The 80,899-nt window shown below is 58.9% G+C and carries 69 protein-coding genes, 3 pseudogenes and 2 riboswitches (1 of these 74 cut by a window edge); of the genes and pseudogenes, 28 read left to right on the top strand and 44 right to left on the bottom strand.

The features are described from left to right. From B0D78_RS02975 to B0D78_RS02985, 3 genes are all read right to left on the bottom strand, one after another. On the bottom strand, window positions 1-832 hold the 5' portion of the coding sequence (locus B0D78_RS02975) for a YfcC family protein (RefSeq protein WP_078015568.1). 563 nt of this gene lie to the left of the window's left edge; 832 of the gene's 1,395 nt are visible here — the first part of the coding sequence; the start codon lies at window positions 830-832; the stop codon falls past the left edge of the window. Window positions 833-1,089: 257 nt separating this feature from the next. Beyond that, window positions 1,090-2,187 (bottom strand): GNAT family N-acetyltransferase, encoded by a 1,098-nt coding sequence (locus B0D78_RS02980; protein WP_078015506.1) that lies wholly within the window; start codon window positions 2,185-2,187, stop codon window positions 1,090-1,092. A 28-nt stretch (window positions 2,188-2,215) separates the two neighbouring features. Continuing rightward, window positions 2,216-2,671 carry a flavodoxin gene (locus tag B0D78_RS02985; protein ID WP_168169979.1) on the bottom strand — a complete coding sequence of 152 codons (456 nt, stop codon included), beginning with the start codon at window positions 2,669-2,671 and terminating at the stop codon, window positions 2,216-2,218. Between the two features lie 614 nt (window positions 2,672-3,285). Between B0D78_RS02985 and B0D78_RS02990 the strand changes: the two genes are divergently transcribed. Together B0D78_RS02990 and B0D78_RS02995 are read left to right on the top strand one after the other, a co-directional pair. Further along, window positions 3,286-3,951 (top strand): L-2-amino-thiazoline-4-carboxylic acid hydrolase, encoded by a 666-nt coding sequence (locus B0D78_RS02990; protein WP_078015508.1) that lies wholly within the window; start codon window positions 3,286-3,288, stop codon window positions 3,949-3,951. A gap of 88 nt (window positions 3,952-4,039) precedes the next feature. Beyond that, complete coding sequence (locus B0D78_RS02995; protein ID WP_240496102.1) at window positions 4,040-4,906, top strand: 2,3-bisphosphoglycerate-dependent phosphoglycerate mutase; 867 nt, start codon at window positions 4,040-4,042, stop codon at window positions 4,904-4,906. Between the two features lie 246 nt (window positions 4,907-5,152). On the opposite strand, the gene B0D78_RS03000 is transcribed toward B0D78_RS02995, so the two are convergent. The 5 genes from B0D78_RS03000 to B0D78_RS03020 all read right to left on the bottom strand — a co-directional run bounded on the left by B0D78_RS03000 (window position 5,153) and on the right by B0D78_RS03020 (window position 11,076). Then, a complete protein-coding gene (locus B0D78_RS03000; RefSeq protein WP_078015510.1) occupies window positions 5,153-5,809 on the bottom strand; it encodes a DUF4276 family protein in 657 nt (218 codons plus the stop codon). Window positions 5,810-5,811: 2 nt separating this feature from the next. Further along, window positions 5,812-6,927 carry an AAA family ATPase gene (locus B0D78_RS03005; protein ID WP_199674713.1) on the bottom strand — a complete coding sequence of 372 codons (1,116 nt, stop codon included), beginning with the start codon at window positions 6,925-6,927 and terminating at the stop codon, window positions 5,812-5,814. A 67-nt stretch (window positions 6,928-6,994) separates the two neighbouring features. After that, window positions 6,995-8,059 (bottom strand): ABC transporter ATP-binding protein, encoded by a 1,065-nt coding sequence (locus B0D78_RS03010; RefSeq protein WP_078015512.1) that lies wholly within the window; start codon window positions 8,057-8,059, stop codon window positions 6,995-6,997. An 18-nt stretch (window positions 8,060-8,077) separates the two neighbouring features. Beyond that, complete coding sequence (locus B0D78_RS03015) at window positions 8,078-9,787, bottom strand: ABC transporter permease (RefSeq protein ID WP_205948253.1); 1,710 nt, start codon at window positions 9,785-9,787, stop codon at window positions 8,078-8,080. 281 nt (window positions 9,788-10,068) lie between these two features. After that, complete coding sequence (locus B0D78_RS03020; RefSeq protein ID WP_078015513.1) at window positions 10,069-11,076, bottom strand: ABC transporter substrate-binding protein; 1,008 nt, start codon at window positions 11,074-11,076, stop codon at window positions 10,069-10,071. Window positions 11,077-11,285: 209 nt separating this feature from the next. Here B0D78_RS03020 and B0D78_RS03025 point away from each other — a divergent pair, with 209 nt between their 5' ends. Beyond that, window positions 11,286-11,870, top strand: a complete 585-nt coding sequence (locus B0D78_RS03025) for a flavodoxin (protein ID WP_078015514.1) — start codon at window positions 11,286-11,288, stop codon at window positions 11,868-11,870. A 433-nt stretch (window positions 11,871-12,303) separates the two neighbouring features. Further along, a complete protein-coding gene (fliB, locus tag B0D78_RS03030) occupies window positions 12,304-13,431 on the top strand; it encodes a flagellin lysine-N-methylase (RefSeq protein WP_078015515.1) in 1,128 nt (375 codons plus the stop codon). A 74-nt stretch (window positions 13,432-13,505) separates the two neighbouring features. On the opposite strand, the gene B0D78_RS03035 is transcribed toward fliB, so the two are convergent. From B0D78_RS03035 to B0D78_RS13560, 12 genes and pseudogenes are all read right to left on the bottom strand, one after another. Continuing rightward, a complete protein-coding gene (locus B0D78_RS03035) occupies window positions 13,506-14,381 on the bottom strand; it encodes a cupin domain-containing protein (protein WP_078015516.1) in 876 nt (291 codons plus the stop codon). 137 nt (window positions 14,382-14,518) lie between these two features. Further along, on the bottom strand, window positions 14,519-15,139 hold the full coding sequence (locus B0D78_RS03040; protein ID WP_078015517.1) for a DsbA family oxidoreductase: 621 nt from the start codon (window positions 15,137-15,139) through the stop codon (window positions 14,519-14,521). 144 nt (window positions 15,140-15,283) lie between these two features. Further along, a complete protein-coding gene (locus tag B0D78_RS03045) occupies window positions 15,284-16,165 on the bottom strand; it encodes an alpha/beta fold hydrolase (protein ID WP_078015518.1) in 882 nt (293 codons plus the stop codon). A gap of 140 nt (window positions 16,166-16,305) precedes the next feature. Continuing rightward, window positions 16,306-16,620: a hypothetical protein gene (locus tag B0D78_RS03050; RefSeq protein WP_078015519.1), complete on the bottom strand. Its 315-nt coding sequence runs from the start codon at window positions 16,618-16,620 to the stop codon at window positions 16,306-16,308. Window positions 16,621-16,680: 60 nt separating this feature from the next. Further along, a complete protein-coding gene (locus B0D78_RS03055) occupies window positions 16,681-17,385 on the bottom strand; it encodes a FadR/GntR family transcriptional regulator (RefSeq protein ID WP_078015520.1) in 705 nt (234 codons plus the stop codon). Window positions 17,386-17,576: 191 nt separating this feature from the next. Further along, window positions 17,577-18,317, bottom strand: a complete 741-nt coding sequence (locus tag B0D78_RS03060; protein WP_078015521.1) for a FadR/GntR family transcriptional regulator — start codon at window positions 18,315-18,317, stop codon at window positions 17,577-17,579. Between the two features lie 86 nt (window positions 18,318-18,403). Further along, the gene (locus B0D78_RS03065; protein WP_078015522.1) at window positions 18,404-19,285 is read right to left on the bottom strand and encodes an alpha/beta hydrolase; all 882 of its coding nucleotides are present in this window, start codon (window positions 19,283-19,285) and stop codon (window positions 18,404-18,406) included. Window positions 19,286-19,439: 154 nt separating this feature from the next. Continuing rightward, window positions 19,440-20,783 carry a glycine/betaine/sarcosine/D-proline family reductase selenoprotein B gene (locus B0D78_RS03075; protein ID WP_317539806.1) on the bottom strand — a complete coding sequence of 448 codons (1,344 nt, stop codon included), beginning with the start codon at window positions 20,781-20,783 and terminating at the stop codon, window positions 19,440-19,442. Then, on the bottom strand, window positions 20,780-22,048 hold the full coding sequence (locus B0D78_RS03080; protein ID WP_078015524.1) for a glycine/sarcosine/betaine reductase component B subunit: 1,269 nt from the start codon (window positions 22,046-22,048) through the stop codon (window positions 20,780-20,782). The genes B0D78_RS03075 and B0D78_RS03080 overlap by 4 nt, the downstream gene beginning before the upstream one ends. Before the next feature lie 168 nt (window positions 22,049-22,216). Further along, the gene (locus B0D78_RS03085; protein ID WP_078015525.1) at window positions 22,217-23,038 is read right to left on the bottom strand and encodes a glycine/betaine/sarcosine/D-proline family reductase selenoprotein B; all 822 of its coding nucleotides are present in this window, start codon (window positions 23,036-23,038) and stop codon (window positions 22,217-22,219) included. Beyond that, window positions 23,035-23,499, bottom strand: a complete 465-nt coding sequence (locus B0D78_RS03090; RefSeq protein WP_205948254.1) for a TetR-like C-terminal domain-containing protein — start codon at window positions 23,497-23,499, stop codon at window positions 23,035-23,037. Before B0D78_RS03090 ends, B0D78_RS03085 begins: the two co-directional genes overlap by 4 nt. 9 nt (window positions 23,500-23,508) lie before the next feature. After that, window positions 23,509-23,652: pseudogene (locus B0D78_RS13560) on the bottom strand (TetR family transcriptional regulator); the annotation flags it as partial. 399 nt (window positions 23,653-24,051) lie between these two features. On the opposite strand from B0D78_RS13560, the gene B0D78_RS03095 reads away from it, so the two are divergent. After that, window positions 24,052-25,773 carry an L-lactate permease gene (locus B0D78_RS03095; RefSeq protein ID WP_078015527.1) on the top strand — a complete coding sequence of 574 codons (1,722 nt, stop codon included), beginning with the start codon at window positions 24,052-24,054 and terminating at the stop codon, window positions 25,771-25,773. A 362-nt stretch (window positions 25,774-26,135) separates the two neighbouring features. On the opposite strand, the gene nrdG is transcribed toward B0D78_RS03095, so the two are convergent. The 7 genes from nrdG to B0D78_RS03130 all read right to left on the bottom strand — a co-directional run bounded on the left by nrdG (window position 26,136) and on the right by B0D78_RS03130 (window position 37,024). Then, window positions 26,136-26,663: an anaerobic ribonucleoside-triphosphate reductase activating protein gene (gene nrdG, locus B0D78_RS03100; protein ID WP_078015528.1), complete on the bottom strand. Its 528-nt coding sequence runs from the start codon at window positions 26,661-26,663 to the stop codon at window positions 26,136-26,138. Beyond that, complete coding sequence (locus B0D78_RS03105) at window positions 26,660-29,044, bottom strand: anaerobic ribonucleoside triphosphate reductase (protein ID WP_078015570.1); 2,385 nt, start codon at window positions 29,042-29,044, stop codon at window positions 26,660-26,662. Before B0D78_RS03105 ends, nrdG begins: the two co-directional genes overlap by 4 nt. Window positions 29,045-29,260: 216 nt before the next feature. After that, window positions 29,261-29,563: a hypothetical protein gene (locus B0D78_RS03110; RefSeq protein ID WP_199674710.1), complete on the bottom strand. Its 303-nt coding sequence runs from the start codon at window positions 29,561-29,563 to the stop codon at window positions 29,261-29,263. After that, entirely contained in the window at window positions 29,556-31,061 is a 1,506-nt protein-coding gene (locus tag B0D78_RS03115) for a succinate CoA transferase (protein ID WP_233543477.1), read from the bottom strand. Before B0D78_RS03115 ends, B0D78_RS03110 begins: the two co-directional genes overlap by 8 nt. 144 nt (window positions 31,062-31,205) lie before the next feature. Next, window positions 31,206-31,396, bottom strand: a riboswitch (cobalamin riboswitch). Window positions 31,397-31,510: 114 nt separating this feature from the next. Next, a complete protein-coding gene (meaB, locus tag B0D78_RS03120) occupies window positions 31,511-32,641 on the bottom strand; it encodes a methylmalonyl Co-A mutase-associated GTPase MeaB (RefSeq protein WP_078015530.1) in 1,131 nt (376 codons plus the stop codon). Between the two features lie 32 nt (window positions 32,642-32,673). After that, on the bottom strand, window positions 32,674-34,872 hold the full coding sequence (scpA, locus tag B0D78_RS03125; RefSeq protein WP_078015531.1) for a methylmalonyl-CoA mutase: 2,199 nt from the start codon (window positions 34,870-34,872) through the stop codon (window positions 32,674-32,676). A gap of 4 nt (window positions 34,873-34,876) precedes the next feature. Beyond that, on the bottom strand, window positions 34,877-37,024 hold the full coding sequence (locus tag B0D78_RS03130) for a methylmalonyl-CoA mutase family protein (protein WP_078015532.1): 2,148 nt from the start codon (window positions 37,022-37,024) through the stop codon (window positions 34,877-34,879). A 116-nt stretch (window positions 37,025-37,140) separates the two neighbouring features. Continuing rightward, a riboswitch (cobalamin riboswitch) is annotated at window positions 37,141-37,299 on the bottom strand. Between the two features lie 214 nt (window positions 37,300-37,513). Between B0D78_RS03130 and B0D78_RS13375 the strand changes: the two genes are divergently transcribed. The 3 genes and pseudogenes from B0D78_RS13375 to B0D78_RS03140 all read left to right on the top strand — a co-directional run bounded on the left by B0D78_RS13375 (window position 37,514) and on the right by B0D78_RS03140 (window position 39,544). Next, window positions 37,514-37,963 carry a hypothetical protein gene (locus B0D78_RS13375; protein WP_240496103.1) on the top strand — a complete coding sequence of 150 codons (450 nt, stop codon included), beginning with the start codon at window positions 37,514-37,516 and terminating at the stop codon, window positions 37,961-37,963. 191 nt (window positions 37,964-38,154) lie between these two features. Beyond that, window positions 38,155-38,484 (top strand): annotated as a pseudogene (locus tag B0D78_RS13565) (serine hydrolase domain-containing protein); the annotation flags it as partial. Window positions 38,485-38,650: 166 nt separating this feature from the next. Next, complete coding sequence (locus tag B0D78_RS03140; RefSeq protein WP_342418073.1) at window positions 38,651-39,544, top strand: serine hydrolase domain-containing protein; 894 nt, start codon at window positions 38,651-38,653, stop codon at window positions 39,542-39,544. Window positions 39,545-39,552: 8 nt separating this feature from the next. Here B0D78_RS03140 and B0D78_RS03145 read toward each other — a convergent pair whose 3' ends face one another. The 8 genes from B0D78_RS03145 to B0D78_RS03180 all read right to left on the bottom strand — a co-directional run bounded on the left by B0D78_RS03145 (window position 39,553) and on the right by B0D78_RS03180 (window position 48,798). Further along, window positions 39,553-40,887, bottom strand: coding sequence for an MATE family efflux transporter (locus B0D78_RS03145; RefSeq protein WP_078015534.1), 1,335 nt, complete (start codon window positions 40,885-40,887; stop codon window positions 39,553-39,555). Between the two features lie 292 nt (window positions 40,888-41,179). Then, on the bottom strand, window positions 41,180-42,697 hold the full coding sequence (locus B0D78_RS03150; RefSeq protein ID WP_078015535.1) for an ABC transporter substrate-binding protein: 1,518 nt from the start codon (window positions 42,695-42,697) through the stop codon (window positions 41,180-41,182). Window positions 42,698-42,795: 98 nt separating this feature from the next. Further along, window positions 42,796-44,316 (bottom strand): ABC transporter substrate-binding protein, encoded by a 1,521-nt coding sequence (locus tag B0D78_RS03155; RefSeq protein WP_078015536.1) that lies wholly within the window; start codon window positions 44,314-44,316, stop codon window positions 42,796-42,798. Between the two features lie 93 nt (window positions 44,317-44,409). Continuing rightward, on the bottom strand, window positions 44,410-45,000 hold the full coding sequence (locus B0D78_RS03160; RefSeq protein WP_078015537.1) for a hypothetical protein: 591 nt from the start codon (window positions 44,998-45,000) through the stop codon (window positions 44,410-44,412). A 4-nt stretch (window positions 45,001-45,004) separates the two neighbouring features. Beyond that, window positions 45,005-45,991: an ABC transporter ATP-binding protein gene (locus B0D78_RS03165; protein WP_078015538.1), complete on the bottom strand. Its 987-nt coding sequence runs from the start codon at window positions 45,989-45,991 to the stop codon at window positions 45,005-45,007. Continuing rightward, complete coding sequence (locus tag B0D78_RS03170; protein WP_078015539.1) at window positions 45,988-46,986, bottom strand: ABC transporter ATP-binding protein; 999 nt, start codon at window positions 46,984-46,986, stop codon at window positions 45,988-45,990. Before B0D78_RS03170 ends, B0D78_RS03165 begins: the two co-directional genes overlap by 4 nt. 14 nt (window positions 46,987-47,000) lie before the next feature. Next, window positions 47,001-47,855 carry an ABC transporter permease gene (locus B0D78_RS03175; RefSeq protein WP_078015540.1) on the bottom strand — a complete coding sequence of 285 codons (855 nt, stop codon included), beginning with the start codon at window positions 47,853-47,855 and terminating at the stop codon, window positions 47,001-47,003. A 13-nt stretch (window positions 47,856-47,868) separates the two neighbouring features. Continuing rightward, window positions 47,869-48,798 (bottom strand): ABC transporter permease, encoded by a 930-nt coding sequence (locus B0D78_RS03180; protein WP_078015541.1) that lies wholly within the window; start codon window positions 48,796-48,798, stop codon window positions 47,869-47,871. Between the two features lie 410 nt (window positions 48,799-49,208). On the opposite strand from B0D78_RS03180, the gene B0D78_RS03185 reads away from it, so the two are divergent. Further along, a complete protein-coding gene (locus tag B0D78_RS03185) occupies window positions 49,209-50,819 on the top strand; it encodes an N-acyl-D-amino-acid deacylase family protein (protein WP_078015542.1) in 1,611 nt (536 codons plus the stop codon). Between the two features lie 165 nt (window positions 50,820-50,984). On the opposite strand, the gene B0D78_RS03190 is transcribed toward B0D78_RS03185, so the two are convergent. After that, a complete protein-coding gene (locus tag B0D78_RS03190) occupies window positions 50,985-51,569 on the bottom strand; it encodes a flavin reductase family protein (protein ID WP_205948255.1) in 585 nt (194 codons plus the stop codon). 190 nt (window positions 51,570-51,759) lie between these two features. Here B0D78_RS03190 and B0D78_RS03195 point away from each other — a divergent pair, with 190 nt between their 5' ends. The 16 genes from B0D78_RS03195 to B0D78_RS03275 all read left to right on the top strand — a co-directional run bounded on the left by B0D78_RS03195 (window position 51,760) and on the right by B0D78_RS03275 (window position 70,979). Next, window positions 51,760-52,956 (top strand): ParA family protein, encoded by a 1,197-nt coding sequence (locus tag B0D78_RS03195; protein ID WP_078015543.1) that lies wholly within the window; start codon window positions 51,760-51,762, stop codon window positions 52,954-52,956. A gap of 23 nt (window positions 52,957-52,979) precedes the next feature. Next, window positions 52,980-53,453 carry a hypothetical protein gene (locus tag B0D78_RS03200; RefSeq protein ID WP_078015544.1) on the top strand — a complete coding sequence of 158 codons (474 nt, stop codon included), beginning with the start codon at window positions 52,980-52,982 and terminating at the stop codon, window positions 53,451-53,453. A gap of 517 nt (window positions 53,454-53,970) precedes the next feature. Continuing rightward, on the top strand, window positions 53,971-54,804 hold the full coding sequence (locus tag B0D78_RS03205) for an IclR family transcriptional regulator (protein WP_078015545.1): 834 nt from the start codon (window positions 53,971-53,973) through the stop codon (window positions 54,802-54,804). A gap of 246 nt (window positions 54,805-55,050) precedes the next feature. After that, window positions 55,051-56,430, top strand: a complete 1,380-nt coding sequence (locus B0D78_RS03210) for a dihydroorotase (protein WP_078015546.1) — start codon at window positions 55,051-55,053, stop codon at window positions 56,428-56,430. Between the two features lie 65 nt (window positions 56,431-56,495). Beyond that, a complete protein-coding gene (locus tag B0D78_RS03215) occupies window positions 56,496-57,881 on the top strand; it encodes a dihydroorotase (RefSeq protein ID WP_078015547.1) in 1,386 nt (461 codons plus the stop codon). Window positions 57,882-57,884: 3 nt separating this feature from the next. Beyond that, window positions 57,885-58,565 (top strand): aspartate/glutamate racemase family protein, encoded by a 681-nt coding sequence (locus tag B0D78_RS03220; protein ID WP_078015548.1) that lies wholly within the window; start codon window positions 57,885-57,887, stop codon window positions 58,563-58,565. A 33-nt stretch (window positions 58,566-58,598) separates the two neighbouring features. After that, window positions 58,599-59,609 (top strand): DctP family TRAP transporter solute-binding subunit, encoded by a 1,011-nt coding sequence (locus B0D78_RS03225; RefSeq protein WP_078015549.1) that lies wholly within the window; start codon window positions 58,599-58,601, stop codon window positions 59,607-59,609. 77 nt (window positions 59,610-59,686) lie between these two features. Continuing rightward, window positions 59,687-60,193, top strand: coding sequence for a TRAP transporter small permease (locus B0D78_RS03230; protein ID WP_078015550.1), 507 nt, complete (start codon window positions 59,687-59,689; stop codon window positions 60,191-60,193). Between the two features lie 23 nt (window positions 60,194-60,216). Next, entirely contained in the window at window positions 60,217-61,464 is a 1,248-nt protein-coding gene (locus tag B0D78_RS03235) for a TRAP transporter large permease (RefSeq protein ID WP_233543522.1), read from the top strand. 28 nt (window positions 61,465-61,492) lie between these two features. Then, the gene (locus B0D78_RS03240) at window positions 61,493-62,695 is read left to right on the top strand and encodes a Zn-dependent hydrolase (RefSeq protein WP_078015552.1); all 1,203 of its coding nucleotides are present in this window, start codon (window positions 61,493-61,495) and stop codon (window positions 62,693-62,695) included. A 204-nt stretch (window positions 62,696-62,899) separates the two neighbouring features. After that, window positions 62,900-64,318: a sodium:solute symporter family protein gene (locus B0D78_RS03245; RefSeq protein WP_078015553.1), complete on the top strand. Its 1,419-nt coding sequence runs from the start codon at window positions 62,900-62,902 to the stop codon at window positions 64,316-64,318. Window positions 64,319-65,223: 905 nt separating this feature from the next. Continuing rightward, window positions 65,224-66,006, top strand: a complete 783-nt coding sequence (locus B0D78_RS03255) for an SDR family NAD(P)-dependent oxidoreductase (RefSeq protein WP_078015555.1) — start codon at window positions 65,224-65,226, stop codon at window positions 66,004-66,006. A gap of 28 nt (window positions 66,007-66,034) precedes the next feature. Further along, window positions 66,035-67,417: an aminomethyl-transferring glycine dehydrogenase subunit GcvPA gene (gene gcvPA / locus B0D78_RS03260; RefSeq protein WP_078015556.1), complete on the top strand. Its 1,383-nt coding sequence runs from the start codon at window positions 66,035-66,037 to the stop codon at window positions 67,415-67,417. Between the two features lie 22 nt (window positions 67,418-67,439). Next, window positions 67,440-69,029, top strand: a complete 1,590-nt coding sequence (gene gcvPB / locus B0D78_RS03265) for an aminomethyl-transferring glycine dehydrogenase subunit GcvPB (RefSeq protein WP_078015557.1) — start codon at window positions 67,440-67,442, stop codon at window positions 69,027-69,029. Continuing rightward, a complete protein-coding gene (locus B0D78_RS03270; protein ID WP_078015558.1) occupies window positions 69,030-70,139 on the top strand; it encodes an ATP-NAD kinase family protein in 1,110 nt (369 codons plus the stop codon). A gap of 84 nt (window positions 70,140-70,223) precedes the next feature. Then, window positions 70,224-70,979, top strand: coding sequence for an SDR family NAD(P)-dependent oxidoreductase (locus B0D78_RS03275; protein ID WP_078015559.1), 756 nt, complete (start codon window positions 70,224-70,226; stop codon window positions 70,977-70,979). 70 nt (window positions 70,980-71,049) lie between these two features. On the opposite strand, the gene B0D78_RS03280 is transcribed toward B0D78_RS03275, so the two are convergent. Then, window positions 71,050-71,475, bottom strand: a complete 426-nt coding sequence (locus tag B0D78_RS03280; RefSeq protein WP_078015560.1) for a protein-export chaperone SecB — start codon at window positions 71,473-71,475, stop codon at window positions 71,050-71,052. Window positions 71,476-71,842: 367 nt separating this feature from the next. Between B0D78_RS03280 and grdA the strand changes: the two genes are divergently transcribed. Continuing rightward, a complete protein-coding gene (grdA, locus tag B0D78_RS03285) occupies window positions 71,843-72,319 on the top strand; it encodes a glycine/sarcosine/betaine reductase complex selenoprotein A (protein ID WP_078015561.1) in 477 nt (158 codons plus the stop codon). Between the two features lie 264 nt (window positions 72,320-72,583). Here the strand turns inward: grdA and B0D78_RS03290 are convergent, their stop codons facing one another. The 5 genes from B0D78_RS03290 to B0D78_RS03310 form a co-directional block, all read right to left on the bottom strand. Then, complete coding sequence (locus tag B0D78_RS03290; RefSeq protein WP_233543557.1) at window positions 72,584-73,294, bottom strand: ABC transporter ATP-binding protein; 711 nt, start codon at window positions 73,292-73,294, stop codon at window positions 72,584-72,586. Continuing rightward, entirely contained in the window at window positions 73,291-74,139 is an 849-nt protein-coding gene (locus tag B0D78_RS03295; RefSeq protein ID WP_078015562.1) for an ABC transporter ATP-binding protein, read from the bottom strand. The genes B0D78_RS03290 and B0D78_RS03295 overlap by 4 nt, the downstream gene beginning before the upstream one ends. Beyond that, window positions 74,132-75,244, bottom strand: a complete 1,113-nt coding sequence (locus B0D78_RS03300) for a branched-chain amino acid ABC transporter permease (protein ID WP_078015563.1) — start codon at window positions 75,242-75,244, stop codon at window positions 74,132-74,134. The genes B0D78_RS03295 and B0D78_RS03300 overlap by 8 nt, the downstream gene beginning before the upstream one ends. 9 nt (window positions 75,245-75,253) lie before the next feature. Further along, window positions 75,254-76,174, bottom strand: coding sequence for a branched-chain amino acid ABC transporter permease (locus tag B0D78_RS03305; protein ID WP_078015564.1), 921 nt, complete (start codon window positions 76,172-76,174; stop codon window positions 75,254-75,256). A gap of 150 nt (window positions 76,175-76,324) precedes the next feature. Next, window positions 76,325-77,485 (bottom strand): ABC transporter substrate-binding protein, encoded by a 1,161-nt coding sequence (locus tag B0D78_RS03310; RefSeq protein ID WP_078015565.1) that lies wholly within the window; start codon window positions 77,483-77,485, stop codon window positions 76,325-76,327. On the opposite strand from B0D78_RS03310, the gene B0D78_RS12750 reads away from it, so the two are divergent. Further along, entirely contained in the window at window positions 77,448-77,693 is a 246-nt protein-coding gene (locus tag B0D78_RS12750) for a hypothetical protein (RefSeq protein WP_147413076.1), read from the top strand. The genes B0D78_RS03310 and B0D78_RS12750 overlap by 38 nt on opposite strands. Window positions 77,694-77,714: 21 nt before the next feature. Here the strand turns inward: B0D78_RS12750 and B0D78_RS03315 are convergent, their stop codons facing one another. After that, the gene (locus B0D78_RS03315; protein ID WP_240496104.1) at window positions 77,715-78,833 is read right to left on the bottom strand and encodes an ABC transporter substrate-binding protein; all 1,119 of its coding nucleotides are present in this window, start codon (window positions 78,831-78,833) and stop codon (window positions 77,715-77,717) included. Between the two features lie 237 nt (window positions 78,834-79,070). Beyond that, window positions 79,071-80,414, bottom strand: a complete 1,344-nt coding sequence (locus B0D78_RS03320) for an MATE family efflux transporter (protein WP_078015567.1) — start codon at window positions 80,412-80,414, stop codon at window positions 79,071-79,073. A 283-nt stretch (window positions 80,415-80,697) separates the two neighbouring features. Here B0D78_RS03320 and B0D78_RS03325 point away from each other — a divergent pair. Beyond that, window positions 80,698-80,899 (top strand): annotated as a pseudogene (locus B0D78_RS03325) (serine hydroxymethyltransferase); the annotation flags it as partial.

An 80,899-nucleotide genomic window follows, 5' to 3' on the forward strand; every position in this document is an offset into this window, starting at 1 on the left:
ATTTCCATCTGAGCACGCCGAAGATCGTGAAGGCCATGCCGGCCACGAACACCGAGAGCACGGCCTTGTCGCGGGCGGTCAGCTCGTATTCCTCGATCGGCTTGGTCAGCGTCAGCCCCGAAGTGTCCGCGTCGGGAACAAGGCTCTTGGAAGGATCGCGTCGGATCCTGTCCATGTAACTGGTGACGTGGAAGCCCGTGAGGATGATGGCGCACAGGCAGTAGAGCGAGCGGAAGGCGATGCCCGAATAGATGGGCAGCTGGGCGATGGCGTGAGCCGTGCCGACCGTGTAGGGATTGATCGGCGACGTGGCGAAGCCGATGCCGATGCCGGCGATGGCCATGCCCGCGCCGACCATCACGTCGCCGCCGAGCGCCAGCGCCACGAACACGGCGATGGGCGTGACGGCGATGTTGTTCTCGAAGCCGACGGTCGCGCCGAGGAAGCCGAAGATCAACATGACGATCCAGATCAGCTTCCTGTAGTTGCCGACGCCGATCCGCTTCACCGCGTAGCCGACGCCGTGCTCGATGGCGCCCGTGCTCTGCAGCACTTTGAACATCGCTCCGGAGATGAACGTGATGACCACGACGATGCCGGCGTTGACGATGCCGCGAGGAATGGCCGTGAGGAACTGCATCAGCGTCACCGGCGTGGGATCGACCGCGTGATACGTGGTGGGATCGACGACTTTGCGTCCGTTCACGACGACGCGGTCGTACACTCCCGGCGGCAGGAAATACGTCAGGATCGCTACCGCGACGACGATCAGGAACAGCAGGATATAAGGATGGGGCAGTTTTTCATACCAGCGCTTCTGTGCAGTTTCCATCATAGAAAATCCCCTTTCTGAAAATAATGACGAACTATGAAACTAAACAATAGAATAGCATCACAAGAAGCCAAAATCAAGAATAAAACTGCACAATGCCCGAAAAGAATCGAGCAAAAACATTTTCAGTCAGCAAAATGCCTGAAGCGAAAAACAATAAACCGCGAAAAAATGCGGGAGCGGATAGCCGGCAGAGGCCGGGCATTCGCTCCCGCATTTTTTCGCGGCGTCCGGCGCGGGATCCCGCGCCGGCAAAACTAACGCCGTGAATTTTCCGAGAAGGGATCGTCGTCCGGGTCGTCGTTCCAGCGGTACTCGATCTGGCGCGCGATCTCCGCCGCCCGTTCGCGGCCGAAGCGGTCGGCGACGAAGCCCAGCGCCATGTCCATGCCCGCGGAAACGCCCGAGGACGTGTAGAATTTGCCGTCTTTCGTCCAGCGCGCGCGGTCGCGCCACAGGACTTTTTCGCCGCACGACGTGGCCCAGGCCAGCGCGCGCTTGTTCGACGTGGCTTCGCGCCCGTCCAGCGCGCCGCACCCGGCCAGCAGCGCCGAGCCGGTGCAGACGGACAGGCAGTAGGTGGAAGCGTCGGCCAGTTCCCGCAGCATGGCGAGAAACTCTCCGTTGCCGGCCAGCGGCCGCGTGCCCCGGCCGCCCGGCAGCAGCAGCGCGCCGCGCGGGTCGGCCGCCGAGAGCGGTTCGGTGAGGACGCGCAGCCCTTGGGCGTTGATCACCTCGCCGCCGCCGCGCGAGAACCAGCGCAGCCGGTAGTCGCCGATGTGAGCGAGGATCTCCGCGGGGCCGAAGACGTCGAGCGTCTCGTAACCTTCGAAAAGGAACGCGTTCACGTCGAGCGAACGTCCGGGCAGGTCGGTCTTCTCGCGGCGCAGACCGCGGTATAGTCCGTCCTCCACGGTCCCGGCGGCGCGGAAGCCGAGATTCTCGTAAAAACGGTTCAGTTTCGCGTTGTCCGCGGCGCAGTCGAGGCGCAGCGCGCGTTTTCCCAGCGCCGCCGCCCGCTCGCCGGCCAGCCGCAGGAACTCGCGTCCCGCACCGCGGCCGCGCAGCGACGAGACCAGGTTGTGCACGGACAGCGCCGGCAGCGGCGCGTCGCGCCAGCGCGGATCCTCTTCGAGCAGGACCGCCGCCGCGACCGCTTCGCCGCCGTCGTCGAGCACGAACAGTTTGCCCTCGCGCAGCATCCGCTCGTAGTAGCCGCGCGGGTAGACTTCCCGGTAGTTCGTGACGTTCCACTGCCGGATGCCCGTTTCGTCCATCCAGCGGATGCGCGCGTCGATCAGCGCTTCGATCTGTTCCAGGTCGCCGCCGCGGGCGGCGCGAAATCGAGAGGTCATGAGAAAATCCCCTGTCTGAGAACGTCCGTTATTCCGTTTTCAGCCACTCTGCGACGCCCTCGTCCGTCAGCTTGTTGGCGTCAAGGCAGTCCTTGACGTCGCCGGCGCAGTGGGCGCGGATCTTCCCCGCGCTGCCGCGCGGGCCGCTGCCGCCGTGCGTGCAGAACGGCCAGACCGTCTTGCCGGAAAAGTCGTACTGCGACAGGAAGCTGACGACGGCCTGCGGGCAGGTGAACCACCACACGGGGAACCCCAGCGCGACGCGGTCGTAAGCGGCGAAGTCCTCCACGCGGCCCGTCAGCTTGGGCAGCTCGCCGGTGAGCTGTTCTTTTTTGCCGACGATCACCGTGCCGGCGTAGCTTTGCGGATACGCCTTCTCCGTCTTGATCTCGAACAGGTCGCCGCCCGTAACGCGCGCGATCTGCTCGGCTTTGGCCCGGGTCGTGCCCGATTTGGAGAAGTACGCGATCAAAAGTTTAGCCATGAAAACCATCCTTTCCGCAAAAAATTTTCGCAGCGCGGCGGACGGGCGTTTGGCGCGAAGAACGCGCGCCCGGCTTGGCCGCGTCTTTATTGTATCATGCGGACCGTTTCTCCTGCGCGGCGGCGGGAAGAGACTTTTCCACAGCGCTCGGCCCGTTCCGTCTTTTTCGACCGACGACAAAAGCCGCCGCCGTCCAGCCCGCCGCGATAGGTTGATTGTCGGCGGAACTATGCACGCCGGGACGCCCGGGGCATGTGGAAAACGCGGTCTGATCTTTGGCTCCACGAGGACTTTTGAAACCACGATGCGAAGACTATCCACAGAAGAGGCACATTATCCACAAAATAATGTGTATAAGTCGGCTTGATTGTCGATAGTCTTTCCGCAATAACGCGGAGGTTTTCTGGCGATAAAAGTTTTGATACGTCCGTTCCTGGCCTCAAAATGAGCGGAGCCGCCGCGTCCGGCTTGACAACGCTCCGTTGCTTCGATATCTTCATGGGCAGGAAATTCTTGAAGAAGGAGGCGTTTCCCTTGCGTGACTCAAAAAAAATCTCTGCTGCGCCGCCGACCTGCGGACGCGGCCCCGCAGGCGCTTCGGCGGGAGCGGCGCGATGAGACGCGAAGCCGCCGCCCCCTTTTTCTCCATGCTGCGCGGCATGGCGGCTGCGGTCGCCGCGCAGCTTGCGGGCGGGTTCGAAGAAGCCGCGGTCCGCGACATGCTGACGCGGGCGGACGAAGCCTTTCAAGCCAATGTCCCGTCCATTCCCGAAGTCGGCGCCGACAACCCCTGGCTCAAGAGCCTCGTCGGCGTCGCCTGGCTGTCGGGCGTGTGGCTCCAACTGGAAAAGCGCGGCTGGAGCCTGCCGCGCATCTCCCTGGCGACGCAGAAAGCGCTGGCCGCTTTCGCCCAATCCAGCCTTCCCGCGGAAAAGCGTTCCGCCATGGGCGCGGCCATGTGCTCGCCGGAGCTGGCCGAAAAGATCGCCGCGCGCTCGCGCGAACGCCGCTTCCCTGACGACTGGCTCGTCGAAGCTGTGTTGCCGCGCGAAGGCGAATCCTTCGACGTCGGCTACGACGTCTTCAAGTGCCCCGTCGTCCAGTACCTTGAGGAGCGCGGCCTGCGGCGCTTCGCCGCCTGGTTCTGCCGCGACGACTATCCGCTCCATGCCGCCATGGGCGTCCGCCTCGAACGGACGCGGACGCTCGCCGACGGGGCGGACCGCTGCGATTTCAGGCTGAAACTTTGTGAAGAACCGTTCACACAGATCATGGAGTAGCCGCCGCGTTTTGCTTGACAAGGTCCCGCCGTTTGATTATCTTAAAGCGGCAAAAACATCTTTTGACTTTTTACAGGAGGCGATTTGTTTGAAGAACCTGAAACGGCTTTTGGGAGCGCTGGCCCTGCTGACGGTCCTGGCGGCTTCCGCCTGGGCGGCGCCCAAGAACGTGACGCTGGTGCTGCTCCGTCACGGCGAGAGCGAATGGAACCTCGAGGACCGCTTCACCGGCTGGTCCGACGTGCGCCTGACCCGCAAAGGCGTGAAAGGCGCTTTCAACGCCGGCATCGCCATGAAGAACGCCGATCTGACGTTCGACGTCGTGCACACCTCGCTGTTGAGCCGCGCCATCGCCACCGCCTGGCTGGCCATGAGCGCCCTGGACTGCCGCTGGCTGCCCGTGGAGAAGTTTTGGCGCCTCAACGAGCGCTGCTACGGCGACCTCGAGGGCAAGACCCGCACGGAAGTGGCCGAAGCCGTCGGCAAGGAGCAGGTCGACATCTGGCGCCGCAGCTACGACGTGCCGCCTCCGGCCCTGGCCTACGAGGACCCTCGTTCGCCCGTGCACGATCCCCGCTATGCCAGCCTTGACCGCCGCTTTATCCCTCAGGCCGAGAGTCTCAAGGACGTGATCGCCCGCGAAGCGCCCTATTGGAGCGACACGCTCGCCCCCACGCTCCGCGCCGGCATGAACGTGCTCGTGGTCGGTCACAGCACCGCCCTGCGCGCCCTCTCCTCGTGGGTCGAGCCTCACCTGACCCCGGAAGAGTTGCAGAAGCTCGAGATCCCCAACTCCACGCCCGTGGTCTACAATCTCGAGATCAGCGACGACGGTTTCAACGTCGTCTCCCGCGAAGTCATGAAGGTCGAAGACGTGCCTCTGCCGCCGCCTCCCGAGGCCGACAAACCCGCGGAAAAGCCGGCCGAAGCTCCCGCTCCGGCCGCCGGCAAATAACCGCGGACACAACTGAAAACATCGAAAACGAAAAAGCGGCCGAGGGGCGATGAATTGGACTTCACCGCCTTGCGGACGCTTTTATCGTTTCGTCATATTTTTTGAGTACGTTACCCGAACGCCGTCGACGACTGGCTCCAAGACAAAATGTTCCACGTGGAACATTCCGTACGATTTCGTTGAGGACTTTGCCGCGATGGCGGTATTTTCTGTCTACGGAAAAAAGCTCGCCTCACATCGATAACATCAAGAGGTCCCCATCGCCGCGATTCCCGCGATCCATTTCCGGAAATACGGGCATTGCCCCATTATGACATCCAGCCCCATATCGATTGAAAGCAGCGAACCGTTGATGATCTTGGCGTAACGTGGGATAAGAGCTTCAAGTCGCTTCGACGGCGCGGTTTCGGGAGAATCGTCGATATGTTCTGGAGTGGGGTAGGAATCCCGTATTTTCCGAACGCGGCTCACGACGTCATCATCGGCAATGAGGCGGAACGACTCCGGACGTGAAAATAGTATTCCCTCGAATTCGTGCACCATAAAGTGGAAGTGGCAGTTCGCTTCGCCGATATCGGCATCGATGGCGGACTCTATCGCCTCCATGCGCTCATAGAGATCCCGAATATCGGAGGCAATGCCCGGTGTATTTTCCGGCATGGCGAAATAATCGAACATGGTCGTCACGTATTCGCTACGATGCTGCCTGCAGAGCATGGTGAGTTCCTTCCTGATCTTCGCGTAGTCTCTCACCCCGCCCCTGTACTTCTTGACCGCCGTGCGCTTCGTCTGGCAGACGATCGGGACGACGATAATGCCGATATCGAGTAAATAAGGGTACAGCACTTTGTCGACAAAGGATTCTTCCGTCTGGCCTTCGCAATAAATATAGACCCGCGTCATTGTTAAGGCCGACCTCCCAGCAGATTCTTTTTCCACAGCTCCCCCAGAGAGTAATCCTCCTCGAGCCACGCCTTCAAAGCGTCCGCGTCCAGCCGTTTGAATTCCGATCCGTTTTCGCCCCTGTCAACGACGATCACGTCTTCGGCGTCGAATTCGTTGAGCAGCTCGACGGACTGGGTCGATACGATGATTTGCTTTTCGTCCGCAAGCTGCCGTACCATTTCGGAAAAGATGGCGATCGCATAGGGATGGAGTCCCAGTTCCGGCTCGTCGACAACAATCGTGGCCGGCTGCAGTTCATGAGGCTGAAGAAGCAGCGTCGCCAGACAAATGAAGCGAAGCGTGCCGTCCGAAAGCTGGGAAGCGTTGAAGATGTCGTCGCAGCCGACCTGGCGCCATTTCAGCACGATCTGCTCCTCGTTGCCCTCCTGCGGTTCGAGAACGAAATCGGAAAAATACGGAGCGATCAGACGGATCGTCCGAACTATTTCATCGTAGTCCCGTTTATAGCTGTTTTTCAAGCGATACAGGAACGCGGCCAGATTCGCCGCGTCGTACATGAGGACTTTGCTGTTGGAAATATTGTGCTCCTGCTTGACCCTCGCACTCCGCCCCGTGTCATGAAAATGGTAGACCCGCCAGTTCTGTTTTTGCAGAATGGGAATGACGTACTGATCGATATTGTTGCCTGCGCCATTCTCCCACATCGATTCGCCGTGCCCTCGGCCGACGTTGCTCTCGTTCTCCCATTGTCCGTGATAACAAAAGTATTCCTTGCGGAAAATTAGCCTGTTGTCGTCGGTCGGGACCAGGATAAAGCCATAGGAATTATGACCGAAGAACACCTCGAAAGCGAGCTCGTCCGTCTCTTTACGGCCTTTGTAGAGAAGCGCATTTACGCCGCTCTGAGCGACAAAAACCTGGAGATTTTTCGACAGGATGTTCTGCAGCAGAGAAAAGGCGGAGATAAAGTTGGATTTTCCCGCGCCGTTGCTGCCGATAAGGACATTGATCCTGCCGAAATCAAGGTCGCAATCCTTAATGGACTTATAGCCGCTGATTTTCATCCGGCTCAGCTGATCGCCTTGCAAAAGCATGGATGTTTCACTCCCCTTCATGAGATCTTAAGGTAACGGACAGAGTCTTTTTCGCGGATCGCTTCGCGATTTCCCCGCCGCTCCCCCGCTACGATAAAATCTGCGTCTGGTCTTTGCCGTCGTCCTCGAAGACGAGATACTCGTCGAAGTCGAGCCACAGCTCTTCGCCCTCGGGGATCTGGCCGTAAGTGTGGCCGGCGGCGATCACGCGCACGTCGGCGGCGCCGATGCGCACGCGGCAGTCGTTGGTGTCGCCGAGATAATAGGCTTTGGCCAGCGTGCCCTTGAGCACGCCGCGGTCGCGGCGCATGACCATGTTCTCGGGGCGCACGGCCACCACCACGGGACCGCGCCGCCCGCCGCCGTACGCCATCCACTGGCCGCCGGGAAAGTCGACGCGCCCTTCCGAGGCGTCGCCGCGGATGAAGTTGATCTTGCCGACGAAATCGGCCACGAATTGACTGGCCGGGTGACGGTAAACGTTCGTCGGCGTGTCCATCTGCTGCACCGCGCCTTTGTTGAATACAATGACGCGGTCGCTCATGGCCATGGCCTCGGTCTGGTCGTGGGTGACGTAGACCACGGTGATGCCGAAGCGGCGCTGCATGTCTTTGATCTCGAAGCGCATCGATTCGCGCAGCTTGGCGTCGAGGTTGGAAAGCGGCTCGTCGAGCAGCAGCACGCGTGGATTGCACACCAGCGCGCGCCCCAGCGCGACGCGTTGCTGCTGACCGCCGGAAAGCTCGTTGGGCAGGCGCTTGACGTACTGCGTCAGGTGAACGGCCTCCAAAATGTCGAAGACGCGCTTCTTGATTTCGTCGCGGGGCAGGCCCTGGATCTTGAGCGGATAGGCGACGTTGTCGAACACGTTCATGTGCGGCCACACGGCGTAGGTCTGAAAGACCATGCCGATGTTGCGGCGGTTGGGCGGCACGAATTGCCCGCGGCCGCTGACCACCGCGTCGTCGATGAGGATCTCGCCCGAAGTGGGCTTCTCGAAGCCGGCGATCATGCGCAGCATCGTGGTCTTGCCGCAGCCGGAAGGTCCCAGCAGCGTCACGAACTCGCGATCGCGGAAGACGCTGCTGAACTTTTGGATCACCTGCGCGCTGCCGTAGGATTTGGTCACTTCGTTCAACGTAATCGAGGACATGCGAAAAGCGCTCCTTGTCTAAATCGAGAACTCGCCCTTGGTGAGCTTGTTGAGGATCCAGTTGACGACGGCCACCAGCCCGAGGATCCCCGTGGCGATGGCCGCGGCGGTCTGCTGGCTGTGGTAGGTCTGATAGGTGAACAGCTCGTAGCCGATCGTCTTGGTGTCGGTGGAGTAGAGCAGCGTCGACATGGTCAGCTCGTAGAAGCTGGGCATGAAGATCAGAAACCACCCCGCCACGATCGACGGCGCGATCAGCGGCAGCGTCACGTCCCTGAAACTGCGCAGCCAGCCCGCGCCGGAAATCAGCGACGCCTCTTCCAGCGACGGGTGGATCTGGCTCATGGCCGACACCACCGTGCGCATTCCCATCAGCAGATATTTGATCATGTAGGCGACGATCATGATCGTCAGCGTGTTGTAAATGTTGATGCCGAAGCGCCCCGACATCGTCATGATCAGCGCCAGGGCGATGACCACGCTGGGCGTTCCGCTGCCGACCGTGATCAGAAAGTCGGGGATGCGCCGTCCCTTGGCCTGCGTGCGCGTCAGCAGCCAGGCCATCGCGCAGGAGATCGCCATGCCCGCCGTGGCCGCCGCCGAGGCGGCGACGAGGCTGTTCTTGGCCGTGTCGAGGATGCCCTTGCGCGTGAAGAGGATGTGCCAGTAGCGCGTCGTGAAGTTGGAGGCCGTCAACGCCTTGCCGAGATTCTTCGTGAACGACGTCATCGCCACCGTGGCGAACGGCAGCACCACCACGACCAGCGCGAACAGCGCCACCAGGACCGTGACCGGCAGACGCCAGCGCCCCAGCTCGACGATGTTGGGGCGCGTCGACTTGCCCGACACGGTGATATACTGCTTTCTGCCGCACAGGAACGTCGACGCGTAAAGCACCAGATTGGCGATCAGCATCAGCGACACCGCCAGCGTGGTGGCGTCCGTCAGGCCTTCCGCCGAGCCCACGTAAACGTAGTCGATGATGCGCGTCGTCACCGTGTCGATCTGCCCCGGCGCGCCGATGATGGAGGGGATGCCATAACACGACGCCGCCGAGACGAAGACCAGCAGCCCCGCGGCGACGATCGACGGCAGCATGATCGGGAACGTCACCGTCAGCACCGTTTTCAGCGGCGAGGCGCCCGAGATCTTCGAAGCCTCTTCCAGCGAGGGATCCATCTTCTCCATGGCGCGCGAGATGGTGATGAAGGCGTAGGGATAGTAGAACGTCGTCAGCACCCAGACCAGCCCGCCGATGCTGTAGATGTTGAACGGGTTTTCCGCCAGTCCGAAAAGACGCGCCAGCCACACGTTCAGCGTGCCCACGCGTGGGTTGAGCAGTCGCAGCCAGGCCATCGCCCCCACGTAGGGCGGCACCATGTACGTCGTCACGAACAGCGTGCGGAAGAACCGCCGTCCGTACATGTCGGTGCGCCCCACCAGCCACGCCAGCGGAAAGGCGATCAGCACGCCGAAGACCATCGACAGCCCCGCCGTCGCCAGCGTGTTGCGCAGCGCCTCCCAGTTCAGCTGGTACGTGTAGATGCGCTCGAACGCGGCCAGCGAGAAGGCGCCGTCGGCGAAGAACGAACGGACGACCAGATAGCACATCGGAAACACGTTGAACAGAACCAGAAAGCCGACGATCGCGAGGATCAGCAGCGCCTTCGCGTCGAACCGGAAACGACGTGGATTTTGTATTGTTGGTGGATTCCCGCTCGCAAGCACCCAAACAGCCCCGCCTTCGGAAGATTTTGTCCGCGCGCCCCGCGGACGCCGGGCGCCGGAACGTCATTATTATACAGGAAATCGGAGCGCGAAAGCCTCCCGCGCTCCCCGACCGATCCATCATACGTTCATCGCCGGGTTCCGTCAAACGGAATCATTGCCACCAACGCAGAAAAGCCTGACGACCGAAACGGCCGTCAGGCTTTTCGCATAACTCTCTTGCGGAGGCGGGACTTCTGTTTTTTTTCGATTCTCCGCCCTGCCGTGGTATTTGTTTGACCTTACTTGGCGGCGTTCTTGACGCGCTCTTCGAAGTTGGTCCTCAGTTCGGCGCGCTCGTCGAGGCAGCGCTGCCAGTTCACGGGCATGGAGTCGGCGACGATGTCCGCCGTGGCGATCGCGTCGTAGGGCGCTTCGGGATAATCCTTGCGCACGGAGTGCATCCATGCCTTGACGATGTACTTCTGCCCCTCCGCGGAGAGGAACCAGTCGGTCAGCTCTTCGCAGACTTTTTCGTGCCCGTGGGCGCTCCACTCGTTCTTCACGGTCATGATCGGCGAGGGCACGCAGATCGTGCCGTCTTCGGGATAGATCACTTCGATGGCGCTGTCTTCCTCTTCGCGCTTTTTCAGCACCGACTCTTCGAGGATCATGATCTCCTTGCATTCGCCCGTCTCCAGCTTGGTCAGCGCCACCGAACCGGACTCGACCATGACGCGGTTGGCGCCCAGTTTGTCGTAGTATCCGTAGCCGTATTTGTCCTTCAGCGCCGAGATGGCGACGAGCGCCGTGCCCGACGTGAGCGGGTTCGACATGGAACCGACGCCTTTCATGGATTCACCGGCGAAATCGCCGAACGTGCGGGGCACGTCTTCTTTCTTGTACTTCTCGGGATTGTACGCCAGGATCATGTTGCTGACGCGCACGGGATACCAGCAGCCTTCGGGGTCGTATTCGAAGGCCAGATGCGCCGCTTCCTTGGAGAGGTAGGGATGGAGGACGCCCTTCGCCTTGAGCTCCAGCGCGTAGGACGGGTCGGCCACCATGAGGATGTCGCAGCCCAGCTTTTGAGTGTCCATCTCCGCCGCGATCTTGGCCTGCAGCGTGCCGGTGCCGCCGTAGAAGAACTCGACGTCGTAGTCGGGGAACTTCTCCGCGAGCACGTCGGTCATCGCCTCGATGATGTCCTCGTACATCGAGGTGTAGATCGTCACCTTGGGCCTTTCAGCCGCCCAGGCCGCGCCTGCCGCCATCCACGCCGTCAGAATCAGAACCGCAAACTTTTTCATGTGCATCCTCCCGAACCGTTGATTTTTATGGTACGGCCCCAGTCTAACACAAAGAAAGGAAAAATGCAGACGCGCCTTTCGGCTTGCTGAAGCGTAAGGCCCGCTCCGGGCGCCTGCCATTGGAGCGGGCTTCAGTGTTATACTGACGCCGGACGGCGGGATCCCGTCCCCGGTCAAAAAAGTTTTCACACAAAAAGGAGTGGTTCCACATGAAAAAGTGCATTCTCGCGCTGAGCGTCCTGGCCCTGGCCGCCGGCTGCGCCCTGGCCGCGCCGCGGGGCAAAGCGCTCGTCGCCGTGTTCTCCAAGACCGGCGAGCAGTACAATGTCGGCGTCATTCAAGAAGGCAACACCATGATCGTCGCCAAGATGATCGCCGCTGCTGCCGGCGCCGACCTGTTCGAGATCAGGACCGTCAACGCTTACCCCGAAGGCTATGACGAAACCACCGACGTCGCCAAAAAGGAACTGCGCGCGGGCGTGCGCCCCGAACTGGCGGAGGACAAAGATATCGGCGCCTACGACACCGTCTTTCTCGGTTATCCGATCTGGTGGGGCGAAATGCCCATGGCCGTGTTCACCTTCCTCGAATCCCACGACTGGAAGGGCAAAACCGTGATCCCGTTCGCCACCCACGAAGGCAGCGGCATGGGGCGCACGCAGGAGTCGCTGCAAAAAGCCCTGCCCGACGCCACAGTCCTCGGCGGCCTTGCCGTGCGCGGCGCCGTCGCCCAGAACGAACGCACTCAGGCCCAACAGGCCGTGACCGAGTGGCTCGCGAAACTGGGGTTTTAAAAAGGCATTCCTTGTTGACTCAAAGGCTGATGCTTATCCTTAATCGGAATCGAATGACTTAACAGCGAACTGCTAGCGCCTCGAAGAAGCCCAGTCGCTTGCAGCCTCCAACGAACTATGTTAATGCTTTTTGTCAAAAATCAGTGTGACATATATCGCGTTTCCGGAGGCGTCAGGAACTTCCTGATGCAGAAGTGTGACGTGCGGTAAACGCCGCGGGATGTCACGGCGAGGAGGCGGAAGCCGCCTCAAAAGTTTTTTCCCTTTTTGCCATACCATGATGGCTCGAAAGGGCCGAAACCCTTTGGGACAAAAATATAAATTATAATTTGCATTATGTATTTATAAAAACCTCATCGACAGCGTCACGCAGAATTATAATTCGTTCGAAAAGCTCTGCGCTTTTTCAACCTGTCCGAAGAGGTTTTTATAAATGGCTGAAATTCAGCAAATTCTCGTGCCGGAGTATTTTCCCAAATTCCAGTGCAAGTGCGGCGCCTGCCGCTCGTGCTGCTGCAGTGGCTGGGGCGTTTGCGTGTCCCGGGACGACTACTTCCGCCTGGTGGGAATGAACTGCACGGCCTCGCTGCGCAAGCGTCTGGACCGGGCTTTTTCCGTGCTCCCCGACGCGACGCCCGAGCGTTACGCGGGGCTGAACCACGACTGGCGGGGGCGCTGCTACCTGCAGAGGGAAGACGGGTACTGCGCGCTGCAGCGGGAGCGCGGCGAAGCGGCGATCCCCGGCGTGTGCCGGCTCTATCCGCGCGGTCTGCGCGCCGCCTTCGAAGGGGAATGCGCCTGCGCCAACAGCTGCGAGCGCACTCTGGAGCTGCTTCTGGAGCAGCGGGAGCCGCTGCGCTTTTTGCTCATCGAAAAGCCCGCTTCGCTGCCCGACTTCCGGATCGGAGAGAATCCCGAAGCGGCCCGCCGCGACCGGGAACGGCGCGACCGTTGTCTGGCGATCTTACAAGATCGCCGCCGCTCCGTGCCGCAGCGTCTGATGGATTTGGGCGCGTTGGCCGGGCTTGCGGAGACGAGCCCGGAGCCCGACCGCGCGGAAGCGTTCCGTCTCTGCGCGCTGCTGTTGAGCGAGCTGGCCGGCGGCAGCCTGAGCCTGAGCGGCTATGCCAGCGAAGTTTTCGCCTTGTACGGCGTTCCTTTCGCGGCGGGCTCGTTCAAAGCGGTCTCGGCCGCGGAGCTCGCGCCCGCCGTGGAGAGATACGTCCGCTTCTCGGACGAATTCGCGGCGGATTTTCCCGTCTGGCCGACCTTTGCCGAACATCTGTTGGTGAATCACGTCTTCTTTGCCGGCTTTCCCGGCTCCGCCGCGGCGGAATCGATGAAAAAAGAGCTCGCCGCTTTCTGCGCCGTCTACGCGCTGACGCGCTTCATGACCGTGGGCTGGACGCGGGAACATCGGAGCGCAGAGGCGTTGGTCGACGTCTGCGCCGCCGCGTTCCGCTTCATCGAGCACGGCAGCTTCGCCCGGAACGCGCCCATCGTCCTGCGCGAAGTCCGCGCCCTCTCGCCCGACGGCGTGGCGAAGCTGGCGCTGGGGTAAAAAAATGAAAACGCAAAGGCAGGAAAGGGAGAACGTTCTCCCTTTCCTGCCTTTGCGTTTCGTGAATCGTCCGGTTATTTGGCGATCTTCAGCGCGTGGTTCTTGGCGATCAGGTCGATGAAGACCAGATCCTGATCGTTGTCGTTGCGCAGCGCGTGGCTTTCGCCGGGGCCGGCGATGGTGACGGATTTTGGCCCGACTTCGATCTCCTTGCCGTCGCTGCCGGTGAAAACGCCCGTGCCGGCGATGATGATGTAGGTGTCGTCGTTATCGACGTGCGGATGCATGCCGATGGAAGCCCCCTTCTTCAGGGTCATCCGGCCGATCTCCTTGATGGCCTGATCGTCGGTGGCCTGCTCGCGGCGGAAGGCGAACTTGCCGTAGAGCACGCCCGTGCCCTTGCCTGCGCCGGCCTTCTCGACGTTCTTGTCGAAAAGGTCTTTCAGCTGGAAACATTGACCGGTGGGGTTCTGCGCGATCGCCTCGAGATTGGCGGCGTTGTTCTTGGCGATGATGTCGAGGAAGACGAGGTCTTCCTTGTAAAGGTTGGCGAGGCCGTGAGCCTGTCCCGGGCGGGCCAGCGTCATGTCGCCGGGGCCGACGACCCAGGCGTTGCCGTTGCCGTCGGTGAAAACGCCCTTGCCGGAGATGATCAGGTAGGCGTCCTCGTTGTCCTTGTGGGCGTGCAGGCCGATGTAGGCGCCGGGTTTCAGCGTCATCCAGCCGATCTCCTTGATCGCGTCGTCTTCGAGCGCCTGTTCGCGGCGGAAGGCGAACTCGCCGTGCAGCGTGCCCATGCCGCCGCCGGCTCCTTCCTTGTCGAGGACGAAGAGCTGTTCGGCCGTGTAGCACTGGCCGTGCTTCTGCGGCTTCAGCTCCACGGCGGCGAAGGCCGCGCCGGCGCCCAGCAGCGCGGCAGCGAGACAGATCCCAGTGAGATACTTCTTCATCAAAAACTCCTCCTTTGGAAATAAAGATAGCGTTAAGCATAAAAAGTATATATTTATTTCCCGAAAAACGCAAGATTTATGACGGCGCGGCGTGGAAAACGGCGTTGCCGATCGGATATTTTGATCGACGAAAAGCGTCAATCTCCCCTCCGTTCGATCCTCTGCAGGATCTCTTCCCATGTCTTTGCGGACTGAGCGCCTGAGAGCGTGTATTTTCCGTCGATGACAAATCCGGGCACGTTGCCGTCCATTCCGCAGCGATCGTTCAGCACGGCATTTTCCCGAAGGCGCTCGCCCCACTCCGGAGCTCCCCACGCGACCTCGAGCGCCTGGGGGCCGAGCCCCGCCGTCATGGCCGCTTCTTCGATCACGGCCTCTTCGGAAATGTTTTTTCCCTCTTCCATATAGGCTCTCCAGATCGCGCGCAGAAAATTTTCTCCCTTGCCGATGGATTTCGCGTACTCGGCGGCGAGCAGGGCCTTGTGCGTGTTGGAAAAAACGTCCCTGTCGCGGAAACGGACGCCGTAAGGCGCTCCCATCGCGTTCAGCATGCCGAAGAACTTTTCCGGTTCGGGGACGTGCCAGCTCATGGGCATCCCGCCTTCCGGCGCGTCGGGATGTATTTCCATAAAGAGCAGGGTCACGTCAAGATCGTAACGGCCGCGCAGACTGTCCAAAATCCCTTTGGCCAGGTAACACCATTCGCAAATAACGTCAAGGAACATCGTAACGCGGTGCTTTTTTCCGCTTTCGTTCATGTTTCCCTCCTCGTTGTCGTTTTTTTCGATGCGCAGGAAAGGACTCGCCCTTGTCGAGCCGAAACTGTAAAAATATGGGCGCCGCGCGGCAAATGCCGACCGGCGCCCTTGTTCCTTCCGTCCTCCGTATCCCCTGCCCCTGCATCACTCCTCTTCAAAGAACGCCAGAGTCCGCTCGCGGAAGGGTCTGTAATAATCCCTTTCCACCCAGAGCGCGTGCCCCGCGCCTTTCATGAAATTGCAGGCGGAACCGTTCGGTAGCTTGTCAAGGGCTATTTTGACCCGTCCTTCGTCGACGTACGCGTCTTTGTCCCCGAAATGAAGAAGGACGGGGCACGTGACCGTCTCCGGTTCGATCAGCCATTTGTCCCCTGCAGCCGAGATGTCGCGGTTGCCTCCATTGGGACGTCCGTGACCCGCGTCGTTTTTGAACACCTGTTCGACCCACAGACTCACCAAACCGTGCTCCACCGTCGCATAGTCGACTTCCGTATCCGAGCCGTTCACCCTTTGAAACACGCGCACGCAATACGGATAGGAAAGCGTGGTAAAAGGTTCTTTGACCACGGTCGACGGAAGCGTGCCGCCAAAACAGGGGCCGACCCACGCCATTCTTCGGAACAGTTCGGGACGCATCGCGGAAGCCCGGGCGGAGGTCATGCTTCCCCAAGACCAGCCAAGGACGTTCAGCTTGTCGGCATGCTGGCGCGCGCAGATTTCCCCGGCGACGGCGACAACGTCCTTCGCCGCGTTCTCCGTGTCCACATCGAAACCGTTCTCGTATTTGTCCGACAGCCCATAGCCGCCGTAATCCATGCACCAGACGTTATAACCGTTTCGCGCGAAATAGCGCGCCACGCTGTAATCCTTGTAATCGAGGTCAAATACGTGGTCCGACGACGTCAGCCCATGTACGCAAAGCAGGTTCTTCGCGTCGTAGCTGGCCGGACAGAAGCACCTGTTTACGAAGATCTTCTTGCCGTTGTCTTTTCTCCGTACAAAAACGCTTTCAAACGAGAACTCCATGAATGCCTCCTTTTTCACAATCCGAATTCGTTCGCCGCGACTCCCCGAAGTGCCCGCGCATCGTGAGCCGCGCGCCGTATCCGATGTCTGCGCGGCCCCTCCGGCAATCTGTGCGGACGTCCGCTTTTTCCCATAGAATCTTAGCCACCGCGTTCCACAAACGTACAGACCATTTTCGCGCCCTTTTCGCCCGCCTGCGTGACGGTCCTCATTTCTGCGAGGCGGTACGTTGCGCCTTCGTAGACGTACTCTTTCCCCACGGAATAGACCGCGCGGAAAACGTCGACCACCGGCGGCGGCAAACGGCCAAAATCGTCGAATTCAAGAACCAGGCCGCTGTCGTTTTTCCGCACGGTCCTCGCGGCCAACGAGGGCGCTCGCAGTTTGACGCGCGCGCCGCCCAACATCAGCGCAACGACGGCGACGATGAAAACGATGCAGTTCAGCGCTGTCATAACAGATTCCTCCCCGTTTGTGCCGGCTTAATTGGTTCTACCACTTTATTTGAGAAATAATCACACGCCGTTTCCTGCGTCTTTTTTGCCGATCCGGCCGGCCATCAGGCTGATCGTAAAATAATGCTCGTCGATCGCTGCGATGCCTGCCGCTTTGTCGTTATGGATGAAGCTTTCGAAGAGTTTCGTATGAGCTTCGTGCAGCTGCCGCATGCCCTTTTCGGGCATCGACTCCAGCACCTGCCGCACCCACCGCGAGTACACCTCGGAAATGCTGCTCATGACGATCGAAAGGATCTGGTTATCCGCCATTTTTACCAGAGCGTAATGGAACTCGTTGTCCCTCCGGATCCGCTCTTCCAGCGGCTGTTTCATAAAGTCGTCCAGTATTTCGGAGATCTTGCGCAGCTGGTTGTTTTTGTCGGGGTTGCCGAAAGCCAGATCGAAAACGGCCAATTCCGTGCTCTTGCGGTAGTCCGAAATCTCTTTCATGTCGATCTTCCGCAGCAGGAGCATCACGTCGAGAGCACGCTTGACGCTGCCGGAAATGCTGCCAGAAATGTAATTTCCCGAACCATGGCGGCTTTCGACGACGCCCATGTTCTCGAGAGCGCGTACGCCTTCGCGCACGGAGTTCCGACTGATGCAGAGCTCCGCCGAGATCTGCCGCTCCGAGGGGATCTCGCTCCCGACGACTGCCCTGCCTTCGCGGATCTCGCCGATGATGTAGTCTATGACTTTTTCGAACTCTCGAAGACAGGTCATCTGTTCCTCCCCTGACCAATTTTGGTCCTACCACTTTTCACCCGCACAATACTCCTAAAATACATCACTGTCAAGACGGCTATAAGACGCGGCAAAATTTTTCCGGCGTTAAAACGCAAAAATGACCGCCCGCGCGCTCCCGGGGCCGGTCATTTCCATCACATCACGTTAAAAACAGCGGCGCGCTCCCGTCAGACCAACGGCTGCCGCGGACTGCGGACGTTCAGCATTTCTTCTCCCGCCAATTCTATGAGGTAATAATGTTCGTCGATCGCTTCAAGCCCCGCCGCCTTGTCGTTGTGGAGAAGGCTTTCGTATATTTTCGTATGGGCGTTGTGCAGGCGGCGCATGCCCCGCTCTGGCATCGCGCCGAGCCCCCGCGTCACCCAGCGTCCGTAGATTTCGAAGATCGCGGACATCAGCATCGTCATAACTCCGTTGTCCGTCATTTCGGTCAGCAGATAATGGAACCTCTGATCCAGCCTGATCTGCGTCTCGATATTCTCTTGCGGGAAAGCGCCGAGGACTTCTTTCATCTCCGCCAGCTCGAGCCTTTTGTTCCGATTGCGGAACGCGAGGTCGTAAACTGCCAGCTCCATGCTCTTTCGAAAAGCGCCGACGTCGCGCGGCCCGACGATCCCCAGCATCCGCATGACGTCGAACGTGTGGGTGAAGCCGTTCGATACACTTCCGAATATATAGGGTCCCGACCCGGAACGTTTTTCGACGAGGCAGAGAGTCTCCATCTCGCGAAGGGCCGCGGCGGACTCGTTTTCGGAAACGCCGAGCGCCGCGGCGATCCTGCCGGCGGACGGAAGTTCCTCTCCGACCTTTATCCGCCCGGCGCGCGCCTGCTCGAAAACGTAATCCAGGATCCGCGCAAAGCGCTCTGGAACGTTTCTTTTCATCTCGGCCGCCGTCAGTATCTTCATGTCCCATCCTCCTTTCCGCCTCTTCCGGCGCGGCGCGCAAAAAAGCCGCACGCCGGTCAACGCGCGTGCGGCCCCATAGATTGCGGCTACTTGTTCAGGAAGTCGAGGATCGTCTCCCTGGCCTTCTTGTAGTAATCCTTCTCGAGGTACATGCAGTGGCCGGCGCCGTGCAGGTGAAGAAGCTGAGAACCTTCTGGCAGTTCCTTGGCCGCTTGGTAGACGCGGTCGATATTCACATAGAAATCGCAGTCTCCGGTAACGATCAGAACGGGGCACGGGACTTTCTTGGTTTCGACCGACCATTTGTCGCCGCAGCCGAGAATTTCCCTGTTTCCGCCGTTCGGGCGGCCGTGCTTGCCGTCGATCTTGTAGACATGGTCGCACCAAAGTCCTACGATTTCGGGCTCGACAGTGTCCATGTCGACGTCTTCATCGCTGCCGGGAAGATGCTGGAATACCCGGACGACGTACGGGTACTGCAGGAAAGTAAACGGATCCTTGCACTCGGCGGGAGGGAAAGCGCCGCCCAGGAACGGTCCCATCCAGACGATCTTGCTGATATGGGTACTCTTGTCGAGTTCGGCGGCCTTCGCCGTCGTCATGGTTCCCCAGGACCAGCCGACGACGGGGACCTTCTCGACCTTCTGGAGTTCGCAGATTTTCTCCACAGCGCAGAGGATATCTTTCGCAGCGTTCTCGGTCGTGACGTCGAAACCATTTTCGTATTCTTCCGAACGTCCGTATCCGCCGAGATCAACGCGCCACACCGTGTAGCCGTTTTTCGCAAAATATTCGCAGACGCTGTAATCCTTGTACTTGATGTCAAAAACGTGCTGGGTGTAGGTTAAACCGTGTACGAGCAGTACATTCTTGTCGCCCCAGCTGGCGGGACAGTCAAATTTCGTAAAGTACAGTTTCTTGCCATTGTCTTTCCTTGCCAGATCGATCACTTCGCAATTGTACTTCATAAAACCGTCTCCTTTCAGGTCTTTCGATGAACGCCGGATTCCCGGCGCTCTCTCGTTAAAACCATCATACTATGCGCGCTTTCTGTCCGCATTCTTCACATAACGAAACTGTCTCCATTTTGCGCAGTTGTGAAAAATGCTCATCTTTGGCCGTTTACTCCTCGATAAGCGTGTGCTGTCCGGCTTCCGGTTTTTCTTCCAGCATGTCGAGAGCTTTTTCCAGGCGTTCCTCGCGATATTTGAATTCCTGCTCCTTCGGCAGTTTCGGGTTCCCAAAGACGTGCAGGACGCTGTTGCCCCTGAGGATCCTGTGACTGCCGATCCCCTTGGAAATTTCCGTCAGGTTTGTCACGTGGATGACCGGGATGCCGGCGCGTTCGATCTCTTTCGTCATCACTGCACCGCAGCGCGAGGACGTGCCTCACGTGCTGGTGAGGATGACCGCGTCGACGTTCTGCTTGCGCAGGTCCGCGGCGATCTCGCTGCCGAATTTTTTGCCCATTTCCATCGGCGTCATCACGCCGGCCGTCGTGTAGTACGAATCCAGCAATTCGCCGATCACGCCTTTTTTCTTGAGATCGAGCGCCGCGTCCACGGGGACGAGGCGGTTTGGGTCGTCCAGCACGAAAGCGTTGTTGTAACCCTGGTGGCTGACTTCGTAGTCTTTCGCGTCAAGGCGCGTCACATCACCGATGCTGTATTTGTTGAAGGTCTTGGAGTTGGTCGGCACCATGCTGTCCGGATTGCCCTTGGGCACGAGGCCCCCGTCCGTGACCAGCGCGAGTTTTATCTCTTTCAGCGGTTTATGCAGCACCGGAAGCGGGATCTCCTCGTGATTCGGCATGCGAACTTCCGTCGCGAAGGGGCGGCCGTAATACTTGGCAAGCAGCATATCCACTCCCCTGCTGCTTGCGGGAACGGAATAATCGATCTCCACGGCGGGACCGGAGCCATGATAGCCTTCCTTCTTCCCGTCGCCGATTGGGCTCCTCTCCGCAAGCCGTTTGGCGAACGCGGCCAGCTTGGGAAGCGTTTTCCGCATGTCCGCCGCGCTGTTGTCGGTCTGCAGGATGTAGCAGCGGTCCTTGTAAAGGTCCGTGCCGGGATTTTCGGAGTACAGCGCCGTCACCGCGGGGAGCTTCATCTTCTCCGTCGCGTAGGCGGCCGAAGCGCCGCAGCCGATCCCGTAACGTCCCGCGTTAAAGCCTGGGCCGGCGATGAACAGCTGGGCGCCGTACTTTCGGAGCAGCTTGTCGAATTCGGCGAGGACCTCGTCCGTTTTTTCCGCGATCGTGTTGTCGCCGCAAATAATCGTTGCAACGATCTTATAATCGTCCCCCAGCTCTTTCTGGAGCCCGAGGCCGGGGCCTGCCGGCCCCTCTTTGACGGAGATGCCGACGCTCGCGGTATCTTCCGCCCCCATGCCGGCGAAGAACTGATTGATGTAATGTACTACTCTGATCGGTTCAGACATGTTGATTCCTCCTTTCCCGGTCATTTGGAGTAGGGAAGGTCCGCGTCCGTCGTCACGTAACAGTCGCCGAGCTGCGACCAGATCCCCTGATACGCGAAGTTCGTCGTATGCGTGAACGGGCCTCGCGCGTCCACGCCCAGCAGCGAAGGCACGTTCGTCCCCTCGCCGATCAGGCGCTCCACGCGCGGGTGATGCAGATCGTAGTTCCGGCCGCTGTTGATGACCGCGTCGATCCTTGGGTCGGCGATGACCAGCATGTCGCCCGGCCTGTCGTTGGAAACGGCGCTCAGATTCATCACGCACCGCATGCCCATCTTTTCCTCCCAGTTGAAGGCGAGCGCCTGATCCAGCTGGCAGTGCCCCATACCGGACTTGTTGACGATGACGCAGTCCGCCTTCAGCGTTTCCTTGCAGAGCGTTGCCGTCATCATGCCCATGGTGTCCTTGCCGTCGATTTTCATGACGTTGTTGGAGAAGACCACGCCGGCAAAATCAATATCTTTGCCGTGGCGTTCCATCAGTTCCTTGATGTAGATCTCTTCCTGCAGGAAGTAGTTCGGCTCCCAGTAGCGCCAGATCATCGCTCCGTCCAATATCTCGGTCGGCTGCACGACGATCGGCAGGAAGTTCAGCGCGCTCTGCCCGTACATCAGGAAGTTCCAGGTATCGTGCGAAGCCATGTGGACGACGTGGTACGCGACCCGGGGAAGCGGCTTGCCGTCGGGGCCCGGGCCTACCGGACCGAGCTGGTACGTTTTCGTCTCGTCCGGGGTTTTGCCGATGCCGAGTTTTGCCAGACGGACGTTGAGCGTCAGGGACGCGTATTTCAGCGCTTCCGCATAGCTCAGGTCGCTGACCCCTTCCGCCGGTTCGGCGTCCAGGATCACGTGGAAGTGGCGCGAAAAGTTCGTGTACCTGGCGCACTCTCCGCCCATGTCAAGATAGTATTTGACGTTGCACTTGGCGTAGTAAATGTCGGAAACGACCACGCCCTTGAGCGCCACCGTGCGTCCCTCGCCCACGGGGGCGAGTTTCCCCCAAATGCCGGGATACGACGTCTCGGGCGCGTCCGCTTTGCACCGGGGCTGCATGACGTCGTGGATGCCGAGGATGCGGCAGTTTTCGCCGGGACGGGCAAGTTTGATGTCCAGCTTTCCGAACAGCTCGCTGCCCGCCATATCCAGCAGTTCCTGTTTGTCGATGGTCAGAACGCCGTGATCGAGCGCCGTTCGGTCCCCGAACTTCACGTCTTTAATGTGGATGTAATCAATCTGCAATCTCTTGCTCATTGATTTCCCTCTCCTTTCCGTTTGCATCGTCGCACAATGTTTCGCCGGAACGCTTTCATACGTACATTCTCTATCCGCGCAAAAAAACAGACAATAGGCAAATGACGCCCATGTCTGTTTTCTTTACATATTATTAATCTGTTCAAAAAGCCCCCGACCACGCGCCGTTTAGACGGCGTCCTCGCACAGCCTGCGCAGCGCCGAGCAGACGATCCGCCGGCGGCGGCGGTACTCTTCCGGACGCGAAAGCCCCGCGAAACCGATCGGGCTTCCCACGCTGGCTCCCTTTTCGACGTGCCGAACGCCTGCGTTCCACGCGATCTCCGTAAGGTTCGCGATCTGCGCGGCCGGGATCCCGCGATCTTCCAGCGCCAGTACGATGCAGGCTCCGCACCGCGTGCTGGTCCCGCAGGTCGAAACGACAAGCACGGCGTCGATTGGACAAGCCGACGCGCAGTCGGCGATTTCCCTCCCTATCCGGCGCGCCGTTTCGGACGGCATCATAACGCCTGTCGTCGATAGAAAACGCGGGTATACGCCGCCGATCGTTCCCTCCCGGCTCATCTCCCGCAAAATATCCAGCGGAAGCAGGCGGTTCGGGTCTTCGTCGACGTCGCCGTGGTCGTACCCCTGATGGGACACTTCGTATTTGTCCGCTTCGAACCGCTCCGCCCAGCCGAAGCCATAGGCATGGAACTCTCGCGCGTTGGACGGCGGCAGGCAGTCGGGATTCCCTTTCGGCACCAGCCCCCCGTCCGTGACCATCATGATCCGCGCCGCCGCGAGCGGAACGGAAAGAACCGGCGTCACGTGCTCTTCCGGTACGGGCATTTTCACTTCCGAGCAAAACTTTTCCCCGTAATACTTGGCGAGCAGCATGTCGAGACAGCGTTTGGGCGCCGGCGTATGGTACGCGATGAACGGGATGACGCTATCCCGCGCCTCGCCCGATTCCTCCGTCACAGAATAAATGATTTCCGCCTTGTTCATGACGCCTGTACTCCCCCAATGTTTTTCGTCGCGCCGCTGCGTTTCGATATCTGTTTATTTTCGGACATGATGGCGTACATCTCGCTCTGTACGCGGAATATCTCGCTGACTTGCTCGAAATAACTCCTGTAATTGTCGCGCATCCCTGCATGAACCCAGTCCCGCATCAGCCCCACCAGAGCGTGAGCGTTCATTTTCGCGTAAACGGTGATCTCGTACTCGCTCAGCTTGAACCCGGACGCCGCATACACCATGTCGATGTTGAGTTTCCACAGTTCGAAGAAAAAATCCGTCAGATGCTGGTACAACGAATCCTGACCGTCGTATTGCATGCAGGGGTAGTAAAACTTCTTTCTCCGGTACATAAAACCGCACATGGACACAAACGTTTCGGGGATGCGCATGGGATCGTCGTAATTTTCCACGTTCTTCGCCATGTCGTCGTCCAGGATCCAGTTCATCAGCTCGTACTTGTCCTTGAAGTGATAATAGAATGTATTCCGGCTGATGCCGCAGGCTTCGGTGACGTCCTTTACGGGGATCTTCGAAAACTGCCTCTCCAGGAGAAGACTCTCCAGCGTCGAAGCGATCGCTTCCTTCGTACGTAATAAGATTTACAGACATTTTCCGTCTTCTCCTTCCTGGCCGGTTCGGATCGACGCTGCATATCGTTTCGGCGCGTTTGGATATCGATATTCCCATGGAAATCACATACTTTTAACAATCTATTACATATATTTTATAGCACACTTTTGGTTTAAAAAAAAGGGATTCTCCATTCTCCCACGTTATAATTTGCGCATATCGTGATACTGTACGATTTTTGTGCATTTTTTCGCATGTACGTCGTGGCTGTGTTAAAAATTCATACATTTCCAGAGTCTGTACGGTTCATATTTTTCCGCAAAAACGTACCATAAGGGGCGACGTCGGAACATCCTTTCATCAAATCTCATCGCGGCCTTTATTCCCTGCGCTTCCGGGGGGCACAAGGCGAAAGGAGACTTACCCGCATGTATGCATTGATTGCCGCCGTACCGATCTTGCTCACTATCGTCTTCATGGTCTTTCTGAACTGGTCCGCCAAACGGTCGCTGGTTATTTCATGGCTCGCGGCTTTTGCCGTCGCGTGCTCCGTCTGGGGCATGGGGATCGGAGAAGCCGCCGCCCGAACGGTCGCTGGCTTCCTGGCTTCTTTCGAAACAAGCGCCATCATTTTCGGGGCAATCCTGCTGATGAACGTGCTCAAGCAGTCGGGCGCCATGGCTTCCATCAACGGAATGTTCTCCGGCATCACCGAAGACGCGCGTCTTCAGGCTATCATCGTTGGCTACTGCTTCGCCGGATTTATCGAGGGAGCGGCGGGGTTCGGCACGCCGGCCGCCTTGGGCGCGCCAATTCTGATCAGCCTGGGGTTTCCTCCTCTCGCCGCGGCGGCGATCTGCCTCGTCTGCAACTCGACGCCTGTCAACCCCGGCCCCGTCGGCGTGCCGCTGCTCACGGCTTCCAAAGTCGTTGCGGACGCGGTAAAACATCTCGGCGGCGATCCCGAAAAATTCACGACGGTGCTGACGCGCTGGGTCTGCATCCCGAACATGATCGGCGGTCTGTTTATCATCATGGCCATCGTCTTCATGATGTGTAAGGTGTTCGGGAAGAACCGTTCGTTCAGGGACGCCGTCCCTGCCGTTCCGTTTTGCCTACTCACCGGCGTCGTCGTCGGCTCGATCTACATCGTCATGTCGTTCTTCGCCGCTCCCGAATTGATTTCCATGACGGCTTTCCTCGGCGGCATGATCGTGATGATGTTCTGCGCGAAAAAAGGCGTCTGCGTTCCCAAAAAGGTCTGGACCTTTGACGGCTACAAAGAATGGGGTGAGTTCTCCTGGCAGTCCACCACAGTCGTCACATCCGTTAAGGACAAGGGCATGAAACCGCTTCTGGCCTGGGGGCCCTATATCGTCATCGGCGTTATCCTGGTGCTGACGAGACTGAACGCTTTCGGCCTCAAAACCCTTTTTAACAATGATCCGTTCATCCTGCGCGTCGGGAATATCCTCGGCTTCGAGGAAATCGGCTGGAACTTCAAGTTCCTGTACAACCCCGGCATCATGCCCTTCGTCCTCGTCGCAATCCTGACGGTCCCGCTGCACCGCATGTCGCGGGAAGAGGCCAAAATCGCCGTCGCAGATTCCGTGAAAAACTGGTCCGGCGCGGCCACAGCCTTGCTGTTCGGCGTCGCCATGGTCAACCTGTACCGCTACACGTCGAGCGCGCCAATCGGAGCAGCCATTGCCGGAGTCGCGGCGGACGCGGAGTTTACGTTCAAGAACAGCTCGATGCTCTACGTCATGGCCGACGCACTGGCGAAGCTCTTCCAGGGGACTTACTTCATTATCGCCCCGCTCATCGGCGTTCTCGGAGCGTTCATGTCGGGTTCCTGCACGGTGTCAAACACGCTGTTCGCTTCGTTGCAGTTCGAGACCGCGACCCTCGTCGGCTTGTCCCAGGTCCTCATCGTGGCGCTCCAGACCATGGGCGGCGGCATCGGCAACATGATCTGCGTCAACAACATCGTCGCAGTCTGCGCCACCACTGGCACGAACGGCAACGAAGGCAAGCTGATCCGCACGAACATCTTTCCCTGCCTGATCTATGCCGCCGTCGTCGCAACGGTCGTCGGGCTGCTACTGGCCGCCGGCGTCGATCCGATGCCGGAACTGCTGGCAAAATAACAAGCGCACGGAGCAGGGTTCAAACGGCGCTTTATACTATTTCTCAATTAAAACGCCGAACACAGAATCACTGCGGGGGAGATTCCCAAAGCGAGTTGCGCAGACCGCACAGCGGTCGAGATAGTCCTGAGCGACTGAACTTCCCTGCAGCACCTTGTAAACTATGTAGGCGTTTTTTATCGAGGGACAATATTAACGAAAAAACATGGAAAACGCGCCAAGCCGCGGGCAAAACGTTTTGCCCGCGGCTTGGCGCGTTTTTATCGAAAAAAGCGGACCGGGGGCGCTCCGAGGGGGTGAACGTCTCCCGGTCCTGATGAGGAGGTGGAACCTGTTCCTCTGGACGGCTGATTTTATATGCGTCACATGGCTTGCCGCATGTACTCTTCGATGACGCAGGGGGCCTGCAGGGTCAGGCTTTTTTTCACGTCGAGGATGCGCTGATTGGACGAGCCGCGAAAACGCAGCGAGAGGTCGCGCTTGTCGCGCTCGAAGCGTCCGTCGACGAGCACGTCGATCTGCTCGAGCAGGGCCATGCGGTCCGCCCAGGCCGGATTCTTGCGGTCGGTCAGCTGCTCGAAGGTGAAGCCGGTGAAGGCCCACACGTTCAGTCCGCGCCGGCGCGCCGCGCGGGCCACTTCGGCCAGGGCGCGCGCCTGCAGGAACGGTTCGCCGCCGGAGAGCGTCAGCCCCTGCTGCAAATGCAGCGAATCGAGCTGGGCGATCAGATCGGCCGAATCCATCTCGAAGCCGCCGAAGGGGTTGTGCGTGCAGGGATTGTGGCAGCCCGGGCAGTTGTGAAAGCATCCCTGCGCCCAGATCACCGCCCGCAGCCCCGGCCCGTCGACGATGCTGTCGCGGGTCATCGGACTGGCGAGGCGGATCTTCATTTTCCGCCCGCCTCTTCCTCCGTTTGACACTGATTGTGCTTGACGCGGTCGCGGACCTCGGCGCGTTTGGCGTTGTTGAAGCGGTCCAGCGTTCCCACGAGGTAGCCCGTGATGCGGCGGATGCGCTCGAAGCCGACGGGGCCGTCGCTCTCATGCCGTCCGCAGTGAGGGCACACGTCGCCGGGGATGATGCCCGTGTAGCCGCAGACGGGATCGCGGTCGACGGGGTGATTGACGCTGCCGTAGCCGACTCCTGCCTCTTTCATGGCGCGCACGATGGCTTCGAAGGCTTCGGGATTGTTGGCTCCCAGACCGTCCAGTTCCACGTAGCTGATGTGGCCGCCGTTGGTCAGCGCGTGGTAGGGCGCTTCGCGGGCGATCTTGTCGAAGACGCCGATCTTGTAATAGACGGGCACGTGGAAGGAATTGGTGTAGTACTCGCGGTCGGTGATGCCGGGGATCGCGCCGAACTTTTTGGCGTCGAGGCGGGTGAAACGTCCCGACAATCCCTCCGCCGGCGTGGCGATGAGCGAGAAGTTCAGGTCGTACTGTTCCGAAGCCTGATCCATGCGCTCTCTCATGTGGCGGACGATCTTCAGCCCCAGCTCCTGAGACTCGGCGCTCTCGCCGTGATGCTTGCCCGTCAGGGCCACCAGGCACTCGGCCAGGCCGATAAAACCGACCGTCAGCGTGCCCTGGTGGATCACGTCGCGCAGTTCGTCCTCGTCGTTCATGCCGTCGGAACCTTTCCACACGCCCTGTCCCATCAGGAAGGGAAAGTTCTTGACGCGGCGGCGTCCCTGGATTTCCATGCGTTCCAGCAGCTGGTCGACGACCAGGTCGATCTTGCCGTCGAGATCTTTGAAGAAGGCGTCGAGATCGGTCGCGCCGCCCAGCGCCTGCCCGTGGACGATGCCCAGGCGGGGCAGATTGATGGTGGTGAACGACAGATTGCCGCGGCCGCTCACCGTCGATTCGCCGCAGCGGTTGCCGACCACCCGCGTGCGGCAGCCCATGTAGGTGGCTTCCGTGTCGGGGTCGCCGGGCTTGTAGTATTGGGCGTTGAAGGGCGCGTCGAGGAAGCTGAAATTTGGGAAAAGCCGCTTGGAAGTGACGCGGCACGAAAGCTGAAGCAGGTCGTAGTTGGGGTCGCCGGGATTGTAGTTGACGCCCTCCTTGACCTTGAAGATGAGGATCGGGAAGATCGGCGTCTCGCCGTTGCCCAGTCCCTTTTCGGTCGCCAGCAGCAGGTTGCGCGTGACCATGCGCCCTTCCTCGCTGACGTCGGTGCCGAAGTTGATGCTCGAGAAGGGGACCTGCGCGCCGGCGCGCGAATGCATCGTGTTGAGGTTGTGGATGAAGGCTTCCATGGCCTGATAGGTGCGGTGGTCCGTTTCGGCGAGGGCTTCCTTGCGGGCGAAAGCCTGAAGTTTGCCCAGCTCCGCCTCGCCGGTTTTCAGCGACGCGGCCAAGATGTTCCGCTCGGCCTCGTCCCGTTCGGCGTCGTCCGTCAGGCTGATGGCACGCCCCGTTTCGGTTTCGGCGCGGGCTTCCGCCTCTTTGACGGCGGCCTTCGCGTCGAGGTCGCAAAGCAGTTCCAACGCCTTGGCGAGATTGCTCACGTACAGCTTGCGGAACGTCTTGCGCACGCCGTCGGCGATGCCGTAGTCGAAATACGGGATGCTCTGGCCGCCGTGCTGATCGTTCTGATTGCTCTGGATGGCGATGGCCGCCAGCGCCGCGTAGCTCATCACGTCCTGCGGCTCGCGCAGGAAACCGTGCCCCGTCGAGAAGCCGCCCTTGAACAGCTTGCGGATGTCGATCTGGCAGCAGGTCAGCGTGCCCATGTTGAGGAAGTCCATGTCGTGGATGTGGATGTCGCCCTCGTCGTGCGCCCTGGCGTGGGCGGGATGGATCACGTGCGTCTTGCAGAACTCGCGCGAGACGGCGCTGCCGTATTCCAGCATCGTGCCCATGGCCGTGTTGCCGTTGATGTTGGCGTTTTCGCGCTTCACGTCGGCGGTCTTGGCGTCGGCGAAGGTGATCTCCTCGATGGCCTTCATCAGGCGGGTGTGGGAGTCGCGCACGCGCGTGCGTTCGTTGCGGTAGGTGATGTAGGCCTCGCTGGTGCGGGCGTGCCCGTTTTCGATCAGCACCTTGACCACCATGTCCTGCACGTCCTCGACGCTGGGCGAGCCGGAGGCGTACTTTTCGTTGAGGCGGCGCACGACCTGCGACGTCAGCCCCTCGGCGATGCGGAAATCGGCGGCGGTTCCCTCTTTCTCCGCCACGGCGGAGGCGGCGAGAAAAATAGCGCGGGTGATGCGGTCTTCGTTGAAGGGCGCCAGACGGCCGTCCCTCTTCTTGATGGTCTCGATCACTTGAAAGGCCTCTCTTTCCAAGAGCGAAATGCGGCGCCCGCAGCGGGCGCGCGAAAAACGGGACGAAGCGGACAGGCTTGCCCGGGATTTTTCGCTGCCATCATACACCATAAAAACGATCTCGTAAAGACAAAAACGCTATATATATTGTAGATTTTAACATTAAGACCCTAGATATGGACATGAACGGCGGGACGCAACGTGCGAAACAGGCGGCTAACGGATCTCCGCCGTCTTTTTCTCAAGCGCTTCGTTGCGAAAGTAGAGCAACGTGTCGATCGAAACCATCGTCACGTTCACGACGTAAAGCGCGACCACGCTCCAGTGCGTGGCGCCGTCCAGCAGGCATTTGCCGATTCCGGCCAGATAGCCGACGATGATGACGACGAGAAAAAGCAGACTTTTGCCCCTGCTGCTGCGCGAGGTCCACGACTTGTAGATGGAGATGGGCCAGGCGGCGCCGAAGCAGATCAGCATGGTGATCTCGAGAAGCGATTTCAAAAACATGATTTCAGTCATTCCCTTTCTCTGATTCGTTTTCTTCGGGGCGATAATCCTGCGTCCAGCGCTGCGGATCTTCCGGCGCGAAGCCGTGACGGAAGCCGGGGCGCGCGAAGCTGCGCTCGACGAACGCTTGCAGCGCCGGGCGGAATTTGGGATGCGCGCAGTTTTCGATCAGCGCGCGGGCGCGCTCGTAGGCCGTGAGCCCGCGCAGATCGGCGCAGCCCTGTTCGGTGATGATCACGTGAGGGTCGTGTTCCGTGTGGTCCACGTGCGCCACATGCGGGACGATGCAGGAGATCGTTCCGTTCTTCGCCGTCGACGGCGTGGTGAACACCGAGAGCGCGGCGTTGCGCGCGAAGTCTCCCGAGCCGCCGAGGCCGTTGACGATCTGGCAGCCGCCGATGTGCGTGGAGTTGACGTTGCCCTCGAGGTCGACTTCCAGCGCCGTGTTCACGGCGATGACGCCGAGGCGGCGGATCACTTCCGGCGAGTTGCTGATCTCCACGGGGCGCAGGATGATCTTGTACTTGTACATTTCCAGACTTTTGTAAAAGGCGTCGATGCGCTCGGGCGAGATGGTCAGCGCCGTCCCCGAGGCGAACGAGACGCGTTCCGTCTCGATCAGGTCGAGCACGGAGTCCTGCAGTACTTCCGAATAGATGGAAAGGTTGCGGAATTTGGACTTCTGTAGCCCGCCCAGCACGGCGTTGGCCATGTTGCCGACGCCGGACTGGATCGGCGGCAGCTTGCGCGGCAGCCGGCCGCAGGCCACTTCGTTCTCGAGGAAAGCGACCAGGTAATCGGCCATGATCTGCGATCTCGCATCGGTCTGCGCCAGATGGCGCGTCGAGTCGGGGATGTCGGTGACGACCACGGCGGCGATCTTGTCGGGGCGGCAGCGGATGTAGGGCATGCCGACGCGGTTGTTGGGGCGCACGATCGGGATCGGTTCGGTCTCCTTCATGCGGCGCGGGCTGTACACGTCGTGCATGCCTTCCAGCTTGACGGGCTGGGCCGTGTTGACCTCGACGATCACCTTCTCGGCGTATTCCGCCAGCACGTTGGAACAGCCTACCGACGTGCTGGGGATGATGTTGCCCTCGTCGTCGATGCCGATCGCTTCGATGATGGCCACGTCGATTGTGCCGAAGTAGCCGTTTTTGATCCAGAAGGGCACCTGGCTGAGGTGCATGTCCACGTAGGCGAGGCGGTCGTCGTTGGCCAGCTCGCGCACGCTCTGGTTGGTCTGGTAGGGATAGCGCCGTTCGAGCACGCCGGCGCGCGCCAGCCGCCCGTCGAGCTCGTCGCCGACGGAAGCGCCGGTGATCAGCTTGATGCGGATCTTCTCGCCGCGTTCGGCCCGGCGGGCCAGCGCCATGGGAACGGCCTTGGGATACCCGGCCATGGTGAAGCCGCTCGTGCCGACGGTCATGCCGTCCTTGATCAGCTCGGCGGCCTGCGCCGCCGACATGGTCTTGCTCTCTGCCTCGCGATTGCTGATGCGGTTGTACACGTTTTTTCCTTCCTTTCGGCGCGGCGCCGTCCCATGCGAAAAAAAATTCTTCCGGCATCTCATGCCGAAAGAACGTCCGCTGCCGGGGCCTCGATCAGAAAGAAAGGTCTGAAGCAGCACACACGTTCCGTCGCTCGCGAAAACTTTTTTGTGCTCAGCGCGGCAAGTCTTCTGGCTCAAGCCCATGGAGCCTTCTCCGCCTTCCCATGAGCGCGAAGCTCACAGTGGCGCGTGGAGAAGCGGGGGCTTTTACAGCGGCGGGACCGCTCGGGATTCTCACCCGATTCCTTTTTGATCGAGGCGCAACGCCTCGAACCGTGCTGATTATTCGATTGGGTTTCTGAGACAGATTATAGCAGAAAAAATGGAAGCGGGAAAAAAGAACGTTTTCCCCGCTTCCATTTTTTTGTTCGGGAAAGAACGGTGTCTGATGAACGGCGGAGCGAGGATTACCGTCCGCCCTGGAACAGCTCGCGCTCCATCACGTCGATGATCTCTTGGGCGGCTTGCGTGGGCGGCAATTTGCCCGCGGTGACCTCCTCCTCGATGCGCGCCTTGGCGGCGGCGATGGCCTGGTTGGCGCCGATGAGGTTTTCCAGATGTTCTTGCGCCATGTCGTTGACCCATTTGAGCACTTGTTCTTTGCGCCGTTTTTCGAAGACGCCGTTGCCGCGCACGGTCCTGAAGAACTCCTCGACCACGCCCCACATCTCGGGGATTCCCTCGCCCGTCAGCGACGAACAGGTGTAGGCTCGGCTGACCCAGCCTTCCGTGGCGGGACGCAGGTAGTGGAGCATCATGTCGAAGTCGGCGCGCGCCGACAGCGCTTTGACTTTGTTGTCGCCGTCGGCCTTGTTGACGAGGATCGAGTCGGCGATCTCCATGATGCCCTTCTTGATGCCCTGCAGGTCGTCGCCCGCGCCGGTGAGCGCCACCATGAGGAAGTAATCCACCATGTTGCGCACGGTCGTTTCGCTCTGGCCGACGCCGACGGTCTCGACGAGGACCACGTCGTAGCCCGCGGCCTCGACGAGCAGCAGCGTCTCGCGGCTCTTGCGCGTGACGCCGCCGAGCGTGCCGCCCGAAGGGGAGGGACGCACGAAAGCGTTGGAGTGGCGCGACAGCTTTTCCATGCGCGTCTTGTCGCCGAGGACGCTGCCCTTGGTGACGGTGCTGCTGGGGTCGACGGCGAGCACGGCGACGCGGTGCCCGTGATCGCACAGCCACGAGCCGAGCGCTTCGATGAAGGTGCTTTTGCCGGCGCCGGGCACGCCGGTGATGCCGACGCGCATGGATCTGCCCGTGTGGGGCAGCAGCTTTTGGATCAGTTCCTGCGCCGTGGCGAAGTGTTTCGGAGCGTTGCTTTCGATCAGCGTGATGGCCCGCGACAGGATCGCGCGGTCGCCGTTCAGGATGCCCCGCGCGTATTCGTCGACGGAGAGATTGCGCCTCACGGGCTGGACGTTGGCGGCCGTGGGACCGCCGGTGTCGTCCACGCCCTTCGTCACGAAACAGGCGAATTCGCTGCCGGCGTTTTGCGGCTGCCAGTCGGGCTGGTACGTGTTGTTTTCGATGCTCATCGGTTTTTTCTCCTTTTCGGGGGAGGAGGCTTCTACTTCGCGGCTCCCTCCTGGGCGGCAAGACGCTTGTTCAGCACCTGCAGCATCTCGCGGGCGGCGGCGGGGATGACCGTACCGGGGCCGAAGATGCAGGCGGCGCCGTGGTCGTACAGGAATTGGTAATCCTGCGCCGGGATGACGCCGCCGGCGACGACCATGATGTCGCCGCGGCCGCGCTTTTCCAGCTCTTCGACGAGCTGCGGCAGCAGCGTCTTGTGGCCGGCGGCCAGCGAGCTCATGCCGACGATGTGGACGTCGTTGTCCACGGCGTCCTGAGCGGTCTCGGCTGGCGTCTGGAACAGCGGCCCGACGTCGACGTCGAAACCCATGTCCGCGTAGGCGGTGGCGACCACCTTGGCGCCGCGGTCGTGACCGTCCTGCCCCATCTTGGCGACCATGATGCGCGGGCGGCGCCCTTCGCGCTTCTCGAAGTCGTCGGTCATCTGGCGGACTTCCTTGATCACTTCGTCGTCGGCGAATTCGCTGCTGTACACTCCGGAAATCGAACGGATCACGGCTTTGTGCCTCCCGCACACTTTTTCGATGGCAAAGGAAATCTCGCCCAGCGACGCGCGCGCGCGGGCCGCTTCAACTGACAGCTCGAGCAGGTTGCCCTCGCCGCTTTCCATGGCGTGGGTGATGGTGTCGAGGCACTGCCGCACTTTTTCGGGATCGCGGCCGGCGCGCAGCTTTTCGAGGCGCGCGATCTGCGCCTGGCGCACGGCGGTGTTGTCGACGTCGAGAATGTCGAGCGGGTCTTCCTTCTCGAGCGGGAAGTAATTGATGCCGACGATCTTTTCGTTGCCGGAGTCGATGTGGGCCTGGCGGCGGGCCGCGGCCTCTTCGATGCGCATCTTGGGGAGGCCGGTGTCAATGGCCTTGGCCATGCCGCCGAGGCTTTCGACTTCCTGAATGTGCGCCCAGGCGCGGCGGATCAGCTCGTCGGTGAGGGCTTCCACGTAGTAGGAGCCGCCCCACGGGTCGATGACCTTGCAGACCTTTGTCTCGTCCTGGATGTAGAGCTGCGTGTTGCGCGCGATGCGGGCGGAAAAATCCGTGGGCAGGGCGATGGCTTCGTCGAGGGCGTTGGTGTGCAGCGACTGGGTGTGTCCAAGCGCGGCGGCCATGGCCTCGACGCAGGTGCGCGTGACGTTGTTGAAGGGATCCTGGGCGGTCAGGCTCCAGCCCGAAGTCTGCGAGTGCGTGCGCAGCGCCATGGACTTGGTGTTCTTGGGGTCGAACTGTTTGACGATCTTGCCCCAGAGCATGCGCGCGGCGCGCATCTTGGCCACTTCCATGAAGTAGTTCTTGCCGATGGCCCAGAAGAAGGAAAGACGCGGCGCGAAATCGTCGATGCCCAGTCCGGCCTTCATGCCGGTGCGGATGTACTCGAGGCCGTCGGCCAGCGTGTAGCCCAGTTCGATGTCGGCGGTGGCGCCGGCTTCCTGCATGTGATAGCCGGAAATGGAGATGCAGTTGAACTTGGGCATGTTGCGCGAGGTGAAGGCGAAGATGTCGCCGATGATGCGCATGGAGGCCGCGGGGGGGTAGATGTAGGTGTTGCGCACCATGAACTCCTTGAGGATGTCGTTCTGGATCGTGCCGCTCAGGACTTTCATGTCGACGCCCTGTTCCTGCGCGGCGACGATGTAGAAGGCCATGACGGGCAGCACGGCGCCGTTCATGGTCATGGAGACGGACATCTGCCCCAGCGGGATGCCGGAGAAGAGAATCTCCATGTCGAGGATCGAGTCGACGGCCACGCCGGCTTTGCCGACATCGCCGACGACGCGCGGGTGGTCGGAATCGTAGCCGCGGTGCGTGGCCAGGTCGAAGGCGATGGAGAGCCCCTTCTGGCCGGCGGCGAGGTTGCGGCGGTAGAACGCGTTCGACTCCTCGGCCGTGGAGAAACCGGCGTATTGGCGCACCGTCCAGGGACGGGCGACGTACATGGTGGGATACGGCCCGCGCAGGAACGGCGGGATGCCGGCCATGGAACCGAGATGGTTCATGCCGGCGTAGTCGTCGGCGGTATAGAGCGGCTTGACGTCGATCTGCTCCATGGTGCGCGTGCACAGTTCGGAGACGGAACGGCCCGTCTCCCTGAGGACGCGCGCTTCCCAGTCCTGACGCGATTCGGCGCGGCTTTCTTCCTTGAAGGCGATCTTGGTGAAATCAGGATTCTGATACATGGTTCTAGCACATCCCCTTTTTCTTCTGCATGGCGGTGAGGACCTGGAGGCAGTTGGCTTTCACGTGGATGAAATCGTCGACGCCGGCATCGAGATAGCTCTGTTTGAACTCGGGCGCGGGCGCGCCGGCGAGGAACACGGTCATGTCGGGGCGCTTCTCCTTGATCAGCTTGGCCAGCGGCGGCACGAGTTCGGGATAGGTGTCGTCGGTCGAACAGATCACGGCGGCGTCGGCACCGCTTTTCGCGGCGGCCTCGGCGGCCAGCTCCACGGTCTCGAAACCGTCGTTCTTCAGCACCTCGAAGCGAGCCACCTCGAAGAAGCCCGTGCTGAAATCGGCGCGCGGCTTGTGCTGCGGGATGGGGCCCATGTTGGCGAGGAAAACTTTGACGTTGCCGCCGGTTGTGGCGGCGTAGTCTTCGGTGCGCTTCCTCAGCGCTTCGTACTGTTCGGTCCAGCGGTGCGGCTCAAGCGGCGCGACTTTGAGTTCGCAGGGCCCGGCGGCGTCGAGAGTTTTCCACAGATCGGACAGCAGCGCCTCGGCCGCGAACGCCTCGGCGGCGTGGACGACCTGGCCGCCCTTGCCGCATTTGGCGCTTTCGGCCACGTCTTTCAGCGCCTTGGCGAGGCAGTCGGGGCAGCGGCGTTCTTTGATCTCCGCCACTTTGGCCTCGCGGGCGGCCTTGAACTCGGCCAGGTTGCTTGCGGGCACGTCGAGCGGCGTTTCCGCCATGTTGGCGTACATGTTGTTGCCGACGGCGCGTTCGGCGCGAGTGGCGAGCTTCTTGAAGCGGTCGGCGAGCACGGCGCCGATCTCGTTCTGGATCAGGCCGGACTGCAGCGCCTTGACGAGGCCGCCTTCGGATTCGATTTTCTGGAACAGTTCCCAGACGCGGTCTTCGACCTGGCGGGTCAGCGTCTCCACGTACCAGGAACCGCCGGCGGGGTCGACGGCGGCGTCGAAGTTGAACTCGGTCTGCATCATGATCTGCTGGTTGCGGGCGATGCGCCGCGCCTGCTCGGTGGCGGGACGGACGGCCCAGTCGAAACAGTTGACGTTCATGGCGTCGACGCCGGCCACGGCGGCCGAAAAGGCCTGCGTGGACGTGCGCAGGATGTTGACGTAGGGATCGTAGACCGTCGCGGTGAACGGCGAGGTCTCGGCGAACACGTTGACCTTGGCGCTCTCGCCCTCGCAGCCGAAGGCGCGCGCCACGTGCGCCCAGAGCACGCGCAGGGCGCGCAGGCGGGCGATCTCCATGAAGAAGTTGGCGCCGAGCCCGACTTCGAAGCGAAGATGGCGGGCGGTCGCGTCGGGGGCAATGCCGCGCTCCGACATGGCGCGGATCACGGCGACGGCGTCGGCGAGCGCGCAGGCCGTCTCCTGGACGGCGGACGCTCCGGCGTTGGCGTAAATGCTGCCGCGGATCAGGATCGTGCGCAGCGCGCACTGATGGTTCTCGGCCCAGAGCAGCGTCTGCGCCATCTCATCGTACAAGCTGTCGAGCGAGCGGCTCAGCGAACCGTCGCGGGCCAACGAGCCGACGGGGTCGGCGCCGACGCAGCCTTTCAGGCTGGAAAGCGCGACGCCGTGCTTTTCGCACCAGGCAGCGATCATGCCCAGCATCGGCAGGGCCGACGCGCCGGCGGCGATGTGCAGCTCGTGCTCGCTCGGATCGGCGGCGGCGAAAAACTTTTCCAGATGTTCCAGCGCGCAGATGCTGACGCCGCGACGCTCGCAGGCGGGAACGTCCATACCGTGCGTGCTGGAGTAATCGAGCACCGGGTGGATGGCCGTGGCGCCCCTTTTCAGTTCCTCGGCGGCCAGTTCGCCGGCTTGGCGCGGGCAGCGCGCATCGACGCCCTGGGCGATCTCCCAGAGACGATCGTGCTGCGGCGCGCTCTTGACGCCTCTCAAAAAGTCCTGCGCTCCGGGAAAGGCATGGCAGTCTTTCAGATCCGCGACGTTCTCGGCCGTGTAGATGGGCTGAAGCGTGATGCCTTCGAACGTCTTCGTGAACATTTTTTTGTCGAAGGGCGCCCCCTTCAGAGCCACTTCGGCGGCCTGCTTCCACTCCTCGTACGTGGGGACTTTGAACTCGTCAAAGGTGACAGGAGTGATCGGCGCAGATTTCTGCTGGTCTTTTTCCATGATGAATCAAATCCTCCCTGACGCTGAAAATTTTGCCCGTTTCCCCGCTGTCGGAAAAAATTCAGCGAAGAGAACGCGCTTGCGCGGCGAAATCCCGCCCGCGCAAGATTCGCTCTCTGTTCCCCCCGTTTCAGGCCGGTATCCTGACTCGCGCGCAGCGCGCTCACAGTGGCGGGGCCGCTTTGGTCTTTCACCAAATTCCCCGGGCTGAAACTGCATATCATGACTTCTCATTCTACAATAAAAATTCCCTCGAATCCACCTCAAAAGAGCAAAAAGAAACGTGCGGAGGAAAAAAGACGGTTCAAGTTTCAGTGTTGTATTTCGCGCCGCCGAAAAGACGCGAGAGAGAAAACGAACGGCGGCGGCCATGGCTGTCCAAAGAATTGTTGTTTTCTCTCATGTGCGGGCATTTTTCGTCTGCTAGAATCAGGGCGTGGTTCCCGGAGGCGTCCGTAAGCCTCCGGCGGCAAAGGAGGTCTGTCTTGCATGAAAAAAATATTGGCGTCGAACGTTGTCCTGCTGACGATGCTGTTCTTCTTGTCAGCCGCGCGTCCTCTGGCGGCGATGAGCGTCAATTTTTACGATCTGTCGGTCGAGATCCCCGAGGGCTGGTCCTTCAGACAGGGCGAACAGGTCCTGATCTACAACCAGAACGAGAGCGCCGCCGTCATCGTCGACCAGGCCGCCACCACCCGGAGCGGCACCGTCAAGAGCGTGGCCGAAAATCTGGCCGACGCGGTGGGCGTGAAAAAGAACGACATCCGCCGCGACAAAAAAGGCTCGCTGCGCCTGGATTTCGTCCAGAACGGCGAGCCGGTCAACGTCCGCGTGCTGGAAAGCCGCGGCCGCATCCTCATGGTCTACGTCTTCGGCAAAGACGCCGAAGCCAACAAAATCGCCGCCTCCATCGGCGAAAAAAGCGCCGCCGGCCATTGACCGTACGGCGACAAAAATACGCTGCGAAAGGGTCGCTTTGTCCCCCTTCCGCAGCGTATTTTTTATCCGGCACGCGAGCCGCCGCCCAAAGGCGGGCTGAACGGGACTCTTGGCCGTCTGTTTTGCCCCGCTTCGTTTATAATAAGGCCGTTTTCACGCCTCAAAATTTACGCTCTCAAGGAGAATCATCGATGACAGATCCTTTTCGGACGAAAGAGTCCGCTTTCTGCGACTATGCGGAACAAATCATAACGGCTCATCGCGCCCGCGGCCTTGCCGTCGCCGTCGTCGATCGGAGCGGTACGGCCTATCAGAGATTTTTCGGCTTCCGCGACGCGGCGCGCCGCCTGCCCGTCGGCGAGAACACGATCTTCGGCCTGGCCTCGGTGACCAAGTCTTTCACCGCGCTGGCGCTGATGCAGCTGGCGGAGCAAGGGCTCGTCGATCTGCAGGTGCCGGCGTCCGCCTACTGCCCGGAATTCAAAAACGGCGGGCAAGCGCCCGTGAGCGTGGCGCACTTCCTCAGCCACAGCGGCGGCTATTTCCCCATGCCGCGAGCGCTGCTGCCCGACCTCCTGAAAAAAACTGGGCGTCGATCCGCGCTCGCAGGAAACGGCTTACGACGACCGCGTCGCCCAGGCGGCGGTCGAACAGGTCGCGCGCGGTCTGGACGCGCCGGCGCCGCGGCTGGGACGCCCCGGCGAATACATGAGCTACTGCAACGACGGCTACGGCATCCTCAGCGACATCGTCCGCCGCTGCGGCGGCGAAGGATCGTACGCCCGCTACGTGGAACGCCGCATCCTCGGGCCGCTCGGCATGGGCCGGAGCACCTGCGAGTTCCTGCGTCCCTCCGAAGACGCCGACACGTCGCTGCTGTACAGCGACGATCTCGGCGTGAGCGAAGGCGACCGCGACTTTTACCGCAGCGCCTTCGTCCTCAACGGCGGCGGCGCGATGAAATCCACGCTGGCCGACCTGAAAAAATATCTGCGCATGTACCTCAACGGCGGCCGCGGCGAAGCGGGCGCGATCGTCGCGGAACGGAGCGTCCGCGACATGGTAAGCCCCCGCGTGGCGGCGAAGCATCATCAGTTCTACGGCTACGGGCTGAGCGTCGGCTTCATGCGCGACCTCACGGTGTACCGCCACGGCGGCAGCCTGCCCGGCGTTTCCTCGCACATCGCCTGGTCGCCGGAACTCGACCGGGGTGTGATCGTGCTGTGCAACACGCAGAACGTCCCCGTCTCCCTGATCGCCGACGCGCTGCTCAGGATCGCCGCCGGCTGGGAGCCGCCGCCGGAAGACCTCTGGACCGACTGTCCCTGGGAACCGGAAGTTATCGAAGCGGCCTGCGGGCATTACCGCTCCGGCGAAGGCGCGAAAGTCACCATCGAAAAGGACGGCCGCGGCATTTCCGTCCTCAACGACGGCAAACCGATGAGCGTACGCATGGTGCGCGGCCGCATGGCCCTGCTGCGCAGCGGCTTCGCCGTGTCGGAGCTGCGCCCCTGCTTCAACGAAAACGGCGCCGTCTGGGCCCTGCGCCTGAACGACCGCATCGTGCCGAAAGTCGGCTGAGCGCCTTGCTAGCCCAAGTATTTCTTCATCCGATAGTTTTCCACGGCGATAAAAGAGCCCGTGCAGAGCAAAGAAAGGAACTCCGCGACGGGGATGGCGTACCAAACGCCGTCTGTTCCACAGAACTTCGGCAGGATGTAAAGCATCGGGATCAAGAAGACGGTTTGGCGAAGCACGCTGAGCAGCAGAGTCCTCTTCGGCTTTCCGATCGACTGAAAATACACCTGCCCGACCGCCTGGACAGTGGCGAGAGGAAACAGCAGCGTCAGTTTTTCCAGACCGTCCGCGGCGTAAGGCATGATCCGTCCGTCCCCGTTGGTGATGACCGACATTATTGCCGCGGCCCGAAGATGAAAGAGCAGCCAGCCGCCGATGCCGATGACGAAGGCGAGGAACATCGACTTATAAAGAGTTTCTCTGGCCCTCGCGTAGGCTCTTGCTCCGTAATTGTAGCCGATGATCGGCTGACTGCCCTGTCCGATCCCGAAGACGGGCATCAAAACGATGGAATACGTGATGTTTATGGCGCCGTAAGCGCCGACGGCAAAATAGTTTTCGTAGCGCAGCAGTTGATTGTTCGCAGCCGCGGCGATCAGCGAGGAGACGACCTGAGTGAAAAACGTGGAGAGTCCCGCGATGTATATGTCCAGCACGTCGCGACACTTCAGTCTCAGACCTTTCGGATCGACGCGGCACGACTTCGCCTTTTTCGACAGGAGCCGGAGCATGCACAGCAGCAGCACGAACTGCGAGATCACCGTGGCCAGCGCCGCGCCGCCGATCCCCATGCCGAAAGGAAAGAGAAAAATGAAGTCAAGGAAAACGTTGAGCAGCGCGCTGGCGGCCGTGCACAGCATCGCTTTCCCCGGAAAGCCGATCACCCTGTTTATGTGATACAGTCCCGTGCCTGTGATCATCAGCGGCAGGCCCCGCGCGATCACCGTCAGATACTCTCTGCCGTAGGGGATGGTGCTGCCGCTGGCGCCGAAAAAATACAGCACTTCGTCAAGAAATGCGGATACGCCCAAGAAGACGATGGCCGAGGTCGCCGCCAGGGCGACCAGCGCGCCGCCGATCAGTTCCTCGACCCGCTGCTGCTGTCTTTCTCCCATTTTGATCGCGATGAGAGAGGCCGCGCCGATGCCAATCCATACGCCGAAAGCCTGAAGCACCAAAAAGACCGCGCTAGCGACGCTCATGCTCGAAAAAGCCTCCGCGCCGACGGCGTAGCTTACGAATATTCTGTCCGCTAGGTTATAGACGGCATTGACAAGCATGCCTACTGTCGCCGGCACAGAGTAATAAAATATCAACCTGACGATATTGTCTCTCTCCAGATTCATTTTTTCTCCCTCCCCTACAGCTTTTTGACGGCGCGGGCGCCGTTTTATATCCGCCGGCACATTGAAGCTTCGCGGTCTTTTGCGGGAACAGCGCGGACCTTCCCCTCTTGCGCCATCCCGCCGTGTTTTTCAGCGCGTTTTCCGGCCTTCCCTCCTGAGCAATCGGTCACAGCTCTCTGCCAAACATTTTACATGAAAAAAACGCTGATCGAAGTGATCAGCGTTTTTTTCGTGGGACAGGCCCGTCGGCGAAACGATCGTGTTCGTTTTTGCGCGCGCCGCGAGGTCGCGGTTACTCGTAAAAGACGGTGTTCAGCGGGTTCAGCGTGCCGTGGTAAAAGCCGTTGGCGCCTCTAAGGTTTTTATTGGCGCCGTAGAGCGTGTCGGCGATGGCCAGACAACACCAGGGGTTCAGCTCGTCGATACGCTCGCAGAGGCGCGCGTAGATTTCGGCGCGTTCGGGGCCGTCCTCGGTCACGGCTCCCTTTTCGAGAAGCTCGTCCACTTCCTTGTCCTTCAGACAAACTCTGTTGGTCGAGCCAGCGAAGCGCGAGTGCATGGCGGTCTTGATGTAGGCGTCGGGATCGGGATTGACGCTGGATCCCCAGCCGATCATGAAGACGGGGAGATTGCCGTTTTTCAGCTGTTCGAGAAAACTGCCCCACTCGAGCACGTTGATCTGCACGGTCACGCCGACGTCGGCGAGCATGGACTGGATGATTTCGGCGTAGTTGCGGCGCTGCTTGCTTTCGTTCGTGTAAAGCGTAAACGACAAATCGGCCGCGCCCGCTTCTTCGAGGAGTTTCCGCGCCTTGTCGGGGTCGTATTCCGGCGGGACCGGCGCGGGGAAATAGTTGTGGATCGGCAGCAGCACGCTAGACGGCACGACGCCGAGCCCGTGGTAAACGACGTTCAGAGCGGCTTCGCGGTCGATGGCGAGAGCGATGGCGCGGCGGACCCGCGGGTCGTCGAAGGGCGGCGTCTGCGTGTTGAATCCCATGTAGGTCAGCGCCAGCCCGGGCTTGTGGTACACCTTGACTTTTCCTTCGTTTTCAAGGCGTCTGAAATCGCTGTTGGGGATGTCGTAGATGAGGTCGACGTTGCCCGTTTCGAGTTCAATCACACGGCTGGCTGGTTCGGGGATCGTGCGCATGATCAGGCTCTTGAAGCGTGGCTTCGCGTCCCAGTAGTCGTCGAAGCGCTCGAAGGCGACATGGTCGCCTTCCAGCGTTTCCGAAAATTTGAAAGGCCCGGTCCCGATCGGACGGCGGCCGTAATCGTCGCCTTCGGCTTCGACCGCCGCCTTGTTCAGGACGTAACTGGAGGAGTGGTTCAGGTAGGAAAGAAAAGCCGCCATGGGCGATTTTGTTTTAACCCGGAACGTGTACCTGTCGACGATCTTGAAACCGTCGGGATCGATGTTGGCGCCGTAGGCCCTGACCGCCGCGGCTTTGGGCGTCGTCATGCGGTGCAGCGTGAAAACGGCGTCTTCCGCGGTCAGTTCCGCGCCGTTGTGGAACTTGACGCCTTTGCGCAGCGTGATCTCGTAGGTGAGGGGATCCAGCTTTTTCCAGCTCTTGGCGAGGCGGCCGATCAGTTTTTTGTCGCGGGAAAAATCGAACAGCGGCTCATACATCTGGATCATATAAGTGCTGGAGACCGTGTCGCTGGTCATCTGAGGATCGAAAGACTTCGCGTCGGCCGGCATACCGACGGACAGCAGCTCCTTTTCCGCCGCGGCGATATTGCCGGTCTGCAGAAACACGAAAAGAAGTACGAAGAATGCCGTTTTGGGAGGTTTCACGTTCATGTTTTTTCCTCCTTCGCTCGTCCAATGCGACATGAATTCTGTAAAATCAGGCGCCGAAACTGAAGAGTCTCGGCGCCTGATTTTATTGCCAGTGAATCTTATTCGTAATAGATGCGGTCCAGACGGTTGATCGAACCGCGATAGAAATTTTCCACGCCCTTCAGGTTCTTGTTCGCGCCATACAGGGTGTCGGCGATGGCCAGATAGCACCAGGGATTCAGCTCGTTGACGCGGTCGCAGAATTTCTTGTAGATTTCCGCGCGCTCCGGGCCGTCGGGCGTGACGGTGCCCTTGTCGAGCAGCTCGTCGACCAGCGCGTCCTTCAGCCAGACGCGGTTGGAGGGACCGGCGAACTTGGAGTGCATGGCGGCCTTGATGTAGGCATCGGGATCGGGATTGACGTTGTCGGCGGCCCAGCCGATCATGAAGACGGGCAGCTTGCCGCCTTTGAGCTGTTCGAGGAAGGTGCCCCACTCGAGGACCTGGATCTTGACGGTGATGCCCAGATCGCCCAGCATGGCCTGGATGACTTCGGCGTAATCCTTGCGCTGTTTGTTCTCGTTGGTGTAGATGGTGAACTCGAGATCCTTGACGCCGGCTTCTTCAAGCATCTTTTCGGCCTTGTCGGGATCGTATTCCACCGGCACGGGATCGGGGAAATAATTGTTCACGGGGATCAACGGGCTGGTGGGCACGCGTCCCAGTCCCTTGTAAACGACGTCGAGCGCGCCCTCGCGGTCGATGGCGATGGTGATGGCCTTGCGGACTTTGGGGTTGTCGAACGGGGGCGTCTGCGTGTTGAAGCCCATGTAGGTGATGGAAAGGCCGGGCTTGTTGTACACGGCGACCTTGCCTTCGTCCTGAAGGCGTTTGAAATCGTTGTTGGGAATGGCGTAGGCGATGTCGACGTTGCCGGTCTCAAGCTCGATGACGCGGCTGGTGGCCTCGGGGATCGTGCGGATCAGCAGTTTCTTGTAGCGGGGCTTGGTTCCCCAGTAGTCCTCGAAACGCTCATAGGACACGTGATCGCCCTTGAGCATTTCCACGAACTTGAAGGGGCCGGTGCCGATCGGGTGCTTGGCGTAATCGTCCCCGGCGGCTTCGACCGCGGCCTTGCAGAGGATATAGGCCGACGAATGGGTCAGATAGGACAGGAAGCCAGCCATCGGAGAACTTGCCTTCACCTGGAAGGTGTAGCGGTCGACGACTTTCAGGCCTGAAGCGTCGATGTTCGCGCCGTAGGACTTGACCGCCGCCGCCGCGGGCGTGGTCATGCGGTTCAGGGTGAACACGGCGTCGTCGGCGGTCACTTCGGCGCCGTTGTGAAACTTGACGCCTTTGCGCAGCGTGATTTCGTAGGTCAGATCGTCGAGCTGTTTCCAACTCTCGGCCAAACAGGGAAGCAGCTTCTTGTCGCTGCCGATCTCGATCAGCGGTTCGTACATCTGGATCATGTAGGTGCTCGACGTGGTGTCGTTGGTCATCTGCGGATCCAGCGACTTGGCGTCGGCCGCCATGCCCACCGTGATCGTGTCCTCGGGAACGGCCGCGGCCGCGCCGCAGAACATCAGACCCAACGCAAGTACGGCGCACAAAACGGAATACCTCTTCAACTTCATAAACACACTTCCTTTCAAAGTGATCAAGCTGATGAAACGCCCTGCCGGCCCATGCCGGCAAGGTAAAACCCTTTTGAAAAAACTCCCGCGCGCCTATGCGGCAGCGATGCCCGTCCGCTCTGCGACAAACGCCAGAGCCTCGGCGTAAATTTTCCCGTCGGGACAGTATACCCGCATCAATGTGCCGCGTTTTCCTTTGAGGACGATCACGCGCAGGTCGTCGATCTTCCGCACCTTCGTCACGTCTTTCCATAAAGCCCGGCGTTCCACGCTGCGGATGGGAGCGCGTACCGGCTCGATCGGATAGGGCGCGAAACGGAGCAGCCGGCGTTCCAAAGCCCGGGGGGCGCAGCGCATGTTTTCACACAGAATGGCGGCGCGGTCGCAGCGGTACAGCGCCGCGTAGCGGTTGCGCGTGATGATGAAGCAGATCACGCCGTAAAAGCCGATGAAGATCAGCGAAAGATAGGACGCGACGACGGCGGCGCCTTTGTAATGCGAAACGTCCACGTAGCCGCCGAGGACGAACTGCGTCGCCACCAGCGCTCCCCAGGAAACGACCCAGGCGATCGCCAGCAGCGTGATGAAATCGAGCAGGATCAACGGATTCGTCCCCAGCGGCACGCCGACGAACCACCGCAGCGCGGCATCGCCGGCATCCCGACCGTGCGGCAGCGTGCTCATGCCGTCAGGCGTGAGGCCGCAGATCCCGCGCGAAGTGGCAGGCGACGAAGTGAGACGGCTCGATCTCCCGCAGCTCCGGCGTCTGTTCCGTGCAGACGTCCTGCCGGTAGGCGCAGCGTCCGGCGAAGCGGCAGCCCTGCGGCGGGTTGACGGGGCTGGGCACGTCGCCTTCGAGAAGGATGCGGTTCTTCTTGCGGTTCAGGCGCGCCACGGGAATGGCCGAAAGCAGCGCCTGCGTGTAGGGATGCACGGGATCCTTAAAGAGATTGAGATTGTCGGCCTTCTCCACGACCTGGCCGAGGTACATCACGGCGATCTCGTCGGAAACGTAGCGCACGACGCTGAGATTGTGGGAGATGAACAGATAGGTGTAGCCGCGCTCCTTTTTCAGCTCGCCCAGCAGGTTGAGGATCTGGGCCTGAATACACACGTCCAGCGCCGACACGGGCTCGTCCAGCACGATGAACTCGGGATCCAGCGCCAGGGCGCGGGCGATGCCGATGCGCTGGCGGCGTCCGCCGTCCAGCTCGTGCGGGAACGAGTTGATCAGGCGTTCCGCCAGACCGACCGTATCCATCAGCTTCTTGACCTTGTGATCCAGCTCGGAGCGGTGCGAATACGCCCTGTTGATCACCATCGGCTCGGCGATCAGCTGCGAGACGGTCATGCGCGGGTTCAGCGAGGAAAAAGGATCCTGAAAGACGATCTGCGCGTGTTTGCGGAACTGGGTGCGCTCGGCAGGATTGTACTTGAGTGAGTCCTTGCCGTTGAAGAAGATTTCGCCGCCGGTGGCGCTGATCAGGCCGATCACCACGCGCCCGAGCGTCGATTTGCCGCAGCCCGATTCGCCGACCAGCCCCAGGGTCTTGCCGCGGGGAATGGAGAGGGTGACGTCGTCCACGGCGTGAAGCAGACCGCCCGACACCTGGAAATATTTTTTCAGGCGTTTGACCTCGACGATGGGGTCTGTCTTTTCGATTGTGCCGATCATGCGCGCGAACCTCCCTCGTATCGATGCGGGAAATAACAGTCGATGAAATGGCCCGGCTCGATTTCCCTCATGCCGCAGGGTTTTTCGAGACATTCTTCCTGAGCGTAGGGACAACGAGGCGAGAAGCTGCAGCCGGACGGCAGATTTGTGGGATCGGGCGGAAGCCCCTGAATGACGGCGAGCTTTTCGCCGATCGGGCTTTCCAGATCGGGGACTGCGTTGAACAGTCCCTGCGTGTAAGGGTGCAGCGGATTGCCGTACAGATGCTGAATGTCCGCGTATTCCACAAGATGCCCTGCGTACATGATGGCGACGCTGTCGCACGTTTCCGCGACGATGCCGAGGTCGTGAGTGATCAGCAGCATGGAAGTCTTGACCTGTTTCTGCAGGTCTTTGATCAGCTCCAGCACCTGCGCCTGGATCGTCACGTCGAGCGCCGTCGTCGGCTCGTCGGCGATCAGCAGACTGGGCTTGCAGGCCAGAGCGATGGCGATGCCGACGCGCTGGCGCATGCCGCCGGAGAACTGGTGCGGATAGTCTTTGGCGCGTTCGGGACGGATACCGACGAGACGCATCATTTCCAGCGCCCGTTCGCGGACTTCGCTGCCCTTGAGGTCGGAGTGGAGCGAGATCATCTCCATGATCTGCTCTTCCACCGTCATGATCGGGTTCAACGATGTCATCGGATCCTGGAAGATCATGGCGATCTCGCGGCCGCGCATGTTGCGCAGCTCCGCTTCCGTCATCTCGCGCACGTTCTGCCCCTTGAACCAAATCTCGCCGCTGGTGATCTCGCCGGGAGGTGACTGGATCAGCTGCAGGACCGCCAGCGCGGTCGTCGTCTTTCCGGCCCCGGTCTCGCCGACGAAACCCAGCGCCTTGCCCTCTTCCAGCTGCATGTTGAGATGGTTGACGGCGTGGACGACGCCGGAGTCGGTGTCGAACTGAACGGTCAGATCGCGGATATCGAGAAGTTTTTTCTGAAAGTCTGCCATGTTTTACGCTCCGTTTATCGTTTCTGCTTGGGGTCCAGCGCGTCGCGAAGCCCGTCGCCGATGAAGTTCAGGGCGATGATCGTGACGACGATGGCGATGCCGGGGAACATGCTGAGATACGGGCTGCTGCGCAGATAGTCGCGGGCGCTCGACAGCATGCCGCCCCATTCGGGATAGGGAGGCTGGATGCCGAGGCCGATGAAGCTCAGCGACGCCGAGGACAGGATCGCGTTGGCGACGCTGAGCGTCGCCTGGACGATCAGCGGCGCGCAGCAGTTCGGCAGGATATGCAGCACGATGATGCGGAAATCGCTGGCGCCCATGGCCCGCGCCGCCTCGACGAACTCCATCTCCTTGACCGAAAGCACCGAGGCGCGCAGTAATCGAGCGAACCGCGGCACCGAGGAAATGCCGACGGCGATCATCAGATTGAACAGCCCCGGCCCCAGCGCCGCCGCGATGGCGATGGCCAGCAGCGTGGAAGGCACGGCCAGCTGCACGTCCATCAGGCGCATGATCAGATTGTCGAGCTTGCCGCCGTAAAAGCCGGCGACGGCTCCCAGCGAGCCGCCCACGAGCAGCGAAATGGAAACGGCGACCAGCCCGACCTGCAACGAGACGCGGGCGCCGTAGATCAGACGGCTCAAAACGTCGCGCCCGAACTCGTCGGTACCCAGCAGATACTTGGCGTTCGGCGCCTGCAACGTTTCGCGCAGATGCTGGCGAGAATATTTGAACGGCGCGATGGAATCGGCGAAAACGGCCACGAAGATCAGCGTCAGCACGATCGCCAGGCCGATCATGGCCAGATGGTTTCTTCTGAGACGCACCAGCGTCAGACGCAGCATGCTGTTTTTCTTGAGAAGCATCGAAAAGGCCCCCTTAGCGGTACTTTGCCTTGATGCGCGGATCGACCCAAGCGTACAGAAGATCCACGGCCAGATTGATGAAACAGAAAACCAGCGCGATGTACAGCACGCCGCCCTGAACCACGGGGAAGTCGCGCATCTTGATCGACTCCACCATCAGACGGCCGACGCCGGGAATGGAAAACACCGTTTCCGTCAGGATCGCGCCGCTCAGAAGGCCGCCGAACTGCATGCCGACGATCGTCAAAATCGGGATCAGCGCGTTCGGCAGCGCGTGGCGCCAGATGATCACCGACTCACGCTGCCCCTTGGCGCGCGCCGTGCGCACGTAATCCGACTTGATGACCTCGAGCATGCTGGAACGCGTCATGCGCGTGATCACGGCCAGCGTGCCGCCCGAGAGCGTGAAGACGGGCATCGCCATTTCGGCGAACGTCGTGAAGCCGGAAGGCGGCAGCCAGTTCAGCTTGACCGAGAAGAGCAGGATCAGCAGGACCCCCAGCCAGAAGTTGGGCATGGCCACCCCGATCAGCGCCAGAACCATCGAGACCGAGTCGAAGATCGAATACTGTCGGATCGCGCAGATGATGCCGAACGGCAGCCCCAGCGCCACGCCGAGCACAACCGCCCAAAACGCCAGCTTCAACGTGGTGGGGAAGCGGGTCATGATCTCCTCGCTCACCGAAGACTTCGTGACGTAGGAATTGCCGATGTCGCCGTGGAGCAGCGCCTTGTAGCAGTAGCGCCCGAACTGCACGAAAAACGGATCGTCAAGCCCGTAATTTTTGCGGAACTGCTCGACCGCCTCCTGCGGCGCGTCCTCTCCCAGAGCCATGCGCGCCGGATCGCCGGGCGTGATGTAGAGCAGCGTAAAGACCAGCAGCGCTACCCCCGCCAGCACGGGAACAAGCAGAATAAGCCTTCGCAACGTGTACTTGAGCATGTGGTTCTCCCTTCCCTTTACTCAGAAAATTATTTCCACACAAACGGCGGCGTTTGCGTTTTTCCCGTCAAACGAAACGGCCGCTCCTGTTTTCGAAAAACGAGCGAAAGCGGAGCGCCGTCTGGAGTTCATGAAAGGCAAGCGATGTTATCGAAATTAGATTCTTAACGTAAAATTTTACTTTGTCATGTTTGTGCACAGTATATCATAAAGCTATAAAAAATGCATTACGGTCCCATAGGCGTCTTGACAGCACATAAAAGCCTTAGTAATCTAATAAAACAGTTTGCTGGCCGATGGCTGAGACGTCCTGAAATCAGCAAGCGAGAAGAGTATGTTGTATACAAATATACAGCGTCAGCGCGACGAAAAGTGGAAAATTTTATCTTGTGGATCAGGAGTTGAAGAATGTGGCGCGAAATTATTTCATCCATAACGCGAAAATCTGCGACGGAACCGGAGCGGCGTGGTATCGGGGCAGCCTGAGGACGGAAGACGGAAAGATCGCCGCCGTCGGCCGCGGCGTCAAAGCCGGGCGCAACGACGAAACGATCGAAGCCGAAGGGCTGATGCTCGCTCCCGGCTTCATCGACATCCACAGCCACGCGGATTTCGGCATGATCTGCAATCCCGAGGCCGCCAACGTCATGCTGCAGGGCGTCACCTCGGTGATCATGGGACAGTGCGGCATCAGCCCCGCGCCGATCTGCCCCGAGCGCAAGGCGGAGTTGGACGAGTACGCCGGCGTGACCAAGAGCGGCCGTCGCGTCGATTGGGATTGGAACAGTTTCGGCGAATGGCTGGTGCGCCTCGACAAACAGCCGCTCGGCGTCAACGCCGGTTCGTTTGTCGGGCAGGGAACGGTGCGCCTCTGCGTGATGGGCTTCGACAGCCGCGACCCTTCGCGCGAGGAACTGGAACGGATGCGGGCGCTCGTCGGACAGAGCATGGAAGAAGGCGCGTTTGGCCTGAGCAGCGGTCTGGCGTACCCTCCCGGAATTTACTCGTCCGACGAAGAGCTCGAGTTCGTCGCCGGCGGCCTGACGAAGCGCCGTGGCCTCTATCTGTCCCACATGAGGAATCAGGCCGACAAATCGCCCGAGTGCGTGCGCGCGACGATCAACGTGGCGCGCGTCAACCATATCCCGGCCCAGGTCGTGCATCTCAAGGCGCGCGAGAGCGATCGCCCCGGCATGGCCGAACATCTTTTTTCCATCATCCGCGCCGCCCGCGCCGAGGGACTGGATATCACCGTGGATCAGTATCCTTACACGGCGGCCAGCTCCAATCTGCGCTCGCTGATGCCCAAGTGGGTGCATTCGGGCGGCGTCGCCGGCATCATGAAACTTCTCTCCGATCCCGAGGCGCGGCGGGCGCTGCACGAGGAAATGGAAGGCTCGGAGCGTTGGCAAAAAACGATGAAGCACGGCGGCGGCGCGAAGGGGATCGTGCTCGGCGAGCTTCCGCTCACGCCCGAATACCGCGGCATGAACCTCGAGGACGCTGCCCGGAAAATGGGGACCGATCCGCTCGAGGCGTTGCTCGAAGTCATCCTTCGCAACCAGGGCGCCGACCGCGGCATCTATTTTACGATGACGGAGCAGGACGTCCGCAACGTGATCGTCGATCCGTTGGTGATGATCGGTTCGGACGGCGCGGTCGCCGCGCCGGAAGAATTCGTGCATCCCCGCTACAGCGGCACGTTCCCGCGCGTTCTCGGACGCTACGCGCGCGAACTGAAGCTGTTTTCCCTCGAAGAGGCCGTGCGCAAGATGACCTCGTTCCCGGCAGCGCGCCTCGGCCTGAGCGGCAAGGGGATCCTCCGCCCCGGCATGGACGCCGATCTGGTGCTCTTCGACCCGGGAACGGTTCTCGACGGCAGTACCTACGAACGCCCCATGACCCCGCCCGTCGGCGTCGAAGCCGTCTGGGTCGGCGGTTGCCTCGGCGCCTACCGCGGCAAAACGACCGGCGAGCGCGCGGGACGGGTTCTGTGTTACTGGACGCCTGACGACGAATAAAACTTTTTTCGAAAAAAAACGAATCGCCGCGGACGGATTCCCTATAGGGATTCTCGCTCGCGGCGATTCATGAATAAATTCTCTTGACCTCTTATGAAACGGCACGTTCCGACGCGGCGGTCGGCTCGGCGTAAAACGTTCCGCGTCCCGTCACGCCGGAACGAATCAGCCGCCGACCTTGTGACCGTCTTTGAAGGCGGTGCCGACGCGTTCGCCGATGACGCGGTACGCGAAAGCGGCGGGATCGTAGCAGAGGAACTCGCCCCTGCCCAGATCGACGTGCCCCTTTTCGTCGAGGATCGACTCGTCGGCGCTCATGTTGACCACCTCCCCGACCACGCGGGTGCCGCCGAACTCCTCGCTGACGCTGACGAGCCGGCACTCCAGCGTCAGCGGAAAGTCGGTGATGACGGGCGCGTCCACGTGAGCGCTCTTTTCCACATGCGCTCCCGATTGGGCGATCTTGTCTTCCTTACGGCCGGAGACGAGGCCGAAATAATCGGCCATGACGAGGTTTTTGCGGTCGGTGAAACTGACCGTGAAGGCTTTTCTCCGTTTGATGTTGTCGGTGGTCAGATGTGAGTTGTCCAGCTCGACGTGGACCATGTTGGTGTCGACCTGTCCGCCCCAGGCGGCGTTCATGGCGTCGGGGCGTCCGTCGTCGCCGTAGGTCGCGACGATAAGCACGGGCAGCGGCGTGACGATCGTTTGTTTGCCGAAATCCTTGCGCATAAAAATCATCCCTTTCATGATGTGACACCTTTCCGAATCTATTATAGGGGAAGCTGTCAAGCTGAAGCGGGCTTGAAACTTGGCCCCGCGCGCCTTTTGACAGCTCCGCCGGTATGGAGTGTGGCAGGCGGAAGCGGCGACGCCGCGTTCCGTATGAAAGCCTTTTTGTGAAGGAACTTTGCGGCGAGCCTTTTTTATTTTTGCGCCCATGCATTATAATGTGAACATGAGCATCCATCGATTGGACGGTGAGAACATGACCATTCTGGACAGCATCTTGAAATCCATAGGGCTGATGCGGATCAGAAATCTCCCGCCGCCTCCCGCGCCGCTGCCGCCTCAGCCGCTTTCCGAAGCCGAAGAGGAGATCCCCCTCAGCGATGAAGAGCGCGAGGAAGTGGAGCAGTGGGCGGGCTGGGCCGCGCAGATGGGCGACATCGTCCCGCAGCGGCTGGAAGTGGTCGAATTCGATTACGAGCCGTCCGTTCCCGCCGCGGACAAAGCGACGGGAGCGGAAGAGCCTGTGGCGGCGGAAGACGTTCCCGCCCAGGCGGAAGCGGCTGCGGACGAAAAAAGCGCGGCGGACAGCGGGACTCGAAGCGCCGCTCGCGCCGCGCAGAAGCGCGTGGCGGTTTCCATGCTCAAGGGCGGCGTCGGCAAGACGACGATCACCTGTTTCATCGCCACGGCGATCCAGAAAATTTGGGACGAAGAAGACCGCGGCGAGCGCCTGCTGGTCGTCGACACCGATCCGCAGGGCTCGGCGACCGATTTCTTCCTGCGCGCCGAGGACGTCCCCGCCGAGCTCAGCCTGCGCGCCCTGCTGGACCCCCAGCCCTATGCCGGCAATCCCGAACTGCTGATCCGCTCCACCCGCTATGCCCACGTCGACATCCTGCCGGCCCATCCCTCCGCCGCCGACGTCCTGCCGGCGGCGGAGGGCGCGCTGGAAGACCGTCTGGCGCGTTTTCTCGACCGCGCCGCGCGGGAATATCGGCTGGTGCTGATCGACACGCCGCCCTCGGCGACCCTGGCGCTGAAAAACGCGCTGCTGGCCGCCGATGACGTGCTGCTGCCGATCGACCCGAGCCGCCAGTGCCTCAAGACTCTGCCGCATTTTTCCGCGACGCTGGCGGAGTACAAGCACCGCAACCCCCGCCTGCGCATCTGCGGCGTCATCTTCTCGCGCTGCGACCGGCGCCAGCGCCTCGACCGCGAAATCCTCGCGGCAGTGACCGAGCAGCTGGCCAAAAGCGGCATCCCGCTGTACGAAGTGCCGCGCCGCGCGGCCATCGCCGACTGTTATAACCGTTTCCTCGGCGTCGAGGGGCTCGAGGCAAGGGAAAAAGAAGCGCTGACAGTCTTCGGCGATCTGGCCTGGCAGACGCTTTCGCTGCGGGACTGACAACGGAAAGGCGGTGCCGTGATATGGAAAAAGATTCCTTCAAACTGGACAAAAACGTCGCGGAAGCGTTGCAGAGCTTCGCAGCCTTCAATCAGGAACCGGAAACGCCTTCCGCGGCGGCTGAGAGCTCATCGCTCGAAGAAGAGCCCCTGCCCGTCGCCGCGGAAACGGACGAATCCGTTCCCGCGGCCGCAGCGCCGACGGCCGAAGCGCTTGCGGGACAGGATGCCGTGTGGGACTGGTACCAGGCCATGAAACCCGGCGTGATGAACAAATTCGACTGGCTCGTCATGCTGAGCTGTCAGGCCGCCCGCAGCGGCGGCGTCATCGTTATCGACGAGCTGGCCGGAAAAATGAGAGTGCGCGCCGACAAGCTGGCGCGGGCGCTGAACGAACTGGCGCTGGCCGGATGGATCACCGTGCTCCATACCGAGCGCGGCAGCCGCGGCCGCACCATCAGCAAGACGATTCGTGTGAACAGAACGCCCGCAAAGTAAGCGCGGAGGAGGAAGCCGAGGAATTGACATCCTCCTGTCAGGCGCGGTAACGACGTGCAGTTTTTGAAGAAGGCTTCTGTACGCCGACATTTGCCGTATGCTTCTCTCGCTTCTTTCTGTTACAAGCTCATACGCAACGTACGGGAAGCGTCTGGAGCTCCGGAGAGTATCTTGGCAGCAGAAGCACTCTATCTGCTCAGGAGGCTTCGAACAGAGTTTGGTGGATGAAGGCAGGTTCGAAGGGATTGCGGAAAATGTGGCGCTGGAACGGCATTCGTCTTGTACGCGCCGATTTTTGTCTCGTTGCTTACACTAAGGGCTATCCACGATCATGTCTGGAGCATTGTTTTTCATTCTGTTTTTTGAACATTGATAGGGTATCTATTGCTGACCGGCAATAGATACTCAAATAATCTGTGCAAAGGGCCGCTGTTTATGCTATTCTTATCAATAGTAGTGCACTCATTGCCCCGTGCTGCCGAAATTTTACATAACATGAGCTGTATATTAATATTTAATGAATAGCGTAAAGGCAGGATTTGTTTTGATGCTGGAAAACGAAGACATCATCAAAAGGAAATACACGAATCAGTCGCTCCTTCGCGGATTGACAATTATGGAACAGTTTTTTAAATCATCTGATACGCTGGGGATCTCTGATCTTAGCCGACTTACAGGGCTTCATAAAAGCACCGTACACCGCCTCGTGACGACGCTGGAAGAATGCCGCTGGTTGCGCCGCACAAAAGGTGACCGTTTTCAGATTGGCATTAAACCGGTCATTCTCGGGCATAAGGGCGGTGATCAGGTTTCTTCACTGTCAATTACTCATGAATATCTTACGCAGTTACGCGATCATCTACAGGAAACAACTGTGCTGACAATGATGATCAACGACGAGACTACATGCGTCGATAAAGCCTCGTCGCACCAACGGCTTTCCTGTACATCTGAAATCGGACGCATTTATCCCTGCCATGCCGGTGCGACAGGTTTTGCTGTTCTGCTTGGTATGGATGAAGAGGAAGCGAGGGCTCATCTTGAGCGTCATGAACTTGTTCGCTATACGGAACGAACTGTCACGGACATTGAACGGTTGATGGAACGTTATCGTCTGGAAAAAGCTCGCGGCTATTCGCTTGCCAGCGGTCAGGTCGATCCCGGTATTACGGGAATTGCTATGCCAATCTGGTTCCCAGCGGAAAACACTTACGGCAGTTTGGGTGTTGTCCTTCCCGATTATCGCAGTTCGCAAAAACGCATCAGTGAAATTGTTGATGAAATGAATAAGACGCGTCTTAAAATTGAAGAAGCGATAACGCCTGGGCTGACATCATTAGGCGAAATTTAATTCGTTTTGTCTGGGAAAACAATCATATTGAGATTTAAGCCGACTTCAGAGGAAAGGGTTTCCTGCTGAAATCGGCTTATTTTTTACCGTTTTCAGTGTTTCTTTAAAATACATCATATTTATATATTCCAAAACGCTCTAATGTTTTTTGACTGGTCGTCTATAAAAGTGGTTCTTTAAGTGTTATACTTGTCTCATACAATAATTTATCGTCTTAATAAATGAGACGTTAAGGTTGTGGGAAGTATGAAAGTCGATCTATTGCTCAAAAATGCCGAGATTTTCAACGGAGAAGGCTTATATCGCGGTTGCCTTGGTATTTCGAAAGGGAAGATTGTTTCCCTTGGTCAAAATAACGTAACAGGTGTTGAAGAACTTGATGTTAAGGGTGCTTGGATTCTCCCTGGGGGGATTGAGACGCATGCTCATATTCGTGAACCTGAACTGACACAGCGTGGCGATTTCGCTTCCGAATCGATCGCTGCTGCAGCCGGCGGTATCACCATTTTTTTTGAAATGCCCATTTCCGCTCCACCCCAGGCAACTGTGGAAATTCTTCATCAGCGTGAACAAATCGCCGCTAAAAAGTCATGCGTTGATTTTGCGTTTTACGGTGCCGCTGCGGGCGGCGTACAAAATATTTACGAGCTCGCACAGGCAGGCGTGATCGGCTTTAAAATTTTTCTTTTTGATGTAAACGGTCCGCGCGCCAAGGAATTCATTGCTTCGACGGCGACTGATGACGGAGTTCTCATTGAGATTATGCAGGCTGTCGCTGCAACTGGCAAAATTTTGGCTGTGCATGCTGAAAATGGCCCAATAGCTTCATGGTATACCCGACGTTTGCAAAATGAACCGCAACGGTCTCCTCTACAACTTCACGCTCAATCACGGCCGTCGGTTTGTGAAGTTCAAGCTGTGGAGAAAATAATACGTTTTGCTCGGGAATATGGCACACGCGTCAGCTTCTGCCATATTTCCTGCAATGATTCTATGCATCTGATCGCGCGGGCAAAGGCTGAGGGCTTAGACGTATATGCTGAAACCTGTCCGCAGTACCTTTATCTTGATTATGAGAGAGCCGATCAACTCGGTTATGGGCCATACGCAAAATATAATCCGCCTATCCGTTCTTGTGCGGAACGAAAACAATTATGGAAATGGTTGTATCGAGGACAGTTCGATTACGTCGGCAGCGACCATGGAGCGTTTTTGCCTGAAGAAAAGCTTCCAGGTGAAAAAAATATTTTCAAGGCTCCCGCTGGCAATGTCGGTTTTGAGACTCGTTTGCCGCTGATGCTTGAATCTGTCCTCAACGGCAATTTGACGCTGAAGGATGTTGTCCAACTGACGTCAGCCAATGCCGCTAGAGTTTTCGGATTGTACCCGCAAAAAGGTGCGCTGCTTCCCGGTTCTGACGCAGATCTTGTTGTAGTCGACCCGCGCATTGAAGTCTGTCCGTCATGCGAGAATACGCTTTCGCATGGTAAAGCCATTGCCCGTCTCTACGAACAATGGAGACTGCATGGCAAAATTCTTCATACGTTGGTTCGCGGCAAATTTGTTTTTAAAGACGGCGCGCCGATTCCATGCATGCAGGGTTGGGGGAGAGAAGTGCTTGTTTAGTTTTTCTGTTCAATTTCCGTTTTCTGCGGATGTTGATAAAAATAAATTTTTAAGGAGGGGTTTCTATGGTAAAGGTGGATTTGGTAGTACATAACGCACAGGTCTACTCAAGCGGCACCGTCTTCCACGGTGGCATCGCGATCGCAAACGAGAAAATTGTTGATGTTTGTGCCGATGATTACCTGCCCGAGGCGTATCGGGAGATCGATGCCCAGAACAGACTTCTGCTTCCTGGCATTGTCGACACTCACGTGCATGTACGCGATCCCGGGCATATTGAACGCGGAGATTTTGAATCAGAATCAGCGGCAGCGGCGAACGCCGGCGTAACGGCATTCCTTGAGCATCCTATTTCCACTCCTCCTCCTTATACGCCTGAAATTCTTGCCAAACGTATTGAGCGTGCTAAGTCCCGCTGTATCGTAGACTATGCGTTTTTCGGTGCGGCTGGTTCCGAGTTTCCGCAGGAAGCCGAGCGTGTTGCCAAAGAGGGCATTGTCGCCTTTAAAACGTTCCTTCACGAAGCTCCCGAAGGGCGTGACGAAGAGTTCCGCGGTTTGACTATGCCCAACGACGGCGGCATCATGGAAGGCTTCGAAGCCGTTGCAAAAACTGGATTGATTCTCACTGTCCATGCGGAGAACAACGACATGATCAAACGTTTGATTACCAAATTCCGCGCTGAAGGCAAAGTTGGCTGGGGGTATCATTGCCCTTCACGCCCTAAAATCAGTGAAATCGAATGCATTGAAAAGCTGATTCGCGTTGCCCGCGAAACTGGAGTTCGCCTAGCCATCGCACACATTTCCACGCCGGAAGCGATGGAGCTTTTAAAACAGGCTCGTCTGGCCGGACAGGAAGTTTATATTGAAACTTGCCCGCATTATCTGATTCTCACGGAAGATGCCTTGCTGAAATACGGCCCCATGGCCAAGTGCAATCCTCCGCTTCGCAGTGCCACTGACCGAGACAAACTGTGGAAGTATGTCAAAGACGGCACCGTCGACTACATCGGTAGCGACCATGGTTCCTTCCTGCTTGCTGAAAAGGAGAAAGGTAACAAGGATATCTTCACTGCTGCGGCTGGTTCTGCCTGCATCGAAATGACGCTGCCACTGATGCTGACGGCTGTACGCGATGGCAAGCTGACACTACCCAGACTGATGCAGTTGATCTGCGAAAATCCTGCTCGTATTTTCGGCTTGAAAACCAAGGGGGGGCTGATCCCTGGTAAAGACGGTGATTTCGTAATCTGCGACACCAGCAAGGAATTCACCGTTGATCACAACAAGTTCTTGACTCACGGCCGAGGCATTTCCACGTGGTACGACGGTATGAAGTTGATTGGCAAACCCGAAATGACCTGCGTCCGCGGACGTGTTGTGATGGAGAACGGCATTGTTGATCATGGTGCCAAAGGTTGGGGTAGACTGATTCGTCACGGGGAGTGACATATGCGCATTCTTATTATCAACCCTAACAGCAGCAGGGCAGGAACCGAAGTTATTGACAAAATTGCCAAGCAGTATGCCGATGGCCGCTTTGAGGTTGCAACAGTTTCAACTCCTGGTGCAGCTCCATTTGTCGTAACATTTGAAGATTATGCTCGTTCTATACCTGGCATGGTGCAGTTGCTCAAAGACAATTACGATAAATTTGATGCCTTTGTGATTGCCTGCCACAGTGACCCCAATCTGGAGCTGCTCAAGGAAATTTCAGCCAAACCGGTTGTTGGCATTTGTGAGGCATCCGTAAAGATTGCCTCAATGCTTGGCGATAAATTCTCCGTTATCTCCCCTGGCAAACGCAGTATTCCTAATAAGGCCGCAATGATCCGCGACCGTTTCCGCATGGGTGGTTATCTTGCTTCCGTGCGTGCCCCTGAAAAAACGGCCATGGAAGGAACGGATATAAAGACTTTGCTAATGCCCGAAGCGAAACGTGCCATTGAAGAAGACGGTGCGGAAGTCATCGTGCTCGGTTGTGCAGAATTTGCAGGACTTGACAAGGCGATGAGCAAGGAACTTCACGTTCCCGTGCTTGACGGTACAGTGTGCGCTTTGATGGTCGCTGAAGGGCTCGTCAATGCCGGATACAGTACCAGCAAGCGCTGTCGTTTCAAACCTAATGATTGATTCGTAGAAACTATCTGACAGGAGGCTATAGTTATGACAATGTTTCGCCGCGTAACTCTCGCATGTGCAGCGTTCGTTCTGATCGGAGCTTCCGCTGTTTCTGCCCGCGAGCTCGTACTTGGCCATACCGGTCAACCTTCGGTTACGTTCTCCGGCGTTGGACTCCAGTTTTCCGATAAGGTCAAAGAACTTTCCGGCGGAGAACTGACCGTTTCCGTCATGGGCGCTTCTGCTCTTGGCAACAACCGCGAAGGCATTGAACAGATTCAACAGGGCATGACCGACTTCTGGTTAATCTCCACGGGCCTTTTGGCTCCTTTCTCAAATACAGTCTCGATCTTCGACCTCCCTTATCTGTTCAAGAGCGAGAAAGCCGCGCTGGCTTTTATGGATAGCGATGTTGCGAGAGAGATCGTTGCTCCGCTTGAGGAGAAAGGCATCAAAGCTCTTGGTTATTTCCCCATGGGCTGGAGACACATTCACAGCAATATTGCCATCCGTAAGCCTGAACAGTTGAAGGGCGTGAAGATTCGTACGGAGCCCGCTCCCATTCGTATGGCCATTTTCAATGCGATGGGTGCTAGCGCTATCCCTATGGATTTCGGCGAAGTGTTTACCTCTCTACAACAGGGCGTTATCGATGCTGGTGAGCAGCCCCTTGAAAACATTAAGTCGCAGGGGTTTGACACTATTCAGGAATACATTACGCTTGACGGACATATTCTTGACCCGATGCTGCTCGTTATGTCAAAAATTACTTGGGAAAGCCTGAACGAGAAAGAACAGCGTTGGGTTACGGAAGCTGCGAAATTTGCCTGCGATTGGGGGCGTGAAAATATATTCGGCAACAGCAAGAAACTGCTTGAGGCATACAAGGCCGGCACGCAGAACATTATCATCGAGCTGACCAATGAAGAACGCGAAGCATTCCGCAAGGCAACGCAGCCAGTTTATGATGAATTCCTCGAGAAAGTTGGCAAAGATACATACGATAAGATCATGAAGATTCAGGAGTCCTTCCCTGCGGAATCTCCTCAGAACTAGTTTTCATCGTCAGGAGGCGGAAAGGAGTCCCTTTCCGCCTTTTCCATAGATTGCCAATATCCTGGAGGTATAAAAATATGAAACTCTTGAGGCTGTTTGACGATTACCTTGAAGAGGCTGTCGTTGTCATCTTATTTCTCATGATCCTTGTCGTTGGTACTGAACAGGTTATCACTCGTTATTTGTTGCATTTCGTCTTTAGCTGGGCAGAAGAACTGATGCGCATTTGCTTTGTGATTCTGGCGCTGTTCAGTTTCTCTCTTTGTGCCAAAAAGCTTGAGCACGTTAAGGTAGAAGCGCTCCTTACAGTTCTGCCTAAACGCTTGGGGACTTTTATTAAAGTCTTTTCCTCTACGGTCTTTCTTGCCTTTACGATTCTTTTAATCCAGCATTCATGGAGCATTATGAGTCTTCAATACCGTAGCCATCAGGTCACAGCAGCTATGGGAATTCCGACATGGACATATTTTGTTTTTGGTCCCATGTGTTTCACTATTATGGCGTTCCGCATCATCCAGAAATCCATTATTCCTCAAATAAAAGAGTTTTTCTCTTTCGGAGATAAAAAAGGAGATGATCGCTAATGTTACTCGCCGTCTTCGGTACCATGTTTCTGGCACTGCTTTTGACGATCCCCATTGCGGCGACCATTGGTCTGAGCTGCATCGCGTTCACTCCGTGGGTCCCCGGCGGTCTAGCAAAGGTGATGTTTTTTGTTGGTCAGCGTATGGTTGTTACTGCGGATTCATTTACACTTTTAGCGTTACCTTTTTTCATTCTTGCCGGTACGTTGATGTCACATGGTGGTATTGCCCGTCAGTTGACTAACCTTGCCGAAGCTGTTTCCGGCGACTTTCCTGGTGGTCTTGGAATCTCTGCTGTCGTTGCTTGCACATTTTTCGCAGCCGTGTCCGGTTCAGGTCCCGCCACAGTTGCGGCGATCGGCGCAATTATGCTGCCGACAATGTTGGAACGAGGTTATGACGTCGGCTTTTCTGGCGGCTTAATAGCCTGTGCCGGCGGCATTGGTGTGCTGATTCCCCCCAGCGTTCCGATGATTGTTTACGGTGTTAACTGTAATGTGTCCATCACCGATCTGTTCGTCGCTGGCATTGTACCCGGAATTATTGTTGCCGTGTTTCTGATCATTCCCACGATTATCATCGCTCGCAAACATCATTTTGTTGGCAAACCCCGCGGCGGTAACTGGCTGTGGGTGTTGGAAAAAATCTGGCAGGCTAAGACAGCCCTGCTGATGCCGATTATTATCCTTGGCGGTATTTACTGTGGTATTTTCACGCCTACCGAGGCTGGTATTGTTGCCGTTGTTTACGCCATGGTGCTCGGTTTCTGCACACGTCAGCTTTCCTTCCAGGGACTGATCAAAGCACTTGTTGAAGCGGCTGTAATCACCGGTTCTTGCATTTTCCTGATGGGAGCAGCGAGTGCTTTCGCTAAACTGTTGCACATGCGCAGCGTTCCGACGCTGATCTCCAATCTAATCCTTGGTATTACGAGCAGCAAGGTTATTATCCTTCTGCTCTTGAACGTCCTGTTCCTATTAGGCGGCATGTTTATCGATACCTTGTCCAATATTCTGATTTTTTGTCCTATTTTCCTGCCGCTGGTTACCAAGCTCGGCGTCAATCCCATTCATTTTGGTGTCCTTGTTATCTCCAATCTGGCGCTTGGGATGGCTACGCCTCCCATGGGAGTTGATCTGTTCGTTGCGGCCAATATTGCCCATGCACCGTTTGAAAGGATTCTTAAGGGGGCAATCCCCTTTATGCTCTGGAACTTGACCGGCGTTTTGCTGATCACGTACGTTCCATTCCTGTCACTGTGGCCTTTCTAGCAGGAAATGCAAAAAAGGGGGCATTGTTATGATCAAGATTAATGACAAACGCTTTCTGAATAACTTCTTCGGCCTGGCGAAAATCGGCTGGTCCGAAGCGGGCTTGAATCGTCCTTCATATAGTCCTGCCTATGCCGAGGGACGTGATTACGTGAAGAAAAAGATGGAAGATGCCGGCATGAAAGTCCGTGTAGATACAATCGGCAACATTTATGGACGATATGGTGGGACTGATCCGACACGCAAAACAATCCTCGTCGGATCGCATCTTGATTCAGTTCCTAACGGCGGCATCTATGACGGTGCATTGGGAGTCTTGGGAGGCATCGAAGCCTTGCAGTCTCTTCATGAAAAGTTCGGCTCTCTGTCAGCTCCGATTGAAGTTGTCGGCTTCATCGCCGAAGAAGCGAGTTTGTTTGGGGGGACATTTGGCAGCCGTGCAATTACTGGACTGGCGCCTTTGAATCAGCCGGAAGAAGCGTTTAAGTGGTCAGGGTTAACTTGTGATGATCTTGTCAATGCCCGTATCAAGATTGACGATTACGGTGCGTATCTTGAGTTGCATATCGAACAGGGGCCCGTACTGGAACGCAAAAATTTGGAAATCGGTATTCCTACCGGCATCGTCAGTATTATCCGCTATAAAATCACAATGAACGGACAGCAAAATCATGCAGGCACGACACCAATGTCAGAGCGCAAAAATGCGATGCGTCCGGCATCAGAACTGTTAACACGATGGTTTGCTTGGGCCGATGAACGTCTTGTGAAAAAAGATAACTTTGTTTACAACACTGGCGTATTTATCCTCGATCCTAATTCGCCGGCTGTTGTCCCCGGCAAGGCATCTTTTGTCATGGAATTGCGTTCTTTGTCAGATAAAGTTGGTGATGAGTTAGTTGCAAAGCTTCATGAGATGGTAAACGCTTCCGAGTATGCCGCATACTCTCCTACAATCGAAAAGATAGTCAATAAAGCTCCTGTTGCTCTGCACGAGAATATCATTGCTACAATTGAACAAGCGGTAAAGAGGTGCGGCTATGCTTATCAGCGTATGCCCAGCGGTGCGTCGCATGATGCCGTAGCTATGGCACACTTTATGCCTACCGGCATGATTTTCGTAAAGAGTCATGACGGCATTAGTCATAACAGAGCTGAATTTACTACCGATGAAGATATGCTCAAGGGTGTTCAGGTCCTGACAGAGACGGTCGCTCTGTTGGCAGAGTAGCTAATTTAATCAATAAAGAAATATATAAAATTATAATGAGAGGGGATTTTGCATGAGCGAGATCATTCCGACATCCCTTTATGTTTTCTGGGGATTTTTTGCGGTTCTGTGTATTTGCCCAATTGTGTGTCTTGCTGTGAAATTACTAAAAAAGGGGTAGGTTCTCGTCAATTTCTATATGCTCTGAAAAGGAGATGAAAATCTATGGAATTAACCGTTTGTATTATTGTTTTTCTGATCCTGCTTTTTCTGATCGGACTTTTTGTTTCTAAACGCATTAAAAACGATCAGGATTGGTTCGTTGCAGGACGCAACCTTGGTGTTGTTCCACTGGTCGGTACGTACTTTGCCACAATTATCAGCACTGTTTCTGTTATCGGTTATTTTGGCTATTACTATAGCTATGGTTGGGCTGGCTGGTGGAACTGGGCTGGTACGGCTTTGACATCAATGATTGCGGCTCTATGGTTTGCTGAGAAACTGCGCAAGTTTGGTCAGACAACGCTGCCCGATCTTCTCGCTGCCCGTTATGGCAAAGCTCACAGCATTATTGCCGGTGTTGTCATTCTTGTTGCCATGTTGTTCTTTACCTCTGCACAACTGACTGGTTCCGCAGCCGTAGTCACAACGTCTATGGGTATAGATCGCACGACAGCAATTATCGTTATTGGGATAATCTTCATCCTTTTTACCGTGATGGGCGGTATGGAAGCCGTCGCTTGGACAGACACCTTTTGTAGTGCCATCATTCTTATCGGCGTGTGGTTACTGAGCTATAACGCTGTTAACGAAGCAGGCGGTGTTGTAAAAATCCATAAAACACTTGCACAGATAAAACCTAGCGCACTTGATCCATTTGCCAACGGTGCCATTCCATTGGGTGTAGCCATGTCATGGTTCTTGACATGGGGTATCGGTAATATCGGAGCGCCGCAGTTCAGTACGAGAATTTATTCTGCAAAGGATCCTAAAACTGCTGCTCTGAGCCAGGCATGGACGGGTGTTACTTTTATCTTTTTCTATTTGCCGCTGATGCTCGCTGCGCTGGCCAGCATTGTCCTTTTCCCCGGATTGACAGGGGTTGCTGATACCTATGCTCCGACAATCATTCAAAAAGTGATGGGGCCTTGGGGCGGCGGTATCATGATGGCCGGTATTCTTGCGGCCTCAATTTCAACAGCGGATTCCGTGTTGCTGCTCGCAGGAACCACTTTTGTACGCGACATTGTGCAGCGTTGCAGTTCTAGACAGTTCATGCCCCAGCAGACGTTGAAGATGGCTCGCATCACTACGTTCATCATCGGCATTCTAGCAATTTTCTTCACCATACACACTAATCAGGGTGTTATGTGGGTTCAGGCTAATGCTGTCGGCTATATGGGGTCGATGCTCTCTGTCGTTGTACTGGCAGCTTTTGCGTGGAAACGAGCCAATGCTCAGGGCGCTCTTGCCGCAATGATTGTTGGCATTCTTACGGCAGCCATCTGGGGCTATTTGAATAGACCGTTCGGCTGGTTTCCCATCTTACCTTCACTGTTCACCTGCACGTTGACCTTGGTAATTGTCAGTAAGTTGACCCCACCTCCTTCTCAAAAAGTTATTGATCAGTTTTTCAAAGAGTAGTTGTTTAATATTATAGAATCACATTATTGCCTCTACCGTTTCCAGCCACAGAGCGAAAGCGACCGTACCCATTTCATTCTGTGTCCTTGCAGTGCCAAAAGCATCTGCGTCAATGAGCGCGTTGGCGACGAGCTTGTACTAAAGCACGGCATACACGATTACGCTGCCACCGCCGCGTTGATATTGCGCAGGGGTGGTGAAAAGACGGATACTGTGGTCTTGCATTGTAGCGGGAAAGACGTTTTCTTCAGTCACTCAGATGTCATTTTTACCATGGCGATGAAGTTTTCTAACCGTCTGGTACCGTTTGCAAGGCACGTATAGGCGAGAGCGCTGTGGTCTGTGTAACTTGCTTTGTTGTCTCAATTCGACTGTTCAGTCAAAAATCAAAACATAGAGGACTCTCCGTGGACTCTCTATAATTGAGCACAGAGGGGCCTTTATGTTTTTATGTCAAAGATAAAATAATTAGATTGATCTGACAGAAAAAATACAGGTCGTATCGGCGCCCGTCGGGCGCGTGAAAAATTCCGCGGCGTGTGAGAGAAACGCCGCGGAATTTTTGTATACTGGATTTTCAATGAACATTTCCCGATGACGAGAACGGCGGCTTTTGACAGAGGAAGATGGACGAAACGGGACGGACAAACGGCAATGCGCCGTCTTTTTGCCGGCGAAGTTCTCTTGACAAATGAACGTTTATGTCGTAATATTTTTTCAAGTAAATTGTATACAAACAAGCGTAAGAGCATCGCCTCGTGGTTTTGACGGGCGTTTTTCGGCTTTTGCTCTTGAAAAACGCGGCGGACGGCGAACGATGTTTGGCGGGCGAAAGGGACTCTTTTGCGCTCGCGCGTCGGACGCTTTTTTTGTATACGGAGTTTTTATGACAGGGAGGCGTCGTCATGTTGGATTTGAACGAACTGTGCGGCATGAGGGGCAAAAACGCCGTCATCACGGGAGCCGCGTCGGGGCTGGGGGCGGGGATCGCCCGCTTCTTCGCCGACGCCGGCGTGAAAGTGATGCTGCTGGACATCAACGAGAAGGGCGGCGAGGAAGTGGCCGCGAAAATCAGGGCCAGCGGCGGCGACGCGGCGTTCATGCGCTGCAACGTCACCAGTCAGGCCGACTGCGCCGCGGCGGCCGAAGCGGCGTTCCAGCGCTGGGGCAGCATCGACAGTCTCGTCAACTGCGCGGGAGCGACCCGCCGCCGCACGGTGGAAGATCTTGAAGAAAAAGACTGGGATCTGGTGCTGAACGTGACGCTGAAAAGCGTTTACCTGATGTGCCACAACGTGGTGCCCTACATGAAGAAGCAGGGACACGGCAAGATCGTCAACATCGGTTCGGGCTGGGCGCTCAAGGGCGGCGACCAGGCCGTGGCGTACTGCGCGTCCAAGGGCGGCGTGTGGAACATGACCCGCGCGCTGGCGATTGACTGCGGCCCCCACAACATCAACGTCAACTGCGTCTGTCCGGGCGACAGCGACACGCCGATGCTCAAAAGCGAATGCGAGCAGCTGGGCGGCACGTACGACTCGGCGTTCAAGGCGTCGTGCGCGGTGCGGCCGATCGCCCGGCTGGGCACGCCGGAGGACGTGGCCATGTGCGTGTTCTTCCTGTGCAGCGAAATGTCGCCGTGGGTCACCGGTTCGGCGCTGGTCGTCGACGGCGGCGGCATCGCCTAACGCGGCGGATTTTCAAGGAGGTCTTACGATGTCGAAAAGGAATTATCCCTACATTCCCAACTCCGATCCGGCCGTCCAGGCGGAGATGCTCAAGTTCATCGGGGCGGAATCCATCGACGAACTGATCGGGCAGAACATCCCTCGGGAGCTGCTCATGAAGGAGCCGCTCAAACTTCCGCAGCCTTACGAGGCGGAGTGCGATCTTGTCCGCCATGTCTCGGGAATTCTGAACAAGGACAAGACGGCCAACGAAATGACCTGCTTCCTCGGCGCGGGCTGCTATAACCGCTATGTTCCGGCTCTGGTGGACGAGGTGATTAATCGTTCCGAGTTCCTTTCGGCCTACGCCGGCGAGCCGTACGAGGATCACGGCCGCTTCCAAGCCTGCTTCGAGTACGAGAGCATGATGGCCGAGCTGCTGGATTGCGACGTGGTCAACGTGCCCAACTACGACGGTTCGCAGGCCGCGGGCACGGCGCTGCGCATGGCGACGCGCGTGACGAAGCGCGACGAAGTGCTGATCCCATCGACGCTGAATCCCGACGTGGCGCGTGCCGTGAAGACGTATCTGCATCCCGACGTGAAGGTGACGACCGTCGCTTACGATCGCGGGACCGGCCGCCTCGACCTGAACGATCTCAAGACGAAACTGAGCGATAAGACCGCGGCGGTAATGGTGATGAATCCCAACTTCTTCGGCGTCGTCGAGGAAGAGGCGTCTCGGATCGCCGATCTGGCGCACGCGGCTGGGGCGCTGTCTGTCGTTTACGCCGAACCTTCGACGCTGGGCGTGATGAAGCCGCCCTTCCAGTACGGAGCTGACCTTGCCTGTGGCGACATCCAGGCGCTGGGCATCCACATGAACTACGGCGGCGGCGTGGGCGGCTACATGGCCGCCAAGGACCGGCCCGAGATCGTGCGCGAGTATCCTTCGCGCCTGTTCGGCCTGGCTCCGACGACTCACGGCGAATGGGGCTTCGGCGACGTGATGTGGGAGCGCACCTCGTTCGCTGTCCGCGACCGCGCCAAGGAATTCGTCGGCACGCATGCGGCGCTGTGGAGCATCGGCGCGGCGGTGTATCTCGCCAGCCTCGGGCCGAAGGGCATGCAGGAACTGGGCAAGACCATTTTGCAGCGCGGCCTGCTGCTGCGCAAGCGGCTGAGCACCGTGAAGGGACTGACGGTCTGCCCGCTGAGCGGCGCGACGTTCCAGGAGTTCGTCGTGCGCTTCGAGAACAAAACCGTCGCCGAAGTCAACGCGGCGCTTTTGAAGAAGAATATTCTCGGCGGCTTCGATTTGAGCAAGGACTTCCCCGAACTGGGGCAATGCGCGCTGCTGTGCGTTACCGAGCGCACGGGCGAAGACGATGTGGACGCGCTGGCCGCCGCTCTTGCGGAAATCCTCGCCTGAGGGACGGAAAGGAAGGATCGTCATGGATAAAATCGCAGACAAAAGAGACACCCGACTGGATCGTTTCCATCAGGCGAGCTGGAACGAGCCGATCATTTACGAGTTGAGCGTGAAGGGCGAGCGCGGCGTGCTGGTTCCGGAAGTTTCGCCAGCCGCCGCGGCCGAAGCGGGCGACGGCGTTTCCAGTCTGCCCGAGTGCATGAGGCGCGAAACCGCGCCCGACCTGCCGGAGATCGGCCAGCCGCAGCTGGCCCGTCACTACAACCATCTGGCGCAGGAGAACCTCGGCGTGGACAGCAACATCGACATCGGCCAGGGCACCTGCACGATGAAGTACAGCCCCAAGGTGAACGACCGCCTCGCCGGCTGTCCCAAGGTGGCCGACATGCATCCGCTGCAGCCGGACGGCACGGCGCAGGGCATTCTCGAAATCGTCTGGCGTCTGGGCGAGCTGTTCAAGGAAATTTCCGGACTCGACTGCTTCAGCATCCAGCCCGGCGGCGGCGCGCACGGCATCCTCGCCATGGCGTCGGTGGTGCGCGCCTACTGGGAAGCCAAGGGCGAAAACGACCGCGACACCGTCGTCACCACATTCTTCTCGCACCCCGCCGACGCGGCCTGCCCGATCGTCAAGGGCTACAAAGCCGTCGTGTTGCCTCCCGACGCCGAGGGGCTGCCCGACATCGAAGCTTTCAAGGCGACGCTGAAAAACAACAAGGTCGCCGCCATCTTCATGACCAATCCCGAAGACACCGGCATCTTCAACCGCCGCATCCGCGAGTTCACGCGGCTGGCTCACGAAGCCGGCGCGATCTGCTGCTACGATCAGGCCAACGCCAACGGCCTGCTGGGCATCACCCGCACCGTCGAGGCCGACTTCGACATGTCGTTCTTCAACCTGCACAAGACCTTCTCGTCGCCGCACGGCTGCGGCGGCCCCGCCGTCGGCATGGTGACCTGCTGCAAAGAACTGCGCGACTATTTGCCCGCGCCGCTGGTCGAACACAGCGGGGAGAAAGGCTATTACCTCGATTTCGACCTGCCCCGCAGCTGCGGCAAGGTCAAGTCCTTCTGGGGCGTCGCGCCCGTGGCGGTGCGCGCCTACGCTTGGATCATGAGCCTCGGCGCGGAAGGTCTGCGCGAGGTGAGCCGCGTGGCGATCCTCAACAACAACTACTGCATGAAAAAGATTCTCGCCATCAAGGGCGCGTCGATCAGTTTCCCCAATCACAAACCGCGCATCGAGCAGGTCCGTTACAGCTGGGAACAGCTCAAAAAGGACACCGGCTTCGGTACCGCCGACTTCTCGCGGCGCATCCCCGATTACGGCACGCATTACTGGAGCAGCCACGAACCGTGGGTGATCCCCGAACCGTTTACGATCGAGCCCAGCGAGTCGTACAGCAAGCGCGACCTCGACACCTACTGCGAGATCCTCGCCGCCATCGCGCGCGAGTGCTACGAACAGCCCGAGGTCATCCGCGAAGCGCCGCTGAACAGCACCGTGCACCATATCAGCCACGATTATTTCGACGACCCCGACAAGTGGGTGCTGTCGTGGCGGAACTACAAACAGAAGTACACAGGCTATTTCCAGCCGGAAAAGAAGTAGATGAAAATCGGCTTTCTCGTCAATCCCGTGGCGGGAATGGGCGGTTCCGTGGCGCTGAAGGGCACCGACGGGGCGGAAACGCTCCGCCGCGCCCGCTCCCTCGGCGCCGTGCCCCGTGCCGCGGGGCGCATGGCGCAGGCGCTCGACGCCGCGCTGCCGCTGCCTGAGTGCGTTGAGTTTCTCGCCTGCGGCGGCGAAATGGGAGAAGCGCTTTTGAAAGAACGGCGGCTTTCGTACGAGACCGTGTACCGTCCGGCAGGCGAAACCGGGGCCGCCGACACGCGCGCGGCCGTTGAGGCCATGGTCGCCGCCGGAGCGGAACTGATCTTCTTCGCCGGCGGCGACGGCACGGCCCGCGACGTCTGCGCGGCGACGGAAGGCGCGGACATCCCCGTGATCGGCGTACCGGCGGGCGTGAAGATCCATTCGGCGGTCTACGGCGTCACGCCGGTGCGCGCCGGGCAGCTGTTGCGCAAATTTGCCTCCGGCGGCGTGAAGGAGCTGGGCGACGCCGAGGTGATGGACATCGACGAAGACGCTTTCCGCCGCGGCACGGTCAACGCTCGCCTTTACGGCTACCTGAAAGTGCCGCTGGACCGCGGCTGCCTGCAGGACCGCAAATCAGGCGGCGCGAACCCCGACGCCTACGACCGCTCGGCCATCGCCGCCTGGGCGGCGGAGCACATGGCCCCCGGGCGTCTGTATCTGATCGGTTCGGGCACCACCACCCAGGCTATCATGGACGAGCTGAAGCTCCCCGGCACGCTGCTGGGCGTCGACGCCGTCAAAGACCGCCGCCTCGTCGCCGCCGACCTGACGGAGCGCCAGCTCCTCGACCTGGTCGAACCGGGCAACACCACGCTGATCGTCACCGTCATCGGCGGCCAGGGGCACATCTTCGGCCGCGGCAACCAGCAGCTCAGCCCCGCCGTGTTGCGCCGCGTCGGCGTGGAGAACGTGACGGTCGTCGCCACGCCGGCCAAACTGATCGGCCTGTTCCCCAAGCCCCTGCTCGTGGACACCGGCGACCCCGAACTCGACCGCCGGTTCGCCGGCTACGCCGCCGTGGTGACCGGCTACGACCGCCGCCAGATGTGCCGCGTGGAGTGAAGAAGCGTTCCCGACGTTTGGCCGTAGAATAAAAAAGTTCGGGCGAAGCGCCCGAACGGGAACATTCTTTGAGGAGGTCTTTTTATGGCACGTTATGAAGAACTCAAAGGCAAGCGCGTGATGATCACCGGCGCGGCCAGCGGCATCGGACTGGCGACGGCCTGCCGTTTCGCCGCGGAAGGCGCGAAGGTTTTCATCGTCGATTACAACAAAAAAGCCCTCGAGGCGACGCAGAAGGAACGTCCCGAGTTCGCCGGATTTTCCGCGGCCGACGTCTCCGACGAGGAGAACGTCAAAGCGGCTTTTGCGGAGATGGATCGCCTGCTGGGCGGCATCGACGTGCTGATTTCCAACGCCGGTATTTCTATTCGCAGCGACGCGCTGGATATCCCTTACGCGCAATGGAAAAAGGTGATGGACATCAACTTGGGCGGCATGTTCCTTTGCGCCAAAGAAGCCGGCAGGCGCATGAAAGCCCAGGGCGGCGGCGTGATCCTCATGACCGCCTCCAGCAACGGCACCGAAGGCCACCGCTGGTACGCCGATTACAACGCTTCCAAGGCCGGCGTGATCCTGCTCACCAAGACGCTGGCGCTCGAACTGGCTCCCGTCGTGCGCGTCAACTGCGTGTGTCCCGGCTACGTGCTCACGCCTATGCAGCGCGCCGAATACACCGACGAGATGCTGACCAAGGTCAACGAAGGCATTCCCATGAAGCGCCACGCCGCGCCCGAGGAGATCGGCGCGCTCTACGCCTTCCTCGCCAGCGACGATGCCCAATACATCACCGGCGCCGACATCCGCATCGACGGCGGCGAGACGGCAGGGCTGTATTCGTAAGATAATATTCGCGTGGTTAAGAACAATAAACGTCCTTCCCGTTTTTTCACGGGAAGGACGTTTATTGTTCTTAGTCGTTTGCTGAGGGCTGCTCCATGGGCTTCATCTGCGAAGGATCCATGGGCGGCAGGATGACGGGCGTGGGCAGGTTGGCCAGCGACACGAGCTGGCTGATCATGGCGCGCACATAGGGCAGCAGCATGGTCATGCCGTTGTCCTTGAGGATCGCCTCGCGGTCGGCGCCTTCGGCGTCGATGAAGAACACGCCGGTAACGTCGGCGATGATCTCGAATGGATAGTTGTTGTTCTCGGCGTCGTCGAACACGGTGACGCGGATGTTGAGGAACGTCGGCTCCTTGGGCGTGGCGCTCATGCGCACGCGCTGATCCAGTTTGATGGAAAGGGGGAGGTTCTCGTCCTTCTTGGGCTGAAAGTGGTGATTCATGTCGAACTGCAGGCTCTCGGCGCGAAAATCGGCAAGGCGGATCTCGTTCATAAACACAGGCTCCTTTAGGGGAAAAGTTTAGGATGGAAAATGGTGCGCGGCATGCTGCCGCTCATTATAACACGGATCGCTCAAAATCCAAGGGAGACCGTTTAAGGCGAAAGGGGAGCAATGCGGGGAGAAGGCTCGAAAGTCGGCCCGTGTCGGGCGAAGGGAGCGACGGACGGAATCTCCGAAAAGGAAGTGTCTTATTTGTTATGACCGGAAAAGCCAGCCAATCGACGCTGATGGATGTATAAAACGCACAAATCAAGAATGTGATTTCGAGCGCTTTATCTAGAAATGTTATAGTCCTCTTGCGGGAAAGAAAAATTTGGTTATAATGAACCCAGAACATCAAAAGAAGGAGGTGCGACTTATGGGCAAACTCGCAGGCAAGAAATTGATCCTTCTCGGCGAGCGCGACGGTGTACCTGCGCCTGCTATGAAGGCTTGCTTTGAGAACAGTGGAGCCGAAGTCGTCTTCGAAGCAACGGAGTGCTTCGTCTGAACGGCTGCCGGAGCCATGGACTTGCAGAACCAGCAGCGCGTCAAGGATTGCGCTGAGAAGTACGGTGCTGAGAACTGCGTGGTCATTTTCGGTTCGTCCGACGCCGAAGGCGCCGAGATTTACGCCGAAACCGTGACCAACGGAGATCCCACCTTTGCAGGTCCCCTGGCCGGCGTCCCGTTGGGACTCGCCGTTTATGACATCTTCGATGAAGAGATTCGTGCTGAAGCTGATCCCAAGGCGTGGGAGGAGCAGATTTCCATGATGGAGATGGTGCTCGATCCCGAGGCGCTCGCCGCTGCCGTCAAAGGCATCCGCGATCAGTATTCCAAGTACAAGCTGTAATAAGAGCCTGTCAAACAAGCCGGTCCATGGACGAACGTTCATGGACCGGCTTGCTGTTTCGACAAGACCGAGGGGCTCGGCTGTTTTGTACTGGATTTTCGCAAAAAATGCCAAGGTTCCTCTGGTCTTTTTTTATAGCGCTCAAAGCGCGCTGAAAACTGATGGAATTGTGCGGTGACGTATTTTGGGCGGCATCGCGCGTTTTGCGTTTTTCCCCAGAGGGGCTGGGGACGGTTCGGCGTTTCGATCGGGAAACGGCATAAACTACCGTGCCTTGCCGAGGTAGGCCGCCTTGATGGCGGGGTCGTTGAGCAGGTCGCTACCCTTGCCCTGGACGCCGAGCGAGCCGGTCTCGAGGACGAAGGCGTAGTCGGCGATCTTCAGCGCGACGTGGGCGTTCTGTTCGACGAGCAGGATGGTGATGCCTTCGCGGTGCAGCGTCTCGATGATCTTGAAGATGTCGCGGATGACGATCGGGGCGAGTCCCAGCGAGGGTTCGTCCATCATCAGCAGTTTGGGGCGCATCATCAGCGCGCGGCCGACGGCCAGCATTTGCTGTTCGCCGCCGGAGAGCGTTCCCGCCATCTGCCACGAACGCTCCTCGAGGCGGGGGAAGAGTTCGTACACGTGTTCGAGGTCGGCCGTCAGGTCGTCGCTGCGCAGGTAAGCGCCGATCCGCAGGTTTTCCTGCACGGTAAGATTGGGGAAGACGCGCCGCCCTTCGGGAACCATGCAGATGCCCTGCGACACGATCGCCTGCGGATCCTGCCCGCTGATGACGTTGCCGTCGTAGGTGATCGTCCCTTCCTTGATCGGCACGATCCCGCTGATGGCGCGCAGCGTGGTGGATTTGCCGGCGCCGTTGGCGCCGATGAGGGTGACGATCTGGCCTTTTTCGACGGAGAAGGACACGCCTTTCAGCGCTTCGATGCCGCCGTAGCTGACCTTCAGATCCATGATCTTGAGCAGGCTCATTCTTCGTCACCTCCCAGATAGGCTTTGATGACAACGGGGTCGTTCTGAACTTGCGCGGGCGTGCCTTCGGCGATCTGGCGCCCGAATTCGATCACGTAGATGCGGTCGGAGATGTTCATGACGAGGTCCATGTGGTGTTCAATGATGAAAACGGTCAGGTCGAAATCTTTCTTGATCTGTTTGATGAACTGCCCCAGCGCCAGCGTTTCCTGAGGATTCATGCCGGCCGCCGGTTCGTCGAGCAGCAGCAGCGTAGGGTCGGTCGCCAGCGCGCGGACGATCTCGAGCACGCGCTGTTTGCCGTAGGGCAGGCTGACGGCCATTTCGTCGCGCTCGTCGGCCAGGCCGACGATATCGAGCAGTTCCAGCGAGCGCTCGCGCATCATCGCTTCTTCCCGGCCGTTGAGGTGCAGCGTCGCGGTGATGAAATTGCTGGTGCGGCGCAGGTGGCGCGCCGTGAGCACGTTCTCGAACACGGTCATGCCCGAAAACAGGCGGATGTTCTGGAACGTGCGGGCGATGCCGAGCTTGGTGATCTGATCGGGCGTGGGGCGCAGCACGCCCGTTTTGTAGCGGTCGGCGTTAGTCCCCGCGTAAAGGGTTTTCATCTTGCCGGAAGGGTGGTTGCGCACGATCGGGGTGCCGTGGAAGGAGATCTCGCCGTTCGTGGGCGCGTAAATGCCCGTGACGGCGTTGAAGGCCGTGGTCTTGCCGGCGCCGTTGGGGCCGATCAGGGCGACGATCTCTCTTTCGTTGACGTCCATCGTCAGGTCGTTGACGGCGACGACGCCGCCGAACTGCATGGTGAGGTGGTCGAGATGCAGCACGTTCTTCGGGTTACTCATGGGGCGCCGCCTCCTTCGTTCTGCGCCGCCTGAACAGATCGGGCAGTTCCTTGGTGCCCATGATGCCGCGGCTGAAGAACAGCACGACGATCATGATGATGATCGAAAACACGACGAGACGGAACCCGTTGCGCAGCAGAGGCACCTCGAAGCCGTTGACGATCTGCTTCTCGTCGAGGAAGCGCAGCCACCACTCGGAGCAGGCCACGAACAGGAACGAGCTCAGGCACGACCCCGTCACCGAGCCGACGCCGCCGATGACGACGATCAGCAGGATCTCGTAGGTCATGGCCGCCGTGAAGCTCTTGGCCTGCACCGACGTCTGATACATGGCCAGCATGGCGCCGGAAATGCCCGTGAAGAACGAAGAAACGCAGAACGCCAGCTGCTTGTGCCGGGCCAGATTGATGCCCATGGCTTCGGCGGCGATCTCGTTATCTTTGATGGAACGCAGCGCGCGTCCGTAGGTGGAGTTGATCAACATCACCAGCAGCGCGATACAGAAGCCTGAAATCAACATCGGCACGGTCGTCGCCAGATAGACCGACACGGAACCGTCGGCGTTGAGGATATTGAAGTCGGTGAAGATCGTGAACAGCCTCAGCATGTTCGAGCCGTTCGTCAGCGGCCCCAGCTGGTTCCACTGGAAAATTGCGCGGATGATCTCGGCGAAGCCCAGCGTGGCGATGGCAAGATAATCGCTCTTCAGCCGCAGCACCGGCAGACCGATCAGCCAAGCGAACGCTGCGGCGACGAGGCCGCCGAGGAACATGGCGACGAACCACGGCAGCGTGAACTGGACGATGCCGCCGCCGAAATATTGATATACGATGGGGCGGGAGACGACGGGGATCGTGAAGATGCAATATACGTAAGCGCCGATCAGCATAAACCCGGCCTGTCCGAGCGAGAAGATGCCCGTGAAGCCGTTGAGCAGGTTCATCGCCACGGCGACGAGCGCGTAGACGGCCCCTTTCTTCAGGACCGTAAAGAGCATCGACCGCGGCGGCAGGCACTGCTCCGCTACGAACACGGCGATATAGATCGCCACGATGATGAGTACGCTGATGACGTTGGCTGTGCGTTGTTGTCTTTTGTCGATCATGGCCGTCACCTATACCTTGTCCGTATGTTCTTCGCCGAACAGGCCGGTGGGCTTGACGAGAAGAATGACGATCAGCAGCGCGAACGTGAAGGCGTCGGAGAACGTGGCCAGTCCCAGCGGTTTTGCGATAAAGCCGAGTCGGAACAGAATAACGTCCAGTCCTTTGATAAGATTCTCGCAGATGCCGATGATGAAAGCCCCGATGACCGCTCCGGGAATGGAGCCGATGCCGCCGAACACCGCCGCGACGAAGGCTTTCAGGCCGGGCATGGCGCCGGAAGTCTGAATGACCGTCGAATAGTTCGTGAAATACAGCACCGAGCCGACCGCCGCCAGGAAAGAGCCGATGACGAACGTCGCCGAAATGACCCGGTCGATCTTGATGCCCATCAGAAGGCTCGTCTCGAAGTCCTTGCTGACCGCGCGCATCGCCATGCCCAGCTTGGTGCGGTTGATCAGCATGACGAGGATGCCCGCCAGGAGCAGCGTCAGAAACGGCGTGATGATCGTGACCATCGTAGTGGTCGCGCCGCTGATGCGGACCGAATCCGAGATGAAAGGAATCTTTGGGTAGAACTGGTTCAGGCCGCCCGTGACGTAGAGCACGAGGTTCTGAAGCGTGTAGCTCACGCCGATGGCCGAAATCATAACGCTCATTCTGGGCGCCGCGCGCAGAGGTTTGTAGGCGATGCGCTCGATGAAGAAGCCGATCAGCGACGTCAGGATCAGCACGACGGGCACCGAGACGTAGAGCGGCGCCGCAGCCGAGATATAGACCATCAGGATACCGGCCACCATGAACACGTCGCCGTGGGCGAAGTTGATGAGACGCAGGATGCCGTACACCATCGTGTAGCCGATGGCGATCAGCGCATACTGCCCCCCCACCGAAATGCCCGACAGCAGATAGGGAAAAACGGTTTTCCACATGAGGAGAACGACTCCCTTTCAGATTAGATTTCAACGCGGAAGGCGCGGCGGGGAAGAACCTGACAGCCTCGCCGCGCCCTCGTTCGCAATCGGAAAAACAACGCCTTCTTTTCTTTTTCTGAAAATATTACAAAGCGTTTTTGACGCCGCTTACTTTACGCCGCCCACATGATGCTCGGCCAGGAAGTCCCACTGGCCGGTCTCGGGATTGACGGTTTTGAGGAACGCCGAGTCGCGGATGGCGTCGCCGTTTTTGTCGAAGGAGATCATGCCGCTGACGCCCTTGTACTTGACGCCCCACAACGCCTTGTTCACGTCTCTGGGATCGGGCGAGGCGGAAGCCTTGAGCGCTTCGAGCGCCGTGTAGTACGCGTCGTAGCCCATCACGGAAATGGCGGAAATCATGTCGTTGCCGCCGTTGTTCGTCATCGCTTCCTTATCGTCGTGCAGCCACTGTTTGAAATCCTTGTCGAACTTGGGCGAGCCGCCCTCCTGGTAGAAGGTGGAGACGATCAGCTTGACCCTGGCGTTCTTGGCAGCTTCGGCCGTCTTGTTGCTGTCGAGCGTGTCGCTGCCGAGGATCGGGAACGTCGCGCCCTGAGCGCCGGCCTGGGCGATGATCTGCGTCGAGTAAGCCAGCGACGTGGGGCAGAAGAACACGTCCGCACCGTACATGTTGGCGTTCGTCAGATAAGACGTGAAGTCCGAGTTGCCCGTGGGGAACGTGTCGGTAATCACCTTGCCGCCCAGCTTTTCGAAAGTCATCTTGAAATAGTGGCACAGGCCGACGTCGTAGTCGTTGCCCAGTTCGCCGAGGCAGTACGCCGTGCGCGCGCCAAGCTCGTTGTAGGCGTAGTCGGCGAGCACCGTTCCCTGGAACGGATCGAGGAAGCAGACGCGGAAATAGTGCGTGTTGCCCGCCGTCACCTGCGGGTTGGTGCAGCCGATGCCGATGGCGGGAACGCCGCCGTCGGCGAAGTAACGGGAACCGGCGATAGAAACGGCCGAACCGTAGGAACCGAGCACCACGGAAACGCCGGAGCTGACCAGCTTCTGGGCCGCCGAAGGCGCCTTGTCGGGCGAGGAGCCGTTATCGGCGTAAATCAACTCGATCTTGTACGTCTCGCCGTTGATTTTCACCGTCGGCGTCTCACGGAGGCCGAACTGGGCCCCCAGAGCCTCCTGCTTTCCGCCCGCGCCGCTGTCGCCGGACGCCGGCTCGAAAATGCCGATGCGCACCACTTTCTCGGCGGCAAACGCCGCCGAGGCCGTCATGCAGAGCGTCAATGCAACCGCCAAAAACTTTTTCATCGCTGCATTCTCCTTTCGATATGTCTTGACTGCAACGAGCCTGAAACGCTTTGGGTACATCGGGCGTTCAGGCGGGAAAAACCTTCTCGCCGCAAAACGTTCCGGTGCCTCCGCCCTTTTCGGCGGCTTCGCGCGGCGAACGTGGGTTTTCGATACAAAGCACGGCGAGGACGAAAAATATCCTCGCCGCGCCCTCGATCATTGCTGAAATTTCAAACGGAAGCTCGCGTTATTTCGAAATCTTGTGCTCGGCCAGGAAGTCCCAGTCGCCCGTCTCGAAGTTGACGGTCTTGAGGAACGCCGAGTCGCGGATGGCGTCGCCGTTTTTGTCGAAGGAGATCATGCCGCTGACGCCCTTGTACTTGACGCCCCACAACGCCTTGTTCACGTCTCTGGGATCGGGCGAGGCGGAAGCCTTGAGCGCTTCGAGCGCCGTGTAGTACGCGTCGTAGCCCATCACGGAAATGGCGGAAATCATGTCGTTGCCGCCGTTGTTCGTCATCGCTTCCTTATCGTCGTGCAGCCACTGTTTGAAATCCTTGTCGAACTTGGGCGAGCCGCCCTCCTGGTAGAAGGTGGAGACGATCAGCTTGACCCTGGCGTTCTTGGCAGCTTCGGCCGTCTTGTTGCTGTCGAGCGTGTCGCTGCCGAGGATCGGGAACGTCGCGCCCTGAGCGCCGGCCTGGGCGATGATCTGCGTCGAGTAAGCCAGCGACGTGGGGCAGAAGAACACGTCCGCACCGTACATGTTGGCGTTCGTCAGATAAGACGTGAAGTCCGAGTTGCCCGTGGGGAACGTGTCGGTAATCACCTTGCCGCCCAGCTTTTCGAAAGTCATCTTGAAATAGTGGCACAGGCCGACGTCGTAGTCGTTGCCCAGTTCGCCGAGGCAGTACGCCGTGCGCGCGCCAAGCTCGTTGTAGGCGTAGTCGGCGAGCACCGTTCCCTGGAACGGATCGAGGAAGCAGACGCGGAAATAGTGCGTGTTGCCCGCCGTCACCTGCGGGTTGGTGCAGCCGATGCCGATGGCGGGAACGCCGCCGTCGGCGAAGTAACGGGAACCGGCGATAGAAACGGCCGAACCGTAGGAACCGAGCACCACGGAAACGCCGGAGCTGACCAGCTTCTGGGCCGCCGAAGGCGCCTTGTCGGGCGAGGAGCCGTTATCGGCGTAAACCAGCTCGACGTCGTACGTCTCGCCGTTGATCACGACCGTCGGCGTTTCGTGAAAGCCGAACTGCGACCCCAGGGTTTCCTGTTTGCCGCCCGCGCCGCTGTCGCCGGACGCCGGCTGGAAAATGCCGATACGGACGACCTTATTCGCCGCCAGGGCCGTTGAAGCCATCATGCAGAAAGCTACCGCAAAAGCGCAAAATTTCCTCATTACTTTATTTCTCCTTTCGTGTATTATGTGGATAACGACGCTTAAAAGATTATAAGTTATTGAATAGAGGTTTTCAAGTAGAAAAACAGAAAATACAAATTATCCACGCGAAATATATTATCGACAGTCGGATTATTTGGCTCCGTCCCCGCGGTACGAAGAAAGCGCCCCCGTGTTCGGCTTTTTGATCAAGAAGCGGTATCAGTCCGGTTCCTGCACGTCCCATCGGACTCGCAGGCAGCAGATCAGCAGTGTCGCCGCGCTCAGCGCCCAGGTGATGGGATAGGCGGCGTAGAGCAGGCGGATGTCGTGATTGATGCGCAGCGCGACCGACAGATAGCCGACGCGGATCAGACACCAGCACACCAGCATGACCAGCATCGGTACGACGGCCTTGCCCAAACCGCGCAGGATGCCCGCCATGCAATGAGACATCGCCGGCAGAAAATAGAAGGGAGCGGCGATGCGCGACTGTGCGACGCCGAACGCGACGACCTCCGGCTCGGCGCCGAAAGCCATCATCAGCGGGCGGATGTTGAAGAGGATCAGCAGCGCCAGCAGCTCCGCCATGATCGCTCCGGCGCAGAGCGCGAAGACGGCGCCGCGGCGTGCCCGCTCATGCTGGCACGCTCCCATGTTTTGACCGATAAAGGTCGTGATCGACAGGGCAAAGCTGGAAATGGGCAGGAAAGCGAATCCCTCCAGTTTCAGAAACGTGCCGCTGCCGGCCATGGCCATGGCGCCGAAAGAGTTGATGTGCGACTGGACGACCATGTTGGCAAAAGAGATGATGGAGTTTTGCAGCCCCGAGGGGACGCCCATGCGCAGGATCTGTTTCAGCATCGGCCAGTCGGGGCGCAGATCGCGCCACGACACGCGCGCCTCGCCGCCGTGACGGCTCAGGTGATAAAACCCCAGCGCGGCGCTGGCCGCCTGCGAGATCACCGTGGCAACCGCCACTCCGGCCACGCCCCAGCGGAAAACGACCACGAAAACCAGGTCCAGCGCCACGTTGACCAACGAGGAGAAAATCAGGTAATACAGCGGATGCCGGCTGTCGCCGACCGCCTGGAGGATGCCGTTGACGCAGTTGTAGAGCACCACGGAAAGCAAGCCGCCGAAATAGATGCGGAAGTAGGTCAGCGAATTGGGCAGCACGGTCTCCGGCGTGCCCATCAGCCTGAGGATGACGGGCGAGAAGACGACGCCGAGCGCCGACAGCAGACCGCCCCCCAGGAGCGCGAAGAACGCCGTGGTGTGCACGGAAATGCGCAGCCGTTCGGCATTGCGTGCGCCGTAATAGCGGGCGATGATCACGCCGGCGCCGACGAATACGCCCTGCAGGAAGCCGATCAGCAGAAAGGCCATGTGTCCCGACGAAGCGACGGCGGCGAGGGCGTCGCTGCCGATGAAGTTGCCGACCACCAGCGAATCGACCGTGTTGTACATCTGCTGGAACAGGTTGCCGAGAAAAAGCGGCAGCGCGAACGTGAGCAGCGTTTTGGCGATGGGGCCCTGCGTGAGCAGCGCGGATTGATCTCTCATAGATGAAGCCTTCTCTCACGGATTTGGTTTTTATTTTATCAGAAAGGCAGGAAAATTTTGCCTTTTTGCGTTTTCTCGCCCGAAGCTATCGCCTTGCCTTTCCGGAACCGAACGGAAATTGCCCGGGAGCGGGATGGCGGATGTTTTATATTTTCATGGAAGGTGGTATATCCTTTTGACAGACGGAGTAAAATGATGTATTGTTACTTTGTTTAAAAGCGCGTTGCTGATGTTTTTACTATATAAACTGACAGTTCTAAAATGAAAGGGCAGGTAGATATCAATGGACAAGAACAGCGACAAGTACATCCGGGACGTCGACGCCGAGATCGCCGACATCATTATCGAAGAGTACCGCCGCCAGAACCATCAGATCGAGCTGATTGCCTCCGAGAACTTCACCTCGCGCGCCGTCATGGCGGCGATGGGTTCCGTGCTCACCAACAAGTACGCCGAAGGCTACCCCGCCAAACGCTACTACGGCG

Source organism: Pyramidobacter sp. C12-8 (assembly GCF_002007215.1).
GTDB lineage: Bacteria > Synergistota > Synergistia > Synergistales > Dethiosulfovibrionaceae > Pyramidobacter.

Excerpts from the sequence above, each read along its gene's own strand:
- B0D78_RS03280 (WP_078015560.1), bottom strand. The coding sequence starts at position 71,475 with ATGAACGAGATCCGCCTTGCCGATTTTCGCGCCGAGAGCCTGCAGTTC.
- B0D78_RS03300 (WP_078015563.1), bottom strand. The coding sequence starts at position 75,244 with ATGATCGACAAAAGACAACAACGCACAGCCAACGTCATCAGCGTACTC.
- B0D78_RS03315 (WP_240496104.1), bottom strand. The coding sequence starts at position 78,833 with ATGATGGCTTCAACGGCCCTGGCGGCGAATAAGGTCGTCCGTATCGGC.
- B0D78_RS03290 (WP_233543557.1), bottom strand. The coding sequence starts at position 73,294 with ATGAGCCTGCTCAAGATCATGGATCTGAAGGTCAGCTACGGCGGCATC.
- B0D78_RS03000 (WP_078015510.1), bottom strand. The coding sequence starts at position 5,809 with ATGACGCGGGTCTATATTTATTGCGAAGGCCAGACGGAAGAATCCTTT.
- B0D78_RS03010 (WP_078015512.1), bottom strand. The coding sequence starts at position 8,059 with ATGTCCTCGATTACGTTGAACGAAGTGACCAAATCCTACGGCAGCGCG.
- B0D78_RS03145 (WP_078015534.1), bottom strand. The coding sequence starts at position 40,887 with ATGAATCTGGAGAGAGACAATATCGTCAGGTTGATATTTTATTACTCT.
- B0D78_RS03210 (WP_078015546.1), top strand. The coding sequence starts at position 55,051 with ATGAAAGTCGATCTATTGCTCAAAAATGCCGAGATTTTCAACGGAGAA.
- B0D78_RS03175 (WP_078015540.1), bottom strand. The coding sequence starts at position 47,855 with ATGCTTCTCAAGAAAAACAGCATGCTGCGTCTGACGCTGGTGCGTCTC.
- B0D78_RS03180 (WP_078015541.1), bottom strand. The coding sequence starts at position 48,798 with ATGCTCAAGTACACGTTGCGAAGGCTTATTCTGCTTGTTCCCGTGCTG.
- B0D78_RS03035 (WP_078015516.1), bottom strand. The coding sequence starts at position 14,381 with ATGAAGAAGTATCTCACTGGGATCTGTCTCGCTGCCGCGCTGCTGGGC.
- B0D78_RS03045 (WP_078015518.1), bottom strand. The coding sequence starts at position 16,165 with ATGGAGTTCTCGTTTGAAAGCGTTTTTGTACGGAGAAAAGACAACGGC.
- B0D78_RS03235 (WP_233543522.1), top strand. The coding sequence starts at position 60,217 with ATGTTTCTGGCACTGCTTTTGACGATCCCCATTGCGGCGACCATTGGT.
- B0D78_RS03090 (WP_205948254.1), bottom strand. The coding sequence starts at position 23,499 with ATGAACTGGATCCTGGACGACGACATGGCGAAGAACGTGGAAAATTAC.
- B0D78_RS02985 (WP_168169979.1), bottom strand. The coding sequence starts at position 2,671 with ATGGCTAAACTTTTGATCGCGTACTTCTCCAAATCGGGCACGACCCGG.
- B0D78_RS03025 (WP_078015514.1), top strand. The coding sequence starts at position 11,286 with ATGAAAAAGTGCATTCTCGCGCTGAGCGTCCTGGCCCTGGCCGCCGGC.
- scpA (WP_078015531.1), bottom strand. The coding sequence starts at position 34,872 with ATGTATCAGAATCCTGATTTCACCAAGATCGCCTTCAAGGAAGAAAGC.
- B0D78_RS03295 (WP_078015562.1), bottom strand. The coding sequence starts at position 74,139 with ATGAGTAACCCGAAGAACGTGCTGCATCTCGACCACCTCACCATGCAG.
- B0D78_RS02980 (WP_078015506.1), bottom strand. The coding sequence starts at position 2,187 with ATGACCTCTCGATTTCGCGCCGCCCGCGGCGGCGACCTGGAACAGATC.
- B0D78_RS02990 (WP_078015508.1), top strand. The coding sequence starts at position 3,286 with ATGAGACGCGAAGCCGCCGCCCCCTTTTTCTCCATGCTGCGCGGCATG.
- B0D78_RS03170 (WP_078015539.1), bottom strand. The coding sequence starts at position 46,986 with ATGGCAGACTTTCAGAAAAAACTTCTCGATATCCGCGATCTGACCGTT.
- B0D78_RS03160 (WP_078015537.1), bottom strand. The coding sequence starts at position 45,000 with ATGAGCACGCTGCCGCACGGTCGGGATGCCGGCGATGCCGCGCTGCGG.
- B0D78_RS03225 (WP_078015549.1), top strand. The coding sequence starts at position 58,599 with ATGACAATGTTTCGCCGCGTAACTCTCGCATGTGCAGCGTTCGTTCTG.
- B0D78_RS03165 (WP_078015538.1), bottom strand. The coding sequence starts at position 45,991 with ATGATCGGCACAATCGAAAAGACAGACCCCATCGTCGAGGTCAAACGC.
- B0D78_RS03040 (WP_078015517.1), bottom strand. The coding sequence starts at position 15,139 with ATGAACGAAAGCGGAAAAAAGCACCGCGTTACGATGTTCCTTGACGTT.
- B0D78_RS03320 (WP_078015567.1), bottom strand. The coding sequence starts at position 80,414 with ATGAGAGATCAATCCGCGCTGCTCACGCAGGGCCCCATCGCCAAAACG.
- B0D78_RS03080 (WP_078015524.1), bottom strand. The coding sequence starts at position 22,048 with ATGAGCAAGAGATTGCAGATTGATTACATCCACATTAAAGACGTGAAG.
- gcvPB (WP_078015557.1), top strand. The coding sequence starts at position 67,440 with ATGGATAAAATCGCAGACAAAAGAGACACCCGACTGGATCGTTTCCAT.
- B0D78_RS03240 (WP_078015552.1), top strand. The coding sequence starts at position 61,493 with ATGATCAAGATTAATGACAAACGCTTTCTGAATAACTTCTTCGGCCTG.
- fliB (WP_078015515.1), top strand. The coding sequence starts at position 12,304 with ATGGCTGAAATTCAGCAAATTCTCGTGCCGGAGTATTTTCCCAAATTC.
- B0D78_RS03110 (WP_199674710.1), bottom strand. The coding sequence starts at position 29,563 with ATGACTGAAATCATGTTTTTGAAATCGCTTCTCGAGATCACCATGCTG.
- B0D78_RS03275 (WP_078015559.1), top strand. The coding sequence starts at position 70,224 with ATGGCACGTTATGAAGAACTCAAAGGCAAGCGCGTGATGATCACCGGC.
- B0D78_RS03310 (WP_078015565.1), bottom strand. The coding sequence starts at position 77,485 with ATGAAAAAGTTTTTGGCGGTTGCATTGACGCTCTGCATGACGGCCTCG.
- B0D78_RS03215 (WP_078015547.1), top strand. The coding sequence starts at position 56,496 with ATGGTAAAGGTGGATTTGGTAGTACATAACGCACAGGTCTACTCAAGC.
- B0D78_RS03230 (WP_078015550.1), top strand. The coding sequence starts at position 59,687 with ATGAAACTCTTGAGGCTGTTTGACGATTACCTTGAAGAGGCTGTCGTT.
- meaB (WP_078015530.1), bottom strand. The coding sequence starts at position 32,641 with ATGAGCATCGAAAACAACACGTACCAGCCCGACTGGCAGCCGCAAAAC.
- B0D78_RS03020 (WP_078015513.1), bottom strand. The coding sequence starts at position 11,076 with ATGAAAAAGTTTGCGGTTCTGATTCTGACGGCGTGGATGGCGGCAGGC.
- B0D78_RS03200 (WP_078015544.1), top strand. The coding sequence starts at position 52,980 with ATGGAAAAAGATTCCTTCAAACTGGACAAAAACGTCGCGGAAGCGTTG.
- nrdG (WP_078015528.1), bottom strand. The coding sequence starts at position 26,663 with ATGAAGATCCGCCTCGCCAGTCCGATGACCCGCGACAGCATCGTCGAC.
- B0D78_RS03050 (WP_078015519.1), bottom strand. The coding sequence starts at position 16,620 with ATGACAGCGCTGAACTGCATCGTTTTCATCGTCGCCGTCGTTGCGCTG.
- B0D78_RS03270 (WP_078015558.1), top strand. The coding sequence starts at position 69,030 with ATGAAAATCGGCTTTCTCGTCAATCCCGTGGCGGGAATGGGCGGTTCC.
- B0D78_RS03150 (WP_078015535.1), bottom strand. The coding sequence starts at position 42,697 with ATGAACGTGAAACCTCCCAAAACGGCATTCTTCGTACTTCTTTTCGTG.
- B0D78_RS03305 (WP_078015564.1), bottom strand. The coding sequence starts at position 76,174 with ATGTGGAAAACCGTTTTTCCCTATCTGCTGTCGGGCATTTCGGTGGGG.
- B0D78_RS03190 (WP_205948255.1), bottom strand. The coding sequence starts at position 51,569 with ATGAAAGGGATGATTTTTATGCGCAAGGATTTCGGCAAACAAACGATC.
- B0D78_RS13375 (WP_240496103.1), top strand. The coding sequence starts at position 37,514 with ATGAAAAAAATATTGGCGTCGAACGTTGTCCTGCTGACGATGCTGTTC.
- B0D78_RS03195 (WP_078015543.1), top strand. The coding sequence starts at position 51,760 with ATGCATTATAATGTGAACATGAGCATCCATCGATTGGACGGTGAGAAC.
- B0D78_RS03205 (WP_078015545.1), top strand. The coding sequence starts at position 53,971 with ATGAATAGCGTAAAGGCAGGATTTGTTTTGATGCTGGAAAACGAAGAC.
- B0D78_RS03095 (WP_078015527.1), top strand. The coding sequence starts at position 24,052 with ATGTATGCATTGATTGCCGCCGTACCGATCTTGCTCACTATCGTCTTC.
- B0D78_RS03055 (WP_078015520.1), bottom strand. The coding sequence starts at position 17,385 with ATGACCTGTCTTCGAGAGTTCGAAAAAGTCATAGACTACATCATCGGC.
- B0D78_RS03155 (WP_078015536.1), bottom strand. The coding sequence starts at position 44,316 with ATGAAGTTGAAGAGGTATTCCGTTTTGTGCGCCGTACTTGCGTTGGGT.
- B0D78_RS03005 (WP_199674713.1), bottom strand. The coding sequence starts at position 6,927 with ATGAAGGGGAGTGAAACATCCATGCTTTTGCAAGGCGATCAGCTGAGC.
- B0D78_RS03060 (WP_078015521.1), bottom strand. The coding sequence starts at position 18,317 with ATGAAGATACTGACGGCGGCCGAGATGAAAAGAAACGTTCCAGAGCGC.
- B0D78_RS03255 (WP_078015555.1), top strand. The coding sequence starts at position 65,224 with ATGTTGGATTTGAACGAACTGTGCGGCATGAGGGGCAAAAACGCCGTC.
- B0D78_RS03130 (WP_078015532.1), bottom strand. The coding sequence starts at position 37,024 with ATGGAAAAAGACCAGCAGAAATCTGCGCCGATCACTCCTGTCACCTTT.
- B0D78_RS12750 (WP_147413076.1), top strand. The coding sequence starts at position 77,448 with ATGCAGAGCGTCAATGCAACCGCCAAAAACTTTTTCATCGCTGCATTC.
- B0D78_RS03220 (WP_078015548.1), top strand. The coding sequence starts at position 57,885 with ATGCGCATTCTTATTATCAACCCTAACAGCAGCAGGGCAGGAACCGAA.
- B0D78_RS03245 (WP_078015553.1), top strand. The coding sequence starts at position 62,900 with ATGGAATTAACCGTTTGTATTATTGTTTTTCTGATCCTGCTTTTTCTG.
- B0D78_RS03085 (WP_078015525.1), bottom strand. The coding sequence starts at position 23,038 with ATGAACAAGGCGGAAATCATTTATTCTGTGACGGAGGAATCGGGCGAG.
- gcvPA (WP_078015556.1), top strand. The coding sequence starts at position 66,035 with ATGTCGAAAAGGAATTATCCCTACATTCCCAACTCCGATCCGGCCGTC.
- B0D78_RS03065 (WP_078015522.1), bottom strand. The coding sequence starts at position 19,285 with ATGAAGTACAATTGCGAAGTGATCGATCTGGCAAGGAAAGACAATGGC.